At 45.9% G+C, this 115343-nt stretch carries 107 protein-coding genes and 3 pseudogenes (1 of these 110 running past the window's edge); 57 read left to right on the top strand and 53 right to left on the bottom strand.

The window, feature by feature from the left end:
• From rppA to JGK22_RS09340, 6 genes are all read right to left on the bottom strand, one after another.
• Positions 1–184, bottom strand: partial view of a two-component system response regulator RppA gene (gene rppA, locus JGK22_RS09365; protein ID WP_293181098.1) — the start only. 506 nt of this gene lie to the left of the window's left edge; 184 of the gene's 690 nt are visible here — the first part of the coding sequence; its start codon is at positions 182–184; the stop codon falls past the left edge of the window.
• 171 nt (positions 185–355) lie between these two features.
• On the bottom strand, positions 356–841 hold the full coding sequence (locus tag JGK22_RS09360; protein WP_293217782.1) for a hypothetical protein: 486 nt from the start codon (positions 839–841) through the stop codon (positions 356–358).
• A gap of 202 nt (positions 842–1043) precedes the next feature.
• Positions 1044–4196: an efflux RND transporter permease subunit gene (locus tag JGK22_RS09355; RefSeq protein ID WP_293312735.1), complete on the bottom strand. Its 3153-nt coding sequence runs from the start codon at positions 4194–4196 to the stop codon at positions 1044–1046.
• Positions 4197–4723: 527 nt separating this feature from the next.
• Positions 4724–6673: an efflux RND transporter periplasmic adaptor subunit gene (locus tag JGK22_RS09350; protein WP_293312733.1), complete on the bottom strand. Its 1950-nt coding sequence runs from the start codon at positions 6671–6673 to the stop codon at positions 4724–4726.
• 748 nt (positions 6674–7421) lie between these two features.
• Entirely contained in the window at positions 7422–7601 is a 180-nt protein-coding gene (locus JGK22_RS09345) for a hypothetical protein (RefSeq protein WP_293181086.1), read from the bottom strand.
• Positions 7602–7977: 376 nt separating this feature from the next.
• Complete coding sequence (locus JGK22_RS09340) at positions 7978–8940, bottom strand: glycosyltransferase family 9 protein (protein ID WP_293181175.1); 963 nt, start codon at positions 8938–8940, stop codon at positions 7978–7980.
• A gap of 170 nt (positions 8941–9110) precedes the next feature.
• Here JGK22_RS09340 and ispD point away from each other — a divergent pair, with 170 nt between their 5' ends.
• On the top strand, positions 9111–9809 hold the full coding sequence (gene ispD, locus JGK22_RS09335; RefSeq protein ID WP_293232781.1) for a 2-C-methyl-D-erythritol 4-phosphate cytidylyltransferase: 699 nt from the start codon (positions 9111–9113) through the stop codon (positions 9807–9809).
• Between the two features lie 272 nt (positions 9810–10081).
• Positions 10082–10729 (top strand): Uma2 family endonuclease, encoded by a 648-nt coding sequence (locus JGK22_RS09330; RefSeq protein ID WP_293312731.1) that lies wholly within the window; start codon positions 10082–10084, stop codon positions 10727–10729.
• A 163-nt stretch (positions 10730–10892) separates the two neighbouring features.
• On the opposite strand, the gene JGK22_RS09325 is transcribed toward JGK22_RS09330, so the two are convergent.
• Positions 10893–11825, bottom strand: coding sequence for a LysR family transcriptional regulator (locus JGK22_RS09325; protein WP_293312729.1), 933 nt, complete (start codon positions 11823–11825; stop codon positions 10893–10895).
• Between the two features lie 475 nt (positions 11826–12300).
• Here JGK22_RS09325 and JGK22_RS09320 point away from each other — a divergent pair, with 475 nt between their 5' ends.
• The 3 genes from JGK22_RS09320 to JGK22_RS09310 all read left to right on the top strand — a co-directional run bounded on the left by JGK22_RS09320 (position 12301) and on the right by JGK22_RS09310 (position 14386).
• Positions 12301–12594, top strand: a complete 294-nt coding sequence (locus tag JGK22_RS09320) for a hypothetical protein (RefSeq protein ID WP_293191035.1) — start codon at positions 12301–12303, stop codon at positions 12592–12594.
• Between the two features lie 128 nt (positions 12595–12722).
• Positions 12723–12977, top strand: coding sequence for a hypothetical protein (locus JGK22_RS09315; protein WP_293181071.1), 255 nt, complete (start codon positions 12723–12725; stop codon positions 12975–12977).
• Between the two features lie 320 nt (positions 12978–13297).
• Positions 13298–14386 carry a tetratricopeptide repeat protein gene (locus JGK22_RS09310; protein ID WP_293181068.1) on the top strand — a complete coding sequence of 363 codons (1089 nt, stop codon included), beginning with the start codon at positions 13298–13300 and terminating at the stop codon, positions 14384–14386.
• Positions 14387–14683: 297 nt separating this feature from the next.
• Here JGK22_RS09310 and JGK22_RS09305 read toward each other — a convergent pair whose 3' ends face one another.
• The 5 genes from JGK22_RS09305 to JGK22_RS09285 form a co-directional block, all read right to left on the bottom strand.
• Complete coding sequence (locus tag JGK22_RS09305) at positions 14684–16897, bottom strand: phosphoketolase (protein ID WP_293312727.1); 2214 nt, start codon at positions 16895–16897, stop codon at positions 14684–14686.
• Positions 16898–16990: 93 nt separating this feature from the next.
• Positions 16991–17248 carry a hypothetical protein gene (locus tag JGK22_RS09300; RefSeq protein WP_293181062.1) on the bottom strand — a complete coding sequence of 86 codons (258 nt, stop codon included), beginning with the start codon at positions 17246–17248 and terminating at the stop codon, positions 16991–16993.
• Between the two features lie 14 nt (positions 17249–17262).
• Positions 17263–18501: a COP23 domain-containing protein gene (locus JGK22_RS09295; RefSeq protein ID WP_293181059.1), complete on the bottom strand. Its 1239-nt coding sequence runs from the start codon at positions 18499–18501 to the stop codon at positions 17263–17265.
• Between the two features lie 2 nt (positions 18502–18503).
• Positions 18504–19151 carry a serine protease gene (locus JGK22_RS09290; RefSeq protein WP_293181056.1) on the bottom strand — a complete coding sequence of 216 codons (648 nt, stop codon included), beginning with the start codon at positions 19149–19151 and terminating at the stop codon, positions 18504–18506.
• A gap of 23 nt (positions 19152–19174) precedes the next feature.
• On the bottom strand, positions 19175–19753 hold the full coding sequence (locus JGK22_RS09285) for a COP23 domain-containing protein (protein ID WP_293181053.1): 579 nt from the start codon (positions 19751–19753) through the stop codon (positions 19175–19177).
• 816 nt (positions 19754–20569) lie between these two features.
• Here JGK22_RS09285 and JGK22_RS09280 point away from each other — a divergent pair.
• Positions 20570–21175 carry a hypothetical protein gene (locus JGK22_RS09280; RefSeq protein WP_293181050.1) on the top strand — a complete coding sequence of 202 codons (606 nt, stop codon included), beginning with the start codon at positions 20570–20572 and terminating at the stop codon, positions 21173–21175.
• Positions 21176–21264: 89 nt separating this feature from the next.
• Positions 21265–22641, top strand: coding sequence for a cytochrome P450 (locus tag JGK22_RS09275; protein WP_293196836.1), 1377 nt, complete (start codon positions 21265–21267; stop codon positions 22639–22641).
• A gap of 806 nt (positions 22642–23447) precedes the next feature.
• Here the strand turns inward: JGK22_RS09275 and JGK22_RS09270 are convergent.
• Positions 23448–23735 carry a hypothetical protein gene (locus JGK22_RS09270; protein WP_193973219.1) on the bottom strand — a complete coding sequence of 96 codons (288 nt, stop codon included), beginning with the start codon at positions 23733–23735 and terminating at the stop codon, positions 23448–23450.
• A gap of 497 nt (positions 23736–24232) precedes the next feature.
• Between JGK22_RS09270 and JGK22_RS09265 the strand changes: the two genes are divergently transcribed.
• From JGK22_RS09265 to JGK22_RS09255, 3 genes are all read left to right on the top strand, one after another.
• The gene (locus tag JGK22_RS09265; protein WP_293181042.1) at positions 24233–24493 is read left to right on the top strand and encodes a MoaD/ThiS family protein; all 261 of its coding nucleotides are present in this window, start codon (positions 24233–24235) and stop codon (positions 24491–24493) included.
• Between the two features lie 411 nt (positions 24494–24904).
• Positions 24905–26203: a threonine synthase gene (gene thrC / locus JGK22_RS09260; protein ID WP_293181039.1), complete on the top strand. Its 1299-nt coding sequence runs from the start codon at positions 24905–24907 to the stop codon at positions 26201–26203.
• 95 nt (positions 26204–26298) lie between these two features.
• Positions 26299–26574 carry a MoaD/ThiS family protein gene (locus JGK22_RS09255; protein ID WP_293181036.1) on the top strand — a complete coding sequence of 92 codons (276 nt, stop codon included), beginning with the start codon at positions 26299–26301 and terminating at the stop codon, positions 26572–26574.
• Positions 26575–26958: 384 nt separating this feature from the next.
• Here the strand turns inward: JGK22_RS09255 and JGK22_RS09250 are convergent, their stop codons facing one another.
• The 8 genes from JGK22_RS09250 to JGK22_RS09225 form a co-directional block, all read right to left on the bottom strand.
• Positions 26959–29211 (bottom strand): ATP-binding protein, encoded by a 2253-nt coding sequence (locus tag JGK22_RS09250; RefSeq protein WP_293181033.1) that lies wholly within the window; start codon positions 29209–29211, stop codon positions 26959–26961.
• 3 nt (positions 29212–29214) lie between these two features.
• Complete coding sequence (locus JGK22_RS09245) at positions 29215–30624, bottom strand: extracellular solute-binding protein (RefSeq protein ID WP_293206436.1); 1410 nt, start codon at positions 30622–30624, stop codon at positions 29215–29217.
• Positions 30625–31206: 582 nt separating this feature from the next.
• Positions 31207–31917 carry a transposase gene (locus tag JGK22_RS33235; protein ID WP_363319694.1) on the bottom strand — a complete coding sequence of 237 codons (711 nt, stop codon included), beginning with the start codon at positions 31915–31917 and terminating at the stop codon, positions 31207–31209.
• An 81-nt stretch (positions 31918–31998) separates the two neighbouring features.
• Positions 31999–32265 carry a hypothetical protein gene (locus JGK22_RS33230; RefSeq protein WP_363319161.1) on the bottom strand — a complete coding sequence of 89 codons (267 nt, stop codon included), beginning with the start codon at positions 32263–32265 and terminating at the stop codon, positions 31999–32001.
• Positions 32204–32338: a helix-turn-helix domain-containing protein gene (locus JGK22_RS33225; RefSeq protein ID WP_363319154.1), complete on the bottom strand. Its 135-nt coding sequence runs from the start codon at positions 32336–32338 to the stop codon at positions 32204–32206. Before JGK22_RS33225 ends, JGK22_RS33230 begins: the two co-directional genes overlap by 62 nt.
• A 252-nt stretch (positions 32339–32590) precedes the next feature.
• Positions 32591–34486 (bottom strand): ribonuclease J, encoded by a 1896-nt coding sequence (locus JGK22_RS09235; RefSeq protein WP_293181027.1) that lies wholly within the window; start codon positions 34484–34486, stop codon positions 32591–32593.
• 317 nt (positions 34487–34803) lie between these two features.
• Positions 34804–35697 carry a 4-hydroxy-tetrahydrodipicolinate synthase gene (dapA, locus tag JGK22_RS09230; RefSeq protein ID WP_293181024.1) on the bottom strand — a complete coding sequence of 298 codons (894 nt, stop codon included), beginning with the start codon at positions 35695–35697 and terminating at the stop codon, positions 34804–34806.
• A gap of 239 nt (positions 35698–35936) precedes the next feature.
• Entirely contained in the window at positions 35937–36983 is a 1047-nt protein-coding gene (locus tag JGK22_RS09225) for an aspartate-semialdehyde dehydrogenase (RefSeq protein WP_293181021.1), read from the bottom strand.
• A gap of 1123 nt (positions 36984–38106) precedes the next feature.
• Between JGK22_RS09225 and tig the strand changes: the two genes are divergently transcribed.
• The 4 genes from tig (at position 38107) to JGK22_RS09205 (ending at position 43285) form a co-directional block, all read left to right on the top strand.
• Positions 38107–39528, top strand: coding sequence for a trigger factor (gene tig, locus JGK22_RS09220; RefSeq protein ID WP_293312725.1), 1422 nt, complete (start codon positions 38107–38109; stop codon positions 39526–39528).
• A gap of 527 nt (positions 39529–40055) precedes the next feature.
• Complete coding sequence (clpP, locus tag JGK22_RS09215; protein WP_293181015.1) at positions 40056–40745, top strand: ATP-dependent Clp endopeptidase proteolytic subunit ClpP; 690 nt, start codon at positions 40056–40058, stop codon at positions 40743–40745.
• 9 nt (positions 40746–40754) lie between these two features.
• Entirely contained in the window at positions 40755–42095 is a 1341-nt protein-coding gene (gene clpX / locus JGK22_RS09210; RefSeq protein WP_293206438.1) for an ATP-dependent protease ATP-binding subunit ClpX, read from the top strand.
• A gap of 185 nt (positions 42096–42280) precedes the next feature.
• The gene (locus JGK22_RS09205) at positions 42281–43285 is read left to right on the top strand and encodes a GNAT family N-acetyltransferase (protein ID WP_293312723.1); all 1005 of its coding nucleotides are present in this window, start codon (positions 42281–42283) and stop codon (positions 43283–43285) included.
• A gap of 4 nt (positions 43286–43289) precedes the next feature.
• On the opposite strand, the gene JGK22_RS09200 is transcribed toward JGK22_RS09205, so the two are convergent.
• The gene (locus JGK22_RS09200) at positions 43290–45347 is read right to left on the bottom strand and encodes a DNA polymerase III subunit gamma/tau (protein ID WP_293206443.1); all 2058 of its coding nucleotides are present in this window, start codon (positions 45345–45347) and stop codon (positions 43290–43292) included.
• On the opposite strand from JGK22_RS09200, the gene JGK22_RS09195 reads away from it, so the two are divergent.
• Positions 45327–45470 (top strand): hypothetical protein, encoded by a 144-nt coding sequence (locus tag JGK22_RS09195; RefSeq protein ID WP_293181006.1) that lies wholly within the window; start codon positions 45327–45329, stop codon positions 45468–45470. The genes JGK22_RS09200 and JGK22_RS09195 overlap by 21 nt on opposite strands.
• 405 nt (positions 45471–45875) lie before the next feature.
• Positions 45876–46787: a hypothetical protein gene (locus JGK22_RS09190; protein ID WP_293181003.1), complete on the top strand. Its 912-nt coding sequence runs from the start codon at positions 45876–45878 to the stop codon at positions 46785–46787.
• A 186-nt stretch (positions 46788–46973) separates the two neighbouring features.
• On the opposite strand, the pseudogene JGK22_RS09185 reads toward JGK22_RS09190, so the two are convergent.
• Both JGK22_RS09185 and JGK22_RS09180 read right to left on the bottom strand, forming a co-directional pair.
• Positions 46974–47078 (bottom strand): annotated as a pseudogene (locus JGK22_RS09185) (ABC transporter ATP-binding protein); the annotation flags it as partial.
• Positions 47079–47288: 210 nt separating this feature from the next.
• On the bottom strand, positions 47289–48026 hold the full coding sequence (locus JGK22_RS09180; protein WP_293155731.1) for a phycocyanobilin:ferredoxin oxidoreductase: 738 nt from the start codon (positions 48024–48026) through the stop codon (positions 47289–47291).
• 302 nt (positions 48027–48328) lie between these two features.
• Between JGK22_RS09180 and tatA the strand changes: the two genes are divergently transcribed.
• Positions 48329–48532 carry a twin-arginine translocase TatA/TatE family subunit gene (tatA, locus tag JGK22_RS09175; RefSeq protein ID WP_293155728.1) on the top strand — a complete coding sequence of 68 codons (204 nt, stop codon included), beginning with the start codon at positions 48329–48331 and terminating at the stop codon, positions 48530–48532.
• A gap of 632 nt (positions 48533–49164) precedes the next feature.
• On the opposite strand, the gene JGK22_RS09170 is transcribed toward tatA, so the two are convergent.
• Entirely contained in the window at positions 49165–49383 is a 219-nt protein-coding gene (locus tag JGK22_RS09170; protein WP_293212086.1) for a hypothetical protein, read from the bottom strand.
• A 242-nt stretch (positions 49384–49625) separates the two neighbouring features.
• On the opposite strand from JGK22_RS09170, the gene JGK22_RS09165 reads away from it, so the two are divergent.
• Complete coding sequence (locus tag JGK22_RS09165; RefSeq protein WP_265236321.1) at positions 49626–49937, top strand: DUF6679 family protein; 312 nt, start codon at positions 49626–49628, stop codon at positions 49935–49937.
• 133 nt (positions 49938–50070) lie between these two features.
• Here JGK22_RS09165 and JGK22_RS09160 read toward each other — a convergent pair whose 3' ends face one another.
• The 5 genes from JGK22_RS09160 to JGK22_RS09140 all read right to left on the bottom strand — a co-directional run bounded on the left by JGK22_RS09160 (position 50071) and on the right by JGK22_RS09140 (position 53062).
• A complete protein-coding gene (locus tag JGK22_RS09160) occupies positions 50071–50226 on the bottom strand; it encodes a hypothetical protein (RefSeq protein ID WP_293180989.1) in 156 nt (51 codons plus the stop codon).
• Positions 50216–51850 (bottom strand): MBL fold metallo-hydrolase, encoded by a 1635-nt coding sequence (locus tag JGK22_RS09155; protein WP_293191049.1) that lies wholly within the window; start codon positions 51848–51850, stop codon positions 50216–50218. Before JGK22_RS09155 ends, JGK22_RS09160 begins: the two co-directional genes overlap by 11 nt.
• Before the next feature lie 610 nt (positions 51851–52460).
• Positions 52461–52616: a hypothetical protein gene (locus tag JGK22_RS09150; protein WP_293180983.1), complete on the bottom strand. Its 156-nt coding sequence runs from the start codon at positions 52614–52616 to the stop codon at positions 52461–52463.
• 10 nt (positions 52617–52626) lie between these two features.
• Positions 52627–52839, bottom strand: a complete 213-nt coding sequence (locus tag JGK22_RS09145; RefSeq protein ID WP_293180980.1) for a helix-turn-helix transcriptional regulator — start codon at positions 52837–52839, stop codon at positions 52627–52629.
• Between the two features lie 13 nt (positions 52840–52852).
• Positions 52853–53062 (bottom strand): helix-turn-helix transcriptional regulator, encoded by a 210-nt coding sequence (locus tag JGK22_RS09140; RefSeq protein WP_293180977.1) that lies wholly within the window; start codon positions 53060–53062, stop codon positions 52853–52855.
• Positions 53063–53103: 41 nt separating this feature from the next.
• Here JGK22_RS09140 and JGK22_RS09135 point away from each other — a divergent pair, with 41 nt between their 5' ends.
• From JGK22_RS09135 to JGK22_RS09105, 7 genes are all read left to right on the top strand, one after another.
• Positions 53104–53412, top strand: a complete 309-nt coding sequence (locus tag JGK22_RS09135; protein ID WP_363319155.1) for a hypothetical protein — start codon at positions 53104–53106, stop codon at positions 53410–53412.
• A gap of 220 nt (positions 53413–53632) precedes the next feature.
• Positions 53633–54049: an SET domain-containing protein-lysine N-methyltransferase gene (locus JGK22_RS09130; protein WP_293206445.1), complete on the top strand. Its 417-nt coding sequence runs from the start codon at positions 53633–53635 to the stop codon at positions 54047–54049.
• The gene (locus tag JGK22_RS09125; RefSeq protein WP_293206447.1) at positions 54046–54312 is read left to right on the top strand and encodes a DUF4926 domain-containing protein; all 267 of its coding nucleotides are present in this window, start codon (positions 54046–54048) and stop codon (positions 54310–54312) included. The genes JGK22_RS09130 and JGK22_RS09125 overlap by 4 nt, the downstream gene beginning before the upstream one ends.
• Before the next feature lie 239 nt (positions 54313–54551).
• On the top strand, positions 54552–56459 hold the full coding sequence (dxs, locus tag JGK22_RS09120; RefSeq protein ID WP_293206449.1) for a 1-deoxy-D-xylulose-5-phosphate synthase: 1908 nt from the start codon (positions 54552–54554) through the stop codon (positions 56457–56459).
• 69 nt (positions 56460–56528) lie between these two features.
• The gene (locus tag JGK22_RS09115) at positions 56529–56846 is read left to right on the top strand and encodes a hypothetical protein (protein ID WP_293191057.1); all 318 of its coding nucleotides are present in this window, start codon (positions 56529–56531) and stop codon (positions 56844–56846) included.
• Positions 56843–57211: an aspartyl protease gene (locus JGK22_RS09110; RefSeq protein ID WP_293191059.1), complete on the top strand. Its 369-nt coding sequence runs from the start codon at positions 56843–56845 to the stop codon at positions 57209–57211. Before JGK22_RS09115 ends, JGK22_RS09110 begins: the two co-directional genes overlap by 4 nt.
• 7 nt (positions 57212–57218) lie before the next feature.
• Positions 57219–58439: an NAD(P)/FAD-dependent oxidoreductase gene (locus tag JGK22_RS09105; protein WP_293206451.1), complete on the top strand. Its 1221-nt coding sequence runs from the start codon at positions 57219–57221 to the stop codon at positions 58437–58439.
• A 287-nt stretch (positions 58440–58726) separates the two neighbouring features.
• Here JGK22_RS09105 and JGK22_RS09100 read toward each other — a convergent pair whose 3' ends face one another.
• The 7 genes from JGK22_RS09100 to JGK22_RS09070 form a co-directional block, all read right to left on the bottom strand.
• Positions 58727–61213 carry a sulfotransferase gene (locus tag JGK22_RS09100; RefSeq protein ID WP_293196825.1) on the bottom strand — a complete coding sequence of 829 codons (2487 nt, stop codon included), beginning with the start codon at positions 61211–61213 and terminating at the stop codon, positions 58727–58729.
• A 173-nt stretch (positions 61214–61386) separates the two neighbouring features.
• Positions 61387–63459: a Wzt carbohydrate-binding domain-containing protein gene (locus tag JGK22_RS09095; protein ID WP_293180950.1), complete on the bottom strand. Its 2073-nt coding sequence runs from the start codon at positions 63457–63459 to the stop codon at positions 61387–61389.
• Entirely contained in the window at positions 63460–64251 is a 792-nt protein-coding gene (locus JGK22_RS09090) for an ABC transporter permease (RefSeq protein WP_293180947.1), read from the bottom strand. It lies immediately after the preceding gene.
• Positions 64248–65492, bottom strand: a complete 1245-nt coding sequence (locus JGK22_RS09085; RefSeq protein ID WP_293180944.1) for a glycosyltransferase — start codon at positions 65490–65492, stop codon at positions 64248–64250. The genes JGK22_RS09090 and JGK22_RS09085 overlap by 4 nt, the downstream gene beginning before the upstream one ends.
• A gap of 237 nt (positions 65493–65729) precedes the next feature.
• Positions 65730–67046, bottom strand: a complete 1317-nt coding sequence (locus JGK22_RS09080; protein WP_293180941.1) for a glycosyltransferase — start codon at positions 67044–67046, stop codon at positions 65730–65732.
• A 238-nt stretch (positions 67047–67284) separates the two neighbouring features.
• The gene (locus tag JGK22_RS09075) at positions 67285–68484 is read right to left on the bottom strand and encodes a glycosyltransferase (RefSeq protein WP_293180935.1); all 1200 of its coding nucleotides are present in this window, start codon (positions 68482–68484) and stop codon (positions 67285–67287) included.
• Positions 68485–69075: 591 nt separating this feature from the next.
• Positions 69076–71163: a thioredoxin domain-containing protein gene (locus tag JGK22_RS09070; protein WP_293270184.1), complete on the bottom strand. Its 2088-nt coding sequence runs from the start codon at positions 71161–71163 to the stop codon at positions 69076–69078.
• A 126-nt stretch (positions 71164–71289) separates the two neighbouring features.
• Between JGK22_RS09070 and JGK22_RS09065 the strand changes: the two genes are divergently transcribed.
• The 4 genes from JGK22_RS09065 (at position 71290) to JGK22_RS09050 (ending at position 74386) form a co-directional block, all read left to right on the top strand.
• The gene (locus JGK22_RS09065; protein ID WP_293206461.1) at positions 71290–72888 is read left to right on the top strand and encodes a PQQ-binding-like beta-propeller repeat protein; all 1599 of its coding nucleotides are present in this window, start codon (positions 71290–71292) and stop codon (positions 72886–72888) included.
• Positions 72889–72890: 2 nt separating this feature from the next.
• Positions 72891–73238, top strand: a complete 348-nt coding sequence (locus JGK22_RS09060; RefSeq protein ID WP_293312721.1) for a hypothetical protein — start codon at positions 72891–72893, stop codon at positions 73236–73238.
• On the top strand, positions 73225–73722 hold the full coding sequence (locus tag JGK22_RS09055) for a 2TM domain-containing protein (RefSeq protein ID WP_293180923.1): 498 nt from the start codon (positions 73225–73227) through the stop codon (positions 73720–73722). Before JGK22_RS09060 ends, JGK22_RS09055 begins: the two co-directional genes overlap by 14 nt.
• A 289-nt stretch (positions 73723–74011) precedes the next feature.
• Complete coding sequence (locus tag JGK22_RS09050) at positions 74012–74386, top strand: hypothetical protein (RefSeq protein WP_293180920.1); 375 nt, start codon at positions 74012–74014, stop codon at positions 74384–74386.
• A gap of 94 nt (positions 74387–74480) precedes the next feature.
• Here JGK22_RS09050 and JGK22_RS09045 read toward each other — a convergent pair whose 3' ends face one another.
• A complete protein-coding gene (locus JGK22_RS09045) occupies positions 74481–74747 on the bottom strand; it encodes a hypothetical protein (RefSeq protein ID WP_293180917.1) in 267 nt (88 codons plus the stop codon).
• A 254-nt stretch (positions 74748–75001) separates the two neighbouring features.
• Between JGK22_RS09045 and JGK22_RS09040 the strand changes: the two genes are divergently transcribed.
• The 3 genes from JGK22_RS09040 (at position 75002) to JGK22_RS09030 (ending at position 77252) form a co-directional block, all read left to right on the top strand.
• Positions 75002–76225 (top strand): hypothetical protein, encoded by a 1224-nt coding sequence (locus JGK22_RS09040; RefSeq protein ID WP_293191094.1) that lies wholly within the window; start codon positions 75002–75004, stop codon positions 76223–76225.
• Positions 76226–76235: 10 nt separating this feature from the next.
• On the top strand, positions 76236–76469 hold the full coding sequence (locus JGK22_RS09035) for a hypothetical protein (protein WP_293180911.1): 234 nt from the start codon (positions 76236–76238) through the stop codon (positions 76467–76469).
• 147 nt (positions 76470–76616) lie between these two features.
• Positions 76617–77252 (top strand): restriction endonuclease subunit R, encoded by a 636-nt coding sequence (locus tag JGK22_RS09030; protein WP_293180908.1) that lies wholly within the window; start codon positions 76617–76619, stop codon positions 77250–77252.
• Between the two features lie 150 nt (positions 77253–77402).
• On the opposite strand, the gene JGK22_RS09025 is transcribed toward JGK22_RS09030, so the two are convergent.
• The 3 genes from JGK22_RS09025 to JGK22_RS09015 all read right to left on the bottom strand — a co-directional run bounded on the left by JGK22_RS09025 (position 77403) and on the right by JGK22_RS09015 (position 79764).
• A complete protein-coding gene (locus JGK22_RS09025; RefSeq protein ID WP_293154020.1) occupies positions 77403–77738 on the bottom strand; it encodes a ribulose bisphosphate carboxylase small subunit in 336 nt (111 codons plus the stop codon).
• A 46-nt stretch (positions 77739–77784) separates the two neighbouring features.
• Positions 77785–78198 (bottom strand): chaperonin family protein RbcX, encoded by a 414-nt coding sequence (locus tag JGK22_RS09020; protein ID WP_293217842.1) that lies wholly within the window; start codon positions 78196–78198, stop codon positions 77785–77787.
• 135 nt (positions 78199–78333) lie between these two features.
• Positions 78334–79764, bottom strand: a complete 1431-nt coding sequence (locus tag JGK22_RS09015; RefSeq protein WP_293154026.1) for a form I ribulose bisphosphate carboxylase large subunit — start codon at positions 79762–79764, stop codon at positions 78334–78336.
• A 540-nt stretch (positions 79765–80304) separates the two neighbouring features.
• Between JGK22_RS09015 and JGK22_RS09010 the strand changes: the two genes are divergently transcribed.
• Positions 80305–82065, top strand: coding sequence for a serine/threonine-protein kinase (locus JGK22_RS09010; RefSeq protein ID WP_293206463.1), 1761 nt, complete (start codon positions 80305–80307; stop codon positions 82063–82065).
• Between the two features lie 375 nt (positions 82066–82440).
• Here JGK22_RS09010 and JGK22_RS09005 read toward each other — a convergent pair whose 3' ends face one another.
• Positions 82441–83181 (bottom strand): hypothetical protein, encoded by a 741-nt coding sequence (locus tag JGK22_RS09005; protein ID WP_293206465.1) that lies wholly within the window; start codon positions 83179–83181, stop codon positions 82441–82443.
• A gap of 242 nt (positions 83182–83423) precedes the next feature.
• Between JGK22_RS09005 and JGK22_RS09000 the strand changes: the two genes are divergently transcribed.
• The 6 genes from JGK22_RS09000 (at position 83424) to JGK22_RS08975 (ending at position 87619) form a co-directional block, all read left to right on the top strand.
• Positions 83424–83921: a GNAT family N-acetyltransferase gene (locus JGK22_RS09000; RefSeq protein WP_293180899.1), complete on the top strand. Its 498-nt coding sequence runs from the start codon at positions 83424–83426 to the stop codon at positions 83919–83921.
• Between the two features lie 20 nt (positions 83922–83941).
• Positions 83942–85150, top strand: coding sequence for a precorrin-6y C5,15-methyltransferase (decarboxylating) subunit CbiE (gene cbiE, locus JGK22_RS08995; RefSeq protein WP_293224695.1), 1209 nt, complete (start codon positions 83942–83944; stop codon positions 85148–85150).
• A gap of 170 nt (positions 85151–85320) precedes the next feature.
• Complete coding sequence (locus JGK22_RS08990; RefSeq protein WP_293217851.1) at positions 85321–85665, top strand: hypothetical protein; 345 nt, start codon at positions 85321–85323, stop codon at positions 85663–85665.
• Between the two features lie 4 nt (positions 85666–85669).
• Positions 85670–86059 (top strand): hypothetical protein, encoded by a 390-nt coding sequence (locus JGK22_RS08985; RefSeq protein ID WP_293206469.1) that lies wholly within the window; start codon positions 85670–85672, stop codon positions 86057–86059.
• A gap of 21 nt (positions 86060–86080) precedes the next feature.
• Positions 86081–87109 (top strand): nucleotidyl transferase AbiEii/AbiGii toxin family protein, encoded by a 1029-nt coding sequence (locus tag JGK22_RS08980; RefSeq protein ID WP_293212097.1) that lies wholly within the window; start codon positions 86081–86083, stop codon positions 87107–87109.
• Between the two features lie 123 nt (positions 87110–87232).
• Positions 87233–87619 (top strand): DUF433 domain-containing protein, encoded by a 387-nt coding sequence (locus JGK22_RS08975; protein ID WP_293191103.1) that lies wholly within the window; start codon positions 87233–87235, stop codon positions 87617–87619.
• Positions 87620–87667: 48 nt separating this feature from the next.
• Here JGK22_RS08975 and JGK22_RS08970 read toward each other — a convergent pair whose 3' ends face one another.
• The 4 genes and pseudogenes from JGK22_RS08970 to JGK22_RS08955 form a co-directional block, all read right to left on the bottom strand.
• The gene (locus JGK22_RS08970) at positions 87668–88021 is read right to left on the bottom strand and encodes a XisI protein (RefSeq protein ID WP_293180884.1); all 354 of its coding nucleotides are present in this window, start codon (positions 88019–88021) and stop codon (positions 87668–87670) included.
• Positions 87996–88378, bottom strand: a pseudogene (locus tag JGK22_RS08965) (type II toxin-antitoxin system VapC family toxin). Before JGK22_RS08965 ends, JGK22_RS08970 begins: the two are co-directional and overlap by 26 nt.
• Positions 88378–88587, bottom strand: coding sequence for a DUF2281 domain-containing protein (locus JGK22_RS08960; RefSeq protein ID WP_293312718.1), 210 nt, complete (start codon positions 88585–88587; stop codon positions 88378–88380). Before JGK22_RS08960 ends, JGK22_RS08965 begins: the two are co-directional and overlap by 1 nt.
• A 610-nt stretch (positions 88588–89197) precedes the next feature.
• Positions 89198–89346: pseudogene (locus JGK22_RS08955) on the bottom strand (transposase); the annotation flags it as partial.
• A gap of 21 nt (positions 89347–89367) precedes the next feature.
• On the opposite strand from JGK22_RS08955, the gene JGK22_RS08950 reads away from it, so the two are divergent.
• Positions 89368–90633 carry a transposase gene (locus JGK22_RS08950; RefSeq protein ID WP_293191107.1) on the top strand — a complete coding sequence of 422 codons (1266 nt, stop codon included), beginning with the start codon at positions 89368–89370 and terminating at the stop codon, positions 90631–90633.
• Here JGK22_RS08950 and JGK22_RS08945 read toward each other — a convergent pair.
• On the bottom strand, positions 90625–91644 hold the full coding sequence (locus tag JGK22_RS08945; RefSeq protein ID WP_293180872.1) for a type IIL restriction-modification enzyme MmeI: 1020 nt from the start codon (positions 91642–91644) through the stop codon (positions 90625–90627). The genes JGK22_RS08950 and JGK22_RS08945 overlap by 9 nt on opposite strands.
• A gap of 270 nt (positions 91645–91914) precedes the next feature.
• Here JGK22_RS08945 and JGK22_RS08940 point away from each other — a divergent pair, with 270 nt between their 5' ends.
• Positions 91915–92118 (top strand): type II toxin-antitoxin system HicB family antitoxin, encoded by a 204-nt coding sequence (locus tag JGK22_RS08940; RefSeq protein WP_293181169.1) that lies wholly within the window; start codon positions 91915–91917, stop codon positions 92116–92118.
• Positions 92115–92333 (top strand): type II toxin-antitoxin system HicA family toxin, encoded by a 219-nt coding sequence (locus JGK22_RS08935; protein WP_293180869.1) that lies wholly within the window; start codon positions 92115–92117, stop codon positions 92331–92333. The genes JGK22_RS08940 and JGK22_RS08935 overlap by 4 nt, the downstream gene beginning before the upstream one ends.
• A gap of 115 nt (positions 92334–92448) precedes the next feature.
• Here JGK22_RS08935 and cphA read toward each other — a convergent pair whose 3' ends face one another.
• Both cphA and JGK22_RS08925 read right to left on the bottom strand, forming a co-directional pair.
• Positions 92449–95160 (bottom strand): cyanophycin synthetase, encoded by a 2712-nt coding sequence (cphA, locus tag JGK22_RS08930; protein ID WP_293180866.1) that lies wholly within the window; start codon positions 95158–95160, stop codon positions 92449–92451.
• A 340-nt stretch (positions 95161–95500) separates the two neighbouring features.
• On the bottom strand, positions 95501–96394 hold the full coding sequence (locus tag JGK22_RS08925) for a cyanophycinase (protein ID WP_293181166.1): 894 nt from the start codon (positions 96392–96394) through the stop codon (positions 95501–95503).
• Positions 96395–96716: 322 nt separating this feature from the next.
• On the opposite strand from JGK22_RS08925, the gene trmD reads away from it, so the two are divergent.
• The 9 genes from trmD (at position 96717) to larB (ending at position 104568) form a co-directional block, all read left to right on the top strand.
• Complete coding sequence (trmD, locus tag JGK22_RS08920) at positions 96717–97391, top strand: tRNA (guanosine(37)-N1)-methyltransferase TrmD (protein ID WP_293180863.1); 675 nt, start codon at positions 96717–96719, stop codon at positions 97389–97391.
• A 71-nt stretch (positions 97392–97462) separates the two neighbouring features.
• On the top strand, positions 97463–98845 hold the full coding sequence (locus JGK22_RS08915; protein WP_293196809.1) for a DUF1517 domain-containing protein: 1383 nt from the start codon (positions 97463–97465) through the stop codon (positions 98843–98845).
• A gap of 244 nt (positions 98846–99089) precedes the next feature.
• A complete protein-coding gene (locus JGK22_RS08910; protein ID WP_293276987.1) occupies positions 99090–99656 on the top strand; it encodes a zeta toxin family protein in 567 nt (188 codons plus the stop codon).
• 1 nt (position 99657) lies between these two features.
• Positions 99658–99837: a hypothetical protein gene (locus JGK22_RS08905; protein ID WP_293180854.1), complete on the top strand. Its 180-nt coding sequence runs from the start codon at positions 99658–99660 to the stop codon at positions 99835–99837.
• Between the two features lie 236 nt (positions 99838–100073).
• Positions 100074–100553 (top strand): 2-C-methyl-D-erythritol 2,4-cyclodiphosphate synthase, encoded by a 480-nt coding sequence (gene ispF / locus JGK22_RS08900; RefSeq protein ID WP_293312716.1) that lies wholly within the window; start codon positions 100074–100076, stop codon positions 100551–100553.
• Between the two features lie 68 nt (positions 100554–100621).
• Positions 100622–101170 (top strand): hypothetical protein, encoded by a 549-nt coding sequence (locus JGK22_RS08895; RefSeq protein WP_293224705.1) that lies wholly within the window; start codon positions 100622–100624, stop codon positions 101168–101170.
• Entirely contained in the window at positions 101148–101720 is a 573-nt protein-coding gene (locus JGK22_RS08890; RefSeq protein WP_293224707.1) for a PIN domain-containing protein, read from the top strand. Before JGK22_RS08895 ends, JGK22_RS08890 begins: the two co-directional genes overlap by 23 nt.
• Before the next feature lie 121 nt (positions 101721–101841).
• Positions 101842–103614, top strand: coding sequence for an ABC transporter substrate-binding protein (locus JGK22_RS08885; RefSeq protein WP_293274532.1), 1773 nt, complete (start codon positions 101842–101844; stop codon positions 103612–103614).
• 168 nt (positions 103615–103782) lie between these two features.
• Positions 103783–104568, top strand: coding sequence for a nickel pincer cofactor biosynthesis protein LarB (gene larB, locus JGK22_RS08880; protein ID WP_293180839.1), 786 nt, complete (start codon positions 103783–103785; stop codon positions 104566–104568).
• 153 nt (positions 104569–104721) lie between these two features.
• Here the strand turns inward: larB and JGK22_RS08875 are convergent, their stop codons facing one another.
• Positions 104722–105348: a hypothetical protein gene (locus tag JGK22_RS08875; RefSeq protein WP_293180836.1), complete on the bottom strand. Its 627-nt coding sequence runs from the start codon at positions 105346–105348 to the stop codon at positions 104722–104724.
• 314 nt (positions 105349–105662) lie between these two features.
• Here JGK22_RS08875 and JGK22_RS08870 point away from each other — a divergent pair, with 314 nt between their 5' ends.
• The 4 genes from JGK22_RS08870 (at position 105663) to JGK22_RS08855 (ending at position 108372) form a co-directional block, all read left to right on the top strand.
• Complete coding sequence (locus JGK22_RS08870; protein ID WP_293154096.1) at positions 105663–105875, top strand: chlorophyll a/b-binding protein; 213 nt, start codon at positions 105663–105665, stop codon at positions 105873–105875.
• Positions 105876–106014: 139 nt separating this feature from the next.
• Complete coding sequence (gene psbP, locus JGK22_RS08865) at positions 106015–106575, top strand: photosystem II reaction center PsbP (protein WP_293180832.1); 561 nt, start codon at positions 106015–106017, stop codon at positions 106573–106575.
• 174 nt (positions 106576–106749) lie between these two features.
• Entirely contained in the window at positions 106750–107400 is a 651-nt protein-coding gene (locus JGK22_RS08860; protein ID WP_293180829.1) for a nucleoside triphosphate pyrophosphatase, read from the top strand.
• A 351-nt stretch (positions 107401–107751) separates the two neighbouring features.
• Entirely contained in the window at positions 107752–108372 is a 621-nt protein-coding gene (locus JGK22_RS08855) for a hypothetical protein (RefSeq protein ID WP_293312714.1), read from the top strand.
• Between the two features lie 136 nt (positions 108373–108508).
• On the opposite strand, the gene JGK22_RS08850 is transcribed toward JGK22_RS08855, so the two are convergent.
• Complete coding sequence (locus JGK22_RS08850; protein ID WP_293180823.1) at positions 108509–109426, bottom strand: calcium-binding protein; 918 nt, start codon at positions 109424–109426, stop codon at positions 108509–108511.
• 320 nt (positions 109427–109746) lie between these two features.
• On the opposite strand from JGK22_RS08850, the gene eno reads away from it, so the two are divergent.
• The gene (gene eno / locus JGK22_RS08845) at positions 109747–111036 is read left to right on the top strand and encodes a phosphopyruvate hydratase (RefSeq protein WP_363319160.1); all 1290 of its coding nucleotides are present in this window, start codon (positions 109747–109749) and stop codon (positions 111034–111036) included.
• Positions 111037–111484: 448 nt separating this feature from the next.
• Here the strand turns inward: eno and argC are convergent, their stop codons facing one another.
• Entirely contained in the window at positions 111485–112543 is a 1059-nt protein-coding gene (gene argC, locus JGK22_RS08840) for an N-acetyl-gamma-glutamyl-phosphate reductase (RefSeq protein WP_293180817.1), read from the bottom strand.
• Between the two features lie 566 nt (positions 112544–113109).
• On the opposite strand from argC, the gene JGK22_RS08835 reads away from it, so the two are divergent.
• Positions 113110–114126, top strand: a complete 1017-nt coding sequence (locus JGK22_RS08835) for a sulfate/molybdate ABC transporter ATP-binding protein (RefSeq protein ID WP_293180814.1) — start codon at positions 113110–113112, stop codon at positions 114124–114126.
• Between the two features lie 440 nt (positions 114127–114566).
• Here the strand turns inward: JGK22_RS08835 and JGK22_RS08830 are convergent, their stop codons facing one another.
• Entirely contained in the window at positions 114567–114908 is a 342-nt protein-coding gene (locus tag JGK22_RS08830; RefSeq protein WP_293203199.1) for a low temperature-induced protein, read from the bottom strand.
• Positions 114909–115343 lie beyond the last annotated feature (435 nt).

Here is a 115343-nt window from a genome sequence, read left to right as displayed (position 1 = left end):
TTCCCGACAATCCCGGAAGCAACCAGTCAAAGATGGCTAGGGTGTATTCCGTCCACTGACTATCTAGATATTCCCAAGCTTCATTCCCATCCTGGGCCCAGTCAACTATGTATTTTTCTTGCTTCAAAGTGCGATCGATCGCCTTTCCTAAATCTGGCTCATCTTCAACTAGCAAAATTCTCATAAAAAGTAACCTTATGTCGCGCTAGGTACGTAGTTGCGCTTTAGCGCTAAAGCGCAACTACGTACCTTTTGAAAAGTACCAATTGCGTTAGGATATAATTAATTCTTCAACTCTAAATTAACAAAACCCCGGTCGATCCGACCGGGTTTTTACAACTAAATTCAACTCAAACTATTGAGTGAATGTAAAACGACCGTCCACTTTTTCTCCCTTAATATCCGCATTCACCTTCACAGGATACTGACCTGGATCTTTGCCGGGAAATACAACAGCGTAATGTTTGCCTTCAGGATCGTATTTGAGAGCTAGGGTTTGTTGCTTTCCACTCGGCAACTGCACTTGTGCTGACACTTTTGCGTCAGGAACCGGTTCCTTTTTATCGCCTTTTTGCAGGTACAAATCTAAGTGAGTTCCAGTAGCTTCTTTGACAGGTACAAACTCTAAATGGTAAGCTCCAGCATTGACAACTTGACCGCCTTTAGCTCCTTTTGCAGCAGCAGGATCAGCGGCGGGAGCAGAAGACGCAGGTTTTGAAGCAGCAGGAGGGGGTGTTGGAGTGATTTTTGTATCACTTGCTTCGTCGCCTTTACCGCAAGCTCCCAAAAACAGCAGTCCGATACTGCTGAGAATAATTAAACTTGATTTGATCGTTTTCATGTGCTTGAATTTTTGCGGACAATTATTCGTAAATTATGGCATTTTAAAACAGGGCGTCAATCGATTTTAGATTTTAGATTTTAGATTTTAGATTTTAGATTTTAGAGGCGACTCCACGGATAAATCCGGGGGCTTGTACCATGAAGAAATTCTTGGTCAAGGAAAATCATCAAAAATTATTCAGCAATAGCCCGAATCGTTGCTAGAAAGCACTTAAACCAGTTTTTTCATCTTCAGCAACAGGCTCAGGTTCTTGAGGCCGTAAAAACTTCCCGAATTGAGCGTACAAGGCTGGCAAAACTAACAGAGTTAACGCCGTAGAAGTAAACAATCCTCCTAAAACTACGATCGACAAAGGTTGCAAAATTTCTTTTCCTGGCCCGCCTTCTAAGACTAACGGTGCTAAACCCAAAGCTGAAGTTAAAGCAGTCATCAAAATGGCGTTGAGGCGTTCCATCGAGCCTTTAACAACGGCTTCTTGAAAGGGCATTCCTTCAGCAAATTTAGAGTTATAGTTGTCTACTAACAGCAAGCCGTTGCGGGTAGCTACGCCGAATAATGTGACAAACCCAACCAGGGAAGCGACGGAAATTATACCGCCAGTCAAAGCTACAGCAATTACTCCTCCAACTAAGCCGATCGGCAAATTGATCATAATCATCGCAGTTGAAGCGATCGACTTAACGGACAAGTACATCAAGACGGTAATGACCAAAAAGGCGATCGCGCTAAACACCATAATATTCTGCGAAGCCCTTTGTTCCGCCTCAAATTGACCGCCGTACTGGATAAAATAACCAAACGGTAACTGCACCTCCCGTTTGACTTTAGCTTGAATTTCATTCACAACCGATCGCAAATCCCTACCTTTCGCATTCGCCGCCGCCACAATCAGCCGAGAAACATTCTCGCGGTTAATCGTATTTGGGCCCGTACCGTATGTCACAGTCGCAACTTGCGCGAGGGGGATTTTACCCCCCCTTTCATCGCCCCCTTTATAAGGGGGGAAAAGAGGGGGGGTATCAACCAACAAATTCTGAATAGTTTCTAAGTTATTTCTGGCTTCAGGCTGCAACCAGACAACTAAATCAAAAGTTTGCTGTGCTTCCAAAACTTGGGATACAACTTTGCCATTTAAAGCTATTTCGATGATTTCTGAAAGTTCTCCAATTTTCAAACCGTATCTCCCCGCAGCTTGGCGGTTAAACTTAATTTGAATCTGCTGCACCGGCACCTGCGGTTCCAGTTGCAAATCCACAATTCCCTTCACAGTTTTCATTTGCGCTTCAACTTGAGCACCGATAGTGCGAAGTTGATTCAAATCCGGGCCAAAGATTTTCACAGCAATTTGACTTCTGACACCGGACAAAACCTCATCCATCCGGTGAGAAATAAAACCGCCGATATTTGGTGCAACTCCCGGCAATTTCGCAAATTCCTGCCGCAAATACTCCAAAGTTTTCGACCGATTTTTCATTCCTTCCTCGCTCAAACCAATATCGATGTGAGCTAAATTGACACCCGCAGCATCAGCATCGCCCGGAGCTCTACCCGATCGCACTTGCACGTATTCAAATCTGCGATCGTCCTTAAGTGCATCTTCCATCGCAAAAGCCGCGCTATCCGTCGTCTCCAAAGACACCCCCGGATAAAGCAGAATCGTATTCACCAAAGTTTGCTCCTGAAACTCCGGCAAAAACACCCGTCCAAAGGAAGGCAAAATAACTAATGCAGCCACCATGCTAGCAGCAGCTAAAACTAAAATTATCGCCGAATACCGCATTGATAATTGGATAAAAAAGTGATAGATGCGCTTGCAAAATCTCGGCAACCAAGGTTCCTTGGCACTCATGCGTTTGTTCGGCAATAAAATAGCACAAAGCGCCGGAGAAACGAACAGCGATTCTAAACTAGAAATCACCACAACCACCAAATAAGTAATCCCCATCGGCGTAAAAATTCGCCCTTCTACACCCGGCAAAGTAAAAATCGGCGAAAACACCACAATCCCAATTACCGTTGCTCCAATTAACGAATCGCGCACCTCTTGAGAGCCATCAAAAATCACATCCATCACCGGGCGCGGATGCCCAGAAGCCGTATTTTCTCGTAAATTGCGGTAGGTATTTTCAGCATAAACAATCGCATCGTCGATCGCAGTGCCGATCGCCACCGACAAACCACCCAAAGTCATCGTATTCAATCCCAAACCCAGCCAATACATCGCTAGCAGCCCGAACAGCCAAGTTAGGAAGAAATCGAGCAAAACCACCGTCAGAGTGCGCCAATTCATCAAAAACGGGATGAGAATGATGGTGACAATGATACTGCCTTCCACTAAAGCCGATCGCACATTTTCCACCGAAGAGTTGATATACTCTTCCTGCCGGAAAGTCACTGTCACCTTAATATCCTTAGGTAAAGCTTGCTGTACCTCAGCCATTGCCGCCTCAACCGCCTTCGTTACCGTCGGAGTATCGGCAACGGGCTGTCTGTTTACCATCACAATCACAGCTTTTTTGCCGTTAAAACTGCCGTTTCCCCGCTTGATTGCAGCACCAATCTTGACATCAGCGACATCACCAATTCTGACGGGTGTTCCTTGACGAGAGGCGATCGCAGATTGCTGCAAATCTGCCACCGATTCAATCCGCCCCACGCCTCGAATTAACGTTTCTTTATCCGGTGTAATTAAATAGCCTCCCGGTGCGTTAACATTGGCAGCTTTCGCCGCTTCTGCAACTTGCTGCAAGGACACATTAAAAGCTTTTAACTTAGCAGGTTCGACTAATACTTGATACTGTCTTTGTTCGCCACCGTAAGCCACAACTTGAGCAACGCCAGTCACTGCCAAAAGACGATTTGTGACTTGCCAATCTACCAGACGGCGCACTTCCATCAGCGGAGTAGTTTCTGATGTAAAAGCATAGGTAATTACCAAACCAACCGGAGAAGTTGTCGGAGAAATTTGTGGTGTTTCTACCCCAGCCGGGAGTTTGCTTTGAGCTTGCTGCAACCTTTCGGTTATTAATTGGCGGGCTTGATAGATTTCAGTTCCCCAATCAAAGATTACCTTAATCGCAGAAAGGCCGACAGCAGAAGATGAACGTACTGCTGTTACTCCCGGAGTTCCGTTAATCGCACTTTCGATCGGGAGTGTTACTAAAGACTCGATTTCTTCCGGTGCGAGGCCCGGTGCTTCTGTCTGAATTTCGACTTGCGGCGGCGCAAAAGGTGGGAAGACATCAAGGGACATTTTGGGGATGATATATAATGTCCAAAGACTAATAATAATGGTGGCGAGAACGACTAGCCAGCGGCGATTAATTACCCATCTCAGAATAGTGCTGAACATTTAAACAGTTGACAGTTGACAGTTGACAGTTGACAGTTAAATAGCCATTCAATCTAGATTGACACCCAAGAATGAAATTAGGATGAAATCGTTTCTCTTTTAAGTCTGATTTATAAGTTATAGCGGTTCTCAGAAAGATTCGCGGACGTTGTTGGGCTTCAGCCCTCTTGGTTTAAGGGTTATGTAAGCTGTCAGTAGCTGTAGGGTGCGTCGCCATCTACAATCCTCAAAAAAAACGACAATCTCGTAGCGACGCACCTTACAAATCCTTTAAATAACCAATCGAATGTTCATCATAGTTATTATGAAAGCACCCAACAAATACTCACAAACTCTAAAAAACTTTGGCGAAACAGACTACAATCCAGTCCCGCCAAAGCGCTCAAAACGAGTAATCATGCGCGCTCAGTTCAAAGGGCGTAAAAAACCTATGATGTATATTTGTGATCGAGAAGAATCGCACAGATTTCTAGATGCAGATAAATGAATCAACTCTCAGACAAGGTGATTACTTGTAAACAAAAATTTTACTTTAAACTCTGGGTTTCTGCCTCCTGGCTTTTAACACGGTGGTTGTCATCATGCGGCAATTCATCTACTTTACTCGCATTGATTGCCACTGCGGAGGTAGAAAAACCATTTTTGGCATGACTTTGAGATGCTGCTAGTGCTGGAAATTTGCGCCGTTTTCCCAAAAATACCCCGGCTGTGAAAGTCAAGGATGCGATCGCAATTCCTCCCCCAACTCCCGCCCACAATAAAGACACAGGCAAATTATTAAAGTTAACCTCTGTTACCTTAGGACTTACCTCTTTCTTTTCCTCACTGGTTGACGGCTTGCTACTGCCTCGCAGAGATTGGGCGTAAAGTTGAGGCGCCCGCTGGGTTACAATCAAATCTCCATCGAATAAACCGCTCTTAATTTCTACTAAATCCCCAGCAGTTTGACCGACTTCAATGTCAACCGCTTGATAAGCATCGCCATTTTGGACGTAAACGGTTTTTTTACCGCTAACATCTACTACCGCTGTACTCGGAATTGCTAAAACATTAGTAACATTTTTGTTAGTTAAAATTTCCAACTCAGCAAACAATCCCGGCTTTAACTCGCCGTTACTATTATCTAATTCTGCTTTCACTGGGATAACTCGCGTTTCTCCTTGCACGGATGAGCCAATTAAGGTGATTTTTCCCTTGAAAATACGATCGCCCAAATTAGCAACTTTCACCCTGACTTCCTGGCCCTGTTTTACCTGATTCAAGTCTTTTTCGTAGATGTTGGCGGTGGCAAAAACCCGGCTGTCATTTAAGACGCTCATCAACGGTTTTTCAGCGCTTACAGACTCTCCTGGGGTGATGGCGCGATCGGCAATCGTACCAGAAATCGGAGCAATTACGGTGACAAGTCCTCGATCGTTCGCAACAGTGCCTAATTGTTGCAGCCGCGCTTGATAGGCTGCGTCGGCTAAGCGAATGCGCGACTGAGCGACTGCGACGGCAGTTTTGGCGCGTTTGACCTGATTCTCGGCTTCCAGCACTTCCCGGCGGCTCTGAGCCTTGGTGAGTTGAGCTTTTGCCTCGGCTACCTTGCTTTGGGAATCGCGCAATTCCCGCACCGGCAGATCTACTTCGGCTTGTTTAATTTCGGTTTCGGCTTTAATAACTTCGGGACGGCTTTTTGCCTTGGCAACATTGGCTTTAGCTTCGGCGAAGTGAGATTGCGACTCTAGCATTGTACGCCGCGCGATCGCCCCTGACGCAACTAACTCGCGATCGCGATCGAACTGTTCCTTAGCCACATTCAGTTCAGTTTCCGCCCGCGCTATCTCTGCTTGCGCTATTTCAATCTGACGTTGATAATTTTCCTTAGCAACTTTGACAACTGAACGCTTGTTTACTAATTCTTGCTCTCGTTGGTACTGCTTAGTTACCGCTGTCAGTTGAGTTTGGGCTTGTATTATTTCTGCTTCAGAGATTTGAATTTGGCGATCGTAATTTTCTCGTGCTAGTTTCAAATCGCCTTGTGCTTGCTGCAAATCTGCCTCAGCTTCCGCTTGTTTCGAGAGAGATTCAACGCGCAACTGTCCTAATTCTGAACTCGACAAAACCGCAACCGGTTGACCTTTTGATACTTTATCTCCAGGCTTAACTAACAACTCTACCACTTTGCCAGCCACCGAAGCCGTCACTTCTACCTTTTGGTTTGGTAAAGTTTCAATTTGTCCTGTGGTTTTGATGCCGATATCTAGTCGCTGTCGGGTAGCCGGAGAGACTTTAATTCCCAACCGTTTTGCTGTTACGGCATCTACAGAAATAGCAGCAGGAGTTTGAGTTGTTTCGCCGCTTTGGTGAAATTCATTTCCGTGTCCCGCGTGGGCGAAAACTGCGGTAGGAGAATTTAGCAAAATTAGGCTTAACAAAGTTATTGAAAAGCTGCTAATAATTGCCGGAGATTGAGAATATTTGTGAAATATCATCGTTGGCATTTTCCAGGAAATGAGGTTGAGTGCCACAGGCTTAGCGGTTGGTATTTTGCCAAAAGAAGTAAGTCAACCGAATTAACCGGAGCTACTTATTAGCATTTTTCAAGAAACGACTGCTAAGCAATGACCAAGAGCTAAAATTTATCTCCTCAACCTAGTCTTTCACTGCCAAATGAAATTAGGATGAAATTTCGGCTCAGCAGCCCAGATACCCTCCAGATTCTAAAATCCGAAGATAAGTTTTACCTAATCCCAAGGAATTGCGCTGTAGATTTTTTGCTCGTTTCTCAAGTTCTTTCGCTTCAAGTTTCTTTGTTAAAATGCTCATGAACTCGTCCCCGGCTGCCTTTGATTTATGAGTTGTGTTTGATTCCAAGCTGTTCAAGATCATTGACTACCCCTGTATATAGCTTTGTAGTGATTCTCATACTTTAGAGGTAGCGCTGCTGAATTGTCTACAGTATTTTTACGTAAAAAATGAAATGATGTGAATTCAGACAACTTCTGACAGCCCTGTTCGAGCTATATTAATGTTATACGAAGGTTGTTACCACTTTTTTATTAGCTAGATTTCAGGCTTTTGTGAAGCAATTATTTCCTGAACAATTGACACCCTGTGATTCCTATCACTTGTTTTTTGGCTTTCTGTCACATATTGCTTAGTGGAGCTAAATTACTCCTTGTACTAAGCTTGGTACCAGTCTTTCATTTGCTCAATTTCTGCTTGTTCCGAATTCAAAATTTATTGATCTAATTTCTTTGTTTCCGGCTGTTTCGACTTTTTGAAAGTATCTTCAGCCATCAATAAAGTGGGTGCATCTGGTTTTTGAAGAGGGCGAAGCATGACCGGATATAAGTTATTAGTTATAATCCCATATTGATTGCGGTCATGCTTCGCCCCTACAGATATATTTGCTTGCATTGAGATGCACTCAATAAAGCTTCTTCGCGGTGGAGAATAATCGCAGTTTTTCAGTATATAGTGGAGCGAGCGAAAGATTCGCGGACGATAGGGCATAGGGCATAGGGCATAGGGCATAGGGCATAGGGCATAGGGCATAGGGCATAGGGCATAAGGCATACCTCACTTTTTTGAGAACCGCTGTATAGTGGAGCGAGCTAAAGATGAAGTATTGACCAATCAATCCCTCAATCCCTCAATCCCTCAATCCCTCAATCCCTCAATCTAAAATCTAAACTTCTGCCTCATCTTTTTGATAAAGACTATACAAGGGGCGGGTTAAGCAAGCCAACTTCCAGACAACAGATAATTCCCGTACAAAACCCGCCCTCTTAAATTAGCCTCCCCAAACTTTCTTCAAAACCTCTTGAGGAGAAATGTCAGCCATTTTACCAGTAGGAGATTTAATTCCCAAAAAGCGATCGCTCTTTGGAAGCAATTTTGCAGGTTCAGTCGGGCCGAACAAAGCTATTGTATAAGTTTGAACCGCCACAGCTAAGTGCATCGGCGCACTGTCAGTACACATCATCAAATTAGCAGCAGCAATGGTGGCCGCCAACTTGCCGACATCATCCGGCGAGATAACTTTTACACTCGGACAGAGTTCGACTAACTTTTTCACGAAGGCTTCATCTTCGGGCCCTTTCACCACCACAACGGGTAAATTTGGCTGCCGCTGCTGGCAGTCTTTGATGATTTGCTGCCAGTTGTCTATTGGGTAAATTTTGTCAATACCTTTAGACAAAGCTAGCTGACTCGAACCGCCGTGAATTAGAATGTAACCGCTTTCTTTGATTCCCAACCGCTGCTGTTCGGCTTCCGCCCACTGAATATCCTGTTTTGGTACACTAATTGCGATCGCAGGACTTGGATTGTTAATGTTGAATCCTTGGAGCAAATCGTGGTACATTGAAGCCGCGTACTGGTCTGTTTTCAGAGGTACCGAATCGGTAAGAAATCGAGCGCCGTTGGTTCCAGAATACCCAACTCTCTGGGGAATGCCTGTCAGCCACAGCAGAAGTCCTACAGTCCACCGCTGGCCGAGAGAAACAACTGCTTCGTATTCGCGATCGCGAATTACGCCCAGTAAATTTCCCAAATCAGCCATCGCATTGCGATCTTTGAAATTGTACGTCAAGACTTCTTTGACAGACTTGCAGACTCGGTAAGCGCCCTTCGCCCTCGGTTCCACGATGACATCAATCTGAGCCTCTGGATAAGACTGCTTGAGGTCATCAAGGGTAGGGAAAAATAAAATTTGGTCGCCAATCCCGCCTGGGACAAGTGCTAGTATTCGCATCATAAACGATCGGGCTATTATCTATCGAGGTAGCTCTCAGCGATCGGCTTTCAGCTATCAGCTTATAGTATTTTAAGACGTTAAAAGCTACTGGCTGACAGCAAAACAACTGACTGAAAATTACAGGACGCTTTTAATATATACCTAGTTGGGTGAAGAAGGGTTAGTTAATGCACTTATTAATTCCTGCGGCGGGTTCGGGACGACGGATGGGTAGTCAGCGGAACAAACTGCTGCTGACTTTGCTGGAAAAACCTTTGCTGAGTTGGACTTTGGCCGCCGCTGAAGCTTCGCAGCAGATTAGCTGGATCGGCATTATGGGCCAGCCTGAAGATTTTCCTGATTTTAAGGCAATTCTGGGCGATTTAGCTTTGCTCAAGCCCGTGGAACTGATTCAAGGAGGGGCTACCAGGCAAGAGTCAGTTTACAACGGTTTGCAGGCCTTGCCGCCAAATGCCGATCGCGTGTTGATTCACGACGGCGCCAGGTGTTTAGCAACTCCTGAATTGTTCGATCGATCTTCAGCAGCTCTCTTAAGCTGTCCGGGCTTGATTGTCGCCGTCCCGGTCAAGGATACGATTAAGGTGGTGGATGAGTCTAGAATCGTGCGAGACACACCGGACAGAAGCAATTTATGGGCAGCCCAGACTCCCCAAGGATTTGAAGTGAAATTGTTAAAGCAGTGTCACCAACAAGGGCGGGAGAAAGGTTGGGAAGTTACAGACGATGCAGCTTTGTTTGAAAAATGCGGTTTACCAGTGCAAATTGTGGAGGGGGAAGAGACAAATTTAAAAGTTACAACTCCCGTTGATTTGGCGTTAGCTGAATTCATTTTGCGGCAGAGAACAGATAATACCAATTTAATGTGAAGTTGCACATATCTCGATCCCCCTAAATCCCCCTTAAGAAGGGGGACTTTGAGCGGAATCTTGTCCCCCCCTTATTAAGGGGGGTTAGGGGGGATCGGATTCGGGAGCAGCCTCATAAAAAATTGGTATAAGAGTAAATAAAATTTGTTGACTATTTTTAAGAACAGGCTTTCCGGCCCGTTCCACAATCAATAATTTTATTAATTGTGGAACAGGCCGGAAAGCCTGTTCCTTCTGTTATCCTAGAAATATCATAGCTGGAAGTAAAAAATATGATTTCTGTTGCGCCGATCGCACCACCGTTACTCCGAGGCGAACAGCGAGTGGTGTTTAGAGATATTACTTGGGAGGGTTATCAACAACTGCTCCAGATTTTGGGCGATAAACGAGCGGCTACATTGACATTCGATCGAGGGACTTTAGAAATTACCATGCCTTTAGAAGAACACGAATTTTCAGCACGCTTAATCGAGTTTTTGATTCGGATTTTGGTGAGAGAACTAGGTTTAAAGATAAAAACAATGGGTTCGACAACCCTCGATCGATCGGATCTAGAGCGCGGTGCAGAACCCGATAATGCCTATTACATCCAAAATCAGCCCCTCGTAGCCGGTCGTACAGTAGATTTAGCAACAGATCCGCCACCCGATTTAGTCGTAGAAATAGATATCACCCATACTGACATTAACAAGCCTGCTCTCTATGCCAGTATGGGAGTACCGGAGTTTTGGCGGTACGATGGTAGAGAATGGCGAATTTATAAGCTGGAGAATGATGAGTATTTGGAAGTATCTGTCAGCCCCACTTTTCCGATTCTCCCCAAGTCCAAGCTCTACGAATTTTTGGCAGCAGCACAGGTAGATGAGGTAGAAGCGGAGGTGAATTTACGCAACTGGGTGAGAGAGAACACTGACGGTTGATTGATATTATTGGTTGTTCGTAATTATGGAGCTAGATTTTTTTTAACCGCAGAGGAACGCAGATAAACGCAGATAAAATCCCATCCGCGTTCATCCTTGTTCATTCGCTGAGATCTGCGGTCAAAAAATCCAAATCTATGCAATAACCAATAACTTAGGTTTATCATGAAGGATTAATCGGAAAATCAGTATCATATTCAATCTCTGTCGCACTTTTAACTAAATCCAAAAACGCAAACACGGCTGGAATTAACAGCGCATCCTTCAAAACAGCCACCCCAATTACCCTTTCAAAAGCCGCTGGTAAACTGCAAACTTTTACCTCAGCAGGTATCGGTTCCGCCGCCAAACGCGGCATAATTGCAGCACCCAAACCGCCCATCACCATACTGACGATAGTTGAATCTTCGCTGAGTTCGTAAGCGATATTTAAGGGAAACTCCGAAGTTGCTAAATATTTGCGTAGCGGTATAGAACAAGCAGTTTCCGGCGGCTGCAAAATCAGCGGATGATTTGCTAATTCTTCCCAAGTAATTTTTCCACTTGATAATTTAGCAGTTGGTGGCAACAACACAACGTATTTATCCCGCAAAATTTCTCTACTTTCAAATTCATCTGAGATGGGAAGAGAAACAAAGCCGATGTCTGCTTTGCCCGATCGCAAAGCTTCCTCCACAGCCTGGGTATAATACACTTCGGTAATGCTGACAGCAATCTTGGGAAAGCGATCGCGAAATTGAGCAATAATACCCGGTAGGATATGAGTTGCGACGCTGCGAAACGTCACTATCCGCACCTGGCCTCCCTGCAAACCTTTTTCTAAATCCGCTTCTTTTACCATCATTTCTAACGATCGCACAATTTGACGCCCGTGAAGCACCACTCTTTCCCCCACCGGCGTCAGTTGAGCACCGTGTCGCCCCCGATGGAACAATTGCACACCCAATTCTGTTTCTAAAGAGGCGATGGCGTGGCTGACTGCGGATTGTGACAGTTCCATTTGCAAAGCCGCTTCGCTAAAGTTTTCACAGTCGGCTACTGCTATCAAAGCCTGAATCTGAGAGAGTTTCATCCGCCGTGTGTTGATGTCATTCATAGCGTTTCCTAGAAGGAAGAGTTGACAGTTGACAGTTGACAGTTGACAGTTGACAGTTGACAGAGGGAAGAAGGAAAAAAGAAGCATCTCAGTTGTGCATTTACAGTGTTCCGCTCAAAAAAGGTTCGTAGTACGGACTTTAGTCCGCTCTTTAAAAAATGCTTCTTGAAAAACTGAGATGCTCCCAGGAAAAAGGACTCGAAGGCAAGGTTTTCAGCAATTAATAACGTCCTACTAACTGTCGGGTGCGGTTGATATATTTATCTATCGATTTTATTCATACAACCTATGCAAGTAATGATTTGATTGTTGTTTTGCCCAGAGCTAGGGTGGATATATTAGCTAAAAGATTTAATTGTACAGGAGTTGCAGAGCTATCAAAAGTGCTGTAATTGCGAGCAAGTTATTGCTTCCTTTTAGCTGCGATTTTTGATTGTGCAATTTTTGTTTAATTAAGAATTTGAAGGTGTTTGTTATGTCAACTTACGAAAAAGTGCGGTATCCCGAAAAAACAAGCGTTGTTTCGATTAACGAGCGAGCTAAATATGCCAAAAAGCCAAAAAGCCGATCGCTCTTTTCAGCTATCAATCAACTTTGGCAAGGTTTGCTCACCGCCGCTGCTGGCGAAAACGAGGTCAGAATTTGGCAAACCTGCGATCGCAATGGTAACACTTGCTGGCACGGTTGCGATCGCGCGACTGGTCGCTCTAAGAGCGCCGCGACGGATGACGAAATACGCGCTTGGATCGATCGGCGTTATTGCCAATAGTAGATTATTGCTTGTGTGGGGCGAATTTTGATCGATTGTTTGCAGGCAGCCAAGATTTTGATAAACCAGCCCGCCAGAAAATTCGGGGAAATTGTTGATTTTGGATAATTAATTCCAAAGGAGATGCTATGCTTCAAAGATATTCCGAATGTGCAGCGCCAGATCGCATAATCCTCATGAAAAACGAGGTGTATAGGTTGCCTCAAAATCATCGAGAAGTTCAAGTCTTGTCAGGAATTGCTTGGATTACAGTTGACAAACAGGACATCATCTTGCACAGTCCAGAAAAAATATCGCTTCCACCGAGCAAAAACTTTGCTGTCATCTCCGCTCTCAACTATATGCCGCTGATTATGGCAGTCTGTTCAACAGTTGACAGTTGACAGTTGACAGTTGACAGTTTGAGAGCTACCTCTACCCTTAAGTCCGAGTATTGGAGTAATGAATAGTCTGATTTTAATTTCTCCCGATCGGGCGGGCTTTCAACCAATTCTTTATGGTAAGACATAAGCCAAGCCAAGCCATTTTCGATTTTGGATTGAAGAAGTGGAATTGACTGCTTGTGCATGAGTTTGCAACTTGCTTAAAGTTGCATTCTTTGTTGAAACTGGTATCAGAGGCTAGCGACACAGAAAAAAACTTGGCAGAAACACCCCAAAGAGGTCTATCTTATTTATAAATGGGCTTTTGGAGGACTCGATCGGTGTATTGCCACTCTTACCGCTTCAGCTATCTCGCAGCTATAAGTATTGTGGTATCGCCCGCACTCAGCTTGCTGGAAATTTCAGACGCTCGGGCATTTGCCCCTATTATAAATGCCAGGCCAGCTCGATCGGGCGATTCCCTACGGGATAGCTTCGCCCCGCGTGCCCAAGCAACAGATCCCAAAACGGAAGCAGACAAACTCTTTGAAACAGGAGTCAAACAGCACCGTGAGGGTTTGTTTCGAGAAGCAATCCAGACTTTTGAGCAAGTTTTGGCAATTCGCAAGCAACTAGCCGACAAACCGGGAATCGGAGAAACCCTCAACAATATCGGGGAAGTTTACACCGAAATGGGTTCGCAGTCCAAAGCTTTGGAAGTTTTGCGACAAGCTTTAGCCATTCACCGAGAAATCGGCGAAGGGCCCCGCATTGCCCACACTCTCAATCTCATCGGTTTCGTCAACCGACTTGCGGACAATTTTGACGAAGCGATGAAACTGCACCAAGAAGCTTTGGAACTTGCAAAAATTGCCAACGACCAAATTCAAATAGCAGAATCTTTTCACAACATCGCGGCAGTGTACGCAGAGCAGGTAAATTACGCAAAGGCGATCGAATTTTACCAGCAAGCGCGGACGATTCGCACCACAGAGGGCGATCGGCGCGATTTAGGCCGTACCCTCAATAACATGGGCGGCGTCTATTACAACATCGGCGACTTTAACAGAGCGATGGAATTTTACCATCAAGCCTTAGCAATTCGCCGGGAAATCGGAGACAGGGCTGGCGTCGCCCGCCTCCTCAACAACATGGCACTTACCTGTCGCAAACAAGGCAAAGATACTCAAGCGTTGATCTATTTTCAGCAAGCAATACCGATGTTTGAAGCTATCGGTGACAAGACAAGTATGGGACGCTTGTTTAACAATATGGGCGCGATTTATGAAAGTCTCCGTCAATATCCTAAAGCTCTCAACTCCTACGAGCGAGCTTTGAAAATTGCCCGCGATGGCGGCGATAAAGCTGGAGAAACTACGGCGATGGAAGGCATTAAACGATTGTCGTCCGGGCAGTCTTTGCCACAATAATCGCAGGATATAATTATCATATTTCTTGGTACGTAGTTGCGCTTAAGCGCTCTTTCTTGGATGAAGAAAGAGCGCTGAAGCGCAACAACATACCTTTCTTCGTACGTAGTTGCGCTTAAGCGCTCTTTCTTGGATTATTAAACAGCGCTTGCATCGCAACAACATACCTTTCTTGGTACGTAGTTGCGCTTAAGCGCTCTTTCTTGGATTATTAAACAGCGCTTGCATCGCAACAACATACCTTTTCAATCCTTAAGAATCTCCCGGTAACAAACCGGGAGACTTGAAAATTATAACCTAACCAACTAGCCCGATCGCCCTTTTAGTCAAAGCATCAGCCGTCAACCCATTAAACGCCATCAACTCACCAGCGCTAGCAGTGGTTTCCCCCCGCTTCCATGCGAAAGTATCGCGCGGGCAATTGCTGCGAAGCATCACCGGCTCCAACATCCCAGAAGCACCGCCTGTCACGCCAATCAAGGCATCTCCACCAAACATTTGGGCAAATTTCTCATCGCTCAAAAAGCCGCCGTCAGCTTCCGAACAAGTATCCCAAGCAACATCGCTGGGACGGTACAAACGGCGGGGATTCACAACAGAAACAATCCGCACTCCCAAGCCTTCTTTCTCCAACGATGCCGCCGCTTCAAACACCGGCATTAAAGTCATATCGCCCACAACAGCAAACACAACTTTCTTATTTCCGGTTGTTTCGTGCAACACAATTCCACCATCTTCTAAACCTTGGCGAGTCTGTGCAAAAGTAGTACGAATTGGCAGCGGCGACTTGCTCGCAGTAATCACAACTCCCTTATTTCTGGCACTCAAAGCCCAATCGTAACAAGCTTGAATGCTGTTAGCATCCGGTGGAAACAAAGGAAACACATTTCCGTTACGCATCATCGCCGCAAAATAAGCCTCAATTTCCGGGCGTTGGTGCGTCCAACCGTTGCGGCCTTGCTCCAATGCACCCGCTGTAAATAAGGTGACAGTTGCCGGAGTTGCACGGCGCAATTCTGCCATTGCTTGCGTTACAGTTTGCCAAATTGGTAAACCGTTGATGGCAAAAGATTCGTAGGAACACCACAAACTCCGCGCTCCAAATAGCGACAATCCTACTGCCAAACCCGCGCAAGCATCTTCGCTCAAAGGTTCGTAAACTTGACCGTTGGGCGATTGATTGTACAAATCATCCGTCGTCGGGTGAATGATTTTGAGAGCTTGGTTGATGTTGGCAATTGCTGATGCTTCGTTGCCGTCTGCATTGGTGACAAGAAAAGTGCGATCGCGCTCGCCGACAGTTCCCACCAAACGTCCCATTGCAGTTGTCGAAATCTTCGCTTCTCCACCAACCGCAAATTCTTCTAAAGGCAATTCTCCCAAATCTGCTAGCGGCAATGTAAACTCAGTAACAACGGTTTTCGCAGCAGGCCCGCCACCAGCACGTTCGCAATTTGTCCGCACCAACTGCCACGCCTCAGCAGTCAAAGCCCGCTGTTTTAAGGCGCTGACAATGTGCGGAGCATCCAGCGTATCTTTCGGATAAAGGTTGTGAGATTTTGCACCCAATGCGTGTACGCCTGCACCTTTTAACTGTTTGATAATAAACACAGTTAATTTGCCGCCGAGAGCAGATTTGGCTGCTTTGTCAACTCCTTCTAAAACAGCTTTGGTAAATGCCATCCGCTGTTCGAGGGAAAAAGCCGTGCTGTCAACATAAGCTTCCGGTTGATTTTTGTCATCAAATTCCTTAGCGTCAACTAAGATGACTTCTTTAAAACCGTTTCCTTGCCAATAAGCAATCATTTCAGCATTGGTTTTAGTCGAAACCATACTGTGATGTTCTTGGGAATATCCGTTCCAAACTAACACTGGCAAAAAGTTAGTAGCTTTCGGATAAGCTGTGTGGAAATGTCCCATGCTGCTCATCGGATAGGGTTCGCCCATCCCACCGTCGCCCATCGTGAAAGGAAACAGTTTGTCGGGGTGCAAAAGTGCGCCCGCCATTGCAAAATGCTGTCCTTGTCCGAGGGGGCCTGCTGGTGCTAAAAGGCCGGGAATGAAGCCGGAAAGATGTCCTAATAAACCGTCTTTTTCGCGGAATTTATCGCGCGCTTGCTGTACTTTGGTAATTCCCATGTCTTCTAAAGATCGATCGAGAAACATGGCACTATAAAATCCTGGCGCGTGGTGCCCGACTTCGGTGACAATGTTCTTGTGTCCCAACATCACCAACGCAGCGTAGGCCTCAGCTTGGCTGGCAAAACCCCCCGGATGTCCCGATGCCTTGCTGGCTGTGATTTGCAGCGTTAAGTAGCGCAGGGCGTCTGCTCCGAGCATCGTTTGAAAGACGGCGGCTGGATCTGCTGGATCGGCGATCGAATTGCTTCCTTGGGCGATCGCAGGTGTTTTCCCGTAAGTCTCAAAACCCGGCACATTCTCCGAGAAATACTGGATTCCTTCACAAAAACTAGGAATTGCTGACGTTGCCTTCGGCGTAGTTGCAGTCATGCTTCTTTATACCTGAAAAATTTGACTTGGATTAAGTAACAGTAATTTTATAGCTTTTGTGTTGCAAAAAATCATCACTTCTGCTATGTCGAATCATAAATCTGTCAAATATCTCAAATTTTTATAGCAATCCCCAAAACGGTGACAACTTTGTTGATTGCTGAAACCATTAATTTTATTCCCTCTTCCTTCTTCCGTCTTCCTTCTTTTTACCTTGAGCGAAGCCGAAAGGCTATCTGCTTTTTTTACTCTGAGCGCAACCTTTCTATCGCGTCCGATCGATTGACTCCAATAAGTAAGGTTTGTAGTGCGGACTTCAGTCCGCAGCATAAAGCGGACTGAAGTCCGCACTACAAACTGTTTCTTTAGGGTTCGGCAATATCTACATCTAGTCGTTCCCCAAGATTAATATAAATCGGAGCGCCGCTTTCAAAAAGAGACGGTCTAGCCTTTTGATTCGCCAACCAAACGAAGAAAGTGCTAAGTGCAGGAGCTGGATCTTGATCGCGGCGCAACGTGTAGATCAAACCTTCGCAGGGCCCGTTAATCCGGCTGCTCGTGCAAATCGCTTTTTGATTGTTTACCAGACCGACAGTGACATAATTAAGCTGTTTGTTGCGGTTATAATTATCTAGGCGTTGAGTCACTTGTTGACAGCGAGTCAGAGGATCGTAGCCAGCACTAGAAAAGAAATTAGAATTCCAGCGAATCCAAGGCTCTCTAAACCCTTGGGGATTTTGATATACAGTCACTGGTTCTCCTGTTGAGGTATCGCACACAAATCCCCCCCGCTGGAGATTCGGTTGAGTTTGGGGAGAGCTGCGGTTGATGGCAATATTGCTGAGAATATCAAACCCGTTAGGTAAGGTTTGCGATCGCAACGCCGTAAAAGCATCGATCGGGATGGCGGCATTCAACCCAGTTTTAATTTCCTCAGTCTGACCGTTCCACTGGCTCTGCACCGTACCAACAGTATCACCCTGGCCGTGAATTCCCACAACCCTGCCATCAGCATCAAATACAGGCCCGCCACTCATCCCACGCCTTGTCACAGCTTGATAGCGCAATCCGTACCCGGATGATGCGCGACCGACGCGAGAAGAGATAATACCAGCAGTAAATTCGAGTTTTCTTTCAGATCCAGAGGCGACTGGTAGCGGATAGCCAGCAACGTAAATAGTAGAACCGACAACAGCACGTTGCGATTCGCCGATCGGCGCTACTGGATACCGATCTCGGCTCTGAAACTGGATCAAAGCTAAGTCTATATCGCGATCGTTTTTCGGGAGTCGCTGTATTCTGATTGCTGTATAGCTTTTTTCCGAATGAGTGCGAATGCTGTATTCTTGGGCGAGACTTGCCACTACGTGATTCGCCGTCAGAACAGTGTAAATATTCCCCTGTTTAGCAATAATTACTCCTGAGCCACCAGCCGCAAAACCCAGCGTATTGTTCACTTCTACAGTTGTGAACATCGCTACCTCTGCAATTTCTTGGGCTGTTTTAGCACAAGCAGCATATTGTGGGCCGACAATTGCTGCCGCCGTTACTGCACCGGTCAAAATGACTGTCAGCGCATCAAACCGCAAACCCCACGAATTCATCGCTAACTCTCCACATGAGACGAGACGAACTGCAAATATGTACTGATAGGAATTCCCCAACTAGATTTAACCATCTTTTCCAATAATTCCGGCGTCGGTTCACTTCCATCTTCAAAAGCATAGACGCCAAAACCGGGATCTCGATACTTACCTCGACCGTTAATCCCAACCAAGAAACCTTTGGCATTAAAAATCGGGCCGCCGCTCATGCCAATTTTAACCTCATTTGTATAGCCCAAGCTATAGCCTTCAGGTAAAGATTTTGGCAGCAGCAGTTCTACGAACCCCTGCGCTACGGCCAACGCCCCAGTCTCCGCAGGGAATCCGGCCGCCAGCAGCGGCTCTCCCACCGCTGGCTGCTGCGCGCCAATCGGCGCTACTTTATACTCGATCGCGCTGCGAAATTTAGCGATCGCCAGATCCGTATCGCCCAGTCGCTGCGGAACTCCCAACAGTTGGTGGATCTGGCCGTCGCTCGTGATAATTGTGCGATCGCCCTTGTCGAAAGCCACAACGTGCCAGCTAGTCAACACAGTATACGTTTGTCCCTGGCGCTGGACGATCGCCCCAGAACCCGAGGATTTCGAGGTCTTGATGCGTATCGTCGCCTGTCGCGCCAAGTTTTCCACGTCACCCCCGGGAATTGGCAATGAGATTGGCAATTTTCCAGTCTTTACCGCAGTTCCGAGGGCCCAGAAAAAGGGGGCAGTTGCGCCCGATCGCCCATATTTTCCCCTAGTTTTTCCCCTAGCTTTTCTCTCACATCAATGTAAGGAATTTGGCTGCTTTCCTCCGTAGAGGGCATCCCCACCTGTCCTTGACGCCAAGCTAACAAATTATACAAAGAGCCGATCGGGTCTTGGCCCGGCCGCAGGGTATAAATCAAATTTTGGCACACACCATTGACTTGATTCGCCGTGCAGATGACATTTTGGCCGTTCATCTGACCAACGGTAATGTACCTCAGCATTCGGTTGCGGCGATAGCTTTCGAGGCGTTGGCTGACCAATTGACACCGAGTTGCCGGATCGTAGCCCGAACCGGAAAAATAATCAGAAGTCCACTCAATCCAAGGCTCTACTGCACCTTGAGGGTTTTGGTACAGCGTCACCGGCGCACCTGTCGAGGTGCTGCACCAAAATCCGCTTTCCCCCACTGTCGGCCGGGCATAACTTGGCGCAGAAGCCACTGTCAGAGCGCACAGGGCGATCGCTGCTGTCGCCAAAACTTTTGTTAATTGCTGTTCGATCATGTTTTCGCTCGATTTTTAGTAAATTTGTTACAAAAAGCACCTGATTCTGCGATAATAATCTTGATACGCAAGTTAATTAGAGATCCAAATCACAGCAAATTTCAGCTCGATCGACTGCACATCAGAAACTCGGAATCATGGCCGACACTCACAGGTGCAGCCTTACGGAAACCAGTTTTTTTTGTACTTCAGTTTGCTGAAATCTTCTGTATGTTGTTCGCTACTTGTACATTCCTTATCGCGGTGCTTTCGGCGCGGTTGTTGAACCATGCCACAATACGTGGCCAACTCTAAATTCTGTCGTCATTACTACTATCAAACTCAAGCTTTCGCCAACCGGAAAGAGGCTGTTACCTCAGACCTTGGAATAGCTAAATTTGCATCGGGTACATCACACCACTGACAAGGTATTTGATCTAACTTGTGATTTAAATCGCGAGGTCGATCTGCGGAGATACGAAGACGGCAGGGTTGCACCAATGAGGGGAGATACCCCTCTTGTGTAATCTAACACTAAAATAAAGGTATTAGCAAGCAATATTTCGGACATTTTTGATTGCCGACCGTAGAATCAGGGTTTCATGGCGATCCTCTGCGAGGGCTACGCTAACGAGGCACACGATACGCTTTCGGGTAAATCAAGGGTTTCAGGCTGCGATCTAAAAACTGTCCGGACTATTAAACAATAACTCTGAACTTATTTTCGTCTTCATACTGCGGAAATACTTCTAAGTGAGTGTAATTAGGGATTAAGTGCTTGCTACCACCAAAATTCTGCCCGACCTACACTGACGTTTAGTTGAGTATTAAAAAGTTATGAACCTTATCTGCAAACAGTTCGGGTATTTAGCGACTGGATTAATTTTGATCGGGGGTAGCAGTTGTTCTAGCTACGATGCAGCAGCTAAATCAGCCGAAAACCAGAGCCAACCCTCAGCAAGAACCCGTCAGTTCCCGCACCTACAGCTAACCGGCAATCAACTTGATAGTCGATCGGCCCCACCGGAGCCCTCTAACTCTGTTAGCTCGGTTTTACCGAGTACCAAAGTACCAGAAAGCACAGCTACAGTTACGGTTTATGAGGTAGACAATCTTTGTCAAAGTCTGAAGCCAGCAACAGTTACAGGCCCAGATAACCAGTTAATGTCATCGGCCGTTAATGAAGTATTAAAGCAGGAGATTTTCGCTAGTCTGGGTTTAGTTGGTTATCGGCTTAAAATCGATCGCGACCTCGGCATCGCTACCGTAGATTTACGGGCCTCAGGGAATTCGCGCCAGAAATTGCAAAATCTGTCAAGCTGTCAGATGTTAGGTTTGTTCGGAGGCGTGCGCCAAACCCTAACCAGTTATGCTCCTTGGCAAATTAAAACAGTCCGTTTTACAGAGCTCGGACAGGACATTGTGAGTACCGTTCGAGAATAATCCCTTAAAATTATGGGAGAGCGTACAACCCGCTTTCTGCGGGATTCCTATGGATGTTACCCGCGTCCTCTAACAGCGCCATAATTTTTATGACCCTACCTGACGGCCCCAAAACCCCCCGCTTCTTGCAGCTAATTCAATGGATTGGCGATCCGCTGACATACATGGACGGCAACGCCAAAAAGTACGGGGAGATTTTCACGACTCGATGGGGCAACCTTGAACCCTTCGTGATGATCCACAGCCCGCAAGCGATCCAGGAAATGCTCAACAGCAAGGCGCTTGATGCTCCAGGCGATATCAACGGTATTCTCAAACCAGTCCTGGGGGAACAATCGATGATTGTAATCTCCGGAGAAAAGCACAAACGGCAACGTCAATTATTGATGCCACCCTTTCACGGGGAACGGATGCGAAACTACGGCCAGCAAATTTGCGATATTACCCAAGATGTTGCTAGCAAGTGGAAGGTCGATCGACCTTTTGTCGCCCGCACAGCCATGCAGGAAATCACCATGCGGGTAATTTTGCAAGTAGTCTTCGGACTGAATGAAGGGCCGCGGTTGCAGCAACTTTCCCCGCTGCTGGCTTCAATTATCGATATGACCGGCTCTCCGGTGCGATCGAGTATCCTATTTCTGCCCTGGTTGCAGCAAGATTGGGGCCCTTGGAGTCCTTGGGGACGCATGAAACAGCAGCGCCAAAAAATTCACGAACTGATGGACGGCGAAATAGAAGAGCGCAAACAGCAACCAAATGCCGATCGTACCGACATTCTCAGCTTAATGATGGCCGCCCGCGACGAAAACGGCGAACCAATGACGAATGAAGAATTGCGCGACGAATTAATGACGCTGTTGTTTGCTGGCCACGAAACCACAGCAACAGCGCTAGCTTGGGCCTTTTACTGGATTCACAGTTTGCCCTCGGTACGCCAGAAACTGCTGCAAGAATTGGACAGTTTGGGCGAAAACCCCGACCCAATGGAGATTTCCCGCTTGCCTTACCTGAGTGCAGTTTGTCAAGAGACACTGCGAATTTACCCAGTGGGAATGCTGACATTTCCGCGAGTAGTGCGGGAACCCGTGGAACTAATGGGGCATCAACTCGAACCGGGTACGGTGGTTTTCGGCTCAATTTATTTAACGCACCGCCGGGAAGATTTGTATCCAGAACCGCTGCAATTCAAGCCTGAACGGTTTTTGGAGAGGCAATTCTCGCCTTACGAATATTTGCCCTTTGGGGGCGGTAGTCGCCGTTGTATCGGCTTAGCGCTGGCGCAGTTGGAAATGAAACTGGCGATCGCAACCATTTTGCGCGATTTCGACTTAACCTTAGCCGAGAAAAAGCCCGTACAAGCCAAACGCCGAGGGGTGACTTTAGGGCCGGCGGGCGGTGTGCGGATGGCCTTCCTGGGGCGACGGATGCGGCAGCAGATGCCTGAACCTGTTGCTACTGGGGTTTGAACTCGCAGCACCCAAGCGGGGGCGCAGCCATCGCACTTTTGCTCTTTGAATGCAAACAATTTAGGCCGATCGGGCGATCGACCCGCCTTTTTTATGTAGCGAGTGCTACACAAAAATAGCTAGAATCCTTAACCTGTAACCATCACCGCCCTCAAATTTCAAAATTCCAGTCTAAAATAGTAGAAGCCTTGCAAACATACCCAAAAAGTAAAAGTGGGTGATTGCAATAGTCCTCTTGATATCTAGAAGACTTGCCTGCCATACTTTAAAAACATATGCATACCCTGTTATTCAGCAAAGGTCGGAAGCGTGTTGGCAATGCCAGCAATCTTTCGGCCTCTTTATTTTTTGGGTACTGAAAACCTTCGGCTAGAGACGCACAAGGCAACTCAAAAATATAAATTCTCGCTATCTTCTCATCTGGCATCTCCTCAATTAGAGTGGTTTTGCCTCCAATTGAAAAAGGATCCGGCAGCAAGTTTAAGGAATTACTGTGGGTGATTGCAATAGTCCTCTTGATATTTATAAGGCTTGCCTGCCATACTTTAAAAACATATGCATACCCTGTTATTCAGCAAAGGTCGGAAGCGTGTTGGCAATGCCAGCAATCTTCCGGCCTCTTTATTTTTTGGGGTACCGAAGACCTTTGGCTAGAGATACCGAAGGCAAGGCAAAAGTATAAATTCTCCTCCTCTCCTCAATTAGAGTGATTTTGCCTCCAATTGAAAAAGCATCCGGCAGCAAGTTTAAGGAATTACTAAGGAATGATTAATAACTTGTTAAACAATCTCCTTGTGCACCCGATCTCAATCTTCTGTTTTGAGAAATTCCGATACCGAGACAGACTTGGGGAGGCTCTCGATATCTTGAATTTCGCTTTCATGGGCAAAAAACTCGACTTCTTTGTCATCAATCTGGATCTGATAGCTAGCGGTAGCAGTCACAATCCGCCGCTTTTTTTTATCTTCTATTAAAACCCAACACACCACAGGCCTTACCCACCTCTCAACGTGCTGGCTTTGCTTCGTACTCCCAAAGGCATACCAGCCTTTAGCTTCAATAATTTGAAGCACTTTAAAATCGTTACTTGCCATAAATATCAGGTTCGCGTTAACTTGACTATTATTCTGAGATCGAAGGGCACGCTTCCTAAGCGGAGCAAAGCTTTGGAAATTATAAGCTGGACTGGACAACCAGATTTTTCGTCGGGAATCAGCCAGTTAGCAGAGCATAGTCTGCTTTGTTACTCGCTAAAGTTAGTTCGATATTTTGCTACTCTCCCACAATTACGGGGAAGTATCGATACCGCCTCCTCAAAAAGTAGTCTTGCCCTCGGCTCAACACCAGCTAACTCAATCTTCGCTAGCTGCATTTAAGTGGATGCCAACTGCTTCTAACGCCTGGTTGGTAAGAGCGATGGGCATACAAGACTGTTCGGATTTTATGCTGCAATCAACGGTCATTTTTACCAGCTCTGCTAAAAATTAACTAAAGATTGCCGCTTTCAATTCTAAGCCTGGGTGCGCGTAATTCTCAATTAATTGTATGGTGTAGTTGATTATTGCCAAACTGTCGATCGCACAAAACAGCCGTGTCTAACTCTTCGATTACCATCACCGTTAAACTATTCGCCGCCTTCAGTGAAGCCTACGGCGTTTCGGAACTTACACTAGAACTTCCTCCCGAAACCCCGGTATCTGAAGTGCTCGAAAGCTCGATCGGCCAATACCCTCAATTAGAACAGTGGCGCGATCGTACCCGCTTCGGCGTCAACCTAGAATTCGTCTCCCCCGACACCATCCTCCAAGACGGCGACGAAGTTGTACTCATCCCCCCCGTCAGCGGTGGATAATACAATTTTGGATTTCCTCAAGGTACGTAGTTGCGCTTCAGCGCTCTTTCTTTATATCTATGAAAGAGCGCTTGCATCGCAACAACGTACCTTTGCTTTAAATATGAGAGTTGCGTCTAGGACTTACCCAGCACAAAAAACTTTATAAAGTTTTGAAATTAGTTTTGCAGCAAAATTGTTCTTGAGTTCGGTTAATTGAGATAATTTTCCTCTGGGCCAGCATTCCCCAGCAGAGCTTAAAACCCTTTCTGAGAAAGAGATTGAGGACTATCAGTCAACCTCCAATTTCGGGCAAGAAACTGCCAAAAATTAATCCCGACTAAAAAAATCGGGTATAGTTGACGGGGTAGATCGAGCGTGCTAATCTTTCCTAAGACTTAAGAAAACATCGCAAAACTAGAGAGTTGAGCTATGACCCAGGCGACCAGAACCCAATCCACAGCAGCAACCTTCACAGCCCTCAAATGTAAAGAATGCGGCGAAGAGTACGAACTCCAAGCCAAGCACGTCTGCGATTGCTGTTTTGGCCCGCTAGAAGTCAAGTACGACTACGACGCCATCCGCCGCCGCGTCACTCGCCAAACCATCCAAGCAGGCCCCAACTCAATCTGGCGCTACCGCGAATTTTTACCAGTCGCTACAGAAAACGTCATCGATGTCGGCACGGGGATGACTCCTTTAGTAAAATCCCACCGCTTAGCGCGCCGCCTCGGTCTCAAAAATCTTTACATTAAAAATGATGCCGTCAATATGCCCACTCTGAGCTTTAAGGACAGAGTGGTGTCAGTCGCCCTCAGCCGAGCGAGAGAATTGGGTTTCACAACAGTATCTTGTGCCAGCACTGGCAACTTAGCTAACTCCACGGCTGCGATCGCCGCCCACGCCGGACTAGATTGCGTAGTCTTCATCCCCTCCGACTTAGAAGCAGGCAAAGTCCTAGGCACCTTAATTTACAATCCGACTGTGATGGCAGTTCACGGCAACTACGACCAAGTTAACCGCCTCTGCTGCGAAGTAGCCAATACACACGGCTGGGGATTTGTCAACATCAACTTGCGCCCCTACTATTCCGAAGGCTCGAAAACCCTCGGCTACGAAGTTATCGAACAACTAGGTTGGAAATTGCCCGATCACGTAGTTGCTCCCCTCGCTTCCGGTTCTTTGTTCACCAAAATCTATAAAGGCTTCAACGAATTCACCGAAGTCGGCTTGGTTGAAGGCAAGAAAGTCCGGTTCAGCGGCGCTCAAGCTGACGGCTGTTCCCCGATCGCCCAAGCATACCGCGAAGGTCGCGACTTCGTAACACCAGTCAAACCGAATACAATTGCTAAATCGATCGCGATCGGCAATCCAGCAGACGGAATGTACGCCCTCGACATCGCCCGCAAAACAGGCGGAAACATCGAATCCGTCAGCGACACCGAAATCATCGAAGGCATGAAACTGCTAGCAGAAACCGAAGGCATCTTCACCGAAACCGCAGGCGGCACGACGATCGCAGTCTTGAAAAAACTCGTAGAAGCAGGTAAAATCGACCCCGAAGAAACCACCGTCGCCTACATCACCGGCAACGGCTTGAAAACCCAAGAAGCCGTCCAAGGTTACATCGGCGAACCCATCACCCTCGAACCAAAACTGGAAGCCTTCGAGCGCGCCCTCGAACGCGCCCGGACACTCGAACGTTTGGAATGGCAGCAAGCTTCTGTTTAATAGTTATTGGTTGTTGGTTATTGGTTATTGGAATCAACAACTAACAATTAACAACTGACAACTCACAACTGACAACTCACAATTAACAACTAACCATGACCGTTAAAGTTTTAATTCCCACACCACTGCAAAAATTCACTAACAATCAAGCCACAATAGAATGCGGTGGTGCAAACATTTCCGAACTGATTGAAGCGTTAGAAACAAATTGTCCCGGCATCAAAAAAAGCCTGTGCGACGAACAAGGATCGCCTCGAAGATTTCTCAACTTCTACGTCAACAGCGAAGACATCCGGTTTTTGGAAGGTACGGAAACTGCTCTTAAAGATGGTGATGAAGTGAGTATTGTCCCAGCCGTTGCTGGTGGTTGATTTTTGACCGCAGATTTAAGCAGATAAACACAGATGAACGCAGATAGTTGTTAAATCTATCTGCGTTTATTTGTGGTTAAAATCGATTGATTTTTTTTGAGAAAATTTGACACTAAAAAAGCTGATTTATGAATCAATACGGTTCAGTTAACACTGTTAATTCCCCGGAGATCCCCCTCGCATCCCCCTGATAGTCGGAGGACGAAAGAGCAACTTCTTGTTTTCTTGTTCAGTATTCTGACCATAGCAATCCTAAATCATTTGTGAATTTCTTACTTTCTCCCCTTAGTAAGGGGAGGGTTGGGAGGGGTAAAACTTTTACGACTCCTGCAATGATTGCTATATCTGCATCATAAAATCAGTCAATAGTCTAATCTCAAATATTTACGCATTAACAGCTTTTCCTAATACTTGTCTTAGCTCATTCACCTGACAATTTTGTGCCAGTTGAATCAAGTGTTGAGCGAAAGCAGCGCATTCGGGATGAGTTTGTTGTACATATGCGGCAACTTCGGCAAGTTCGTCTAAATCCCCCCATTTGACTAAATCGTTCAGTTGCGCTAGAAGGTTGGCTGGGGGTAGCTGCGACTCTCGGATGTCGGATACAGGAGGTGTCGGTTCTGGTGTCGCCACATTTTCATACACCCATTCCAACTTCAGATATTTTTGTAGCAAAGCCAGCAACAATTCTGCGTCAATGGGTTTGGGCAAAAAGTCGTCTGCACCCGCATCCAAACTTTGAAATTGATCGGCTTCAAAGACACTGGCTGAGGAGGCGATCGCAACGACTTGTTTCAATGTTGGCGATTGGCGCAGGTGTTGCAGCAATTCAAAGCCGTGCATTACAGGCATCATTAAGTCTGTAATCACTGCATCGGGTGGCTGTGTAACGGCTTTTTCTAGCGCTTCTTTTCCATTGCTTGCTTCGATAACTTCAAATCCAATTGGTTCAAGAAGATTAACTAATACTGCACGATTTTCCCACTTATCATCCACCGCTAAAATGCGCTGTTTTGTGCCTCGATATCCTGCGATCGTACCTTGTTGAGAGGTGCGAGAAATTGTTGCCCAACTTTGCGATTCTGGAACTTCTATATCGAAAGAGAAAATACTTCCTTTACCCAGTTGGCTTTGTGCCTTAATTTGACTGCCCATTAACTCCACAATTTTCCAACTAATTGCCAGTCCCAAGCCAGTGCCTTCTGCTTGTTTTTTCGTATTTCCCACTTGTTCAAAGGGTAGAAAAATTGTGTCTAATTGCTCTGGAGTCATCCCAACTCCTGTATCGCTAACTTGGAAGCGCCAGCGATAGGTTGATGGATCTGATGCGATCGCCTGTGCTTGAATCGCGAAAGTCACGCCACCTTGTTCTGTAAATTTGATGGCGTTTCCCAGCAAATTAATTAAGACTTGTCGCAGCCGCTTTTCATCAGCATGAATACCGACAGGTAGGTTAGATTCGGGTACGTATATAAAGTCAATTCCTTTTTCTTCGGCACGGACGCGACAAATTTCGGTAACTGCTTCTAAAAAAGAGGGAAAATGGAAATCTGTGGGAATGAGTTCTAGTTTGCGAGCTTCAATTTTAGAGAGGTCTAAAATATCGTTAATTAAAGTTAAAAGGTGATATCCGCATTGATAAATAATCCCCAATCCTTTTTTATGTTTTTTCTCCAAGTGCTTGGAACGTTGAAGGATTTGGGCATAACCAAGAATGCCGTTGAGTGGAGTTCTCAGTTCGTGACTCATATTAGCGAGAAATTCGCTTTTGGCTTGATTGGCATTGTCGGCAGCTTCTTTAGCTTGTTTGAGTTCGATCGCGCGCTGTTGGGATTCTTCAAGTAAAATTTTATTTTCCTTTAAAGCCCCTGCTAATTGTTCAGTGCGATCGCGAACTCGCTGTTCTAAGTTACTTAGCAAATCGGATAATCGCTCAATTGTAGAGTTCACACCCAATTGCAGCTCTCCTATTTCATCGGATTGAATTTTGCGATCGCAGCGCACATCTAGACTGCCGGATTCAACTTGTTTGAGAATCTGTAAAATTTCTTTAATTCTGCTAAATATTGTAGAATTAAACAGCAATAAAATTGCAGCAGATGTTGCAGCAATACAAGCAGATGACCCCAGTAAAAATATAATAATAATGTCTTTCTTGCGGTTTTGAATTCGCTCGATTCCAGCTTTGATATACAAAAAACCAATCAATTTTCCATCTTCTAGACGCAGCGGTGCAATGTGGATTAATCCATCGGAAACTGCGATGACTTGCTTCACCTTAAAGGTTTGCTCGAAGTTTTCCTCAATCTTGAAGCCTGCGATCGCTTTAACCGATTTGCCTACATCCTCTGAATTCATCGAATAATAGACTTTGCCGTTAGTTCCAATTGCTAATGTATCTAATAACTTTTCTCCCACAAGGTTTTCCATCACAGCGCGATCTCTGACTGCTTCATAATTTAGCAACCCTTGAGCAATTAGTTTTGCTGGCAATTGGATTTGTGTTGTGAGTGTTTTATCAATCTCATTAGAAAATCGATTGACATAGTAAGAACCCATTAAAGTGAGTGCAACGATCTCAACACCAATGACTGCTGTCCCAATCTTAAATGCTAAGCTTTGCCAAAACTTTTTCATGATTTATTGAATTTTCGATAAAATTTGTTGGTAGGAATTTTTAGCAGTAATCTCACCCGCTAGAAGATTTCTGATTTGTTGATGAAGCACCTTCGATAAATTGCGATTTTTGGCTCCAAATAGATAACCCGTGTAGTTAGAATAATGCACATTGGCACCATACCGGGCAGTGATATCACTTTGAAACTCTCCGAAACTATCTATCCCAGATTCAGCAACAGCGAGATTTCCCCTAATTCCCGTCGGATTTCTGGTATAGCGAACCCATTTTTCTGCAACTTTTGGTGTACACCAATTCATCAGCAATTTAATAGCGCTATCGCGATTTTTAGAGTTTTTTAAGACTCCCCAAGTTGGGATATAACCTCCTAAATAATGGTTAGTTTTTTGAAAAGAAGGCAGTTCTACAGGGACAATCTTAGACATTTTTTGAGCATCCATTCCGTGCCAGTGGCTGTACATCCAAGTGCCATTGACATAAAAGAGAGCGCGATCGTCCAACATGAGATGTCGGGTATTTGCCCAATTATTTTCTCGATGCGATGGAATCAATGGATTAAACTTACCTAGCGTTTCTAATGCTTGTAATGTTTTGAAGAGGGCAGCATTCTTTTCAGATGAACCGACTTCCGATTTGGCTTCCTTAAAATCTAAAATTTCTGATTTGACTAAATTTTGAAACAGAATCTCTAGTGTCATCCAATCTTTGCTCTCATAAAATGTGGCGATGTTATTTTTAGTTTGGCGATTGTAGAGATTTACAGCTTCAGCATAACCGAGGAGGTCATCAAAAGTCATTCCTTCATATTTGATATTAATGCCTATTTGAGCGGCAACATTTTTATTATAAAACAGCGCATGATAATATCCCTCTATATAAGGGCCGACTAAAAATCCCCCGGTTTGATTGCGATAGCTCGGATCTTGAATAATAAAAGGTTTTTGTGTTTCTGTAAATCCTGCAACTTCTTCAAAGTTGACGAGATGTTGTTCTCCCCATTTAGGATTGCCTAACTCTTCTGAAACTAGGGTGTAAATATCTTCATCCAACCAAACAATATCCCAATCTAACTTTCCCGATCGAATTGCAGATGCGATCGCTTTGGCTGTCCCCGGTTTATGCGCCAAATTCAGTTGTTGCCAAAATTTAAGTTTGAGAGCGATATTCTGATGTAAAAATGAGAACTCTTGTGCCACTTCTCGTACCAAAACCTCGCGTTTATCTTCCCTTAACCAGTGCCCCATCCAGTTAAGCTGATTTTGAGCAGCAAAGGAATTTGAATCATTTTCACCAGTCAACTCAATACCGCGCTCTCTAGGAGGGGAATCAGAATGAAATGGGAATGGATTGCAGCTTGTGAAGCCGAGTCCAAGTGCAAAAAAAGGTAGTGTATTAAATGTTCTACGTTTCATAAAGTTTATTGGTGTCACACCTTATTTATAGTCTACCCTAGGGCGTCGGTACAGTAGAATATTTTGACAAAAAGAACGAAATATGTGTTATGTAGGGGCGATCGCATGAGGGCGACAGTAGATCGCGACGCGATCGCCAACCATTTTTTTTTCCTCATGCGATCGCCCTGCCAAGGTCTACATCAACATACATACTATGCCACTTGTGTCAATTTCTTTTACTGAACCGATGCCCTAGTTGCTCGGTAAAATTAACTTTCGATGCTTTATAAAACATTCACACTGAAACGGTATAACTGAGGAAAGCGGTTGCTATAAATGCTTAAGTTTCAGCATTTAATTAAGTAAAATTAAATAATGGGAGTGGTGGTAAAAATAAAACTTTTACCACCACTCCCATTGTTTAATAAATACCATGAAAAATCGATCCAATTTAATAGCTAATCCTTCTTTTTAGGGTCGATAGGATTTAGATCGTTCCCGGTGGCATCCGAATAATATATTTGGATGATTGAAATACTCACCGACCTGAAGGAACGGTGATTCTTGACGCTTCATCGGGGAAAAGCTACCGAAGTAGTCTTACAGTCCCGAGCGCGTCCGTTTAAAGTCGTGGCGATTCCCCATCCCGACTTGTTCTATATTCTTAGCAGCATTCTCATCTCTATCTTGCTCGGTGCCACAACTTAAACAAAGAACCGAACGAATAGATAAATCAATCTTGCCCCATTTAAACCCACAGTCTGCACACACTTGACTGGTAGGTTCCCATCTACTAATTACTTTGAACTCCCTACCAAACTTCTCCGACTGACGCTCGCAAAGTGTTCGGAATTCTCTCCATCCTTGCCGACTAATTGCCCTGGAAAGCTTCCGGTTTTTGACCATGCCCGACACGTTCAAATCCTCCAAAACAATCACTTGGTTTTCGTTAACTATTTTGGTTGACAATTTGTGCAGGAAATCTTTACGGGTATCGGCAATTTGATTGTGCAACTTGGCAATTCTGATGCGAGTTACATTTCTTCTCCTAGAATCTTTTGGTTGGCGGGCTAATTTGCGTTGCAGTTTGCGAACTTTCTGGTCTAACTTTTTATAGCTAGGACTTTCGGCTTTCTCGCCATTACTCATCACCGCAAAGGTTTTAATCCCTAAATCAATCCCGATACTTGGATTCTTAGCCTCAGACTGAATTGGCTGAACTTCTACGACAAAACTCAGGAAATAGCGGTTTGTACAATCCTTGATTACCGTGACAGAGCTAGGCTCAGATGGTAACTTTTGCGACCAAATCGGCTTGACAATCCCAATCTTGGCTAAATAGACACCACCGTCCTCCGACCTGGAGAAACCGCGAAGAGTAAATCTAGCAGATTAATTGTTAGTCCTCTTTTTGAACTTGGGATACCCAACTTTACGTCCTTTTCTCTTTCCTTTGCAGGAATCGAAAAAGTTCTTAAAAGCTGTCTCCAAATCGGCTACGGATTGCTGCAAAGGAACTACCGATACTTCCCTTAGCCAGGCTCTTTCTTCGGATTGCTTGGCTTGAGTAATTACTATTTTCTGGAGTTCTGCTGATTTAAATCTTCTTTCTGATTGCTTGCAAAGTGCAAGAGCATCGTTCCAGGCTAGCTCGAACACAGCCAAACAATTGAGCCAAGCTCTGTCGTTGTTGGTCGGTTGGATAGATTCTGTACTGATACCTTGCTTTCATTATTTTTTGCTGTTTGATTTACTCGACCATACCATATATTATTGATCTAATCGATAAAATTAAAGAGAATTAAAGCCGTCCTATAAGGACGGGGCTTCAGACCCATTCTTTTGGTGAGAGTGCGAGCGGATCGAAAAGCGACATAGATCGATCGCTAAGACGATCGCACTCTTATAATTCCAATGCTACCGGATTTGATATTATCTGCCGTTGAAAAACAAATCCCTGGCGCAAAGCCAGGGATTACTAATACTAGGAGACAACGGAAGCTACTTTTGCAGCAGTCCGAGGACGACGACGACCTGTTACTGCGTTAGCCGGGACTGGTACTGGGGATGGCAATGATGGTGATGATGATGATGATGGTGATGATGATGATGCTAGCTTAGGTGCTTCAATCGAAAGCTGAGCTCTTTGCACAAATTCCGATCGCACTGCTTCTTCAGGAATTTGCATCAGGAATACCAGCATCGGATTGCTTTGCAGTTGCCGGCGCAGCACTCGCCCAATTGCTTTTTCGATTTGGGTTTGAACTCCTACCCAGTCAACATTAACTGGCGATTCAGCAGTAGCAGGTAGGACAAATTCCGACCAGCGATCGCTCAAAACTGTTTCAATGGTTTGATTGATTAGTCCGATCGTTTCCGCGCGATCGGCGGATGTCACTACACCTTTTAAGTGGACTTCTGGCTTAGCGACTAACTTGCCTTCCCAGTTCAAAGCTGCCGCTACCGTTACAGCGCCATCTCCGGCTAACTGCTGACGTTCCTTGAGGACGTTTGCTTTGACTACGCCCGATCGCGAAGAGTCTACCAATTCAATTCCTGAAGGCACTTTAGTACCGAGTCGCATCGAATTTTCGGTCAACTCAACCACATCGCCGTTGTCAATAATCACCATATTGCTCGCGGGAATGCCCATGCTTTGAGCCGTCTTGGAGTGCTGAACCAGCATCCGGTGTTCTCCGTGCACGGGTAAGAAGAACTTGGGACGAGTCATGTTAATCATTAACTTTTGGTCTTCTTGACAACCGTGGCCGGAAACGTGAATTCCTTTGTCGCGGCCGTAAACCACGTTTGCTCCCAGCATCATCAGTTTATCGATCGTATTTACCACTGCGATCGTATTTCCAGGAATCGGATTAGCCGAGAAAATGACTGTATCGCCCTTTCTGATTTTCACTTCATGATGTTCGCCGTTAGCAATGCGAGTCATCGCCGCCATCGGTTCGCCTTGGGAACCTGTAGTTAAAATCAAAACCTTGTCATCTGGCAAATTGCGGATTTCTTTCAACGGTTTGAAAATACTATCTTCGCATTTGATGTAGCCGAGATTGCGGCAGTGAGCGATGACGTTCAGCATCGAGCGGCCAACCACTCCGACATACCGATTGTTTTTCTTAGCCAATTCCAAAACAATTTGCAATCGGTGTACCGAAGAAGCAAAAGTCGTCAGCATCACTCGTCCCGTTGCTTGAGCGATAATTCTGTCTAAATTCGGAGCTACAGAACGTTCTGAAGCGGTAAAACCAGGAACTTCCGAGTTAGTAGAATCGCTGATCAAGCACAGCACGCCTCTTTCGCCGTACTCCGCCAGCTTTTGCAAATCAAAATGCTCGCCGTCTACAGGAGTGTGGTCAATTTTAAAGTCTCCAGTGTGAATAATAATTCCGACGGGAGTGTGAATTGCCACAGTGAAACTGTCGGCCATCGAGTGAGTGTTGCGAATGTATTCAACTAAGAAATGCTTACCAATTCTGACCGTATCCCGGGGGCGAACAGTCCGCAATTCAGTGCGGTGAGACACTCCGGCTTCTTCCAATTTTCCGGCGAGCAAAGCCATCGCCAAGCGCGGGCCGTAGATGACTGGAATTTCAAATTGTTTGAGGTGATAGGGGATGCCACCGATGTGATCTTCGTGACCGTGAGTCACGATCATACCTTTAATTTTGTGGTTGTTTTCCCGCAGGTAAGTCATGTCTGGGAGGACAATATTTACACCGTGCATTCCATCTGTGGGGAAAGCTAAACCTGCATCTAAAAGAATTATTTCGTCGCCGTACTCGAACACACAAGTGTTTTTACCGATTTCGTGCAGCCCGCCGAGGGGAATAACTTTTAGAGCTGATGCAGTTGTATTTTTGATCATGCGTATCCTTTGTTAGTTATTTTTGTTATGAGTCTGTTGTCTGTTGTCTTTTGTCTGTCGTCTTTTTTCGGCTGTTGGTTAGTAGGGCGATTTTTTTCCACATATTTATGATGGAAAACTCCCCTGCGGGTTTTGCGAACCCGTACAGTCAGTTGTCTTCAGTCTTGAGTCTTTTATTCCCAGTCTTTAATCCTTGACAGTCAGTTACTTACTAACAGTTAATGACTAATGACTGATGACGTTCGCGAGTTCCGAGGCTCGCACTACTGACCGATCGCAACTAATATTCAGTTGTCTGAAAACTCGTTCTCGCCTATCTAGCTAGCAGATACTGCGGCTAGCTGACTCAGTACGTCCTTTAACTTTTGAGTTACCTCAACGGGCGGAGCGCACAGGGGCGGACGGGTGGAACCCACATCCCAGCCTTGAAGTTTAAGAGCTGCCTTAACAGGAATGGGATTTGTGGTGAGAAAAAGAGCTTTAAACAGGTCAAAAAGTTGCAAGTGAATCTGGGTAGCGACTTGAACTTGACCGGCCTCGAAAGCTTTAATCATCTGTTGCAGTTGCTCTCCTACCAGATGGCTGGCTACGCTAACTACACCAGATCCTCCTACCGCCAACATTGGCAAAGTTAGGGAATCATCTCCAGAATAGATCGCAAATTCCGGTGATGTCAAGCACCGAATTTGACTTGCTTGATCTAGGTTGCCACTTGCTTCTTTGACTGCCACAATGTTGGGGATTTCTGCCAATCGAGCTACTGTCTCGGGCAACATATTCTGGCCAGTGCGACCGGGGATGTTATATAACATTATAGGCAATTCTGGAGCAGATTGCGCGATCGCCCGAAAATGATTGTACAAACCTTCTTGCGGCGGCTTGTTGTAATAAGGAACTACCTGCAAACAGCCGTCTAACCCGAGTTTAGCTGCTTTTTGCGTAGCTTCGATGGCTTCTGAGGTCGAATTCGACCCGGCTCCTGCGATTACCAAAGCTTTACCGGCTACTGCCTTTTGTACCACCTGAAATAATTGGTACTCTTCATCCCAGCTCATAGTGGGAGATTCGCCCGTAGTTCCGCACATTACCAAGCTATCCGTACCGCGATCGGCTAAATGAATTGCCAATTGTTCTGCTACCGCATAGTTAACGCTGCCGTCTTCCTTAAACGGCGTAATCATTGCAGTCAGAACCCGTCCAAACTTTACCACACTTTCTCCGATTTTAGACTGTTGATTTTTGATTTTAAATTTTTGATTTCAGATGCAAGATTTATCTAAAATCTTCATTTCAATTGCCCTATTGTCAGATTCAGTCGATTTTAGATGTTAAATTTTAGATGTTAAATTGACTCCACAGATGAATCTGGGTTCTTCAACTAGGCTCTAAAATTTTGAGATCTCCACTCCTGACGTAGGGGACTTGCATCTATTTTTTGGGCCCACTCGCCCTAAGTAGAAATAGCCGCTGCTTGTTGGATTTGCAGCAAACCTTTGTCTGCTAGCAACTCAGCTATTTGCACCGCATTTAAAGCAGCCCCTTTGCGAATTTGATCGCCGCTCAGCCACATCTCCAACCCGCAGGGGTGAGAAATATCTTGGCGAATCCTGCCGACTAGCACTTCATCCTTACCGCTGGCCTCGACGGGCATCGGGAAATAATTAGCTTGCCAGTCTTCTACCAGCTTAACGCCGATCGCCTCCTTTAAGATTTCCTTAGCGTCGATCGGGCTAAAAGGCTCTGCAAACTCCAGATTAATCGCCTCCGAATGGGCGCGGAGTACGGGAACCCGGACGCAAGTCGCACTAATTCTAATCTCGTCAGTACCAAAAATCTTCCGAGTTTCGTTGACCATTTTCATCTCTTCCTCACAATACCCTAAATCGTTAATTGGTGTATTGTGCGGAAACAAGTTAAAAGCCAAGGGGTAGGGAAAAATATCGGTTTTGGGAATTTCCCCTGCCAAAATTGCTCTGGCTTGATCTTTCATTTCCTCCATTGCCCTGGCGCCCGCGCCGCTGGCAGACTGGTAAGTCGCTACAACTATGCGCTTGACTGGTTTAACTTTGTGCAGCGGCCAAACGGCAACTGCCATCAAAATCGTGGTGCAGTTGGGATTAGCAATGATACCTCGGTGAGTTGCCGCAGCTTGGGGATTGACTTCGGGAACAACTAGAGGTACCGTCGCATCCATACGGAAAGCGCTGGAATTGTCGATTACCACGGCCCCGGCTGCCACTGCTTTCGGAGCCCACAGTTTAGAGATAGAACCGCCGGCGGAGGCGAGCACTAGATCTACATTATCGAACGATCGCTCCGATACAGCTTCGACCGGCAGCATCTCGCCGCCAAAGGGCAAAGTTGTGCCTGCTGAACGTTCCGAAGCCAGCAGCTTCAAGTCTGAAATGGGAAAACTCCGGCTGTGCAGGAGTTCTAGTAACTCGGCACCGACTGCGCCGGTGGCTCCTAAAATGGCAACTCGATAGGATTGAGACAAATTAGTTTCCTCCACAAATTAGAGTCTAAACGATCGAAATCTAAAATTTAAATAACTGCAATACTGAATAAGCTTTTGTGCATCTGGAGAGGGGGAGAGGGGGAGAGGGGGAGAGGGGGAGAGGGGGGGAGAGAGAGGATTTTTGATCGGTTTAGGAAATATACAATTTCAATGCACAGTAGCTGATCGAACTAAATTAATTTTATGCGACATCAGGGCGCGAGCAGATGGCAAGGGTGCAAGTAACCGAGGTGGTCGATCGTACTCAATCTTAGTTTAGCATCTTTTGCCATCTGCTCGCGCCCAATCCACATCAAGTTGGTTTTGGGATACCTGCATTTGAGCAAACGCATCCATTCAATCCGATCGCCCGCTCATGCCGGTCGGATTGACATCCGAGGGCGATATATGCTATGGTGCATCGGCTATTAGCTCGACAGACGGAAATCCCCACAGTATAGTAATACTCCACTTACTGTGGGATGAAAGGCGAGCGAGATGACGATTCCACCCGCCTGCCAACAAGCGCAGGTCTTGGGAGTGGGCGGGTGAATCAGGAGACGAGCAAATAGAACCAAAACTTTCCCCAGTAAGGGTTTGAATGCTACGATTGTAGTTATTGGGCAGCCGAAAATGCTACCAATATACTGAACCTTGACAACTGAAGATAGGGGGTTTCGTAGGGAAGTGACACATTTAATTGTGGCGGCCTCCTGCGAGTAAAATTTTCAAGGCACGAAGGTGCTTGGAATTTCATTTTTGAAACCAAGAGTGGGGCGGGACGTGTTCCTCACTATAAAATGCCGTAGAGGGAAACAATTGGAGTACCTTGAAGGAAGATCTGGATATCCTTAACAGGACTCAGATGCCTACACCATAACGCTTGCAATTGGTGTAGGAGCGTCACTGGACTTAACCTCCACATTCCTAGCAGCAAAACCTAGTATCCTCAAACCAAAACTATTTGGCAAGAGCGAAAAAAGTAGCCGGAAACGACTTACAGTCTCATCCGGTAGAGGTGTTGGTAGTTATGTCGCTACAAGTCAAAGCGTACAAACTTAAAATGCAAGCAAAGTCAGATTTGTATGTATTTTATCAAAATTGTTAAATATCACAAAAGCCGATGAAAGTAACCCAGGAAAAACTTCCAGCCAGTCAAATTGGTTTGGAAATCGAAGTGCCATCAGAAAAATCAAAACAAGCTTACGAGCAGGTAATTAAACAATTCGCTCGCGAGGTCAATATTCCTGGGTTCCGCAAAGGCAAAGTTCCCCGCCAAGTTTTGCTACAGCGCCTGGGCCAGACTCGCTTGAAAGCTACAGCTTTGGAAAATTTGATTAATGATTCACTGCAAAAAGCTCTCGAACAAGAAAAAATTCCGGCAATTGGCAGTTTTGAACTCCGCACTGAGTTTGAAGAATTGCTAGGAAAGTTCGATCCAGAACAGCCTCTGACTTTTTCGGCTAAGGTTGATGTAGAACCCGAAGTAAAAATGGGTCAGTACACCGGCTTGCAGCTTCAAGCAGAAGAAGTTAAGTATGATGAGGCTCAGGTAGATGAGGTACTGGCAAAATATCGATCGGACAAAGCGACTTTAATCCCCGTAGAAGGCCGGCCAGCTCAATTGGGAGACATGGCTTTGGTTGATTTCGCAGGTAGATTTGCCGAAGCAGCCGAAGGTGAAACTCCCGCAGAAATTCCCGGCGGCGATGCCGAAGACTTTCAAGTAGAATTGTCGGAAAATCAGTTTGTACCGGGCTTTATCCAAGGCATGATCGGGATGAACCCCGGAGAAACTAGAGAAGTTTCTGTCCAGTTCCCTGATGAATATAGCAGTGAAGAATTGGCGGGAAAACCAGCAGTATTTACGATTACTCTGAAAGAACTGAAGGAAAAGGAATTGCCGGAGTTGGACGACGACTTTGCCCAAGAAGTTAGCGAGTTTGAAACTTTAGCAGAACTGCGCGAATCCCTCGAAACTCGGTTTAAAACAGAGCAAGAAAACAAGTTATCAGTTAATAAGGAAAAAGCCATATCAGCAGCACTGGTTCAGCTCATAGATGTGGAAATTCCCGCAACAATGGTCGATCGCGAAATCGATTATTTGCTCAACCAACAAGCCATGCAGTTGAAAAATTATGGCATAGATATCAACCAACTGTTTACCGAAGAAAATATCGGGCCGATGCGGGAACGCTCTCGTCCGGAAGCAGTAGAAAGGCTCAAACAAACTCTAGCTCTGGCAGAAGTAGCCAAGCTGGAATCCTTATCTGTTGAACCAGCAGAAGTAGTAGCAGAAGTAGCAAAAGTCAGAAAGCAGTTTCCCAAAGGGAATTTTGACCCTGAAAAGTTGCGGGAATTTGTAGCAGAAGACTTGCTAAAACAAAAAACCCTGAAATGGTTGGAAGAAAAAGGGACAATTGAACTCCTACCTGAAGGCTCTTTGACTCCAGCAGCAGAGGAAGAAGCAGAAGAATCAGACGCCGAAGAGTCTGCTGAAGCAGTCACGAGCGCGATCGACGTGGAAGTGGTAGGCCAAGAGTAAAACCTTCTAGTTTTGCTTCTAGAAACTACCAGCGTAGGGTGCACAACGCGTAGATTTGTGCTAAAAAGCACGTCAAACGCAGTTATAGATTGTTGTTGGATGGTGTGGTCCAGATCCGGAGGTACTCAAATTCCCCCTTCTTAAGGGGGATTTAGCCTAGGGGGCAAACGAATATTTATCAACTCTTAAGCTTAAATTGATACGAATGCCTCGCACCTGATGCTTGCTATAACATGGCGCGCGGGGGCTAGAAACCCGGTTTCTTAGGGTCACGCAGTCAAACCAAGTTTTTGCAACAGAAACCGGGTTTCGGTTGGCGCATACTAAAAACAGCCACGATTGGTGAGTAACTCTTTTAACTCATTCACTCTACCAGCGTTACGCCGATCGCAGCCATCAATCTCGATCGCTCAAAACTCTCCATTCCCCCCATCTGAGTTCAGAAGAGGCATAATAGTTAAAAGCTGGCGGCTTAATTTCAAGCTTTCATCAGCAGCAAATTGTCTAGAATCCTTGACTGGTGTCTTATGGTGGTATCTCAATCTTCCAATTACCTAATTACAAGCTATAACGATTTTGATGTCAGCTCCAGCCCCAGCAATGTAGTGCCGATGGTACTAGAACAGTCGGGGATGGGCGAGCGGGCATTTGACATTTACTCGCGCTTGCTGCGGGAGCGCATTGTGTTTTTAGGAACTCCCGTAACCGACGAAGTGGCTGACTCGATCGTAGCTCAGCTATTGTATCTAGATGCCGAAGACCCAGAAAAAGATGTCCAAATGTACATCAATTCCCCCGGCGGCTCGGTAACGGCGGGTATGGCAATTTATGATACCATGCAGCAAATTCGCCCGGATGTGGTGACGATTTGTTACGGTTTGGCTGCAAGTATGGGCGCATTTCTGCTGACAGCGGGAGCCCACGGAAAGCGGATGTCTCTTCCGAGTTCCCGGATTATGATCCACCAGCCGCTCGGAGGCGCTCAAGGTCAAGCAGTAGATATTGAGATTCAAGCCAAAGAAATCCTTTATCATAAGCGTAAGCTGAATCAATTGTTAGCGCACCACACGGGTCAACCGATCGACAAATTAGAGGCAGATACAGAACGCGACTTTTTTATGTCAGCCGATGAAGCCAAAGATTACGGATTGGTCGATCGAGTTATCGCAAAAGAAAACCTTCCGGCTGCGGGAGAAAACGTCACTGCACTGAATTAAGAGGCTGTTATGTCTAAGTACGACTCCCATCTAAAATGTTCGTTTTGCGGCAAGTCTCAAGAGCAAGTGCGAAAGTTAATCGCAGGCCCCGGGGTTTATATCTGCGATGAATGCGTTGATTTGTGCAATGAAATTTTAGATGAGGAGTTGTTTGATTCGAGTGCTGTGCCCGCAGCAGCAGTTCCGAAGCAGGAAACAACGCAAAAACGCCGCGCTACCTCGGGCAAAAGTATCTCGATGAGCCAAATTCCCAAGCCGAGGGAAATTAAAAATTATCTCGACGAAAATGCGATCGGTCAAGAGGAGGCGAAAAAAGTCCTCTCGGTGGCAGTTTACAACCACTACAAGCGCCTCAGCTTTATCCATGCCAAAAATAGCGGCAAGCACCCGCCGGAAGAAGTAGAACTACAAAAATCGAATATTTTGTTAATCGGGCCGACGGGCTGCGGCAAAACTCTCCTGGCTCAGACTTTGGCGGATATGCTGGACGTGCCGTTTGCGGTGGCTGACGCGACGACGCTGACGGAAGCCGGCTATGTCGGAGAAGATGTGGAAAATATTTTGCTGCGGCTGCTGCAAGTGGCAGATATGGACGTGGAAGAGGCGCAGCGCGGAATTATTTATATTGATGAAATTGACAAAATTGCCCGCAAGAGCGAAAATCCTTCGATTACTCGGGATGTCTCTGGGGAAGGAGTGCAGCAGGCTTTGCTGAAAATGCTGGAGGGGACGATCGCCAATGTACCACCCCAAGGCGGCCGCAAGCACCCGTATCAAGATTGCATCCAAATTGATACCAGCAATATTATGTTTATTTGCGGTGGCGCTTTTGTCGGTTTGGAAAAAGTGATCGAGCAGAGAACGGGTAAAAAGTCAATGGGTTTTATTCAGCCGGGAGAAGCTCAGCCGAAGGAAAAGCGGGCCGCTGATGTGCTCAAGCAACTGGAACCGGACGATTTGGTAAAATATGGGATGATTCCAGAGTTTATCGGGCGGGTGCCGGTGGCGGCGGTGTTAGAGCCGCTGGATGAGGAAACGCTGATGGCGATTTTGACGGAGCCCCGCAATGCTTTGGTGAAGCAGTATCAAAAGCTGCTAAAAATGGATAATGTACAGTTGGAGTTTAAGACGGATGCGATTCGGGCGATCGCGCAAGAGGCATACCGCCGCAAAACAGGAGCGCGGGCACTGCGGGGAATTGTCGAAGAATTAATGTTAGATGTGATGTACGAGTTGCCGTCGCGCAAGGATGTGACACGGTGTACGATTACTAAGGAAATGGTTGAGAAGCGATCGACTGCCGAATTGTTGGTGCTTCCGTCTTCGTTGCCAAAACCAGAATCGGCTTAAAAGCATCGGTTTTCAGGATAGCAATTGTATCGTACAAAATTGTAAAATTCCTTCTCATCAAATTTTCGGACGGGCAAGATGCCCATTCCACAAGAAAAAAAAGTTTTTGTGGGATGGGCATCCTGCCCGTCTTATTTTCGGACGGGCAAGATGCCCATTCCACAAGAAAAAAAAGTTTTTGTGGGATGGGCATCCTGCCCGTCTTATTTTCGGACGGGCAAGATGCCCGTTCCACAAGAAGAAAAAAAGTTTTTGTGGGATGGGCATCCTGCCCGTCTTATTTTTGGATTGTGGGATGGGCATCCTGCCCGTCTTATTTTTGGACGGGCAAGATGCCCGTTCCACAAGAAGAAAAAAAGTTTTTGTGGGATGGGCATCCTGCCCGTCCTAACTATTTTTACCAGAAATCTATGGAATCTCGCATTCAAGCATACCTGCGTTTTGCCGCCAGCCAGCAGCGCGACACCGAGCATATCGGCCCCTTCCTCGCTACATTCAGCCCCCACAGCACCAACCCTTATCTGAATTATGCGATTCCCGAAGATGGCGCCACACCCTCCCTCGCCGATGTTAACGCACTAATTGCTGCGTACTCTGACCGCGATCGACAGCCACGTTTGGAGTATGTCACGAAACTCGCGCCCGCTGTCGAAGAAGCCCTGATATCCGCTGGTTTCACCGTTGAGGGACGCTTACCGCTGATGATTTGCACTCCGGGATCGGAGAAATTGCTGCCGATTCCGCCGGAAATCGAGCTAATTCTGCCAGTTTCCGATGACGAACTTTTGGGTACTGTGGCGGCGCAAAACGAGGCTTATGGAGAGGCTGCACCCAGCCCTGAAGATGTTGACAGTCTTCGGAAAACTCTGGCGGCGGGTGGGATTGCGGTACTCGCCCGCGTCGCAGCAACGGGCGAACCTGCGGGCGCTGGAATCTGCACGCCACCGCAAAACCAGACGACGGAAATCGCGGGAATTGGTGTGCGCCCTTCTTTTCGGCGGCGGGGTATTGCAGGGGCTTTGACGGCGCGGTTGTTGCGAGAGGCTTTTGACGCGGGTGTTACGGTGGCTTTTTTGATGACGCTACACGAGCAGGAATTTCGAGTTTACACTAGGGCGGGATTTTCGGCGATCGTCTCCGAGGGCTGCGCCAACGACGAAATTCTCCACATTTCCCTCCCGCCCCAGTAGAAATTCACCAATCGATAAAATCATCCTCACCCAACTCAGAAGATAACTCAGGAAAATCCGGTTCAGATTCCAATCTAAAAGTTTCCGATTCCCAAATCTCTAAATCATCCGACAAATCGACTACTTGCCCGTCAAACATATCAGCCCATTGCTTGCTCGTATTCGCGACAGCTTGAGCATCAGCCCGTACCGCTACAGCCTGAGCATTTAACTCATTCTGAGAGTCTGTAGAAGTGTTGATCTGCCGCAACGGTTCAGAAACATTTGGCACATTAGCAGCAGTATTTTCGTTCGCCCAAGAGTGTTTTTGCTCTTCTCCTCCGTCCCCCAAAAAATTACCTGCCATCTCAGAATTACCCGGGTGCTCCACCTGTTGATTCTCATCGATCGCAGCAGGAGAATTCCGAGGAGTTTCGGCAACACGTTCGTTATAATTTGGCAAATCTTGGGTGCGGGAACTATTAGTTGCAGCGGGATTTGTTAAAACTACTTTTACTGCTACTCGACTGTTAAACACTTGCAAAAAAGCTTCTTCAATATTAGGTACTTTGTCTTTAACCATATTCAGCAACGGCTGCGAACTAATCTTAACATAAGCCGTATCATTGCTAAACATTACTAGCTGTCCGTGTTGCCGGAGTAGCGATTGAGTCCCGTGGGGCCGCACGCGATCGAGTACCTGTTGCCACACTTTATCTAAATCAATTTCGCTACCTAAATTAGTTGGTGAATAATTGGTTTGACTCGTTTCAGCAGTTGGTATCGCTTCGGGAATCGGGGCAGGAGGTGTGCTTTGTGTGCGATCGACAATAGGTTGCGAAGTCGGTGGCGGATTTTGAGGTTTGGCTGCGGGAGGCTGTTCGATATTAGCTGTGGAACTCCCCCCCAAAGCTTGGGGGGGTTCGGGGGGGTGAATTTGGGATTGAGCAATATTTCTACCTGGTTGGGCTGCTGGTTGTGGCTGAGTTCTAATGGCTGAAGGCAACAATCCCAACAGCGTTACTTCCAGCCACAATCGCGGCTGAGTGGTGTTTTTAATTTGTACTTCGTGGGTTTGCAAGTGTTTCTGACTTGCCAGAATTAACTCGGCGTCCCAATTGCGGGCAAAATCGCAGAGTTTTTCCCAAGTTGCGGCGGTTAAAGCTACTAAATTTGACCGTTGTGGTGCTGCTTTGGCTATGAGCAAATCTCGGTAAAAGCTGGCGAGGCTTTGCAGCACGATTAGTGGTTCCCGTCCGCGATCCATGAGGTGCCGGGTCATGTCTATTAATGCTGTAGCGTTATCGTTTGCGATCGCCTGTAGTAGTTCCATCAAGTCATTTTCTGGAACTGCGCCGACTAAATCCCAAACTTTTTCGATGGTTATTTGACCGGGAAATAAGCTGAGTTGGTCGAGCAAACTTTCTGCATCTCGCAGTCCTCCTTGGGCGAGTTGAGCAACCATTTGTACGGCATCGCTGGCAATATTGATATTTTCTAATTGGGCAATCTTGTGTAAATGAGAGGTCATTGAGTCGAGGGGAATCCGGCGGAAGTCGAATTTTTGGCACCGAGAAATGATGGTTGGTAATACTCTTTGGGGGTCGGTGGTGGCGAGGACGAATACGACGCGATCTGGCGGTTCTTCTAAGGTTTTTAATAGGGCATTAAATGCCTGGGTACTGAGCATATGAACTTCGTCGATTACATATACTTTATAGCGGCATTGTACGGGGGCAAATTGGGCTCGTTCGATCAAGTCCCGAATGTTGTCTACTCCGGTGTTACTGGCGGCGTCGATTTCGATGACATCTAGTGTGGAACCTCGGGCAATTTCTTGACAAACGTTGCATTTGCCGCAGGGTGTCGGGGTAGGGGCGCCGGTAGAAATACAGTTGAGGGATTTGGCAAAAATTCTGGCACTAGAGGTTTTACCGGTGCCTCTGGGGCCGGTGAATAGATATGCTGGTGCTATGCGCTGTTGCAGGATGGCGCTGGTGAGAGTTTGGGCGATCGCCTCTTGACCGACTAATTCGGCAAATGTCTGAGGGCGATACTTGTGATGCAGGGGTTCGTAGGTCACGATCGAATATTTGTGGTATTAGCTGTAATCTTAGCTAAGGACACGTTGTTCGATCGCGCGATAGCTCTATTCTCACAGCCAGCCTCCCGGTGGGCTGGCAGGGCGGGAGCGATCGAACAGTAGTAATTAGCACCCGATAGGAGAGTCCGCTTCTCGATCGGTTGTTCTCCAGAAGTGTTTTTGGCGATCGCTGGAGAGAGTTAGTATTGATTTATGTGTACTTATTTTTCTTTTTCTAGAAACGGAGGCTGCGGAACAATTTTTTTTTGACCTATATTGGTATAATCTATCACAGACAATTCACCATTTCTTTTTGCCGGTGCCAGCGCGGGATTTTCCGATATTTCGGAAACCTGCTTGCAGTTAAAGATAAAGTATTAATTAGAGGGTGCCTGTTCGAGTTGTAGAAATCCAGTTATAGCAAGATGGTGGTGGAATGATGTCAATGTTGGTCGATCGAGTTACACTGCCAGCTCTACTCTGGAATCCTGTATAAATATAGCGTCAAAATTTACCCTTTAAAAGCCCATGTCAACCCAAATCATCCTTGTAGAACCAAGGTTGGCAGTAGCCTCTCCCAAACCTAAACAGGCTAAACCAGGATCTCCGTCCCCCGACCAAATCTTGATGGGAGCGTCGGGATTACTGTTATTATTGCTGCTCGGTTTAGCGGTATTTACCAAGCTAAGACTAGATGATTTGAGTAAGAAGCTCAAATTTGAAGAGTTTAGAAATAGAGAACTCCAGAAAAAATACAAAATGGCTCTGGAAACCATATCAAAGATGGAAAAAAACCCCGACCTCATTCACTCGCGAGACTTTAATTTAGACTACCTGAGAATGCGGATGGCGGAAGAAGTCTTTCACTTTGCCATTGTCAACCAGATTAAAGTAAAAGTCAAAGACAAAATTAGTATTGCCCTGCGCCCGACTCAGAGTGCAGTAGGAGATAAAAACGGGACTGCTGGCAGCGGCAGGCAAGTAGATTCGATGTTTGATATCGAATACGAAACTGGCGATCCAGCCGTAAAAATAGAAAGGCGAGTGCTGTTTCGGATTCAAATTAAGCTGATGAAACTGCCGACTCAGGCAACATCGGCGACAATTAATCAAATTATTGATTGTTTGGAAACTTATCTGAGTCCTTCAGATGACCATGATAGTTGGCAGCCGACTATTCAAGGTCGCATCGTTCACATTGAATGGGATCAAAAAGCGAAGCCGACGCCGATGTTGGTGTTGGAACAGTCGAATGAAGGGGTGAATGTTACCTTTAGGACTACGAGAACGCCTGCCGGCAGACCGGCTAATGAAAATGAGAGCCAGTTGGCAGGAGCCAAGGGTCAAAAAAATGCTAAAAGTAGTTCTAAAAGTGCAGCTAAAGGTGGAACAAAAAGCCCTGCGAAGGTAGGAGCAAAACGTCCCGGATCTCGGAAATAAGTTGAGCAAAATCACAATAATTGTGCTGAAAGAAGGTCAGTTGCAGCGGGTGTTTGTGTGTCTTGTGCGAGGTGACCGTCTTCTATAGCATTTCTCAGGTACATGAGGTATAGCTTGAGATTTTAGATTGGGCGATTGAGGGGATTGTTAATGAATTGTTGAATATCTCACTTACAATCTTTCGCGCTATATTGGAATAATGCGATCGGCTATGTCTAAAATACGGTTGTCGTGGGTGACGAGTAAAATAGTGCAGGGCTGTTCTTTTGCCAAACCTCCCTAAATATCGATCGCCAAACTCGAATTAAGGTTAACAAAGTTGTTTTACCAGACGCAGAATGCTAATTCATCAACACAACTTCGCCGTAATAAATTGCGGCGTTGCTGAATTAATGAATGACTGAGTGAGGAAGCGGAACATCCTGAAATTTTAGAGCATCTCCGTCTTTGAGAGAGCGGGGAGTTGCCAACCAGGTAGGAACAATTGTAAACAGATTTTAGCTATTTAGGGTAATCAAACAGCACCTCGGTCATGTAATGTTCTGCCCAATCTTGACCGAAAGCTTTTTCGAGTACGCGCCTGGTTTTGTCGTTTTGCTGCTGCTGGGTGCAGTAGTAAATTTGAGCGTCGAGAATTTTTGCTTCTTCGGCTACAGAAACTGGTTCCGAAGCGACTGCGAGTTTGCAGTGAATTTCGACGTAGGATTCAACTATGTCTAGAAATCGGCTTTCTTCTTCCTGTGAATCGGGGCGCACAAACAGGCAAAACTCTGAGAAAATATCGCCCCATTCGGGAATTTGGCGGGGACAAGAAAACTGGTTGACGGGCAAAGTTTGCAGTCGAGTGCGGTAGGTTTCCGACAAAGTTCGATCGGGATTGAGGGGAGAAAGGTCTGCGATCGCGGCGCTAATTTGACCTTTGCCTGCTACGATGTCTGTGCCGAACATCGGCAAAGCATAATTCGGTCTGGGAAACATCACGCAGTGGAGGATATCCAGCAGCGGCCCGACTTTAGCCAGTTCCAAGTGTATTTTGCGGAATTGGGGAGTTTGATAGCAGCGATTTTCTATGATCAGTTTTTCTCCTTCCAGCCGCCCTTCCACGTATCCCAACTCAGCGGGGAGGTGGTAGGGTTCGAGGTCGAGGTACCGACGCCATACTGATTCTATCCGATCGGCTAATTCGCGGATAAGGTAGTGCTGTTGGTCGCGCAGGGAAGGCTTGGATGTTTCTAACATTCTTATTTATCGGGCGATCGCTTAATAAAACTTCATTCTACGGTTGCAGGATGCAGTAAACAAGGTAGATACTTTTAAGGATATCAGCAGTTCGACGTGCGATCGAGTAAGTTTTACAAAAAAATCTGCCCTCTTATAGCAAGCCCTGTGACATTAGTCTAGGTATTCGCAGTGGCACAGGGCAATAAATTGCCATAAAAACCCGAGTAATGAGTAAGATTTCCGGAAACTCTCCGCTAAAATAAATGCACTAGCGGTAATTCGCAGGGAAAAAGCAAAGTAGGTAAGCGCGGAGATTTTGTATGTTTGGTCTGGGATTGCCCGAATTGGGCATTGTTGCGGTAGTCGCTATTCTAATTTTTGGCCCCAAGAAAATTCCTGAGTTGGGAAATGCTTTGGGGAAAACGCTGCGGAGTTTTAAGGAAGGGGTCGGTCAAGCTGATGATGAATCTACCCAGAAGGACAAGGATAAGGACAAGGAGGAAGAGCAAACGCTAGGAAAGTAATTTGCTGAACTTCCTGCAAATAGAATTAGCAACGCTCTGTCATCGTATATGTAGAGAATGTTTCATTGGGCAGTGTCCATATTTCCCAATAATAAGGCGCTGGCAATGAGCTCGATAGCCTTCAAAAATACCCAGATTTGGACTGTATTTATAAGCTAATTTTTGTTGTAGTTTTTTGCCTATAGTTCGTCAGTTTTGAGCAACTTTCTCTTGTTTTTGGGCGAGTCTTCGATAATATTTGGGGGTATTTTTTGAGGCTTGTATTCCTGATAGTCGGTTGCCTAACTGTTTGTTGCGAGGGATATACTGCAATTTCTCCAGCTTGACTTTAGACTTTTTTAGGGAAACTGGCAGTTGTATTTTTTACCGTTATTAAAGCTGGGAAACGTCGATATTCCTAAGGATCGCGAATTAAATAATTTACACTCTTGAAAGTGGGATGGGCCAGAAGAACCCGTCTTTTCTGGACGGGCGGGACGCCCATCCCACAAGAACAATAAAAAATGTAAGTTATTTAATTCTCATTCCTAAGTCTATACCTGTAGGTTTTCTAACGCCACGGTACAAGGGAGGGAGTTTGACTTCTAGTCTGATGGCGTATACGAGTGCGTCGGTTCGATGTCAAGGTATGATTACATTTGAGATTTTACCGTTGTTAGCACAGGAATGGTGGTGATCGCCCTTAGCGATCGTCCCCGATGAGAGCCTCCGCAATGTCCGTGCGATCGCCAAATGTGAATTAAACCGCTATCTAGTAATGTCTCTGGGAAACATAAGGAGCAATTGAGAGCGACTCGCAGCACAGTCCGCTTGGAGGGTGGCTGGCCCGAATCAAGTCCTGATTCTGGCATCTATTCTGGTAAATGCCTCTTGCGAGGGATGCCGCCGGCCCGAAAATCTGCACTTAGATAAATAGCGTACAAGATAGATTTAGTGGTAAAATGAAATATGGTAACCCCCATAGGTGCCAAAGTTTCGGAAAACGTCAAACTGGCCAGTCCATAGGGCTGTGCCTTCCGATGTAAAACTCAAAGTACGTTACTGTAAACAGGCCATATTTTAAGCAAGTTACACTGCGCAGGAGAACTGACAAATGCTACAGCGCAAAATCTATCAACTCTGTTGTGATGGTCGTGAGGTTTCTATTTTTCTTCGAGATCAGCAACGTTGGATAGAGCGCGCTCGTATCCTAGATATTGAAGGGGATCTAGTCACGCTGCGCTACGAAACCGACGAAGAAGACGAAATTAGCTCCTGGGAAGAAATGGTGCGTCTAGAAAGTATTGGAGCTGTGTCCCAGAAGTTGGCTTCGGTGTCGAGAACTAACTGCGAACCCCTAGTTACTGACGATTGTCCCGAAGCCGAGCAAATTCGCAATCACTACCCGGACTCGAATTTAGAATAGTTTTGATCCTTAGCTTGAGTCACAAAAAATAGTTGGGGGAAAAGAAAACGACTTTTCTCCCTTTTTTGTCGAGGAATGGGGCAAAACTCGGGTTTTGCCGAAAAATCTGCTGGATTGTCACCAAATAAGCTATTTAGGATGGAAATTTGAGTTCGATCGCCAGTTTTCGCCTCTGAGCCACCAGAGCAGTCACAGACGCAGAACCGACGAACAACAAATACTGCGATCGCCTCATCAGAAAGCGCGCTAAGCTGTCGATCGCAATGACAACAATAGGTTTATTCCGCATCTAATTCCTCATCTATGAAAAATTCAGACTCCGGTATCGCTTCAAACACCGGACAGAAACCGTCGGGAGTGACTTTAAAGCCAAACAAAGCACTGGACTGGTTCCAACAGCGCTGGCCGCGGTAGTGCTGGCAATTGCCACAGCATTCGAGGTTTGCCTGAACGGCGTTGCCTTGAAATAGCAGTTCCCGCTGGGAGATGCCGCGCAGTACCAGTTCTTCGCCTTGCCAGCGCGCTTCTACTAAACCTGTATCGGCAAAATTTGCCCACCGAGGATCGGCTGTAATCGGACTCGGCAAGCTAATTGCTACCTCTGTCCCCAATTCGCTGAGTTCTCCCTCATAGTTAGTTTCGGGGATAGCGGGCTGCAAAAACATTTCCCCGATCGGCAATTCGACAACAGTCCCTACCGCCGGAGTGTGCAACTGGTAGCGGTTTCGCAGCTCGTCCAAGTTAGCCAAGTCAGCCAAATATGCAGGGGAACCGTGCACTAAAATTACGTGCTGCGGACGCAAATTGTGGATGAGCTGGGTAGTTCCCGGCCCGTCGCAGTGTTCGGCTAGCAGATAAGTTTCAATGAGCCGAACTCCTGATTCCTGCCAGTTGGCAAACCATTCCCTGACGGGATATCCGGGTTTTTGAGGTGCGAGTAAAATCCAAGGATTTGTGCGATCGGCAACGTACAAACCCAAATCGGAAATTTGGTCAGTAATTACAATACACGGGGTTTTCCCCAATTCGGAGCGCTGTTCGGCAGACAACCGGCGCACGCGAGGTTTCACCCTTTCGTCCCAAAACAAAGGTTGGTGGAGAGCAAAGTTTTGAACGGCGGTGGGAAAATGGGGCAGCAGTTCCAGATAAGCGTCGCACCCGTCGGCGACAGTGCCGTCTACCCAAATATCCAAGTCGCGCCCGGTGAAGTAGTGGTGGCTGCGGAGCAGCATCAGCAGTTCTTGACCCAAACCGAGGGCGGGTGCGGGTAGCAGTACCGAGCATCCGTCGGCGATCGCGCGGTGGATGCGATCGGCTAACTGATTTTCCAGTTGTCGGCGGTGAGGGTGGCGCGCTGTGCCGTAACTACCTTCCAAAATTAACACGTCGGGCTTCATGCCCCGGAGTTGTCCCAGCGGCAAACCTTCCACCAAACGACAATTCGATAGAAAAAAGTCGCCGGTGTAAACCAGGGTGTAGGTGCGGTGGGGGGCTTCATAGGTCAAGAGTACAGTCGCCGCTCCGGGCAAATGGCCCGACGGGAACAACTGCACGCTCAGTCCTCGGCGCAGTTCGATCGGCGACTGCCAGGGTAGAGCCTCACAGAAATGCGACTCTGGCTGCTGAGACTGGGCCGGCCAGTTAAGCGGTAGCAGTCGCGCTGTGACTTCGCTGGCGTAAATTGGCAACAGGGGGAAAGCCTGGTGGAGTGCGAGCAAACCTCTGGCATGATCGGAGTGGGCGTGGGTGCACACTACGAAATCGACTGGGGGCGATCGATCTAGTGTCGCTGACAGGGGTGCGACATCCTCTATACCGCAGTCGAGTAAAATGCGGTACGGCCCCATTCGCACTAGCAGACAGACCCCTTCCTGGGCGTGGCCTGCGCCGTAAGGTAAACAATCGAGATCCATCACTGCCGTTAGCTCCCTGTACAAGCGCGCAACTTGCTGTATCGCAACATCTAACTAAATGTTGGCTGCGACTGCATTCATTCGATCGAATCGAGTTGAGTCTTGGACGCAAAAACCAGGTTTGATGGAGGAAAAGACTGTGTTTCTGTCCTCGTTGCCGGTCAAAAAACCGTCGCTCAAAGTTCTGGTGCGTCAGCTTTGGACTTAAATTTTTCCTCTATACCTGCGGTTCCCGTCGTGCAAACAAAGTAATTGCACTTGAAATTTGATGCGATCGACGAGGAAAGCGATTTTCAGAAGGCACGGCGAGAAATTGGCCTGTGACCTTCAACAAGGTTAATGCTAGTGGTTCTTGCATCAAAAGTTACATTAGTTACATTGTTATTGCACCTTGTCAGAGCAGCGAATTCCATCTCATAAGCTGAGTTTTAAATTTTTTTTCATAATTTTGCCTGCTAGAAGCTCGTCTTTTTTATGAGAAGATTTTAATTCAGCAACCCAAAGATGTTGACAAAACATTACAAATCTTCATCTTTCGGGTGTTGGGGGCGGTGTAGAGTCGAATAATCCAAAGTTAGAGAACCGGACTCATGCTGAGGAAGTGCTTTTGTCACGAAGATAGCGGCTTTATGAGTGCGATCGGTTTATTTGTAAAAGTTTGATACATTTTTCTAAGCAAACCTTGTGCCGATCGAGGAGACACATCTTGCAGTGTCGGGCGCTTTTCTTGAGCCAACTTTTGAATCTTCAGCCTGACTCGCCCCATTTCTGAGCCCTCAATCTTCCAAAATCTCAACTAAATCTTCCATTGTCACGTCGAAAGCGCGGGCGATTTTGTAGACAGCAGAAATATCGGCCGTGTTCAAAGCATCGCGCTGAACGTAGCTTCTAACAGTGTTGTAATTCACTCCCGATCGATCGGCAACTTGCTTTAGCGTCCAACCCTTTTGCTCAGCTAGTTCTCGAATCCGCAGCCTCACGTATCCCATTAGCGCGCCCTTACTATTCCAAAATCTCGACTAAATCTTCCATCGTCACGTCTAAGGCGCGAGCAATTTTGTAGACAGCAGACAAATCGACTGTGTTCAAAGCATCGCGCCTCCCGTAGCTTTTTACCGTGTTGTAATTGACTCCGGATCGATCGGCAACTTCTTTGAACGTCCAACCTCTTTGCTCAGCTAGTTCTCGAATCCGCAGTCTCACGTAGCCCATTTTTTTGCTTGACTTCGGTGCATATATACCGGATAATATCTATGTACACTGAAAACGATCGCCCACCTAGCGTCGAAAACTTGAGGGCGATCGCTTTTCTACCCAACCCCGCAAACGCGGGGCACGATTTTCCTATGATACCAACATCAAAGCCCAAATTAAACTCTCATCCCTGCTGTATTGTGCGGCAATTGCCAAATATGCAGCGATTGGTTGTGGCGCGCTTCCACCGCCGCGGCGATGCTGACGGCTATATTCAGATATTACGGCGGTTGTTACCTGCGACTAAACACGCGATCGTCTTTGATACGACTGGGGCCGAGAAATTGCCGGAAGTGCGATCGATCTGAGATGTTGCACCATTGTGAAGAACGGGCAAGATGCCCGTTCCACAAAAGATAAATTTTCTTGTGGAACAGGCATCTTGCCTGTTTCTAAACAAGTAATTAAGAATGGTGTAAGAGATCAGATGGCTCCTCAATCAAATTTACTTAGCAACCGATAGGCTACAATATTTCAAGAGGATCTGAGATATTCGATTCCTATGAATACTCAATTAAGTGCGTAGTTATGCTACTGGTTCAAACAAAACTTGGCATCAGTTCTATTCACGGTATTGGTCTTTTCGCAGCGCAGTTTATTCCAAAAGGTACCGTTACCTGGGAATACTCTCCATACTTCGATACGTCTTATGAAGAGGCGGATATTGAGCGGATGTCTCCTTCAGCGAAAGAGCAATTTTTAAAATATGCCTATTTTGACAAACTCCTCTGTAGATACGTTCTTTGCTTTGACGATCAACGTTTCATCAATCATTTTTCAGAGTCTCCTAATATTCTTTCGAGCTTGCGACGAGACGTTGCAGCACGTGACATCTACGAGGGAGAAGAACTTGTTTGCGACTATAAATGTATATATGATGATACTTATTTTATACGTATGGGCTTTCAGCCAATCACTGTGACCAGTAGTAAATTAATAGAATGAATTTTATGATCGAATTGCTTGCGATCGTGGCATTACTAGAAGACTTGCCACAACAGGGCTTATATCGCGGTCAAGTGGGAACAGTAGTTGATGAATGCGATGCAGAAATTGTTGAAGTTGAGTTTAGCGATTTGCAAGATTGTACCTACGCCCTAGAATCCCTTAAAAAATCGCAGTTAATGATTTTGCATCACAGTCCGCTTGCAGAAACCCAATGGTTAAAAAGTCAGCCATCATTACAAAAACAAGTTTTAAATTGCTAATAATCCCCGTGCAGCTAATAATTAGCCGTTACCAACTAACAAGATAAGGATTTTTTATATTGACTGTTTGCGACTTACTTATTATAATTACCAGGTCAAAAATAATAAAAATCTTACGCCTAACAGTTTTTCTCAAATAACAGGTAAAATATTCTAAGTTTGCGCGTACCGAACGCCGCAGGCTCAAACTATTATCTGTTAAGGATTCGTCCTAATTCTTAGGAGCGGGATTTTAAAATATGCATCTCAGCGAACTGACTCATCCAAACCAATTACACGGCCTGTCGATTCATCAACTCGAACAAATTGCCCGACAAATTCGAGAAAAGCATTTAGAAACAGTAGCCGCTAGCGGCGGACACCTTGGCCCAGGATTGGGTGTAGTGGAACTCACCTTAGCACTCTACCAAACACTCGACCTCGATCGCGACAAAGTTACCTGGGATGTCGGCCACCAAGCTTATCCACACAAGTTGATCACCGGTCGCTACAACAATTTTCACACCCTGCGCCAAAAAGACGGCGTTGCAGGCTATCTCAAGCGCTGCGAGAGCAAATTTGACCACTTCGGCGCCGGTCACGCTTCCACGAGCATCTCCGCAGCCTTAGGGATGGCGATGGCGCGCGACCTCAAGGGCGAAAACTTTAAAACTGTAGCAGTCATCGGCGACGGCGCATTGACAGGCGGCATGGCACTAGAAGCGATCAACCACGCGGGCCATATGCCGAAAACTAATGTGATGGTAGTGCTTAACGACAACGAGATGTCAATCTCGCCCAATGTCGGCGCAATTACTCGCTATTTGAACAAGATGCGACTCTCGCAGCCGGTGCAATTTCTCAAAGATAACTTGGAGGAACAATTCAAGCAAATTCCGTTTGTTGGCGAAACATTTACACCAGAAATGGAACGCCTTAAAGAAGGCATGAAACGGTTAGCCGTGTCCAAAGTTGGAGCCGTAATTGAAGAATTAGGCTTTACCTACATGGGCCCGGTAGATGGACACAATTTGGAAGAGTTAATTGCTACTTTCAAACAAGGTCACACCATCCAAGGCCCTGTGTTAGTTCACGTGGTGACGGTGAAGGGCAAAGGATATGCGATCGCCGAAAAAGACCAAGTAGGATATCACGCCCAAAACCCATTTAATTTAGCGACTGGCAAGGGCATTCCTTCGACTAAGCCCAAGCCTCCAGCTTACTCGAAAGTCTTTGCTCACGCCCTGGTTAAGCTAGCAGAAAATAATCCAAAAATTGTTGGGATTACTGCGGCAATGGCAACGGGAACTTGTCTAGACAAACTTCAGGAAAAACTCCCGAAACAGTACATTGATGTCGGTATTGCCGAACAGCACGCTGTCACATTGTCGGCTGGTTTAGCCTGCGAAGGAATGCGCCCGGTTGTAGTAATTTACTCGACCTTTTTGCAGCGGGGATATGACCAAATAGTTCACGATGTCTGCATCCAAAACTTGCCAGTGTTCTTCTGTTTGGATCGCGCTGGGATTGTCGGCGCCGACGGCCCCACGCACCAGGGAATGTACGATATTTCCTTCTTGCGCTGTCTGCCAAATATGACAATTATGGCGCCAAAAGACGAGGCAGAATTGCAGCGGATGGTAGTCACTGGCATCAACCACACGACAGGCCCGATCGCGATGCGTTACCCGCGTGGTAACGGTTACGGCGTGCCTCTGATGGAAGAAGGTTGGGAAGAATTGCCGATCGGCAAAGCGGAAATCCTTCGCAACGGCGATGACGTGCTAATCTTAGGTTACGGTTCAATGGTGTATCCGGCAATGCAAACCGCCGAGATGTTGAGCGAACATGGCATTGAAGCAACTGTGATTAATGCGCGTTTTGTCAAGCCTTTAGACACCGAATTAATCTTACCTTTGGCACAGCGAATCGGCAAAGTTGTCACGATGGAAGAAGGCTGTTTAATGGGTGGCTTTGGTTCAGCAGTAGCCGAAGCTTTGATGGATAACAATATCCTGGTTCCATTAATGCGCTTGGGTGTACCTGATACATTGGTGGATCATGCTACGCCTGAGCAATCCTTTGCAACTTTGGGATTGAATCCGTCGCAAATGTGCGATCGCATTTTAGCAACATTTAGCCGCCAAAAGTCACCAGTTAGCGTCTAATTAGCTAGAATTGTAGGGTGGGCACTGCCCACCTTACTTCAGCTTTACTGCACAAAAGGAGAATCAACAATGACTAACGTGAAGCCTAATCGTACAGTACGGCGCGGAAGGTTATTCCCCGAAATTCAGTGGTCAGAAGAAAAGAAAGCGCAGTGGCGCGCTGAAAGAGAAGCATTTTATCAGCGCTGCAAACCAACATTCGATCGCCTAAAACCAGAATTGATTAAAACCCACTACAACTGGTATATGGCAGTTGAACCCGACAGCGGGGACTATTTTATCGACAAGGATGATATGGTGGCCACCAAAATGTGCCGCCAGAAACACCCAAATGCTATCCCGTTCATGTTCCGCATCAACCCTACAGGGGTTTGTGGCACGATATGATTCAAGGCACATTTGGTAATGAGGATGAGCTATTTTTTGAAATTGAATTGATTGCTGATAACGGCTTAGAATTACCTGTTGATGCTCTGCTAGATACAGGTTTCTCGGGCTGGCTAGCAATGGATATTCAGGATTTAGAGGGACTTGATTGGATTTATATTAGACGACAAAAAATGCGAACAGCTAAGGGAGAATTTAATTTCGACCTTTATGCAGGAAAAATCAGAATTGACAATCAAGAATTCGATATTCCTGTTCACGTAGGTGACGGAGTACCGGAAATTTTAATCGGCCGGCAATGGCTGAAAAATCGGCGCTTGGTAGTTGATATTTCGGCGGGTGTTTTGACATTAGAAGCGAATTAATAGCAAGATGACTTTAAAAAATTTTGATATAGTAATAGTAGGAGCCGGCCCAGCAGGAGGCCACTGTGCAAGAATTCTAGCCAAATCCGGCCGCAATGTCTTGCTTGCAGAACAAAACGACAATTTTAATAAAAATGACTTTTCCAGCGCCGCCACACCTTTAGAAACCCTCTCTCAATTCGATTTACCCGAATCAGTTATCGGCAGTTTTTGGCACAAACTGACTATTGAAACTAGCAAAGTTAGTCAAACTTGGGAATCTCCCGAAAGTTTGGGAGTTGTACTCAACTTTGCAAAATTTAGAGCATTTTTAGCCGACGAAGTTGAGCGATTTGGCGGTGAAGTTTGGCTGGGTTGTCGCTACACCGGACATTCGCAAGCCAACGGCGAAACTACAGTAGAATTTAAACAGTTATCTGACGGGCAACTTATCAAAGTTAGCACGAAAGTCTTGGTTGATGCTACTGGCTTTTCGCGGGCAATTATGTACGACAAGGAAAATGATAAGCCTAATTTTTTGTCGGGAACCGGCATTGAATATTTAATTGAAGTCGAACCGGAAATTTACAATAAATATGCCAATGATTTAATCTTCTTTTTGGGTGATAAATGGATGCCGAAGGGTTATTCTTGGATATTTCCTATGGAACAAAATAGACTGAAAGTTGGTGCGGGACGCATTTTTTTAGATGCCAAAACGGTTAAGCATTTGTCACCGATTAAACAGTATATTGATTTGCTGATTGATGAATATCTGAAGTCTAAAAGTTATAAAATTATTGACAAACACGGTTCGACGCTGAAATACAGTCGCGGTTTGCAGGATATTTATTGGAAGGATAACATAATTGCGATCGGCGATACTGTCTCGACAGTAAATTTTCTGGGAGGCGAAGGGATTAGACACGGGATGGATGGTGCCGAAATCGCTGGGAAATACATTGAACAATATTTGGAGGGGGAAATCTCGGATTTTGCGGATTATGAGACCCAAATGCATCGCAAGTTTGATAGGAAATGGAATATTTCGGAAAGGTTGGCGGTGAGAAAGTATATTGATGATGTTAATGATGAATTGACAGATAAAATGATTTCTTATTTGAAGTACATGAAAACTAAAGATGTGATGGATATTTTATTTGATTATAAGTTTGAGAAGATTTCCAGAGGATTTGGCGGTTATTTGCGACGTAAATTTCAGGGATTGATGCAGCAATTTCACTTGTAGGGTGCGTCAGTTGAAAGATTTTTGATTGAGTTGAAAATATCTGGCTGACGCACCTTGTTGCAGCAATTTCCCTTGTAGGGTGCGTCAGTTGAAAGATTTTTGATTGAGTTGAAAATATCTGGCTGACACACCTTGTTGCAGCAATTTCACTTGTAGGGTACGTCAGTTGAAAGATTTTTGTTGAGTTGAAAATATCTGGCTGACGCACCTTGTTGCAGCAATTTCACTTGTAGGGTGCGTCAGTTGAAATGTTTTTGATTGTCTTAAAAATCTCTGGCTGACGCACCCTACAAATATACACATCTACGAACCAATTCCCAGAAATTTTCTGCTGTTACTTGAAGGCGGGGTAGCGACATTAAAGAATCGTGAAAATTGCTCGTACTCCATCTATATGATACACCGAAACTATACCCACTTGCTCCGATTAAATGCGCTACAATTTCATCGACATTCCCGTAGGGATAGGCAAAAACTCTCACAGATTTCCCTAATCCCCGTTCCAAAGTTGCGCGGGATTTCGCCGCTTCGCGCACAATTTCGGTGGGGGACAATGAAGTCAGAGGCTGATAGGTGGCAGACATGGAACCAAATTCAATCCCTGCATCCCGCAATTGTCTAATTTCCGGCCATTCCATTAACTGTACTTGTTCAAATTCGGCTTTTTCCCAACTATTTGTCTTTCCTATTGACTCGGCTACTAGAAAAACAGTGGCTGTAAAGTCAAAGCGTTTTAGTAAAGGGAAAGCGTAGGTTAAAAAGTCGAGATAGCCACCGTCAAAAGTTATTAATACAGCTTTACCTGGTAAAGGAGTTTTAGTTAGTTTTGCATTTTGCCAATCTTCCCAAGTTGCACTGTAATAACCATTTTCTTTCAGATACTGCAACTGTTGTTCAAAAACCTGCGGAGTAATTGCATTTAAACCATCGGGAGAAATGCGACGGTAGGCGAGAATCGAGAGTTGTTCTGTAATGCTATCATTGTCAAATATTTGAGTTTTCACTGAGTGAGAAACTTCTCGGTAAGGCGATTTTTGCCAAATGATTTCTGGTGCGTAAAATACTTGCTTTGGTAACTCGTTTTCTCTGGGAATTTGGATTATCACTTCCCCTGCGATTGCTGCTGATTTCGTTAATTCCCGCAGCGCCTGGGCTGGGAGTGCGGCGCGGCGGCTGATACTGGTTCCTGTTGCACCACATCGCCTACCGAACATCACCGCATCTTGGGGGTAAATGCCCCTAGAACCCTTTGCATTCAACCAGTCGGGCAGATTCGACCTTTGTTGTGCAGTAGAGGTTAAGCGCGATCGCAACGATTGCTTATTATCTAACGGTTTTCCCAACAAAGCTTCTCGCACGGTGGCGACGCACAACTCAAAACCGATATTTCGAGTAATTGTCGATCGCACTTTTTGAGCAGAAACAAAGTTATTTTCCACGGTAACGGTTACAATAGCGATCGCCACACCGCCTACTGTCACCAGCACGTCAATTTCAGCAAGCTCAACTTTTATATTAGTCAATTCTTCGCTAACTTCCACAGCAATCAAGTCTCCATCGAGAGTGATTGTGACTGCTTCATCGACGGTTTCGGGATTGTAAAAATTAGCCTCAACCCAATTAGGACGATTCCAGATTTCTTGTAAAAATAGCGTCCATTCCAGTTGGGGAGTTTCTGGATTGTCTTGAAAGAAGCGTGAAAGTATTGGCCAAGCAAACTGGGCTGCGATCGCATCTGCCAACACCGTACCCGTCACAATCCCGTCACAGACTGGCAATTCAATAAGGGACTTGCGTAGAAATAAGAGCCCAGCCATGCTATTGTATTGTCGAAGGAGCAGCCAAAGGATTGGTATAGTATTAAGCTCCAAATCCCTAACTTCGAGTTCAACACCTGCTAACTTGATTGTACAGCAAACGCGATTGAATATTTGTGGAACCTTAATATCCGAAATTAATTCGCTCACCTCCACCGTAACCTTGTAGGCAATTCTCGAATTTACCCACTCGATATGAGTTAGAATATTTTTAATTTCACTATCTTTAAAAACTCGATGATATTTGTGAACCTTAGTGCTTTGAATATCCCTGGCAATTCCTTGATGCCAAGGTAAATTCAAACTCAGCTTAGCTGCTTTTTCCTTATAATTAATCAGCATTCCAGCATCATACTCAATTCCAATAAAATTACAAATATCCTCTAGAACTAACTTTTTGTTTTCTACAAGATCTTCATATCTAACCAAGATATGATTAGATTTATCAAGATAGTTATGGCTAGTTAATACTGCATATTTCCATCCCTCGATACAGCGATCTAAATCCCAACCACCGCCCCACAATTCGTTAAAATCCCGAGTGGCTTCATACATAGAAGCGATGCAATCCATACTATTTCGCAAAATATGTATAAACTTAACATCTGGCAAAAAGCGGTCTATATCCTCAATAAAATATATGTGTTCCGGCGTTTTTTCCAACCAAATGCTTTTGTTCTGTTCCGCAGCCAAACCATCCAAAACTCCGACAAACCAACTAACTTTAGCTTCCACACTTTGATTGTCATCAAAACCTTGCAAAAGTTCAGGGCGATTAATCTCATCATTAAAAAAAGCTTCCATCCTGCTTGGCAACTTTGCCGCAAACTTCTCGTACAATAAATAGTGAAAAAACTTAGATTCAGGAAAAGAAATAACTTCAGGATGAGCCGCTAATAAACTCTGAAGAATTGTAGTACCGCTTCTTGGAGCTCCTACTAAAAATATTCGTTGCATTGTTGATTTTATATTAATAAACTGGCGATCTAATTTTTTTCGTGGAGTGGGGGCGGGTTTATCTAGATTGTTGGTAAAAATTAAATATGGTTGGTTAACCCGCCCCTACAGGAATTATGTTTTACCGTATTAATCCGCGTTAATCCGCGTTCATCTGCGGTTTCACAAACATCCTAACTCCAACTAAAATCTTCCTTCAACAAATCAGAAAGCTCCTGATTGTAAGGCTTAAAATAATTGGTTAATTCTTGTTCTATTTCCGGAGGCATATTACTGTAATCTTCGGCACTATTACCCTGATATTCTTTGACAGCACTCGCCTTAACATCCAAGAATTCTAACACCTCTGAAAACACATCTCCCGGATTTTTTTGAAAATCTTCGCTTTTGATAATTAGCAACTGTTCCCTGGGAAAATAATCGAGCCAATTCTTGATTTGTTCGACATAAATTCCTCTCGACAAGTAGGAATAATGCTGGTGGTTGAAACTGTAATAGCCTTCATCGGCTTTGAATTTTTCGATCTCACCTTTGAGTCTGTCTGGTTCAGATGCGATCGCCTTTTCAAAATCCAGCTTTTCACAGCCGATCGCCACTTCTAAATGATAGTGCATCCACGCTCTTTGTACCGGGTTGCGGAGCATCACAATCAGCTTAACATCCGGGAAACACTTGTAAACCCGCTCGGCCACCAACGGATGGTAAATATAGTAAGGAGTCATCTCCCACAGCAGCACTTTGTCACCCGCAACACTCCGCGTCAACTGCTTGCTGTACCACTCAACACCGCGCTCGAAATTCAATTCAAAAAAGTGTACTTGCTTAGCACCTTCTTTGATATTTTGCAAGTGATTTTCTAGATAGCCGTATAAAGCCTCGGTGCTGCACTTTTGAGCGCCCAGAATTAAAAAGTCAGGTGACTGCTTATTTTTCAACTGAGTGGAAATCTTGGCGTAGCTGGGATTATTTTTGTTCAAAGCGTGAACTTTGTCAGTTGTTTCTGGCAAATCCAGCACCTCCATTTTGCCGTCAAACTCCCAGCGGTAGGGCGGACAAAGGATCGTTTTTTGGTGTACAGTCGATCGCACGTACAGCGGATAAACGTGCCAGTGATAATCGTAAGCGTAGGCCCAACTCTTCTCGTAAACCCCAGGATTCACGTAATACTGCCCGTTTCCTAAATCCAGCCTGTCTACGTGCAGCCGGATTTTGCCTTTACCTTTCGCCAGCGGTATCAACCGGCCCATTTGATTAGTATTAGTCTCAAAACAACTTTGACCGTCTTCCCGACTGATTGTCACCCCAAAAATTGCAGCATCAATCGATTTGGGAACCGTGTAATGAATTTCAATAGTAATCGTATCGCCGCTGTCTATTTCCTCATCCGGCAACACTTTGACATCCGTAATTTCTACTTCCAAAGAACCGAAACGGTTTTCATTAACACGCAATTCCGAGCCTGTACTTGTGACTTCAGGAGGACGCATGGGAGTGCGCTTTTCTGTTTCCGATCGCATTTCCGATAAATACTGACCGGCTACAACTTCCGGCTCTCCGTAAGCCTGGATTTTACCATCCCGCAGCCACAAAGCTCGATCGCACAATTTCTGAATTTGTCCAGCATTGTGAGAAATTAAAACAATCGCACAACCTTTAGTTTTAAACTCGGCTATCTTGTTCAAACATTTAGTTTGAAAAGCCACATCACCAACCGACAAATGTTCATCAATTAAAAGCACTTCCGGATCGGTGTGTACCGCTACCGAAAAAGCCAGCCGCATTTGCATCCCCGTACTGTAAGTTCGTAGGGGGCTGTCAATAAACTGTTCTAATTCTGCAAATTCAACAATATCAGAGAAGCGGCGCGTCGCTTCCCGGTGAGTTAAACCAGCTACTACCGCACCCACAAACACATTTTCTCGCCCTGTTAAATCCGAGTGAAAGCCTGCACCCAAATCCAACAAACCGCCAATTTTGCCATTGACTTTAATACTTCCTTCCTCAGCACGGCCGATACCTCCAATCAGTTGCAGTAGTGTCGATTTTCCTGCTCCATTTTTGCCAAGAATTCCCAGCATTTCCCCAGGAGAAACACTAAAACTCACATCTCGCAAGGCCCAAAAATGTGCTTGTGGCTTCATCCGCCACCACCCCCACAAAGCAGCCTCCATAATCGTAAAAGGTCGATCGGCACTGTAGCTGTTGAAACGCTTGCCTAAACCTTTAATCACAATTGCTTGACGCATTTACAATTCCTCCACAAATCGATCGCTTTGCCGTCTAAAAATTCCCAGTCCGATCGGCAAAAGAGCAGCTACTACTACACTCACAATTAATAATGCCATCCAATCAGGCTGCGTGCCTCTGAGCAGTACAGCTCGGTAAGCTTCAATCAACGGCACCATCGGATTCAACTGATAAAATATCAGATATTCTTTCGGGACGCTGTTGAGGTCGTAGAAAATTGGAGTCAGATAAAAAAGCATCTGCAACAGTACGCCTAGAGTGTGCTGAGTGTCCCGGAAAGTAACGTTCAAAGCAGCGAGGGGATAAGCCAAACCGACTGTCAAAAAAAACTGAATTACCAGCAGCACTGGCAAAAAAAACAGCACTGAATTCGGCTGCAAACCGTCAATTATCAGAAATATCATTAAGACTGGGAGCGCCAGTAAAAAGTGAATTAGCCCTGTTGCTGTTGTGACTACAGGCAAAATGGCGATCGGAAAATTTGGCTGTCTAATTAAAGCGCGGTTGCTGGTGATTAGTCCTGTTGCTTGAAATAAGGCACTTTGAGTCCAAGTCCAAATTAATAAACCACTGAAAGCAAACGAAGAATATTTTGGAATGTTGATTGGAATTACCGATCGAAACACAAAAGAAAAAACCGCCAACTGCAACAGTGGATTGATCAAAGTCCAAGCAATCCCCAGGGCCGATCGCTTGTAGAGTAGTTTCATGTCGCGATCGACCAACTCGCGCAGCAAATCAAAGAAATGAGCGACTTGGCGCCTGTAAACCAGTTGTCCTGCATTTCTCACTGGACACCCCCAGCTATTACCTGCGGTTCAACTTCCTGCGATTCCTCTTCAGCAAGGGCCACCAACTGCCGCGCTTGCAACTGAGCTTCTCGGTAAGCAAAAGGACTTTGCAAAGCCCCCAGCAATTCGCTGACTACGAATTTGCGGGGAAGTTTGCCAGGATTCCGCAAGCGGCGCAGCAGCCACCAACCCAACCACTCAAACACGACAAAGTGCACAAGTTGGGCGCGCCCTACGGTACGGTTGCGATCGCAAGTCAGCAAATAAGCCCCAAAACTGCGCCCGTTATCCTGTAACTGTCGGCTCAAAGCTTTGTCGCTGCGCCGGTGCAAGTGCCACACCAAAGTGCTCGGATCGTAAAAAGTCGTATATCCCTTCGCCAAAATCCGGTGAAACATCTCGACATCGCCAGCGCCGCGTGTCGCCGTCCCCACATCAAGAGCCACGTCAAAGTTGCCCACAGCCTCAAAAATTTGGCGGCGGAAAGCCATATTTGCTCCAACGCCGTAATTGCAAGCCCACAGCAAATCTTTCACCGAAAGTTTGTTACCTTCAACTTTGAATTTGTGTAAATATTGCAGCATTCCGCCGTAAACCAGCTCAAATTGCTGTTGGGGCATGGTTTCCAGTTCCGCAGCCGAGACTAAACCGCTGACGGCCATGACTTCGGGATCGGCAAAGCCAGCAGCAATTGACCGCAGCCAACCTCGATCGGGTCGCGCGTCGTCGTCGGTAAAAGCAATAATTTCGTGGCGGGCTTCCGCGATGCCGCGATTTCGTGCCCAGTCCAATCCTGGCCGTTCCTCTTTGACGTAGCGTACAGGTAATCCCGCGACGTATTCGGCAGTTCTGTTGTTGGAGGGAGCGTTGTCTACAACGATAATTTCGCGATTGGGGTAGTCGAGGGCCAGCAGCGATTCCAGAGCGCCTTTGAGTAAGTCAGTGCGATCGCGCGTACAGATGACAACGCTAATTGGTGGCAATTCTCGATCGAACTCTGCGATCGGGGCTAACTGCTCTGCCAAACTCAATTGAATCAACGTCTTGCCCATCTGCTCGACAATTGTTTGTCGCACTCGATCTGCCGAGATTGTCTGTTCCCAGGGATTGTTATTAACATAGCCCCAGCCGATCGGGCGTCCTCGGTAGCGAACCAAGATGCGGACGCCTTCATATTTTTCTAGTCCCCTAATCGGATTTATCTGTTCAGTAAACTCGATCTCAAGCATTTTTATTGCCATAATTTCCTCCTAACTAAATATCCGACTTGGAATCTGGCACTTTTAGATTTTAGATTTTAGATTTTAGATTGATGGCAATTGTAATCTCAAATCGGCAATCCAAAATCGGATGGAGCATTAGGTATTTAGTATTTGTGATTGGCGATTAGGAAAATTACTAGCCATTAACATGAAGCACTAGCTATTAATTTCACTATTCCCATTACCTATTACCCCTTACAACTTACCAATTAGCAATTATTTAATTGCCAAAACACGATCTTCAAAAGCAAGTAAAGGTTGTGTTGCGATCGACTCAGAACTGTGTGGCATACCGTTAACCGCCATCGCTCTCGCCAGCGGTTCGGCTAAGTGCAGCGCCAGAATCGTTCGCAGGTGAACTCCCCGTAAAGGTTCGGCGCCAACTTCGGGAGGGATATGACCGATTGTCAGTTGGCCGTAGTAAAGGTAAATACCGGCGGGTCTTTCGGCATCAATCCTTTGTTCTGCTGCTTCCAAACCTTGCTGCAAATCGATTTCTATTTCGTTTTCTGCCAAATCCGCGCGGGCCGGGCCTTCTTGCAGAAAACTAGAAATGCCCGATCGAGTTTTCAATTCGTCTACCACACCACGGAAGTACCAGTAACCGCGCAATTTAGTGTTCAGCCACCGCCAAGTACCGCGCATCCGGACAGCTTCTAGTAAATCTAGCGATCGTCTCAGTCCCAACACCAGCAAATCTAGCGCGGCCGGCCAGTAAAAAACCAGGGCGACCAAAATCCGATCGACCAGAGAGTAAGGAGTTTCGTAATCCCCTACGTGCAGAGTAGGTCTGAGTTCTGGGTGCCTCTGACCCAGCAAGACATCGGAGCGGCCTTCCGCACGCGCGCGCCGAAAAGAGCGATCGAGGTTGTTAGTTTCGTGTTCGTAGTGATACCCGACTGCATCCGCTGCCACAGCAAAAGGTATATTTGCTTTGAGCAAGCGTAAGCCGAACTCGTAATCTTCATGGGCAGTGCCTTGGCCGAAGCCTGAATCGAAGCCTCCGGTGCTAGCAAACAGTTCTGCATCCAGAGAAAGGTTGCCGGTGAGCAAGTCTTGATAAGTGTGACGGTGAGCAGGCTGGCTCATCTCATAAAATTTTTCTTCCCACCAAGCCCGCACTGTTACGTCAAAGAATCTAGTCCCTCCCTGCAATTTAGGAGGATAAGGGCCGATTACCGCGCAGCCCGGACGCTGTTGGTGAATGCGTACATGACTTTCGACTAAAGGCGGAGTTGGTTCGATATCGTCGTCTATAAATATCAGCAGTTTTCCGGTAGCGGAGGCTGCTCCGGTATTCCGGGCGATCGAAGCAGCCCGACACTTTGCTTCAATAACCTGTATTTTAAACGGAGCTTGGTAGTCTTTGAGCATTGCCAAAGTATCGTCAATGCAGCTATCTGCAACTACCGTCACTTCGATGAGGTCGATCGGATAAGTCTGCGAGTGCAGGGCATCGAGAGCGCGCCGCAGCGAATAACTGCGGTTGTGACTGGGAATAATTACGCTAACAGTGAGATTTTCCCTGTTCATAATTGGTAATTGGTAATAGGAATTGGAAGATGGAAGATGGAAGATGGAAGATGGAAGATGGAAGATGGAAGATGGAAGATGGAAGATGGAAGAATCTCAGCTAATAACGTTCGCGAGCGGGGACGCTCGCGCTAATAACGTTCGCGAGCGGGGACAGCACTATGACTAATGACTAATGACTAATGACTAATGACTAATGACTAATGACCAATGACTAATGACTAATGACTACTGACTACTAACTACTAACTACTGACTTCCCTTTAATTTCTTGCAACCGTTTGCGAGAAGCAAAATAAGCCATCGGGCCGCCGATGCAGCCGCGAAGTTGAGCTAAGAGCAAGTCTTTTGGGATAGAGTCCGGTTTGTTTCGCAAAGAAGCAATCAACTCAGGCAGTTGTTTGTAGCGCAGCCATCCCCAGGCTAACAGCGGTATGCTAAACTCCCGATTTTTCACCAAAGTGCGCGTCCAGAAAGCGTAGACTCCAATTCCGTAGCAGTACATCGTTTTGCGCAAATCTTCCCAATCGCGCCGGTGACGATGCCAGCTTAGAGCCCTCGGTTCGTAGATAATGCGATAGCCCGCAGTCAGGATGCGGACATAAAGTTCGTGATCTTCCCCGCATTTTGCAGGCGTCCCCACACCCAAAGCTTCGTCAAATAGACCTACGCAGTCGATCGCGCTCTTCCGCAAAGCCATACTCGCCGAAACACCTATAGGAGCTACAATCAGCGGGTTGCAGTACGCCCCGTCGAAGATGACTCGCTGAAATCCACGTCCGTGGGGGCTGTAACGCTCGAACCATTCTTGAGCTTCAGTTTCGAGTTCCAAAGGCATTACCAACCCGGTGACACACATAACTCGCGGATCGCCGAAATTGTGCAAGAGCGATCGCAACCAGTTCGGATCTGGTACTGCATCGTCATCTGTCAGAGCGATAACTTCCCCCTTAGCTTCCAGCACAGCGCGGTTGCGGGCAGTGCTAGACCCCGCCACGTCTTCCCGCACGTAGCGGACTTTTGGGTAATTTTCGACCAGTTCCCTCGTAGCCTCCGTGGCGGGACAATTGTCAATTACTAAGTATTCCTGACCGTCGTCGGGCAGCCGCATCAACGCGTCGAGACAGCGCTGCAAATCTTCCGGGCGATCGCGCGTGCAAACCGCTACAGTGGCTGTGGGCATTGCCTGTACTGGCCCGCGTTCGTCCCATTCCAGGGTCTCGTAGAGCCAATTTTTCCACAGGTTATCGCCCACAGCATTCATCAGTGTTTCCCGCAATTGGGAGCCGTCTATGCGACCTCCGACTGCGGGTAAAGTCGCTTGACCGATCGGTTTTCCGTGCAGTCTAATTAAAACCAAGGCTTTGCTGTAACGCTCCTCAACCGCTATTTCTGGCGGTAGTTGGGAGATTTCCAGGTCGAGAATAGCTGTTGCCATTTTAGATTTTAGATTTTAGATTTTAGATTGCAGAATTGTGAATTTTAGATTGCTGAACAAGGTTCAAAAAAAACATCTATTCTCCGTATTTTACCGGATGTCTTTTAGCCAAAATTGTTGTACGAGATAGCAATTTATCAATGTCATACTTGTCGCTCACCGATCGCGAATCAAACATAAAGCCTCATTTTGGTGATTGCTGTTATTTATTTTTACTTTCTATCGTCGGCTGATGTCAAGTTTTTTTTCTACACAATTTTTACCGCCGAAGGCGATCGCACGTCCGGGCTGATGTCAATTGCAGGTGTTAATCGCCCATGCTGTCGAGGTGACGATAGAATATTTAGTCAAAATTTGGGCGAATTGAGACCTAACATTGAAAGGACTAAAGTCCTTATTACGAACCAGTTTGTAGTAAGGACTTTAGTCCTTCTTTTTCTCTAAAGGTTTGTAGTAAGGACTTCAGTCCTTCTTTTTCTTAAAAGGTTTGTACTAAGGACTGAAGTCCTTCTCCTCTAAAGGTTTGTAGTAAGGACTTCAGTCCTTCTTTTTCCCTAAAAGTTTGTAGTAAGGACTGAAGTCCTTCTCCTTCTATACTCGCGTTTGACTGTGCAGAATTTCTGCTAACAGCATCTCTTGGCTTTTCGCAGGTTCTTTGCAAGTCAAACACTCACAAACTAACCCGATAACACCTTCAGGTAAATCAGCCTCAATCTGACAGACAGCAGTCGGATAATACCGCGAAATCAATCCAGAAATCTGGTCGGGCGACGTGCGAATTAGGGTAGAATGCTGGTACCAATCTAAAGCCGAAAGTAGACTCGGACAAGCTTGGGGACTATCTCGGACAATACTGCTGAAAGCTTGCAAAGCTTGTTGGGCGCGATCGAGATATTCTAAATTTTGACCCAGCAGCGCCAAGCGAACCAAAGAGGCGATCGCAACTCCATTAGCCGCCGGAGTAGCATTGTCAGTATAACTGCGTTCCCGCACCAACAAATCCCCGCTAGCATCCTTAGCAGTATTGTAATACCCGCCCAATTCCAAGCTCCACAAAAACTCATCAAACTCATCTTGCACCCGCACAGCTTTCTCCAACCAAAACTGAGAATTCGGCAATTGCTGTACAGATTCCCCGTTTCCTAACATCAAACTCGCTTGATGCAAATCCAACAAAGCTTTCACAAACAAAGCATAATCTTCCGACTGCGCCGCCACCGCCGATTGTCCGTCATAATTCAGTCGCTGAAACCGCCCGTCAATCCACTGATTGTCTAAAATAAAATTAGCAGCTTTCACAGCCAATTCCAAATACTCAAAATTCCCAAAAACAGCCGCCGCCCGCGCCAAACCCGAAATCATTAAGCTATTCCAAGCCGCAATCATTTTCGTGTCAGTAACTGCGGGAATTCTCCCCGGCCAACTGTCGTTTTTCGCTTCTTGATTGTTGCGGGCTGGCGGAAAGGTTTGCACAGTATCTGGATGGCCGCCGTAGCGCAGAGCAAAAAGTTTAGCTAAAGCCGTTTCTGCCGTTGCATTGAATTTTCCCGGATGTCGGCGCTGCAATACATTTTTGCCTTCAAAATTGCCACTGCGACTAATATCAAACTGTTCTTGAACTTCAGCAAATTCCTCGACAGTTAACAGCGTTTGTAGTTCGGTGTAAGTCCAAACATAAAACGCTCCTTCTTCCGGCTCAACTTCCTCTGAAGTGTTAAAACTGTCAGCATCCTGTGCTGCGTAGAAATAGCCAGTCGGCGCAGTCATTTCTCGCTTCAACCATTCTACTGTCCGCGCGATCGCACTTTCAAAAGCTGGCTCTTCAATTCCCGCACTCCACAAATTCGCTAAATACTCAACAATTTGACCGTTATCGTAGAGCATTTTTTCAAAGTGCGGCACAGTCCAAGTTGCGTCAACCGTGTAGCGGTGAAATCCCCCCGCTACGTGGTCGTAAATGCCGCCCAAGGCTAAGTCTAAGCCGCGCTGAGTGCAGACTTGTTTGCTGTCATATTTTGCATCAAAATTAAAGCGCGTTCCCCGCAGTGCTAAATCAGCATAGGGCATCATTGGAAAACTCGGCCCGGGGTTACTCCGGGCAATAATTCCGGTATTGAGTTCTAAGCCTTTTTGGAAGACTTCGCGATTTAATTCTGCGGTTGTTACTGACAGCAGCGCCGACTGGTGGAGGTTGTCTAAAATTTCTCCTTTGAAGGCTTGCAATTTGCGCTTTTCTGTATCGTAAAAGCGGCGAATAGATTGCAACACTTCTAAAAATCCGGGGCGTCCGTAGCGCGGAGTTACGGGGAAATAAGTGCCACCGTAGAAGGGAACTCGCTCGTCGGGAGTGAGAAAAACGTTGAGAGGCCAACCGCCTTGGCCCGTCATCATTTGCAAGGCTTGCATATATATGCTGTCGATGTCCGGGCGTTCTTCGCGATCGACTTTTATCGGTACAAACTGCGAATTCATGTATTCGGCGATCGCGCGATCGGAAAATGCTTCTCCTTCCATCACTGTACACCAGTGGCAACTAGAGTAGCCAATTGACAAAAAAATCGGTTTATTTTGGCCCAGGGCCGTTTCTAAGGCTTCGTCGCACCAGGGCCACCAGTCGATCGGGTTTTCGGCGTGTTTCCGCAGGTAAAGGCTTTGGGATTGAGCAAGACGGTTGACCATAATCAAAGATAATTTAACTTGTGCTGAGTAAGTTTGTCAGTTATTTAGCAGTTTAGCGTGAGATGTTTTAGTTAAGTTTTGGCGACAATCATGTTTTAATATTATTACTGATTATCTCGATATAAAATGAGTTTATCATCTCGTCGAAATTTCAATCAACGGCTCGGACATTTTTTGTTGAGTGTTGTAGTTCCTCCTGTCATTCTCAAACAGTGCCAATCCGAACCATCTGAAAAAGCAGAACCATCTAACAAGCCTCTATTAAAAAGCAATAGTGACTCCAAAAAACAGGCAAAAAAATTAGTTCAAGAAGTAGAATTATTCGTACCGACTTTTTTGGGAAATGACCAGCGCAGGTTTTACGGTAGAGGTGTCCCCAAAGGCTTGAAGTTAATCAAGAAATTTGAGCTAGGAAGCGGCCGGACTTTTTTGGGAAGGCAATCTCAAGTTTGGAGTGGTGCCGGTTGGACTGGACAGCCAACAATTACCAGAGATCGGGATAAAACTTATTTAATTATAGGTGCTTTTGACCACTATTTGCACAAAATAGACATGGCGACAAATAAAGAAGTTTGGCGCTATGAATTTGATGATATAATTAAAGGAAGTTCAACAATTTATATCGACAAAACAGCCAACGCCGAAAACAGAATTGTGATTTTGCAAGGCAGCCGCAGTGGCGGTGGTGGCAAAAATCTTGTCCCGAGTTTTAGGGCAATATCTTTTAGAACCGGTAAGGAACTGTGGAAGTTGGACATCCGGAGAACGCCCAGCTACAGTCAGGATAACGATAGCAGTGCTTTGTATCTGGGCGATGGCCTGTTGTTCAATGCGGGGGAAAATGCGATCGGCTATTTTATCAATAGTTCTGCCAGCAAAGCTAAAGTTAAACAAGGAATTAAGCAACCGCAGATCTTGTCGGAAGTACAGCTTTATGCGCCAGGAGATATCAGCAAGCACGGCGGTAACTTGGTAGCAGAATCATCACCTTCTCGGCTCAAAGATAGACTGTTTATAGCTGCGGGTTCTGGACATATTTATGGGATAAGTATTAAAACAAAAAAGATAGTATGGGATTTCTATACTGGTTCAGATATTGATGGAAGTGCTGTAATATCTAAATCGGGGAAACTGTTTTGTGCGATCGAAAAACAATACATTGCAGGTAACGGCGGAGTCCTCAAACTAAATCCGAACAAAGAACCGAATGCCAGCGTCGAATGGTTTTTGCCAACCGGAAATCGCCGACTTTCAGGCTGGGAAGGCGGAATAATCGGTTCGGTGGCGTTGAATGATGAGTACAATCCTGGGGGATTTCCAGCGCTATTTGCCACAAATGCGATCGATGGCAATTTGTACATCGGTTCCCAAGATACGATTACAGGTAAAAAGAATGCTGTACCTTGGCGAAATCAGTCTTACGATACTCCGGTAATCGTGTTTAAAAAGGAGATTGGTTCTTCGATTTCTACTCCGATATTTACTGATGGCAATAAACTAATTAGTGCGGGATATAATGGTGTTTATTTGTTTGAGTTGAAGTGGGAACGAGCGAAGTCGGGGGATAAGAATGCTTTGAAAAATGCTAAGGGCGAGTTTTACCGTTTGAAGGTAAAAGAATCGGGTAGATTTAAGCCGGGTTTATCGTTTGAGGCGACACCTGTTGTTTGGGATGGGCTTGTGAGGATTTGCGCCCGGGATGGCTGGATGTATACTTTGGGTTAGAATTGATATTTTCCACAATACAGCAGCAACAGGCAAGATGCCTGTTCCACAATACAGCAGCAACAGGCAAGATGCCTGTTCCACAGCAGCAACAGGCAAGATGCCTGTTCCACAATACAGCAGCAACAGGCAAGATGCCTGTTCCACAATACAGCAGCAACAGGCAAGATGCCTGTTCCACAACTAATCAATTATCTTGTGGAATGGGCATCTTGCCCGTTCGATCGACTTTCGGCAGTTTCCGGGTGTTGAAATCCGCCAATGGCACCACCTACCGTTTAACAGCGCTTGTCTCTATCATAGAAAGGATATCAGGAATTATAGGAAACTTATTATATGGCGACCAATGACAGTCAAATAAATCAAATTTACGGTGCTGAGGATGCCCAAGGTATTTTACAGCTTGCGATCGCACGGCGACAAGATGACGGCGAACTTTCCCGAGTGCAGCTTTTCGAGATTGGGGCGGAATTAGGCATTTCCGAACAGGATATCGTGGCGGCGGAACAGCAATGGTTAGCCACTAGAGGTGAATTTCAGGAAAAGCTGGTTTTTAACTCTTACCGTCGCGGCAAATTGCGAAAAAACTTGACAAAATACGGCATTGTCAATACTTTTTTAGTTTTGTTTAATCTAGCAGGATCCCACGAGCTTTCTTGGTCACTCTTCATTTTACTAACCTGGGGATTGGGATTGTCGCTGAATGCTTGGAATGTTTATCAAACTGAAGGGGAAGATTACGAACAAGCTTTTGGGCGGTGGCGTTTGAAGAAACAGGTGGGAGAGTCTATCGGCACTGCGACGGATAAGTTTATGAAGTGGTTGCAGTCTTGATATTCAGTCACTCTTTTGTCAATGACATATTTATCAGCTAAAGTCTGCGATTAATTCACAAACTTCGCAATTACAGAGGAAACTAATCAATTTTAACATCAGGCTTCATCGCCCTGACTTCTGCTTTTAGATGAGGATTTAACCTCCAGGCGGGCTATTGCGAAGTGGCAACAATTAATTGCAAATGTAATTAAGTTCGATCGCGCAATCCCAACCTCAACCAAAAAATGCTATAATACCAACTTTAACTGCTAAACATATCCGCGAGCCGAAAACACAAGAAAATCTTATGGTGATTATTACCTCACAAGAAATTGCCCAATTTCGATCGCAATTAGCGGAATATCCCGCAGCCCTCAAAGCCCTAGACGAAATCGAAGATTGTGAAGGCAACATCGAAGATGCAGCTATTTCTCTAGCAATTCAAGCTGGACAAGAACCGAATATCTCTGAAAACTGGTTGGATGGATTGGCAAAAAGATGCCGCGTTGCTATTTGCAAATCTGAGGTAAAAGAAGAGTTGATAAACGGACAATTGAATGCTGCTTTTAGAGATTTAGTTGCTGCCAAAACTTGCCCGCAGATTTTGGTAACATCGGTGATTATTTATGTATTTAAAACTGGGGTAAATGATTTTTGCGAGCCTCTTGAATATCAGTTGTAAAGGTATCGATGGAGTTAAGATTCCCCGATTTCCCAAAACATGATACAACGAGGGGATTGCGTAGAGATAGCTACGCTGCGCGTACTTTTATCTATCACTGTGCGCGGCTGTAGCTAGCGGGTACGACATCCGGTGACAAACCCAAAGATTTCCCCAGCAAGCGAGCAAGTTGCACTAAAAAATTAGCAGTATCTTCGTCACCTTCCCGGGCCATTGAAGCTGATATCTGGATTAGCATCTGCACAAATCCCGCATCTATTAAATCGGAACAGGAACTTAAAACCTCTGGTTCTTGACCGTTGGGACAGGTAAGCACTCGCTCGATCAAGTTCAAATAAGCCTCTTGACGTTCTGGATTCATTTTGGGGGGAAATGTACAGTAAATAATTTATTATTACGTTTAACTCGGTTCTGTCAATCAGGCGATCGCACAAGCGATCCCCGTCTTTCCTCTAGAAACTCCATTCAGTCAGGAATAGACAGAAGCTTAAAGAAAATCTTAAGTTTTTTGATGCTACTTTAGTGGAGATCTCGGCGCTGATGCCGCACCCTACAATTTAAGGGTAAGGTGCTGATGGCGCACCCTACAATTTAAGGGAATTAGGAATATCAAACATGAAAATAGGAATATTTTTAGGAAATCTCGGAAATCCCGCCATCTACTATCCGACACTAGGCAAAATTACTGGCGGAGTCACTGCTAGCATTTTTCTGTGCCAATTGTTGCAATGGCAAACACAACAGTCTAACTCGGGCGAATGGGTGAAAACTAACAGCAGCGAAATTGAAAAAGCTACTGGTTTAAATCGCGAAGAACAGGAATTAGCGATACGGCTGCTGAAAGTGCGATCGCTCCTGAAAGCAAAATCCACAAATCCCAACACCGACACTCTCGAACTCTGGGCGGATATTGACGCCTTCGAGGAAAAATTTAATAACTTGTTGACACCTACTTCCGGCGATAGCATAACACAAACAAGCCGCGAAAACAACAATCTTCCTCTAGAAATATTTGCCGAAACTTACACCCCAGAGCGTGCGGTTAAAACTGACAAGTTTTTCGGGCAACCGCGGCAGCAAATAGCGGTTGCAGTCAATCCAAATTATCGATTTAGCGGGCCTTGGAATTCCCAAGAAGAACTGCATAACTTTCAGCGAGCTTTAGAAGAATATGCCAGACAGCATAACTTATGGTTTGGCAATCCTTCGGGATGGGCTTTTAAAATTATTGATAGCATGACAAAGGGCTTAACTTCGACTTTTTGGGACGAGTTTATCGCGGGAATTCCTTTAGGAGAAAGTCAGAAAGTTAAGCGGGAGTGGGAAATTGAGCCGGAAGTGCCTTATCCGGCGTTTGAGGAGGAGCGAATTCAGTATTACGTGCACAAGGGCGAACCGCTGGAAGCAGCGGTATCTAAAGCTCGTGCTGATTTGAGAAACCCGGTTTTGGGGAAGGATTTGTGGGAGGGTTTTTTGCGAAAGTGCGATCGCCTTGCGGATGATGCGCTCAAAGCCAAAAACCAAGGGGTAGAAACCGCATATTTACCGTCTTCCTTCAACGAAAGACCGCAAATTACCAAAGAAAGTGTGATGAATAAATTAGGGGCGATCGCGCCGCAATTTGCCCTTAATCCATCCACATCTGAACCAATTCCTGAACCGCCAAAAATCGAACAACAACAGCCACCAACTACAGACGAAATCCCGAGTATTTCGTTTTTGCAAAAAGCTTACCAAACTTCTCTCGGTCGAAGTATAGTTGAAAAACAAATTGCTGCTAATCCAGAATGGGGCTATGAAATTTTTGACGGTGAAATTGTAGAATCTATCCCTTTTTAATGAGGCTAAAATGAAACGAATTAGCGATATCAATCCGCTGGGAAGTGAGCGCCCAAATCCTTCTAATCCAGAAAGAGAAAAGCTGCGTCAGGAAAGATTGCAGCGCGAGAAAAATTCAGGTTTTCAGCAGTTAATAGAGCTTTGTATTTTGGGCGAATACGACATGGCTAAACAACTTGCAGCCAGAAATTCTAGCTGGGGTTATGAAATAGTTGATGGAGTTGTAGTGGAGCAGATAGATTAGGTTCGTAGTGAGGACTTTAGTCCTTTCAAGTTCGTAGTGAGGACTTTAGTCCTTTCAGCCTCGGTTTTAAGGACTGAAGTCCTTACTACAAACCTAGTTTTGTGCATATGTTATAATTACAATAGAGACTTAATTTGTTTGAAGATTATGACAGTTATTAATGCCAAAAACTTAACATTAGGAGAAGTCCACCGTCTTTTCGGCTTACAAAAGCACTACAACAGCTCATTTACCTCGCTGTTATCCCTTGAAGATATAACAGAACACGAACAGCAGGAACTTATACAAATCCGGGATGACTTCGATGACTACATCTCTACCGATCGCGTTTCTGAAGGATTGGTACAAGCTCTGACTACTTTTCCCTTAATGCGATTAGCTGGCTTCTACCGCCCACCTATTAAAATTAGTCTAGAACAAGACATTGCCGAAATTAGCATTGAAGATGAAGACATAATCATTAAAGGGCGGTTTGATATTTTGGCAGTCAATAAATTAAAATCATTAAGAAGTGAAACATCTTTTTGGGTTTTAGTGATTGAAACTAAAAATTCAGGAATCAACGCATTTATGGGTTTATCCCAATTGCTTACCTATGCTTATCAAAATTTAAAATATCAAGACGCAATCTGGGGTTTGACAACCAATGGAATGGAATATCAGTTTGTCAATATCCGTCGTGGAAATCCGCCCACCTATCAGTTAATGCCTTTGCTAAATCTGATGGAACCAGAATCTTCAGTTGTGTTGCTGCAAGTGTTCAAAGCTATTTGCAAGCTCTAACAATCCAATCTTGAAACGGCGGAAGCAGCTTTTATATGTACAGAGGCGGTTTCAACCGCCGAGTCTTCTGCACAAAAAAATGAGGCGGGGAGAATTCCCACGCCTCAATTTTTAGCTAGCTTTTTCTCTACAAAATAGAGTTGTTAAAGCTTAGTAGCCTCTGGTGTTAGGCTTGTGCACGATGAAGCTCAGCACTTGGCACTGCTTCACGTTGTCAAAACCCATGACGCGGATGTAGCAGGTGGGGTTTTCAGAGCGGCAAGCTTGAACTTCAGTCATGATTTCTTGGACGCTGCGAGCACCAAACAAAGGCAACTTCCACAATGTCCAGTAGCGCATTTCAGCGGCAGAGGTTTCGTTGAATTCTACGCCGGGAATATAGCCTTGATCCAAGATGTATTGCAGTTGCTTGGCAATTTGGGCGTCTGTCAGCGGGGGCAAATATGACAGAGTTTCGTAACGACGCTCTTTAGGTAAAGTCTTCATTTTTTGTATCTCTAAGGTGTGTGTTCGATTCGCCAAGTGCGATCGATTAACTCGACAAATTATCCAGATTCGGTTCAGAATCTATTGAGGATGTTTCAGGATTACTGCTAGAAACAGACCAATTAAGTTGCGTAATTCGCTCCAAATGCTGGCGTCTGTGTTCCATATTCGACTGTTGAATGCCAGTACAAACCATTTCTGGCAAAAATTCCGTCACATCGTGCGCCAGATATTCTCGCACCGTCATGATCCGAAATCCTAAATCTTGATTTTCCCTCAGCAGTTCCTCAATGTAAGCTTCTCCATCTTGGATTTTGCCCTTGGTGGAAAAGTCATTCAGCCAGATTGCCAGAGGAGGATTGGTTTCGCTCAACTGAGCTACAACAATCCGCACGGATTGATAGGTTAGGTAACTTGCCAGCACCTTAGCGGTGTCTTTCGCAACTTGTTTGAGATCCATTTGACCCCAGCTCCCTCAAATTTTAGGTTTTGAATTTTAGATTTTGGATGCAAACTTACTTGTAAATCTTCTTCAAAGATAAAGACTTAACAGCAAGTTTGCGACCTAAAACTTAAAATCTCTAACCAAAAATCATCAAACGGTATCCATTGCCTCGAACTCAAACTTGATTTCTTTCCAGAGTTCGCAAGCAACAGCCAATTCAGGGCTCCATTTGCAAGCTTCGCGAATGATGTCTCCGCCTTCGCGCATCAAGTTGCGGCCTTCGTTACGAGCTTGAACGCAAGCTTCCAATGCAACGCGGTTAGCTGCTGCACCAGGTGCGTTACCCCAAGGGTGGCCCAAGGTGCCGCCGCCGAACTGCAAGCAGGAGTCGTCGCCGAAGATTTCAACCAAGGCTGGCATGTGCCAGATGTGGATACCACCGGAAGCAACTGGCATGACACCAGGCATGGAGGCCCAATCTTGGGTGAAGTAAATACCGCGGCTGCGGTCTTCTTCGATGTGGTCTTCGCGCATCAAGTCTACGAAGCCCATCGTGATGCCTTTTTCGCCTTCGAGTTTGCCCACAACTGTACCGGAGTGCAGGTGGTCGCCGCCGGACATCCGCAAGCACTTGGCAAGCACGCGGAAGTGGATACCGTGGTTCTTTTGACGATCGATCACGGCGTGCATAGCGCGGTGAATGTGCAACAGAATACCGTTGCGACGGCACCATTTGGCCAAGCTGGTGTTTGCAGTGAAACCACCGGTTAGGTAGTCGTGCATGATGATGGGGGTTTTGATTTCTTTGGCGAACTCAGCCCGTTCCATCATTTCTTCAAAGGTAGGGGCGGTTACGTTGAGGTAGTGACCCTTGACTTCGCCAGTTTCTGCTTGAGCTTTTTCAATAGCTTCTTGAACGAACAAGAAACGATCGCGCCAACGCATGAACGGTTGCGAGTTGATGTTTTCGTCGTCTTTGGTGAAGTCCAAACCGCCGCGTAGAACTTCGTAAACGGCGCGGCCGTAGTTCTTAGCAGACAGACCCAATTTGGGCTTAATTGTACAACCCAGCAAAGGACGGCCGTACTTGTTCAATTTGTCGCGCTCAACGGTAATACCGTGAGGAGGGCCTTGGAATGTTTTCAGGTAAGCAATGGGAATCCGCAAGTCTTCTAACCGCAGAGCACGCAGAGCTTTGAAACCGAAAACGTTACCAACCAAAGAGGTCAGCAAGTTGGTGACGGAACCTTCTTCAAACAAATCCAAAGGATAAGCGATGAAGCAGATGTATTGGTTGTCTTCACCGGGAACTGGCTCGATGTCGTAGCAGCGACCTTTGTAGCGGTCGAGGTCGGTCAGGAGGTCAGTCCACACAGTTGTCCATGTACCGGTGGAAGATTCAGCAGCCACAGCAGCTCCAGCTTCTTCTGGGGGAACTCCTGGCTGAGGTGTGACGCGGAATGCTGCCAAAATATCTGTATCTTTCGGCGTGTAGTCCGGTGTGTAATACGTTAGTTTATAGTCTTGAACTCCGGCTTTATACCCAGCCTTTGATTGAGTTTGGGTTTGCGCGTAAGCCATATCTCGCTTCCTAGTATTCGCTTAATTTTTTTGCCCGATCGCAGGCTCTTAGAAATATATCAATAAAGTGGCGCGTTACAATTTTAATATTCTTTTAATCATCATAAGTATTGTTTATTTAGCTTTACATTAGGAAATTTTATGTAACATATCTTATCAAACAAAAGTGGCGAAGGATGCAGGGCTAAGGGTTGGGGATCGATGAGATTTTAGATTTTAAATTTTAGATTTTAGATTGGAGAAGGAGAAAAAATTAGTCATAAATACTTAAATCATGGTGGAGATCGATTAAATTTTAGATATTAAATTTTGGGTTGGGGGTAGGAAAAAATTAGTTATAAATACTTATAGAACTCCAAAGGTACGTTGTTGGGCTTCAGCCCTCTTCTAATATATGTAAAGAGGGCTGAAGCCCAACAACGTACCTAAAAGTCGGCAGCATAGCACATAATATGGACAGGACTTGTGCGGCAAACCGGGTTTCTGCGTTAGCTGCACGTAAGTCTACTATGGATATCTAGCCCCATCTTTACTCTGGTTGTGCCTCACCCCCCTTCACAAGCCGTCCACTGCATCAATCCAGATTGCCCAAGGCCTTACCCTCAGACTTGGGGCAACAATTTTTGTCAGAGTTGCGGGACTCCGCTGCGGCTAAAAAATCGCTACATACCTCTACAAGGGCTCGGTACCGGGGGTTTTGCAGCTATCTACACAGTTTGGGACGCAGAAACTCAAACCGAGCGCGTCCTCAAATTGTTGCTCGAAACTTCTCCGAAAGCGCTAAAACTGTTCGAGCAGGAAGCTTGGGTTTTGGCAATTTTGCGGCACCCCGGCGTTCCAAGAGTCGAGCCGGACGGTTATTTTCACGTCCAAACCCAAAATTTGGGAGGCGGGGATGGAAATGCCACAGGGAGGCGCTTACCTTGTTTGGTAATGGAAAAGATTCACGGCAAAACTTTAGAAGAAATTCTTGAAGATCACCCTCAGGGATGTCCGCAGGAATGGGTGTTTAGCTGGCTGAGTCAAGCTGTGCAAATTTTAGAGGAGTTGCATCGGTGTCAGATTATTCACCGCGACATTAAACCCTCCAATTTGATGCTGCGAGACCCGGAGTCGCCCCAAGTGTTGCTGAGCAAGGGTTTGGGCGGTTTGCAATTGGTGACGATCGACTTTGGGGGAGTTAAACAAATGGGCGGTGTCGAACCAATGGGGAAAGATTCTGCTTCTTCGACGCGGTTGATTTCGCCTGGGTACAGCCCGCCGGAACAAATTGTTGGGGGCCAAGTTGTCCCGGCGACGGATTTTTATGCCCTCGGGCGGACTTGCATTCATTTGCTGACGGGGAAGTATCCGGCGGAAATTGAAGATCCGATGACGGGGGAGTTGCGCTGGCGCCACATTGTGTCTGTGAGTCCGGCTTTTGCGAATTTGTTGGATGATATGGTGCGATCGAATATACAGCAGCGTCCGGCTTCGGCTGCGGATGTTCGATCGCGTTTGCAAGATATTTATGCTAAGAGTAAGGGCAAAATTGCGTTAGCCCCAGTCAGTCAAGCTATTGTGGAATTTTGCCGGCAAGTGGTGGTGGCGACGGCGCAAAAAACGGCAAGTTTGACGGTTTTGGTGTTCGGCGCGATCGCCCAACTTGTAGTAGCTTCTCTGGATACGGGCTGGGAAATGGTGCTCGGTGGGGTTGGTGGATCCGCAGGGGCGATCGGCGGTTTGGTTTTGGCCTATGCTTCGCCTATTGGCCCGGAATTTGCGAGTTTTTTGAATGAAGGTTTGCACCAATTAATTCCTTATATGAGTTTTAATGTCGGCCCGGAAGTGCTCTTGTTTGCTTTTGCGGGCTGGGGCACTGCGATAGGTTTGACGGATGCGGGGAGTTTTCGCCAGCAAAAACAGTATTGGCTGTCGGGATTGATGGGTGCTCAGGGCTATTTGTTGGCGAGTTTGTGCTGGATGGAAGCGACTGCTTTTAGCGGCGTGCAGGGGATTATTTTGGGGGCATTTGCGATCGCCACTTTAACCATCGGCATGGGTTTGCGGAGTCACCAATTAGCGCACGCTTTGGTGGTGGCTGCTTGTTCGACGGGAATGTTTCTATTTTTGAATGCTTTGAGCATTTTTCCAGGGAGTTTTTTAGGAATTTTGGATCTTTCGTCTGGTTATCCCTTCGGCTGGTTGCAGATTGGGAGTTCAATTGCATTTTTTGGTTTGTTGGGAAGTGCGATCGGGCTTTGTTTGGGAGTTAGTCATTATTTGGTTGTGCCTTTGTTAAGGTGGTTGGGTTGGAAGTAGGAATTAACTAATTAAATATTCAACATTTCACCTCAAATTCAGATCCCCCTAAATCCCCCTTAAAAAGGGAAACTTTGAGAAGGCTCTTGTCCCCCCGACCTAAGCGGGGTTAGGGGGTTTCTCCGGGTTTTAAAACTCTTGTGGGGTAGGCTTCTAGCCCGCCCCAAAATCTACAATTTAGAGGCTAGACAGCTTATAATCTAATACCGTTTACTTAAGACCGCCCTGAGGGTAAAACCCTATGATAAATAGATACGGAGATTGCTTCGTTCCTCTCTTCGGACTATTCTAAGTAAACCGTATTGGTGTATAAGCAGCAACTGTCAAAATTATGCGGTCGCCTACATTCATAAAAAAGCAACAAAACTTGTTGTTTTATTTGATAGTTAATTGGGCTGATTTTATCCGATCGCCCATTTTACCCGTAATCGCAATCTTTCCGGGGCGCAGCGCCCGAAACGTGCCCGGTTGCGCGCCCATATGATGAAAGGTGCGATCGAGTAACGGCCGCGAATTCGGAGGCTTGGTTGGCGCACCAGGCCCCGGTTCCTGATAATCTGGAGTCCGCAGCCCGAAAGTTAATGGGGGTAGCAAATTGCCTTTTGAATCAGAGGCGATCATTTCAAAGGTAATGCGATCGCCCACGCGCACTGTCGCCACTTCTGGCTGAATCCGAACATCCCAATCTGGCGGATAAACAACACCAGACATCAAGAGTGTTTTTTGTCCTGTTTTTGCCAACACGGTAAACTTTCCCGGCGCAATTCCCGTCACAGTTCCATCTTGGGAAAGTTGGATAACTTTGGTATCTTGTGATGACCAAACTGCTGGTTTTACCAACAATGCGAACTCAGATACTCCGCAATCTGAACCGCTGCCTTCCCCGATTTTTAGTTTAACGTTTTTACCTGCAATTAAAGGGTTAACGTCTTCAAATTTGTAAGCCAGACAAGGAGTTGTTTTAAAGATACCGAGAGTGGTTTTAAAGATGCCTGCCGTCACCACGATCGCATCCCACGCGGTACAACCAATTGCTACCAGTACCAGCGCAACTGAGGTTCCGTAGCCGACGGTGATTATTTTTTGTTTTCGATCAAACTGATGCCAGTCTCTCATTGTTCTTTCGATCGCACTTTCCTCAAAAGTTACTTGCCTCTAAGGGCGATCGATCTATTTCTGTATGCCAAAAACAAAATTGGCATAGGGTTCGATAAAATATATTAAAATTTCGATATTGTCTAGTGCGAGCTTCTAGATCGCACTGTATGGTTAATCGATCGGATATAATATCATGGTAGACTAGATATTTGGTGAATCAGGTTTTATAAGTTTGCGAACTGTTGACAAATAGAAGTCCAATGATACTTGAAACTGATAGATTGATTTTGACACCGATTGTAGAGAACGATCTCAACAAGCTGCACGCCATTTTTACCGATTCCTATGTCAGGAGATATTTGTGCGACGGTCAAATTTGGTCGCTAGATCCAGTGGAAGAAATGATCGAACAGAACGAACAACTGTTTGGAGAAAAGAAATTCGGCTTGTGGTTTATCGAGAGAAAGAACGATCGCGAAGTTATTGGATTTGTGGGGTTGTGGTATTTTTTTGAGGAACCGCAGCCGCAGTTGGTCTATGCGCTGTTGCCGAAAGCTATTAAAAAAGGCTACGCTACTGAAGCATCCACCAAAATATTAGAGTATGGTTTTGATGGACTTGGATTAGATTATCTGGTTGCAAGTTGCGATCGCCCAAACATTGAATCATGCAAATTAGCAGCCAGACTCGGGATGAGACAAGTAGAAGAAAGGATTGTCAATGAAAATCCCATATTATTCTTTAGAATCGATAAGTAGTAATTAGCAGTCAGGGCGCAATGCACAAATGGCTTTCGGTGGTGGGAATTGGCGAAGACGGACTTTCGGGATTGAGTTCGATCGCCCTTTCGTTACTCGATCGATCTAAAATCGTTGTCGGTGGCGCGCGTCACCTCGCAATGCTACCCACCGACGACACCCGCGAAAAATTAGTTTGGGCTTCACCACTACAAACCACAGTTGACAGCATCATCAGCCGTCGCCCAGAGGCTGTTTGCGTGCTCGCAAGTGGCGATCCGATGTGTCACGGGATTGGTGTCACGCTGTCGCGCCGGATTCCGATCGCCGAAATGACTGTGATTCCCGCAGCATCGGCTTTTAGTCTGGCTTGCGCCCGTTTGGGTTGGCCTCTGGCGGATGTTGAGACTTTCAGCTTAACAAATCGCCCGATCGCCTCGATCGCCCTTAGTTTCTCTCCCGGTGCGCGGTTGCTAGTCTTGAGTGCCGATCGACACACGCCGGGAAAGGTCGCCGAATTGTTGACACAGCGCGGGTTTGGCAGCAGTTTGATGACCGTGTTCGAGCGGATGGGGTCGGAGGCGGAACGGCGGATCGAGGGAGTTGCAGCAGCTTGGAATGCGACGGATTTAGCCGATTTGAATGCGATCGCCATTGCAGTTACAGCCGATCGCGAAACTCTGATTGTTTCCCGCACCTCCGGCTTACCGGATGCAGCCTATCGCCACGATGGACAGTTGACAAAACGGGAGGTTAGAGCCGTTACGCTGTCGGCGTTAGCGCCGATTCCGGGGGAGTTGCTGTGGGATGTGGGCGCGGGCTGCGGTTCGATCGCGATTGAGTGGATGCGGAGTCATCGGAGTTGTCGGGCGATCGCGATCGAGCGCCATCCAACTCGACTGCAATACATCGCTGAAAATGCCTCTAATTTGGGTGTTTCGGAACTCAAAATTATCACGGGTTCAGCACCGGATGCTTTGGCAAATTTGCCTCAACCAGATGCTATTTTCATCGGTGGCGGTGTCACCGCAGAAGGTTTGCTAGAAACTTGTTGGAATGCTTTGGGTGAAGGCGGGCGTTTGGTGGTGAATGCGGTGACGATTGAAAGCGAACTTAAGATTTTGCAATGGCATTCTTTGCATGGTGGGGAACTGATTAGAATTGGGATTCAGCGGGTTGGTGCGATCGGTTCTTTTCAGGGTTGGAAACCGCTTGCACCGGTGACTCAGTGGGCGGTTGTTAAGAGGTAATATCAATTCTGATTGGATCGGATTGATTTAACCACAGAGTACGCAGAGAACACAGAGGAAGAGATCAGAGAGATGAATCATTCCGATGAAGAGCGGATTTAATCTAAAAGGCGATCGATCTTATTCCCAAAAAGCTATAATCAGTAATATCCTCTGGAATGAAAGTGAAAATGCCAGACGAATCATCTGTAGATCCTTATCTAGATCAACTGTTTGAAGACTATTCCAACACTGAAGTTATTGAACTACAGCAATATCTGTCTGAATGGGATAGAGGAACTTATCGAACTGTGGCCCAAAGTGTGTTAGACCATTCACAAAGAAAAGGATTCGATCCACTCAAATATCTGCGTAAGGCACACAACTTCAGCACTAGAGGTGCTGTAAGAGTTCCTCGCACGGGATATCGGCAGGATGGAGCCGCTGTTTACAGAAAGGGAAATGAGTTTTTAATTGTTCGATCCGATCGGTATGGTGTTGAAAAAATCGTGACTTATGGCATCAATGAGGAATAGAAATATGACACAAGTTCAAAACAAGTTAGCGATTCAGCAAGATATTATTGTGCAGCTTTTGGCACAGTTGACGGTTGACTATCAAAACACTAAATCAGAGCGCAAAGAGATAGCTCAGAACTATCTTGGTTCCGAGGAAGAGTTTTCATTTCTGGAGGAGCTTGAGTTAGTGACAGTCAGTATTCGTGGTTATGCTAGTCAGATTGAGACTAGCGCAGGGGTTGAAATTCGCGAGGAAGCGATCGCAGACTTACATCACCTTCGGGTGTTCGATCGTTCTGCGATTGCTAATTTTTATCATGAGATGCGATCGGGCTATCTTCAAATGCGGTCTTATATCCGAATGCTAGACTATTTGCGACTGCTGGTGTTGGAGTATTTGCAAATGGAATAGAGAAGGAGTTTTGCAAAGAAGATGAACGATAAAGAAATAGCAACCGCATTTAAAATCCCCGCAAAAATGCCATTTCTTCAGGCTATATGCTGGCAAATTGCTAATGTCAAAAATCTGAGTGTCCCGGAAATGCTATGTCGCTACGAATCTGGCTGGCATTATTGGGGAGTTTTGGGAGAACCCAACTCTGAGGAACTAATTTTTATTCAACAAATTAGCCAACATTATCAATCTTGGCTGGTAGCGGAACTATTAAGCATTGGCCAGCCCCAAGAAACAGAAAAACTGGTAAATTTTAAACCCATGTTTAAACGTGAAATTCATCAAAAAATATTAACTGTACTCAGCCACTTGAATGTCGAGTTTTTGCAGGAATGTCGCGCTTATTTTGGTGGCCCAACCCTGATAAGTATGGAACATGAGGAATATCGGTTAAGCCAAGATATTGACTTTATGTGTCCGATGGATGGTGGCTACAGTCTCCTGCGCCGAAAAGTGGCAGAAGCTGGCTATGATGCGATTTTTGCTAATCGCAATCGCATTTTTCTCCCCAACGATATTCAATCAAACCAATACGGCATCAGATTTCCAGTTATTGTGGATGATACTACAATTAAATTCGAGATGGTTTGTGAAGGGCGAATTCAGTTTGGCGAACCAAATTATCCTAATTGGTCGCCTGTTCCTTGCTTGAATCAAATCGATATTATAGCAGAAAAACTGTTAGCAAATGCAGACAGATGGCCGAGCGAGCTGGTAAACTCTAGAGATTTAATCGACTTGGCAATTCAAAGGTTAGCGAGTCCGATTCCCCAAGAGGCGATCGACAAAGCTGAAGCAGCTTATCAAGTTATGAAACCGCTAAATCGAGCGATTCAGTATTTCCAAGAGCGTCCCGATTATCGGGAAAGATGCTACGATATTTTAAGTATTGCAGAACCAGATCGAGTTATTGACGGTATCGATTTATTAGCTCAGGATTTAGGTAGGAAAATCACAGTCAGGACATTTTGCGAGACTATTTCTCCGTTTCCTGGATCTTTGTCGTAATATCATGTCCGGGCGATTACATAATAAAAAAGGTTCGTAATGAATCAAACAATAATGAACGCGGGCATCTTCTGTCCACTACGCTAAGATGAAGGCAGATTTACATTGTCTTATGAGGTCGTTATGACCAGTTTGCTATCGTCTACAAGTATTTCTCGCTATGTCACCCGCAATCTTGAAGTTTTGCAGGGGGAACCGATTATTGCAGGTACTCAATTGACTGTACGGGATATTGTGGTGTTTTGGAAATCAGGAATAAAGCCTGAAGAAATCCCACAGAAGTTACTGCAACTCGTGACGGGTGCTCAAGTTTTTGATGCGATTAGCTTTTATCTGGATAATCAGCCAGAAATAGACGATCGGATTGCTTGGTACGAGGCGCGTCCGATGTTGAATGTTTCGCCTCTTTTGAGATGCAATCCGTTGTTGAATGAAGTCACGGAATATGTTGCAGCCTATCGGCACGATCGAAATACCGATATCGATTTTCCTGAGTCTGAAACTCTATGACTCAATATATTCTCGATACCGACCATATCACACTGCTGCAACACTTTCCTATGCAACTCCAAACCCTGTATACTGTCGCGCATACGGAGGCTGAACTCCTAACACGATCTCTTCTTTGGCAATCCCCATTTCTACTAATTCATCAGCAAAACTTCGATCGGTTTGATTGCGCTGAATCCAAATTTTTCCATCTTTGATATCTAAGTGAATGAAGCAGTTATAAATACGGTCATGTTCATTCCATCCTAAATCGATAACCAAATAGCGATCGCGTTCTTTGTCAAAAACGAATTCTACTTCTATCTGACCATTAATCGGCGGGTCTTCACCCGATTCGAGCAGTAACTTTTCGATGCACTGGCGATAAAAATCTAGTTTATGTCCATAGTCTTTGAACAGCATAAGCATCAAACATTTCATCACGGCTGACTAAAACTAAAGAATGATTAATGGATTGGGCAATTAAAATGCGATCGAATGGATCGCGATGATGGAATGGTAGGTTGCGAACCCGTACAGTATCCGCAAATGAAATTGGCAGTAACAAGATGCCAGCAGCAGGTAACTGAGCTTCGCTGCATAGTCTGATTGCAGCGTCAGTTTACCAATGCTGATTTTGATGGCAATTTCCCAAAGACTGGCAATACTCAAATAGACTCTATCGGCGGATTCAATCTGCTCTTTCAATGCAACTGATAGGTTAGGAGCATTTTCTGAAAACCAAATAAAAGTGTGAGTATCGAGGAGCAATGTACTCATTACATATACTCCTGGAAATCCTCTAATGGTGCATCAAAATCATCAGAAAGCGGTAAGATAAATGTGCCTTTCATCATCCCGGCTTGACGTTTCTTTTGAGGAGGATTTACGGCAACCTCATTATTTGCATATTTTGCAGCTAAGAATTCTACATAGTGCAAAACTTCCTGTTTTAGGGAATCTGGTAATTTGACTAAGGTTTCTAGCATTAGATCGCCTCTTGCTGGATAAAATTATGATAACAATTGCCAAGCAAAACTTACCGATCGCTTCCAACTTCCGCCAAATGCCAGAACGTCATCCCATTTTCCGCATGACTGAGCAAAATCCCCAAATCTTCGAGGCTTTCTAGACAGTCGAGAATCACTTTTTGTTTGCGATTTGCGCCTTTGAAATGGGCGGTGACTTGGGCGGCTGTCCATTCACCGCTTTGGGTGCGAAATAAGTCGCGGATGGCCCAAAGTTGCTCTTTCAGGGTTTTGGGGAAAGGTTGTTGTTCCGTGGGGGAGACGGCGATTTCTGTTTCGGTTATGATACCTGCAAGGGATGGTTGGACGTAGGTTTCGCCTGGGGCTTGGTAGTCGGGACGCAGCCAGCGAATTAGTCCGTTGCGTTCTTCTTCGGCGCGTTGGGCGTTGAGGGTGACGAGGTTTTCGAGGATTTGGTCGTCGGTGAGGGTTGCTTCCCAATCATAGGCGGCAAATACGGCGCGATCGAGTTCGTCGTGGATTTGTTTGAGGGTGGAGACTAGGGCTTTTTGATAGCGCTTCGCTTAACGGGTGGGGAATTGCCACTCTTTAAGTAAACGCGCAGCACAATTTAATTTGGTACTGATTGTTGTTCAACGTATTTTTTAGCTGTTCAATCGTAACGCCACCACAACTAGCTACAAAATACGAGCCAGTCCAGAACACAGGCTTATAGTAGAAATTGCTGAGATATTCCGAAAATTCTTTGCGGATTAACCGAAAACGATTTAGGATAATGACATGATGATAACGTACCAGTACCGAATTAAGCCTAACTCCGAACAAATTGCCATCATGGACAATTGGTTGGAGTTGTTGCGTCGGCACTGGAATTATGCTTTAGGACAAAGGTTGGACTGGCTACATCGTACTCGTTGCCGGATTGACCGATGCTCAATTATCTCAGAGCCCATTGGCAAAATACCTGAAACCGCCAATTATTACACTCAGCAATCAGCACTCAAGGAAACCAAAAAAATATTTCCTGAGTACAAAGATATTTATTCTGAAGTTCAGCAAATCAATATTCAAAGATTAGAAAAAGCTTGGTGGCGTTGGTTAACACCGGATAAAACCCTTAAACGTGCTGGTAGACCACGCTTTAAAAAGAAAGGTGAATTACGTTCGTTTTGTTTTTCTAGAGTCAATCACCCAAAAGCAGCTTGTTTTTTAACAGGAACTACATTACGAATTCCCAGAATTGGAGAAATACCAGTAATTGTACATCGTCCTATTCTTAACGGATTTACACTCAAAACGGCAACCATTGTTAAAAAAGCCGATGGTTGGTATGTTTGCTTAAGCATAGAAGATGGCAGTGTACCGACACTAATGCCAATAGATACCATAAAAACAGCAGTTGGCATTGATGTCGGTTTAGAAAAATTTTTAGCGACATCAGACGGTAAAATTGTCCGGATTCAACAAACAAGAAGAAAAGCTCAAAATCATTTAGGTAGACAACAAAGGAAGTTAGCAAATCAACAAAAAGGCTCCGCCAACTATCAAAAGCAAGCTAATAAGGTCGCCAAAATTCATCAACGAATTCAGAGACAGCGAAAAGATTTTCATTATAAAACAGCACACTTCCTGGTAAGACAATATGACTTAATTGCAGTTGAAGACCTGAATATAAAAGGACTTGCTCGTACTCACTGGGGGAAATCAATTTTAGATGCAGCTTGGGGAAGTTTCATGACGATACTGGAAGCAGTGGCGGTAATACGCGGCGTTCGTGTTGTTAAAGTTAACCCGAATAATACATCTCAAGATTGCTCAGGGTGTGGAGTTAAAGTTAAAAAAGATTTATCAATTAGGTGGCATTCTTGCCCTCATTGCCATACTGAATTAGACCGTGATATTAATGCGGCAATAAATATTTTGCATAGAGCAATTGAGGATTTTAAAGCGGTGGGACTCATCGTTTCTGCTTGTGGAGGCTTAGAGATTACTCAGCCATTGAAACAAGAAGCAAAGGAAATGTTAGCTGGGTTTCAGTTAGAATAATTCTTTTGAAGCCCCCGTTAACCGAAGCGGTATAACGGGGGAGAACGTCACCAACGTTCCAAAAATCGCCGGTTCCACATTGCACCAATCCCGCTTCGCCGCCTGTAACAACACTTCCAACTGCGTCTTTGTCAACGCAAACGCCTGGGATTCCGCAAACAATCCGCCATTAAACCGCAACAGTTGGCCATGAAAGCCAAAACTCGTCCCCTCATTCATCGCCTCCCACAGCGCCTCTACCTCCGGTTTAAAAGTCTTCGGGTTAAGAATCCATCGCGTTTCCAGCGCGTGGGTAAACAGATGTTCCTTCAGCAACCCCACATCCTCAGCAAACATGGTGAAAATACAGCGCATCAAAAACTGGGCGACTTGCTGCGGATCGACATTTGCTTCCATCCCCTTCGCCAACTCTGCCAAATCCGCCGCCACTTCCCGCGTCACCCGCGCTGCAATTTTCTCTGGGTTGCGCTGCTGCGGATTGCTAAATATATCGACAAACAGATCGAAAACATCCGGCTTTCGCAACTCTGTCAGCGCAATTTCTCGCCGCGCCCCGTAGCCGCCGTAATCGCCGCTAAACCCCATCCACAATTCAAAATGATCGCCAATATCACAAGTTAACAAAAACGGCGGTTTGCTGGTGAAAGTTCGAGTATAAGCAACTGCTTGCACAAACGCTTTTTCCATCTCTCGCAAATAGGTATTCGTTCCCCGTTTTGCCGTTCCTTTTTTACCAGTCGTGCCGCCCTGTTTTGCCTCAATCAAAAAATGCTCGGCTTTGTGAAAATCGATAAACCATGAAGTCACTTTCCCGCTGGGGTGAAAGGTTTTGACATCTTTATCAAAGCAGTAAGGATCGTTGGGAATTCTGCCTTTATCGATCGGGCGATCGACTCCCAGCGCATCGCACATTTCCGCAAAAAACAACTGGTAGTTGGCGCGTTCATTGCCGCTAGAACCTGCCCACCGATTGATGAATGTTTCGACTCTGGTGCGATCGACCTCATTCATGCTTCAATCCTGCTGCTTGCTTTTTCCTTATTTTATAATTAGATCGGTTCGGATTGGCGATTTATCTGGCGATTTTGCTTTATAGCAACCGCCTTGGCGGTTAGGACGCTTTACTATTGATATTTGCTATAATATGTTTGACGATATTCCTAGATACAGGCGGACTCAAAAACCCGGCTTCTGCCTTAAAGTCGATCGTTCACAACGAAGATTTTGCCTAGGAACCGGGTTTTTATGGCTTTAGTGCGTGAAAAATACCTCAATAAATCTATGAAAATTAGAGCGATCGTACATCCCGCAGAAGAAGGTGGCTATTGGGCAGAAGTTCCAGCGCTTCCCGGCTGCATTACTGAAGGAGACACGATAGAAGAAGTAATAATTAATTTAAAAGATGCGATCGAAGGTTGGCTGGAAGTTGCTAATAGTCGTGAAGCAATTGCCTCCACAGATCGAGTTGTGGAAATTGCTGTATGAAATCTATTTCGGGCAAGCGACTTTGCAAAATAGTAGAGCAGAAAGGTTGGGTTCTGAAAAGAGTTACTGGCAGTCATCATATCTATGAAAACCCGGAACTAGAACAAATTTTGTCAATTCCTGTTCACCGAAATCAAGATTTGAAACTTGGAACCTTGAGAGCTTTAATGAAAATAGCTCAGCTATCTGAGGAAGATTTACAAAGTTTTTCTTAAGTATAGCAGGTTTCATAAAAATCAGGAATTACGTAATTTCTAAAGCAAAAAGGTTGGGTTTCCTTTCGTTAACCCAACCTATTAATTAAATGAGACTTAAGACTTTAGCCTTGATTTACACCGAAGTTTTCAAGCTGTCGCGCGACTCGGAAACCCGATCGACAATAGCAGCATTTACCGCAGATTCCTTAATCGGTTTCCGGGCTTCAATCAAAGCCAGAGCTTTCGTGACGCCTTCGGGTAAAATCACCACCAAACTGCCTGCTGGTGCTCGATCTAAAGCCTTGTTAACAGCAATTGTCTCGTCGAGAATCAACTCGTATTCAACTTTAGACTTGTCTGGGGTGCGTGCGGCGATCGCCTCTGCAATCCCTTGGCAAATTAACTTGGCCACCACACCGGGTTCTCGCCCGCGCCTGTCAACATCTTCTTTGACAATAATCCGATCGAACATATCGGCAGAAAGTTTGCCCAAAGTGACAAAATCTTCATCTCGTCTATCCCCCGGCGCACCAACTACCCCGATCCGCATTCCTTCCCAATTCTGCACAAAACTACCCAAAGCTTTGTAGCTGTGCGGGTTGTGGGCGTAGTCGAGCAAGGCGTGATAGCTGCCCAAATTAAACAGGTTCATCCGTCCCGGAGTTTGACCGACGGAGGCCTGAAAGCTGGACAAAGCCGATCGAATATCCTCTATTTTCACTCCCTGAGCAAAAGCCGCCAAACAAGCCGCTAAAGCATTCGCAATCATAAACGGCGCCCGCCCGCCCATCGTCAGCGGCACATTCACAGCCTGCTCAATTCTCAGCGTCCAATCGCCTTTGAGGATGGACAAGTAGCCGTTTTCGTAAATTGCTGCCAGCCCGCCCGCAGCGGTGTGTTTGGCAACCAATTCGTTGTCCGGGTTCATTGAAAAATATGCAATTTGAGCCTTGACACGCTGCGCCATTTGTGATACAAGCGGGTCGTCTGCATTCAAAACTGCATAGCCTTTGGGCATTACTGACTCGACGAGGACGCTCTTGAGTTTGGCTAGTTGTTCCACGGTGTCGATGTCGCCGATTCCCAAGTGATCCGCCGCGACGTTCAAGACGACGCCGACATCGCACTGATCGAAGCCCAAGCCCGATCGCAAAATTCCGCCTCTAGCCGTTTCCAGCACCGCCACTTCCACGGTGGGATCGGACAAAATCAAATGAGCGCTCTGCGGCCCAGTATTATCTCCGCTTTCGACCAAATAATCGCCGATGTAAGTGCCGTCGGTAGTCGTGTAGCCGGTAATCTGACCTGTCTGCTTGACAATGTGGGCTAGCAGGCGAGTGGTTGTAGTTTTGCCGTTGGTTCCCGTTACCGCTAAAATCGGCACCCGGCTGGGTTGAGGCGAGGGGAAGAGCATATCGAAGACAGCGCCGGCGACGTTGCGGGGCAAACCCTGACTCGGGGCGACGTGCATTCTGAAACCCGGTGCTGCGTTGACTTCGACGATGACTCCGTTCGTATCGCGCAGGGGTTGGGAAATATCGTCTGTTACTACGTCAATGCCGGCGATGTCCAAGCCGATGATTTTGGCGACTCGGGAAAATAGCCAGACGTTTTCTGGGTGGATTTCGTCGGTGCGATCGACTGCAATGCCACCTGTGCTCAAGTTTGCTGTCGCGCGCAAGAATACTCTTTCGCCGGCCGGCAATACCGAGTCCATCGCGTAGCCTTGTTTTTGCAGCAAATCGAGGGTCAATTTGTCGATCGTAATTCGGGTGAGCACGTTGTCGTGTCCGTCTCCCCGCTGCGGATCGCGGTTTACTTCTTCAACGAGCTGTTCTACTGTAGACTTGCCATCTCCCACAACGTTAGCGGGGACTCGTTCGGCGACTGCTACGACTTGTCCGTTGACTACTAATACTCTGTGGTCGCGGCCGGTGTAGTAGCGCTCGACAATCACACTCTTGGTTTTTGATGCGTTGCTGGCTAAATCGTAGGCTTCTTCTGCTACTTCCCAGGAGTTGATGTCGATCGTAATTCCGCGGCCGTGGTTGCCGTCTAGCGGTTTGAGGACGATCGGATAACCGCCCACATCTTCGATCGCTCCTTCCAGTTCGTCCAAATAATTAATCACCGTCCCTCTTGGAACCGGTACGCCAGCAGCCCCGAGGATATTTTTGGTACCTTCCTTATCACAGGCTAGTTCTACCCCCAAAACTCCCGTGCGGTTGCTGAGAGTTGCCTGAATCCGCTTTTGGTGCACCCCGTAACCGAGCTGAATCATAAACCGGGCGCTCAAAGGTATCCAGGGAATGCCCCGCGCTTCTGCTTCCTTGATCAGTGTTTCGGTACTCGGGCCCAGGGCCGCCGACAAAGCAAACTCTCTGAGATCTCTCAAATCTTGGGCTAATTCCGCTGCTGGATAGCTTCCAGTATCGGCAATGCTCTGGCACATCCGCACGCCCGCCCGGGTGGCATAGCGACCTGCTTGTTCGTTTTGATACTCGATTACTACCTGGTAAATGCCTGGTGTGGCAGTTTCGCGGGTGCGACCGAACCCGACCGGCATTCCTGCCATTTCCTGAAGTTCTAGGGCTACGTGTTCGATGACGTGTCCCATCATTGTGCCTTCTCTGACCCGTTGCAGGAAGCCTCCCTGATGGCCGGGGGAACAGTGATGGTCGTCCAAACTCGGGAGTGTGGCGGTCAACCCTTCGTAGAAGCCAGGAATTTCAGATGTGGTTTTATCTGCCAACTCCTCTAAATCCAGACGCATGAGGACGAGTTTGTGGCGTCTGATGCTCCAGTAGTTGGGGCCGCGTAACGTCTGGATTTTAAGTATTTTCATGACTGTCAGAGGGGTATGGGTCGCTAAATCTTATAGGTAATTGCAGCATTTATTCAATTTGGAGCTAGATTGCTCGATCGACTGTTCGCTGTGAACAGTTTTGCATTGAATTTCCAGTTATAGGCCGCCAGCGAAAGAAAATTAATGCCCCAGCGATCGGCTAGAAACAAGTGCAGGTAAAGGGCAGGAACCAACTAGAAGCCAGAAGGTAGAATAAGAGTGTGATTCTACCTTCTGGTGTCAGCGCGTGGCTGCTTTGGAATACATCCTTCTGTTGTATCTTTGATTGGGCCCAAATGCCGCATACTTTCTGCCCGATCGATGACTCTGATATCCTGCGTTAGTTTGCTGTGCGGCATTCCAAAGGCCAGCCAGACTCGGAACAGGCTGCCGATGGCATTGGTTTGCCTAGGGGCATATTGTAGCAATCTCCGTGACACAAGACGTGCAAGCGCATATTGAACAGACTTAAGGGTTCTGTCGCTGCTACCATTGCCTCGTTGGTATAAAAACTTTCCCTAGAATCAACAATAGTCACCGTGCCTTTACCTAGAACCTTCATAGTATCGTCTCCCTCAAACAAAGCGCAGGTATCTTCGTCAATACCAATAGCGAGGCGATCGGGATGACAAGCCACAGCCGACAACAAGCGAGCCATGCGGTTACGATTGTGAAAATGCTGGTCTACGATGATATTGGGAATAATGTTAAGTCCGTTTGCCATGTCTACCAAAGAGCGGTTGGGTGACGCACCGCTTCCGCCACCTGCAATCATGTGATATCCCATTACCGCAGCACCCGCACTGGTGCCGGCGAGGGTAATCTTACCCGAGAGAGTATATTCGCGAATTTTTTCCATCAGCGGAGTGTCGGCCAGCAGCCCGCAGAGCCGCAGTTGGTCGCCACCTGTGATGAATACGCCCGTACAGTCTTCCAAGTAATCTTTCCAGACGGGGTTTTCGCCTTGTTCGCGTTCGCGGATGTCAATGACTTTGACGGCACTCACGCCCATTTCGTCAAATATGGTGCGATAGCGGTTGCTAATTCCTTCGGGATCTCGGGAAGCGCAGGGAACGATCGCCAGCCGAGCGTTTGTACCCCCAGCACGGCAAAAAAAGGTATTCAGAATCTCTCGCCCGTGAACCTTGTCTTCGGCTCCTCCGATGACCATAATCGAGGTTTTCGTGCGCTGGGAAAGATTGTGTTCTAGGGCTTGAGATGTCAACTGCTGCATGGTGTGTCTTCCTCTGTGAGATGTGAAATTAAATTTTGCCGTGCCTGTGAGTACAATGGGGCTTTTTAAGAGTAAATATTTTTTGGTGCGAGTAAGGTGCGATCGCGCGATCGCGCAGTTGTTTAAGGGCGATTTTACACAAGTCACCGTCCTGAGAACAGATGATTGTTGTACAAAATCGGCTCGCGGACAAAGGAAGAGAATTTAAGTGGCAAAAATTCTCAGAAATTATAAGAAATTATAAAGAATAAAGCAATTACTGAAAACCGATCGGCCTCTCCGGGTCAAACTAGAGGTGATGTATCAATAAATTCCAATAATTGTGCGATTTGACGTAGTTACCCTGTTTCCAGAATTTTTCCTGGCTCCCCTAGCATCGGGACTCATGGGCAAAGCCTTAGCTAAAAATATTGCTGAGGTAAATTTTGTCAATCCCCGCCATTTTACCACAGACAAGCACCAGCGAGTCGATGACGAACCTTATGGGGGCGGAGTGGGGATGCTGATGAAGCCGGAACCAATTTTTGCTGCGGTGGAATCGCTACCGGTTTTGCCGAGACGGGAGGTGATTTTGCTGACTCCCCAGGGCGAACCGATGCAGCAGCCGATGTTTCGGGAGTTCGCCACCGGGTGCGATCAGTTGGTGTTGATTTGCGGCCATTATGAGGGTGTGGACGATCGAGTGCTGCACTTGGTAACTCGCGAGGTGTCTCTAGGCGATTTTGTGCTCACAGGCGGGGAAATTCCAGCTTTGGCTTTGATTAATGGGGTTTTGCGATTGTTGCGCGGAACTGTGGCCAAGGAAGATTCGCTGAAATTTGAGAGTTTTGAAGACGGACTTTTGGACTATCCGCAGTACACTCGACCGGCCGATTTTCGGGGATTGAAGGTGCCCGACGTGTTGCTATCTGGTAATCACGCAGAAATTGCTCGCTGGCGCAAAGAACAGCAAATTGAAAGAACTCGATCGCGCCGCCCGGATTTGCTAGCGGATTAATTAACTGTAGGCTGTGGGCTGTGGGCTGTTGACGTTCTTGATTTAACACTGGATTTTTTCCCAGAGAATTTATGCTAAAAAATCAACTTTTGTGCTGTTGGGCGATCGGCTTTTTGCTCGCCGGTGAAGTTACTGTAAATTTAACTCCCAGCAGCGGTGGCAAATGGTTAAATATTAACCAGGAAGCTTTGGCAAGAAGCAGCGGCGGCAGCAGTGGAGGAAGTAGTGGCGGGCGATCGAGTTCTTCTAGTTCTTCTTCTAGTTCTTCTTCCAGTTCCAGCCGTCCTAGCAATACCTCACCTAATTCTTCTAGTTCTTCTAGTTCCAGTAACAGCAGATCGAATAGTGCTGCTAGTTCCAATCCCAGCCGCCCCAGCAACAGCAGCAACACTGGCGGAAGAGTTCGCAGCGGCTCTTTTGACAAGCCCGCCGCACCTGCACCTGTCGCCGCACCTAACCCTCCGATTCCGCCACAATCTAGCAATAACAGAACTGTAATTATCCAGCAGCGCACCTATAATTCAGGGCCGAGTTATGTAGTTCCTTATAATTCCGGTAACAGTCAGCAAAACACAGGTTCAAATCAACAACCAGCCGTCAATCCAGCACCAGTTACCACTAATAATAATTCGGGCGACAGCGATCCCAATTCGCCAACTTCAGACAATCCAGATAACAGTCAGCCAAATATAGGTTCAGAGCAACAACCAGCAGTCAATGCACCAGCACCAATTACCACTGACAATAACTCGAATAACCCTCCGAGTTCGGAATCTGATGATGATTGGAAAATTGTAGTGTTTTGGCTGTTTGTTGCTGGAGGTTGCGTTGCGTTAATTGCTTACTGTATTTACTATTATCGACAACACCCTGCCAAAGAATCTAAAAAACAAATTTTTGCGGTCACTAAGTTGCAAATTGCCATGTTGGCAGAAGCTCGCGAAGTTCCCAGTCAGCTAACTGAACTAACGTTAAGTTCTGACATAAAAAATGCTAATCAACGTGCGGAATTTTTGCAAGAAGCTGTTTTGATTGTTTTGCGAAATCGAGAAAAGTGGACTCACGTTTGTGCGAATTCCCAGATAGTCGAAAGTCGAGAACAAGCAACGCAAATATTCAATCAAATTTCGATGCAAGAACGCAGCAAATTAAGTGTGGAAACTTTGAGTATGGTGAATGGCGATATCCGTCGCAGACAGTCTGTTAGTGCTGGCGATGAAGAGCCTGGAGAGTATATTACAGTCACGTTTTTGATAGGGACAGAGAATAGCAGACCGCTGTTTGGAGACATTCGCGATGTTGCGAAGTTGAAAGCAGTGTTAGAAAAATCGGCGGCGACTCCTGCTGAGAATCTGCTGGTTTTAGAGGTGATTTGGAGTCCGCAGCAGGAAACGGATAGTTTGACAGGCGATGATTTGTTGGGTGCTTATCCAGATTTGATTCGGGTTGCTTAGACTAGCATTGCATCAATCTTTGATTGATAGATATACCGCAGCTTAAAGTGGTCGTAGGGTGTGTCGCCACGAACAATTCCTAGTTACATATCGACCATTTAAGAGCGACGCACCTGACCACAATAGTTTTACAAACAAACACAACTTTATTTATTGTGTAGCAATCTTTTGTCAAAATGATATAAGGTGCAAGCTACGCACCATACAAAACCTAAGTCCTGCCTGATTAATTTATGCTAAACTTATGCCGAATCTTTACATAATTGGTGGCGCTAACGGTTCCGGCAAAACCACCGCATCAATGAGTTTATTGCCCAATTTTCTGGAATGTTTTGAATATGTCAATGCAGACGCGATTGCGGCTGCACTTTCGCCATTCAATCCCGAGTCGGTAGCGATTACCGCCGGACGAATCATGCTAGAAAGACTGCAAACACTATCTAATTCTGGAACTGATTTTGCTTTTGAGACTACTCTAGCAGCCCGTAGCTTTGCAACTTTTCTCAGAAGTTGTAAAACAAAAGATTATACAATTAACCTAATTTACTTTTGGTTGCGATCGCCCGAACTGGCCGTAGCAAGAGTAGCCCGACGAGTAGCTAGTGGCGGTCATTCTATCCCAGAAGATGTTATCCGCCGCCGCTATGACAGAGGACTGCGAAATTTGATAGCTCTGTATTTGCCACTGTGCGACAATTGGATTATCTATGACAACTCTCACGAAACGGCTCAGTTAGTAGCAGAAGGGAGTATCGAGGAAGAACAGATAATCTATAATATTGAAAGCTGGAATCAAATAACTCAAAAATAAAATGAAACAATCAAAACCAAGACAACTTTTATCTACAAAGATTAATGTTGGAGTGAAAGCGGCAGTTGCAGCAGCTATTGAAAGACACCGCAAATTAGGTGAATCTATTGCTGTGTGGGAAGATGGGAAAGTAGTAATTTTAACAGCCGATCGCATTCCTCCAATATCGCCCGAAACATAAAACAAGTCAGTCGCCCAAAAAACCTACTCATATCCACACAGACTATGACATAATACTCTACTGTCTGCTTTTTAGCCACCTAAAATTCACCAAAAAGAATTGGTTTAAAGCCCAAACCCCGATCTGGAAAAATTAAAATCAGATTATTCATTACTCCAATCCTCGGACTTCTAGGTAAAGGTGGCCCCTCCGAAGTCAACTGTCAACTGTCAACTGTCAACTGTCAACTGAATGACATGAACATCCGCATCGGTAACGGCTACGACATTCATTGCTTAGTTCCAGAACGCCCCTTGATCCTCGGTGGCGTCCACATTCCCCACGAATTAGGCTTATTAGGACACAGCGACGCAGACGTACTCACCCACGCGATTATGGACGCGATGCTGGGAGCTCTGTGTTTGGGAGATATCGGCCTGTATTTCCCGCCAACTGACCCAAAATGGAAAGGTGCAGACAGTCTCGTGTTGCTGGCACAAGTCAATCAGTTAATATTAGATAAAGGCTGGGAAATTGGCAATATTGACTCGGTGGTTGTGGCCGAACGTCCGAAGCTGAAACCGTATATTAAGCAAATGTGCGATCGCCTTTCTGCTGTCCTACAATTAAAACCAGACCAAGTTGCCATCAAAGCTACTACCAACGAAAAGTTAGGGCCCGTGGGGAGAGAGGAAGGAATTGCAGCCTATGCTGTAGTTTTGCTGGGCAAAAAATAGAATTCTACAATCTAAAATTGATGGTGGAGTCAATTGTTTAATCCAAAATCGCTAGGAAGCCTGAAATCATGGACACTGATACCTGGGAATTACAATTTCCTGTAGACGCGGATGTCATCGCGTTGGATAAGGACGATCGCATAGTCGTGCTGATCGAGGTTAAAATTATTCAAGCTCAAGAACCAGCCGCGAAACAGAAAATTGTCGATCGCGCGATCGATTGGATCAAAGCTGTGTTAGCTAAGCTGTCTGAAAGAAACGCGATCGTTCCCTATGCTATGTTTATTGACGCGGAACAAATTTTGATTTTCAAATGGGATGGTATAAATTTATCGGAGCCTGTTTGCACTCTCAATACTGGTGAAATATGTCGCTATTATATGCCGAGTTTTGGCAGTAAATGGATCTTTGAACGTACCATTGAGGGGCTGATTGAATCGTGGCTGCATGACTTAGATTATAACTGGAAATCAGAAAGTCCGCCAGCATCAGAACAAATAGCAGCCATCGGTTTGCTGCCATTACTCGCAGGTGGAACAACAAAATCAGGAGTGGAATTAGGTGGCAATTATATATATCGAGACCAACTTTCTGATGAGTATTGCTACAGGACGTGAGGCTGAAGCAATTATGTTGCTCAGAGATTTGTCCTCATCAGTTCAGTTAGTCATACCCACCGTTTGTTATATGGAGGCGTGGTCAGCTTTCGAGGACGAGCTGAAGCGACAAAACTCTTTTAAGGAACAGCTAAGCCGTCAAATTAGCGAAACAAAGCGAGATGTGACATCTGAACACGCCACATCTCTATCTTTTTACCTAGAAGAGTCATTAGTTTACTATCTCGAACGAATAGATGAAATTGAATTGCGGTTGCGAGAAGCAATTTCTCTGATGTCAGAAAATGCCGAAATGATTGTATTAAATTCAGAGATTATTCAAGCAAGTTTAAACAGACCTATTATCAAAAAAGACCCAACAGACAATTTGATTTTACACTGTATTCTCAGTCATGCCCGATCGCATTCTACAGAAACCAAAGTATTTCTCAGCGGTAACGTCAAAGAATTTGGCATACCGGAAGTTCAAGATGTTTTGCGAGAAGCGGGGATTACAAAGTATTTCTCTGTCACTAAAAACTTTCTAGGTTGGCTACAATCTCAATCATAATTGCACGCAGGTGGTACAGTTGACAGTTGACAGTTGACAGTTGACAGGGCTGTTTATATGAGGGATTTGGGCGCTGTCGCTATAAGCCCGGATGCGAAACCATATTTTTTGGTAAATAATTATGAAAATTTCCGCTATTTTACATTCAAAGCGCCGATGGCTAGCTGTTTGTCTCGCTGCAATTGCTATCCTAACTCTCTCTGCGTGCACTCCAGTGCGATCGCAATTAGCAAACAGACTCGTCGTTCCCACCCCCAGCGGCCCGGCTACGTTTAACTACCCGCTAAATCAGTCTGCATACAGCGTGTTTGGCTATATGTACGAGGGATTGCTCAACGAAAACGGGGTGACATCGAAACTAGAACCCGGTTTAGCTGAATCCTGGGAAGTTTCTAAAGATGGCAAAAAGATTGTCTTCACCCTGCGAGAAGGATTGAAATGGTCGGACGGCGAACCGATGACAACTGATGATATTATATTCAGCTATGAAAAGATTTATTTCAATGAAAAAATTCCTAGCGGCTTGAAAGATAATCTGAGAGTTGGCATCAGCCGTCAATTACCAAAACTCAAAAAAATTGACAGCCGCCGCATTGAATTTTCAGTGCCAGAACCTTTTGCTCCTTTTATTAGATTTGCTGGGGGAATACCGATTTTACCAGCTCATATCTTGCAGGAAGCTGCCACCCAGACAGAGGCAGACGGCAAGCCTAAATTCCTGTCTGCTTGGGGTACGGATACTGACCCCAAAAAAATTGTCGGTAACGGCCAATACCGAATGCTGAGCTATACTCCCAACCAGCGCGTTGTTTTGGAACGAAATCCCTATTTTTGGCGCAAAGATACAGAGAATAACAGTCAACCTTACATCCAGCAAATTGTTTGGCAAATTATCGAAAATACTGACAATCAACTGCTGAATTTTCGATCGGGCGATTTGGATACTCTGGACGTGCAGCCGGAGGTGTTTCCGCTGCTGAAACGAGAGGAAAAACGCGGCAAATATACGATATTCAACGGCGGCCCGGACACTGGCAGCGTGTTTATGTGTTTCAATCTGAATAAGGGGCGTAACGCTCAAAATCAGCCGTTTGTAGACCCGATTAAGTCTAAGTGGTTTTTGAGTAAGGAGTTTCGACAGGCGATCGCCTACGGCATCAACCGCGACGCCATGACTAACAATATCTATCGCGGACTTGGCGCACCGCTGCATTCCCCAATTCCGGCACAAAGTCCGTTCTACTTGTCTCCAGAACAGGGATTAAAAACTTACAGTTACAATCTGGAAAAAGCGAAAGAGTTACTGTTAAGTGCAGGATTCAAGTATAATAGTAGCGGCGAATTGTTGGATGCTGAGGGCAACAAAGTGCGGTTTACTTTGTTGATGGCCGCAGGCAAAAAAGTGCGGGAGCAAATGGGAACGCAAATTAAGCAAGATTTGGGTAAACTGGGGATGGAAGTTGATACACAGTTCCTGAGTTTTAACACTTATGTGGAAAAGCTGCGCCTGACTAAAAATTGGGATACTTACCTCGGCGGTTTTACCGGAGGTACTGAACCGCACAGCGGTTACAATATTTGGTCAGTCAAGGGGACTTTGCACAGTTTCAACCAGGGCCCGCAAGCTGGAGAACCGCCGATTAAAGGTCGGGAAGTTTACGACTGGGAGCAGAAAATTGATGACTTGTATGTGAAGGCTTCTCAGGAGCTTGACGAGGCGAAGCGCAAGGAACTGTATGGGGAGACGCAGCGGATTATCGCGGAACAAGTGCCTTTTATTTATATGGTGAATCCGCTGACTTTTGAGGCGGTGCGCGATCGCGTTTCGGGAATTCGCTATAGTGCTCTCGGCGGTGCTTTCTGGAATTTGTATGAACTGAAAATTGCAGAATAGTCATTATTGGTTCGTAGTGAGGACTTTAGTCCTCAGAAAGAAGGACTAAAGTCCTTACTACGAACCCATCTTAAGTAGTGAGGACTTTAGTCCTCAGAAAGAAGGACTGAAGTCCTTACTACGAACCCATCTTAAGTGTTGTTTGAGCCCAGAAGATATCATTAGTTCATGGAACCTGAAATTTTACAGAAGTTACTCGAATCTGTGGCGGCGGGCGATGTTAGCCCGATCGCAGCTTTGGACAAATTAAAGCATTTTGACTTTGAACAAGTCGGCGATTTTGCCAAAATTGACCACCACCGCACCTTAAGAACCGGTTTTCCCGAAGTCATCTGGGGCCCCGGAAAAACGCCAGACCAAATTGTTGAGATTATCGGGGCGATGCGCGGCCGAAATCCTGCGGTGATGGCGACGCGAATTGAACCAGAGGTTTTTGAGAAATTGCAGCAAAAAATACCCGACTTGTGCTACTACCAAACAGCTCGAATTTGTGCAATTTCTGATAAATCCTCCACTCCCCAGCATCCGGGTACAGTGACTATTATCAGTGCTGGAACAGCGGATTTGCCTGTGGCGGAAGAAGCGGCTGTGACTGCGGAACTCTGCGGTTTTGGGGTTCGGCGTTTGTGGGATGTGGGAGTTGCCGGCATTCACCGCTTGCTAAGTAATCGCCACGTAATTGATGATGCTGATGTGTTGATTGCGGTTGCGGGTATGGAAGGTGCCTTGGCGAGTGTGGTTGCAGGTTTGGCGGATTGTCCGGTGATTGCTGTGCCGACGAGTGTAGGCTACGGCGCGAGTTTTGGCGGGATTGCTCCTCTTTTAACTATGCTCAATTCTTGTGCGGCTGGTGTGGGTGTGGTTAATATTGATAATGGGTTTGGGGCGGCGATTTTGGCTTGTCAAATTCTCAGAACTTCTGCCAAAGTGGGGAGAATAGGAGAAGGCGAATAGAAGAAAGACCGGGCGGTTAAAATTGCGTTATTTTCTTCAGTCCGCGGAGGCGGACTTAGTTTGTGTAGACGCGGTTTCAACCGCCGTCTTATTTTTCGTCCCAACAGATGAGAACTAAAGAATACAGGCGGTATGATTCAAAGGGATTTGATATTACTTACCAGCCAGCCAAATCGGATAACCCGAAGAATCCTCAGCTTTCAACTTTTGCGCCTGATAACTTTTGCTCGTCCAATTAGCTACTGTTTCCAGACTTTCGGTCAAAAAACCTTCGCTACCAAACGCTTCAAATCCCAAAGTCCACGACGCAGTGCCGTTAACATTTAACTGAGTAATTTCTACAATACAGCCTTGGGGAATTGGGGCTTCGACAGGCACAGACATCAGCACGCCCGGGGCAGAAACTTGGTAAAGACGCTGGGCTCGCTTTTTTTTCACCCTCACCCACTTTCCAGTTGCGATTATATCCGCCGGTACTGGCGCCATCGTGTCGGCACATATCCACTTCAGCCATTTCTCGACTTTGCCTTCCCAGCGGTTGCCGAACTGCATCACCCCCAATTCTTCCTGCCGCCACTTTACTTGTAAATTTTTCCCGCGCAGTTTTACTCCCAAGTAGTCGCAACTAGGTATCAGCAAATATAAATCTTCTCGCTCTTCAGGCGGGGATAGATACCCGCCCAGACTCTCGCTTCCAAACCATTGCCCGATCGGTTTTGGCAGCGCACCGCTATAAAACCACCGCATTTCCAGACTGGCCCGCATAAATTTTTCCTCCATTCTTCCACTATTTTCGTCAAACCCAGACTGGGATTTGCCACACCATCGATTTTTGCGCCTCTCAACTCTATCCTCCCCCCTCCGGGGCCGTGAGTCTACTGTCTACAGTCATGCCATTGGAGATTTAAGATTTGAGATTTTAGGTTGGGAATTACTTATTCTATAGGGGTTTCGAGCTTGTCAGCCCGTTGGATTTTTGGGGGAAACTGGTATCTGAGTCGCGACTTTGAAAAAAAAACTCATAATCCTTTACATCTCTTCATAAGTCTGTTACATTAGTTTACATTACACCAAAAACAACTTAGGACACTGACATGGCTGACAGAGGCTTACTACTTGACAACGACGGTAAAATGAACAATTTTGCGATCGAGCCCAAAGTATACATTGACGATGAAGCCCGCACAGGCTTTACACCCTACGCAGAACGCTTGAACGGCCGACTTGCCATGATTGGTTTTGTTTCTCTCTTGGCTTTAGAAGTTTCTACCAAGCACGGACTGATTAGCTGGCTAACTAACCTGTAATAACTTTGTTTAAAATTAAACTGTACGGCTATGGCTTGCCAGCAATACACAATTGGCGATCCATAGCTTAACTATTTTTGCAAGGTTTGATGAGACAATTTAAATTAAATATTTTAGTGTTACGGTACTTGTAAAAATAATGCTCAAACGAATTGCAGCAATACTTCTGGTGGTTTTCTCTCTCAGCTTGACCGGTTGTGTCTCTGTAGCTACCGGACTCAAAAGCTACGTTGATACTGGCGACGGCTATCAATTTCTTTATCCTAACGGCTGGTTGCCGATCGCAGTTTCTAACGGGCCCGATGTGGTGTTCCGCGATTTGATCCAGCAAACTGAGAATGTCAGCGTGGTCATCAGTCCAGTGGCTGGGAACAAAACTCTCGCAGATTTGGGCACGCCGACGGATGTGGGATACAAGCTTAGTAAAAGTGCGTTAGCGAAGCCCTCGAAGAGGATCGCCCCGGCTGATTCCGGCCGCGAAGCTGAATTAGTCAATGCAGAAAGTCGGGAATCGCGATCGAAAAACTATTACATTTTAGAATACGCCGTCAAACTCCCAAACCAACAACGGCACAACTTAGCTAGCGTAGCAGTCAGCCGTGGCAAACTATTTACCCTGAACGTTTCCACTACCGAAGAACGCTGGCCGAAAGTCAAAGAAGCTTTTGAGAAAGTTGTTAAATCTTTCTCTGTTTATTAGGGTTAAAAAGTAATTTGACAGTGGGCATTGGGCATTGGGCATTGGGCATTGGGCATTGGTCATTGGAGGTAGAGCCTGGAAGGTTATTGGTAACAAATAACTAATGACAAATAATAACTGTCAACTGTCAACTGTCAACTGTCAACTGTCAACTGTCAACTGACTTCTTAACTTATGAAAACTCCAACTTTTGTATTAGCCTCAGCTTCTCCCGCGCGCCGCAGCCTGCTAAGCAATGCAGGCATTCAAGCTGTGATTTGCCCCAGCGACTTTGATGAAGGGCAAATAAAAATGAGGGATGCTACTAAATTAGTGCAGGTTTTAGCAGAAGGAAAAGCTGACGCTGTAGCTAGTTTTTTGCTGGCTAATTCTCACCCGCAAATCCCCAATCCCAAATCGTGTGTAGTGTTAGGATGCGATTCAATTTTGGTCATTGATGGTGAAATTCACGGCAAACCCAAGGATGCCGACGAAGCAATCTCGCGCTGGCAAAAAATGCGCGGTAAAGTTGGCGAACTTTATACGGGTCATGCTTTAATTGATACGAGATTTGATAGCTTTGATGTGGCAATGGATCGATCGCTCATTCGCTGTCAAGTTACAAAAGTTTATTTTGCGGAAGTTACCTCGCGTCAAATTGCTGCTTATGTCGCTACGGGAGAACCTCTCGCCTGTGCTGGCTGTTTTGCACTCGAAGGCAAAGGCGGCTTTTTTGTGGAAAAAATCGAAGGTTGTCATACCAATGTGATTGGTTTGAGTTTGCCTTTGCTGCGGCAAATGCTCCGCGACATGGGATATGATGTGGCAGATTTCTGGCAATCTTAAACGGAACTTACCCCCTGTCGCGGTAGTTAGGCAGTCTAAATCGTTTGCTGTATATACGATAGAAGCATTTATTTGTCAAAAATAAGTAGTCATGTATGGTTGGCGATGGGAGCATCTCATTTTTGTAAAAAGCGTTTTTTCTTTGAGTGCGAGCTTAAGAGCTCGCGTATTGTACAATACGCGAGCTCTTAAGCTCGCACTATAATAATAAATGCAAAACTGAGATGCTCCCTTGGCGATCGCCCAAAAATTTAGTAAAATATCGCTTTTTTTATGTTCGCGTTGGCTATTTTTAGCATAATCTGATTCTTATAGCCTATTGAATTGAAGAAAAAAACGATGAAAAAGTTAATGCCCTTACTACTGAGTGCCGTATTACTCAGTAACGCTGTTGCTTGTCAGAAGTCAAACGAGCCGATCGGCAAAACTTCTGCTCCGGCTAACCAAAGCAACGCTAGTTCCGGTAAGCTAAAAAATCAGGCAGCGGCCATCCCTGCTGGAACCAGTTTTGATACCATTCTCCAACAAGATTTATCCACGGGTAAAAACCGCAACAACGAGCGTTTTACTCTGCGAGTCAAAGGAGGCGATAAAACTCTTAAAGATGCTGTGATTCAGGGACATCTGGAAGATGTTGTCAAAGCAGCTAAAGGCAAAAAAGCGAGTTTGCATCTAGTTTTTGATGACATTCAACTTGCAAATGGTTCAGCCGCTCCCCTTGATGTTACCTTAGTAAATACTCAGGTAGAAACCAAAACCAAAGGCAAGTTTGTTCAGAATGCTGGCATTATTTTAGCTGGAGCAGTGGCCGGTAAATTCGTTGGTGATAAAGCGAAATTCAAGCATGGTACTTTAGCTGGGGGTGCAGCAGCAACGGCTTATGTCTTGTCTAGTCCTGGTGGTGAAGTTGTCCTTAAAAAAGGAACCAATGTTAAGCTGAAACTTAAAAAGCCTCTCGATACGAGTCCATAAAAACCTGGTTTCTGACCACCCGTAATCTAAGAAACCGGGTTTTTTTGAGTTTCTACGCTGTCACCAACAATTTTCGTAAAAACCCGGTTTCTGGGCACTCGCGACCATCTAATAAACCGGGTTTTTTTCACAAATCCTATCCAAGGGCGATCGCACTATCAGACACAGAGGTAAATTGAAGTTGACTCGGCGAAACATCTTTCACCAAGCCCAAGATATTGCCGGTGCTAGCTTCCCGAATCACCGTCGCCTTAGTATCCAGAAATCTAAAATCAGCAGTTTGAATCGTTCCCGGAGGAACAGGGCCACTGCTCGCGTAATCTCTCGCATCACCAATTGTTAAAAACTTTTCCGTTAAAACAATATCATTTCGCGTCAGTCCTCCCGCCAATCCGATTACATCACCTTGCGCTGGATTGTAGTCAAGAATAAAATCCGCAGGCACTTGCTCTACGTTAGCAGGAAAAGTCCCAGCAGGACGTGGTTGATCGGAACCAATTTCACGCGAAGTTGCTCCAGCTTCTCTCCGGAGGACAAACAAATCTGCACCTTCTCCTCCCCAAAGTCTGTCAATTCCAGCATCACCGATTAGAGTATCGTTGCCACTTTCTCCTACTAAAGCATCACTGCCTTGGCCACCTCTAACAAAGTCATTTCCCGTGCCTCCATAGGCGTAATCATTGCCTTGATTGCCGCTGAGAATATCGTTGCCACATTCTCCGTACAGTATGTCAAAATCTTGACCGCCGCGAATAGTATCATTGCCACAACCTCCGATTAAAGTATCTGCGCCCCCATTCCCATTCATCAGTTCCGCACCACCGGAACCTCGGACAAAATCGTCGCCTGCTAAGGCTCGCAAACCTCCGGGAGTGTTGCGGAGAATTCCGTTGGCTAATTGAACTGTATCGTTGTTGGGAGTAAGGTCGAAAAAGTTGGGATCGCTAGGATTTGGCAAAGGCCCTGTGAGTAATCTGATGTTTGGTGGATCGGGAATAATTCGATCGGAGTCGATAGCTGAGGCTTTAACTGTTCCGAGATTTGTTTCTAACATTTAAGTTTTCCCTGATTGATTGATTGATTGATTGATTGATTGATTGATTGATATGAACTTTCTAGACAGTCTTATTTTAATAAATGTTCCAATTAACAAATGTGCGTGTATTTGCGGTTAAACAAATTAAATGACTGTCAAAATTACCACAAATATTCAACAAGCACAGCTTATTGACACTTGGATGTAGCCCAAATCCGCAAATATTTTGAACTCTGTGTCAATCATTGTCGGGATCGCGTAATGTATTACCCGTCAGCAGTCAGTGTGGGAGAACCGACAGACTGCCAAATGTCATCAAACCTTGAGCAAAGTCAGGAATCGTTAATATGCAAGACACTGCGATCGAATCTATCAAAGCCAGAGAAATCCTCGACTCCCGCGGCCGCCCTACCATCGAAGCTGAAGTGTATCTAGCCAATGGTGTTGTCGGACTCGCCCAAGTGCCCAGCGGCGCGTCTACAGGCTCTTTTGAAGCCCACGAACTCCGCGACGATGACAAAAAACGTTACGGTGGTAAGGGAGTTTTGAAAGCGGTTGCTAACGTCGAACACAAAATTGCTCCCGCTTTGGCTAATCTGGATGCGATCGACCAACCATTAATCGATCGCACTATGATTGACTTGGACGGTTCCCCCAACAAGTCTAACCTCGGCGCTAATGCCATTCTCGGAGTCTCCCTAGCCACAGCAAAGGCGGCCGCCGAGACTTTACAAATACCCCTTTACCGCTACTTGGGTGGCGCTTTGGCTAACGTTTTACCAGTGCCTTTGATGAACGTCATCAACGGCGGTTCCCACGCCGACAACAACGTAGACATTCAAGAGTTTATGATTGTACCGGTGGGAGCACCTTCTTTTAAGGAAGCTTTGCGCTGGGGTGCAGAAGTATTTGCTAGTCTGGCTAAAGTCTTGAAAGACAAAAATTTGCTGACTGGTGTTGGCGATGAAGGCGGTTTTGCTCCTAATTTGGGTTCCAATCAGGAAGCTTTGGATTTGTTAATGATGGCAATTGAAAAAGCTGGCTACAAACCGGGTGAACAAGTTGCTTTGGCTTTGGATGTTGCTGCTAGCGAATTTTACAAAGATGGGAAGTACACCTATGACGGTGTGGCTCATTCGCCAGCAGAATTAATCGATTATTTGGATGGTTTGGTTGGACAATATCCGATCGTTTCCATTGAAGATGGTTTGCACGAAGACGATTGGGATAGTTGGGTGGCGCTAACTCAGAAAATGGGTAGCAGAGTTCAATTGGTGGGTGACGATTTGTTTGTTACTAATCGCACGCGCTTGCAAAAAGGGATTGATTTGAAAGCTAGCAATTCGATTTTGATTAAGCTGAATCAAATTGGTTCTTTGACTGAGACTTTGGATACGATCGACTTAGGGAAGCGCAACAGCTATCGATCGGTAATCAGCCACCGTTCGGGTGAAACTGAAGATACTACAATTGCTGATTTAGCCGTAGCGACTCGCGCCGGTCAAATCAAGACTGGTTCTCTGTGCCGCAGCGAACGGGTTGCTAAGTATAACCGTTTATTGCGGATTGAGGACGAATTGGGCGATCGGGCAATTTATGCTGGTGCGATCGGTTACGGGCCCAAATAAAATTTGGTAATGGGTAATTGGGAATTGGGAATTGGTGTCAACAACCAGGTCAAACGTAGTCACACATGGCTGTTTACCACCAAGGCTCGATCCCCCCTAGCCCCCCTTGAGAAGCAGGGTGGTTTTATTGTCGGGAAAAGAAATCTGAAACTACCAAAATTATCGCTCAAAGATTGGCTCGCGCTTGGGCGAAGGTACGTAGTTGCGCTTAAGCGCTCTTTCCTAATCTTATAAAGAGCGCTTAAGCGCAACTACGTACCTAATTTGTGTGACGACAATAAAACCACCCTGCCTAGCCCCCCTTGAGAAGGGGGGGACAAGAAGCATTCAAAGTCCCCCTTCTTAAGGGGGATTTAGGGGGATCGAGACTAAGCTACAAACGAGATTTATCAATGGTTTCAAACTTAAGTTGACACTGATCCCCATTACCAATTACCATGCCCCATAATCACGGATAGAAAGCCAATTGAGGTAAACCCAAAGTTTCTTCCCAGCCCATCATCAAGTTCATGCACTGGATGCCTTGACCGGCTTGACCTTTAATTAAATTGTCGATCGCCGACATCACAATTACCCTATCAGTGCGCGGATCTACTTCCACGCCAATGTAACAAAGATTCGTGCCGCAAGCCCATTTAGATTGCGGATAAACCCCAGCCGGTAACACTTTTACCAAAGGAGAATTGCGGTAAAAAGCACTGAAAATGGTGATCAAATCTTCCCGCACCAATCCCGGATCGCGCAAATTTGCGTAAACAGTTGCCAGAATTCCCCGCACCATCGGCATCAAGTGGGGAGTAAATTGGACTTTGATATCTTGTCCGGCCAAATGGCTGCAAACTTGCTCAATTTCTGGGGTGTGGCGGTGGCGGCCTACCCCGTAAGCGCCGATCGAATTGTCAGCTTCTGCCAACAACAGATTAACTTCGGCTTTGCGGCCCCCTCCCGAAGATCCTGATTTGGCGTCGATAATTGCTGTTTCTGGCTCGATCAGACCTTGTTTGAGTAAGGGGGCCAGGGCTAATAAACTAGCAGTGACGTAGCAGCCGGCACAGCCTACTAATTGAGCGTCTTTAATGCGATCGCGATACAATTCTGGCAAACCGTAAACAGCCGTTGCAGCTAAAGCAGAGTCCGATCGCTCGCCGCCGTACCAAGCTTTGTAAGTGTCCAGATTTTCAAATCTGTAGTCAGCCGACAAATCCAAAACTTTGCAGCCGCCTTCAATCAGCGTCGGTGCCATTTGGCAAGCTAAACCATTCGGCAGCGACAGAAACACAACTTCACATTTTGCCGCTATTTTATCTAGGTCGATCGCCTCAATAGTCAAATCAATGCAGTTAGTCAGATGCGGATAAAGGCTGGAAAAAGGTTTTCCCGCACTGCTATCCCCGCCTACATACACTACTTCTGCCGCTGGGTGATCCGCCAGCAGCCGCACCAGTTGTACGCCGCCATAACCTGAAGCGCCAACTATGCCTACAGGCACAGGTCTAACATCTCCCATTTTCCTTTATCCCCTCAGCCTTTGAAGTCAAAAACGCTTGAACTTTTGCTGCATTGTAGTACCAAACGCCAACTTTGGTGGTAAATAATTGTGTTGTTTTGTTATTGACGTGGATTTTTGTAAATTTTCCGGTGTTTGACCAAGAATTTCAACGGTGGTACCCGCCACGTGATTTATCCGTGGAATCAATCCCAAATCGAAAATCGAAAATCCTCTCTTCCCCCGAATTTATCCGTGGGCTCAATCTAAAATCTAAAATCTAAAATCTAAAATCGATTGACTCCGCCCAAAAACCAATACAAAGTCCCGCAGGGCTGTGGTGGAGAGGCCAAAATTTCAGACTCGCATTGAATCTTCCAGAGTCAATCTCAAATCTAAAATCTCCTATCTAAAAACGGATGTGCGATCGCCAAAACCCTAAAATTAAGCAACGGATGTGCGATCGTGCTATAAAATCTTACATAAATCTATCCATAAACCGGGGATTAACTTTTTTCGCTCTTTCCTCGAACCTCAAAGCTCAACATCCGTTAAATCCATTACACTCATCCGTTGCCGAATTTCCTATGGGAATAGTTGTAGAAGACGTATCAAAACAGTTTGGCAGTTTCCAAGCACTCGATCGAGTCAGCTTGAAAATTGAATCAGGTTCTCTAGTCGCACTGCTGGGCCCGTCTGGTTCCGGCAAGTCCACCCTGCTGCGACTGATTGCAGGTTTAGAAATGCCCGACTCCGGCAAAATCTGGCTGACAGGTCAAGATGCCACCAATACTAGCGTCCAAGACCGCAAAATTGGATTTGTGTTTCAGCACTACGCGCTATTCAAGCACATGACAGTGCGAAAAAATATTGCTTTCGGCATGGAAATTCAGAAAACTCCACCGACGAAAGTCAAATCCCGCGTAGAAGAATTGTTAAATTTAGTGCAATTGGGAGGATTGGGCGACAGATACCCGTCGCAACTTTCAGGAGGCCAGCGTCAGCGGGTAGCCCTCGCCAGAGCCCTGGCTGTGGAACCAAAAGTGTTACTGCTAGACGAACCTTTTGGAGCTCTCGATGCCAAAGTCCGCAAAGATTTGCGCGCTTGGTTGCGAAGACTCCACGACGAAGTGCACGTTACCACAGTCTTTGTGACGCACGACCAAGAAGAAGCGATGGAAGTTGCCGATCGAATTACAGTAATGAATAAAGGTAAAATCGAACAAGTAGGCACACCCGCAGAAATTTACGACCATCCAGCTAGTGCATTCGTCATGAGTTTTATCGGGCCTGTGAATGTCTTGCCCAGCAGTTCGAGAATGTTTCAAGACAACGGCTTTGACTCAGCCAACCCAGAAATTTTCTTGCGCCCTCACGACGTAGTAATTGAAACTACCGAAAATAGTGCAACAGTGCCGGCAAGAATCAGTCGCTTGATTCATTTGGGATGGGAAATTCAGGTGGAATTAACCTTAGATGACGGTCAAGTGCTGAATGCTAATTTGACAAGAGAAAGATTCGATAACTTGCAGTTGCAGCCGCAGCAAAGAGTGTTCGTCAAGCCGAAAGATGCCAAGTCATTTCCACTTTATTATTCTATCTGATATCATATCCTCTGAGAACAACACCATAAAATTGGTTTGTAGTAAGGACTTTAGTCAAGCGTAATGGATGCGGACGGGAGCATCTCATTTTTGTAAAAAGCATTTTTTTTATTATAGTGCGAGCTTAAGAGCTCGCGAGTTGTACAATACGCGAGCTCTTAAGCTCGCACTATATATAAATGCAAAACTGAGATGCTCCCGATGCGGACTCGCATTCCGAACGATCAAACACTCTGATCTCAATTCTTCAAACTAGAGCTAAATTGATATCGGACACAAAAAAATAAGGACACGGCATTGCCGTGTCCCTACTTTTTTATGCTGATAAGCTGCTGTCGTGCATTTCAATTGCATATTCGGGACGGGCTAGAAGCCCATCCCACAAGACTTGAATTATTTCTTGACATACAGTTTAAATGCACAACAGCTTAGCTGCCCAATTAGTCTTTGATTTTGCTGACAGCCTTTTTGACTTGTTGCTCAAAGGATGTCGCGCTTGTATTAGAAGGATTTTTCATCTTCTCGCTGTCAGCATCTCCCTGAACTTCATTAATCCCTTCATTAGCTTTTTTCTGAGTTTCTTCCAGAGACATCGGGTCTTTCAAAACAGCTTTTTGAGCTTCTTTCTCAATCCCCAAAAGTTGAGCTTCACCTTTGGTGGGGCTGCTGGTAACGGCAAAAGCTGTGAAAGCATTGGAAACAAACATCAATGCACAAAAACAAACAACTATTAAACTGCGAACTAAACGCTTGACTGGGAGGTTAAAGCTGATAAAAGACATACAAAATTTCTCCGTATTTAGAAGTTTTGATCGTTGAGATTGTTAACAGGCTGAATTTAACTCAATTTCTGCACAATCTTTAACTCAAGTTTGATAAAAGCCACTTGAATCAGCAGTGGCAATCAGTTAATTTGAGCTAATTAATATTTAGCTTAAATAACGGGGTTATGAAATCTTTCTCAGGGAATATTTGGGCTTTGTGTCTTCCGATAGTTGACACTCTCAGGGAGTCAACGCCACTGAGATTCTGCGGACAAAGTAGATTTAGGTAATACCCAAAGTCTAACTCTCGCTGGGAGTCGTCAAAGACCGTCTACCCAGTTGGTTTAAGCTTACACCTAACTTACTGGCTACTTTTCTCAAAATAATTAAAGTCAGTGAAGGAGTCGCCCCCTCCACTGCTCTCCAAAACGGAACGTGATAGTTTCCCATCAT

The organism is Microcoleus sp. PH2017_08_TRC_O_A, from assembly GCF_020738665.1.
GTDB lineage: Bacteria > Cyanobacteriota > Cyanobacteriia > Cyanobacteriales > Microcoleaceae > Microcoleus.
This window is presented reverse-complemented; position numbering and strand designations above follow the sequence as displayed.

What these genes read in the sequence shown, in the direction of transcription:
- JGK22_RS09360 (WP_293217782.1), bottom strand. Translation starts at nt 841, where the DNA reads ATGAAAACGATCAAATCAAGTTTAATTATTCTCAGCAGTATCGGACTG.
- JGK22_RS09355 (WP_293312735.1), bottom strand. Translation starts at nt 4,196, where the DNA reads ATGTTCAGCACTATTCTGAGATGGGTAATTAATCGCCGCTGGCTAGTC.
- JGK22_RS09350 (WP_293312733.1), bottom strand. Translation starts at nt 6,673, where the DNA reads ATGATATTTCACAAATATTCTCAATCTCCGGCAATTATTAGCAGCTTT.
- JGK22_RS09345 (WP_293181086.1), bottom strand. Translation starts at nt 7,601, where the DNA reads ATGCAAGCAAATATATCTGTAGGGGCGAAGCATGACCGCAATCAATAT.
- JGK22_RS09340 (WP_293181175.1), bottom strand. Translation starts at nt 8,940, where the DNA reads ATGCGAATACTAGCACTTGTCCCAGGCGGGATTGGCGACCAAATTTTA.
- ispD (WP_293232781.1), top strand. Translation starts at nt 9,111, where the DNA reads ATGCACTTATTAATTCCTGCGGCGGGTTCGGGACGACGGATGGGTAGT.
- JGK22_RS09330 (WP_293312731.1), top strand. Translation starts at nt 10,082, where the DNA reads ATGATTTCTGTTGCGCCGATCGCACCACCGTTACTCCGAGGCGAACAG.
- JGK22_RS09325 (WP_293312729.1), bottom strand. Translation starts at nt 11,825, where the DNA reads ATGAATGACATCAACACACGGCGGATGAAACTCTCTCAGATTCAGGCT.
- JGK22_RS09320 (WP_293191035.1), top strand. Translation starts at nt 12,301, where the DNA reads ATGTCAACTTACGAAAAAGTGCGGTATCCCGAAAAAACAAGCGTTGTT.
- JGK22_RS09315 (WP_293181071.1), top strand. Translation starts at nt 12,723, where the DNA reads ATGCTTCAAAGATATTCCGAATGTGCAGCGCCAGATCGCATAATCCTC.
- JGK22_RS09305 (WP_293312727.1), bottom strand. Translation starts at nt 16,897, where the DNA reads ATGACTGCAACTACGCCGAAGGCAACGTCAGCAATTCCTAGTTTTTGT.
- JGK22_RS09295 (WP_293181059.1), bottom strand. Translation starts at nt 18,501, where the DNA reads ATGAATTCGTGGGGTTTGCGGTTTGATGCGCTGACAGTCATTTTGACC.
- JGK22_RS09285 (WP_293181053.1), bottom strand. Translation starts at nt 19,753, where the DNA reads ATGATCGAACAGCAATTAACAAAAGTTTTGGCGACAGCAGCGATCGCC.
- JGK22_RS09280 (WP_293181050.1), top strand. Translation starts at nt 20,570, where the DNA reads ATGAACCTTATCTGCAAACAGTTCGGGTATTTAGCGACTGGATTAATT.
- JGK22_RS09275 (WP_293196836.1), top strand. Translation starts at nt 21,265, where the DNA reads ATGACCCTACCTGACGGCCCCAAAACCCCCCGCTTCTTGCAGCTAATT.
- JGK22_RS09270 (WP_193973219.1), bottom strand. Translation starts at nt 23,735, where the DNA reads ATGGCAAGTAACGATTTTAAAGTGCTTCAAATTATTGAAGCTAAAGGC.
- thrC (WP_293181039.1), top strand. Translation starts at nt 24,905, where the DNA reads ATGACCCAGGCGACCAGAACCCAATCCACAGCAGCAACCTTCACAGCC.
- JGK22_RS09255 (WP_293181036.1), top strand. Translation starts at nt 26,299, where the DNA reads ATGACCGTTAAAGTTTTAATTCCCACACCACTGCAAAAATTCACTAAC.
- JGK22_RS09250 (WP_293181033.1), bottom strand. Translation starts at nt 29,211, where the DNA reads ATGAAAAAGTTTTGGCAAAGCTTAGCATTTAAGATTGGGACAGCAGTC.
- JGK22_RS09245 (WP_293206436.1), bottom strand. Translation starts at nt 30,624, where the DNA reads ATGAAACGTAGAACATTTAATACACTACCTTTTTTTGCACTTGGACTC.
- JGK22_RS33225 (WP_363319154.1), bottom strand. Translation starts at nt 32,338, where the DNA reads ATGAAAGCAAGGTATCAGTACAGAATCTATCCAACCGACCAACAACGA.
- JGK22_RS09235 (WP_293181027.1), bottom strand. Translation starts at nt 34,486, where the DNA reads ATGATCAAAAATACAACTGCATCAGCTCTAAAAGTTATTCCCCTCGGC.
- tig (WP_293312725.1), top strand. Translation starts at nt 38,107, where the DNA reads ATGAAAGTAACCCAGGAAAAACTTCCAGCCAGTCAAATTGGTTTGGAA.
- clpP (WP_293181015.1), top strand. Translation starts at nt 40,056, where the DNA reads ATGGTGGTATCTCAATCTTCCAATTACCTAATTACAAGCTATAACGAT.
- clpX (WP_293206438.1), top strand. Translation starts at nt 40,755, where the DNA reads ATGTCTAAGTACGACTCCCATCTAAAATGTTCGTTTTGCGGCAAGTCT.
- JGK22_RS09205 (WP_293312723.1), top strand. Translation starts at nt 42,281, where the DNA reads ATGGGCATCCTGCCCGTCTTATTTTCGGACGGGCAAGATGCCCGTTCC.
- JGK22_RS09195 (WP_293181006.1), top strand. Translation starts at nt 45,327, where the DNA reads ATGCAGGGGTTCGTAGGTCACGATCGAATATTTGTGGTATTAGCTGTA.
- JGK22_RS09190 (WP_293181003.1), top strand. Translation starts at nt 45,876, where the DNA reads ATGTCAACCCAAATCATCCTTGTAGAACCAAGGTTGGCAGTAGCCTCT.
- JGK22_RS09180 (WP_293155731.1), bottom strand. Translation starts at nt 48,026, where the DNA reads ATGTTAGAAACATCCAAGCCTTCCCTGCGCGACCAACAGCACTACCTT.
- tatA (WP_293155728.1), top strand. Translation starts at nt 48,329, where the DNA reads ATGTTTGGTCTGGGATTGCCCGAATTGGGCATTGTTGCGGTAGTCGCT.
- JGK22_RS09170 (WP_293212086.1), bottom strand. Translation starts at nt 49,383, where the DNA reads ATGCCAGAATCAGGACTTGATTCGGGCCAGCCACCCTCCAAGCGGACT.
- JGK22_RS09165 (WP_265236321.1), top strand. Translation starts at nt 49,626, where the DNA reads ATGCTACAGCGCAAAATCTATCAACTCTGTTGTGATGGTCGTGAGGTT.
- JGK22_RS09160 (WP_293180989.1), bottom strand. Translation starts at nt 50,226, where the DNA reads ATGCGGAATAAACCTATTGTTGTCATTGCGATCGACAGCTTAGCGCGC.
- JGK22_RS09155 (WP_293191049.1), bottom strand. Translation starts at nt 51,850, where the DNA reads ATGGATCTCGATTGTTTACCTTACGGCGCAGGCCACGCCCAGGAAGGG.
- JGK22_RS09150 (WP_293180983.1), bottom strand. Translation starts at nt 52,616, where the DNA reads ATGGGGCGAGTCAGGCTGAAGATTCAAAAGTTGGCTCAAGAAAAGCGC.
- JGK22_RS09145 (WP_293180980.1), bottom strand. Translation starts at nt 52,839, where the DNA reads ATGGGATACGTGAGGCTGCGGATTCGAGAACTAGCTGAGCAAAAGGGT.
- JGK22_RS09140 (WP_293180977.1), bottom strand. Translation starts at nt 53,062, where the DNA reads ATGGGCTACGTGAGACTGCGGATTCGAGAACTAGCTGAGCAAAGAGGT.
- JGK22_RS09135 (WP_363319155.1), top strand. Translation starts at nt 53,104, where the DNA reads ATGTACACTGAAAACGATCGCCCACCTAGCGTCGAAAACTTGAGGGCG.
- JGK22_RS09130 (WP_293206445.1), top strand. Translation starts at nt 53,633, where the DNA reads ATGCTACTGGTTCAAACAAAACTTGGCATCAGTTCTATTCACGGTATT.
- JGK22_RS09125 (WP_293206447.1), top strand. Translation starts at nt 54,046, where the DNA reads ATGAATTTTATGATCGAATTGCTTGCGATCGTGGCATTACTAGAAGAC.
- dxs (WP_293206449.1), top strand. Translation starts at nt 54,552, where the DNA reads ATGCATCTCAGCGAACTGACTCATCCAAACCAATTACACGGCCTGTCG.
- JGK22_RS09115 (WP_293191057.1), top strand. Translation starts at nt 56,529, where the DNA reads ATGACTAACGTGAAGCCTAATCGTACAGTACGGCGCGGAAGGTTATTC.
- JGK22_RS09110 (WP_293191059.1), top strand. Translation starts at nt 56,843, where the DNA reads ATGATTCAAGGCACATTTGGTAATGAGGATGAGCTATTTTTTGAAATT.
- JGK22_RS09105 (WP_293206451.1), top strand. Translation starts at nt 57,219, where the DNA reads ATGACTTTAAAAAATTTTGATATAGTAATAGTAGGAGCCGGCCCAGCA.
- JGK22_RS09100 (WP_293196825.1), bottom strand. Translation starts at nt 61,213, where the DNA reads ATGCAACGAATATTTTTAGTAGGAGCTCCAAGAAGCGGTACTACAATT.
- JGK22_RS09095 (WP_293180950.1), bottom strand. Translation starts at nt 63,459, where the DNA reads ATGCGTCAAGCAATTGTGATTAAAGGTTTAGGCAAGCGTTTCAACAGC.
- JGK22_RS09085 (WP_293180944.1), bottom strand. Translation starts at nt 65,492, where the DNA reads ATGGCAATAAAAATGCTTGAGATCGAGTTTACTGAACAGATAAATCCG.
- JGK22_RS09080 (WP_293180941.1), bottom strand. Translation starts at nt 67,046, where the DNA reads ATGAACAGGGAAAATCTCACTGTTAGCGTAATTATTCCCAGTCACAAC.
- JGK22_RS09075 (WP_293180935.1), bottom strand. Translation starts at nt 68,484, where the DNA reads ATGGCAACAGCTATTCTCGACCTGGAAATCTCCCAACTACCGCCAGAA.
- JGK22_RS09070 (WP_293270184.1), bottom strand. Translation starts at nt 71,163, where the DNA reads ATGGTCAACCGTCTTGCTCAATCCCAAAGCCTTTACCTGCGGAAACAC.
- JGK22_RS09065 (WP_293206461.1), top strand. Translation starts at nt 71,290, where the DNA reads ATGAGTTTATCATCTCGTCGAAATTTCAATCAACGGCTCGGACATTTT.
- JGK22_RS09055 (WP_293180923.1), top strand. Translation starts at nt 73,225, where the DNA reads ATGGCGACCAATGACAGTCAAATAAATCAAATTTACGGTGCTGAGGAT.
- JGK22_RS09050 (WP_293180920.1), top strand. Translation starts at nt 74,012, where the DNA reads ATGGTGATTATTACCTCACAAGAAATTGCCCAATTTCGATCGCAATTA.
- JGK22_RS09045 (WP_293180917.1), bottom strand. Translation starts at nt 74,747, where the DNA reads ATGAATCCAGAACGTCAAGAGGCTTATTTGAACTTGATCGAGCGAGTG.
- JGK22_RS09040 (WP_293191094.1), top strand. Translation starts at nt 75,002, where the DNA reads ATGAAAATAGGAATATTTTTAGGAAATCTCGGAAATCCCGCCATCTAC.
- JGK22_RS09035 (WP_293180911.1), top strand. Translation starts at nt 76,236, where the DNA reads ATGAAACGAATTAGCGATATCAATCCGCTGGGAAGTGAGCGCCCAAAT.
- JGK22_RS09030 (WP_293180908.1), top strand. Translation starts at nt 76,617, where the DNA reads ATGACAGTTATTAATGCCAAAAACTTAACATTAGGAGAAGTCCACCGT.
- JGK22_RS09025 (WP_293154020.1), bottom strand. Translation starts at nt 77,738, where the DNA reads ATGAAGACTTTACCTAAAGAGCGTCGTTACGAAACTCTGTCATATTTG.
- JGK22_RS09020 (WP_293217842.1), bottom strand. Translation starts at nt 78,198, where the DNA reads ATGGATCTCAAACAAGTTGCGAAAGACACCGCTAAGGTGCTGGCAAGT.
- JGK22_RS09015 (WP_293154026.1), bottom strand. Translation starts at nt 79,764, where the DNA reads ATGGCTTACGCGCAAACCCAAACTCAATCAAAGGCTGGGTATAAAGCC.
- JGK22_RS09005 (WP_293206465.1), bottom strand. Translation starts at nt 83,181, where the DNA reads ATGAGAGACTGGCATCAGTTTGATCGAAAACAAAAAATAATCACCGTC.
- JGK22_RS09000 (WP_293180899.1), top strand. Translation starts at nt 83,424, where the DNA reads ATGATACTTGAAACTGATAGATTGATTTTGACACCGATTGTAGAGAAC.
- cbiE (WP_293224695.1), top strand. Translation starts at nt 83,942, where the DNA reads ATGCACAAATGGCTTTCGGTGGTGGGAATTGGCGAAGACGGACTTTCG.
- JGK22_RS08990 (WP_293217851.1), top strand. Translation starts at nt 85,321, where the DNA reads ATGCCAGACGAATCATCTGTAGATCCTTATCTAGATCAACTGTTTGAA.
- JGK22_RS08985 (WP_293206469.1), top strand. Translation starts at nt 85,670, where the DNA reads ATGACACAAGTTCAAAACAAGTTAGCGATTCAGCAAGATATTATTGTG.
- JGK22_RS08980 (WP_293212097.1), top strand. Translation starts at nt 86,081, where the DNA reads ATGAACGATAAAGAAATAGCAACCGCATTTAAAATCCCCGCAAAAATG.
- JGK22_RS08975 (WP_293191103.1), top strand. Translation starts at nt 87,233, where the DNA reads ATGACCAGTTTGCTATCGTCTACAAGTATTTCTCGCTATGTCACCCGC.
- JGK22_RS08970 (WP_293180884.1), bottom strand. Translation starts at nt 88,021, where the DNA reads ATGCTGTTCAAAGACTATGGACATAAACTAGATTTTTATCGCCAGTGC.
- JGK22_RS08960 (WP_293312718.1), bottom strand. Translation starts at nt 88,587, where the DNA reads ATGCTAGAAACCTTAGTCAAATTACCAGATTCCCTAAAACAGGAAGTT.
- JGK22_RS08950 (WP_293191107.1), top strand. Translation starts at nt 89,368, where the DNA reads ATGATGATAACGTACCAGTACCGAATTAAGCCTAACTCCGAACAAATT.
- JGK22_RS08945 (WP_293180872.1), bottom strand. Translation starts at nt 91,644, where the DNA reads ATGAATGAGGTCGATCGCACCAGAGTCGAAACATTCATCAATCGGTGG.
- JGK22_RS08940 (WP_293181169.1), top strand. Translation starts at nt 91,915, where the DNA reads ATGAAAATTAGAGCGATCGTACATCCCGCAGAAGAAGGTGGCTATTGG.
- JGK22_RS08935 (WP_293180869.1), top strand. Translation starts at nt 92,115, where the DNA reads ATGAAATCTATTTCGGGCAAGCGACTTTGCAAAATAGTAGAGCAGAAA.
- cphA (WP_293180866.1), bottom strand. Translation starts at nt 95,160, where the DNA reads ATGAAAATACTTAAAATCCAGACGTTACGCGGCCCCAACTACTGGAGC.
- JGK22_RS08925 (WP_293181166.1), bottom strand. Translation starts at nt 96,394, where the DNA reads ATGCAGCAGTTGACATCTCAAGCCCTAGAACACAATCTTTCCCAGCGC.
- JGK22_RS08915 (WP_293196809.1), top strand. Translation starts at nt 97,463, where the DNA reads ATGCTAAAAAATCAACTTTTGTGCTGTTGGGCGATCGGCTTTTTGCTC.
- JGK22_RS08910 (WP_293276987.1), top strand. Translation starts at nt 99,090, where the DNA reads ATGCCGAATCTTTACATAATTGGTGGCGCTAACGGTTCCGGCAAAACC.
- JGK22_RS08905 (WP_293180854.1), top strand. Translation starts at nt 99,658, where the DNA reads ATGAAACAATCAAAACCAAGACAACTTTTATCTACAAAGATTAATGTT.
- ispF (WP_293312716.1), top strand. Translation starts at nt 100,074, where the DNA reads ATGAACATCCGCATCGGTAACGGCTACGACATTCATTGCTTAGTTCCA.
- JGK22_RS08895 (WP_293224705.1), top strand. Translation starts at nt 100,622, where the DNA reads ATGGACACTGATACCTGGGAATTACAATTTCCTGTAGACGCGGATGTC.
- JGK22_RS08890 (WP_293224707.1), top strand. Translation starts at nt 101,148, where the DNA reads ATGAGTATTGCTACAGGACGTGAGGCTGAAGCAATTATGTTGCTCAGA.
- JGK22_RS08885 (WP_293274532.1), top strand. Translation starts at nt 101,842, where the DNA reads ATGAAAATTTCCGCTATTTTACATTCAAAGCGCCGATGGCTAGCTGTT.
- larB (WP_293180839.1), top strand. Translation starts at nt 103,783, where the DNA reads ATGGAACCTGAAATTTTACAGAAGTTACTCGAATCTGTGGCGGCGGGC.
- JGK22_RS08875 (WP_293180836.1), bottom strand. Translation starts at nt 105,348, where the DNA reads ATGGAGGAAAAATTTATGCGGGCCAGTCTGGAAATGCGGTGGTTTTAT.
- JGK22_RS08870 (WP_293154096.1), top strand. Translation starts at nt 105,663, where the DNA reads ATGGCTGACAGAGGCTTACTACTTGACAACGACGGTAAAATGAACAAT.
- psbP (WP_293180832.1), top strand. Translation starts at nt 106,015, where the DNA reads ATGCTCAAACGAATTGCAGCAATACTTCTGGTGGTTTTCTCTCTCAGC.
- JGK22_RS08860 (WP_293180829.1), top strand. Translation starts at nt 106,750, where the DNA reads ATGAAAACTCCAACTTTTGTATTAGCCTCAGCTTCTCCCGCGCGCCGC.
- JGK22_RS08855 (WP_293312714.1), top strand. Translation starts at nt 107,752, where the DNA reads ATGCCCTTACTACTGAGTGCCGTATTACTCAGTAACGCTGTTGCTTGT.
- JGK22_RS08850 (WP_293180823.1), bottom strand. Translation starts at nt 109,426, where the DNA reads ATGTTAGAAACAAATCTCGGAACAGTTAAAGCCTCAGCTATCGACTCC.
- argC (WP_293180817.1), bottom strand. Translation starts at nt 112,543, where the DNA reads ATGGGAGATGTTAGACCTGTGCCTGTAGGCATAGTTGGCGCTTCAGGT.
- JGK22_RS08835 (WP_293180814.1), top strand. Translation starts at nt 113,110, where the DNA reads ATGGGAATAGTTGTAGAAGACGTATCAAAACAGTTTGGCAGTTTCCAA.
- JGK22_RS08830 (WP_293203199.1), bottom strand. Translation starts at nt 114,908, where the DNA reads ATGTCTTTTATCAGCTTTAACCTCCCAGTCAAGCGTTTAGTTCGCAGT.